Annotated in this window: 98 protein-coding genes (1 of these 98 running past the window's edge); 34 read left to right on the forward strand and 64 right to left on the reverse strand. The window is 59.0% G+C overall.

Features of this window, described 5'->3' with window-relative positions; genetic code table 11:
* Positions 1–111 precede the first annotated feature (111 nt).
* The 3 genes from NTD85_RS14700 to NTD85_RS14710 form a co-directional block, all read right to left on the reverse strand.
* A complete protein-coding gene (locus NTD85_RS14700) occupies positions 112–2,142 on the reverse strand; it encodes a pyridoxamine 5'-phosphate oxidase family protein (protein WP_262142509.1) in 2,031 nt (676 codons plus the stop codon).
* 60 nt (positions 2,143–2,202) lie between these two features.
* A complete protein-coding gene (locus tag NTD85_RS14705; RefSeq protein WP_262142511.1) occupies positions 2,203–2,829 on the reverse strand; it encodes a glutathione S-transferase family protein in 627 nt (208 codons plus the stop codon).
* A gap of 102 nt (positions 2,830–2,931) precedes the next feature.
* Positions 2,932–3,858: a LysR family transcriptional regulator gene (locus NTD85_RS14710; RefSeq protein ID WP_262142513.1), complete on the reverse strand. Its 927-nt coding sequence runs from the start codon at positions 3,856–3,858 to the stop codon at positions 2,932–2,934.
* Between the two features lie 451 nt (positions 3,859–4,309).
* Between NTD85_RS14710 and NTD85_RS14715 the strand changes: the two genes are divergently transcribed.
* The 4 genes from NTD85_RS14715 to NTD85_RS14730 all read left to right on the forward strand — a co-directional run bounded on the left by NTD85_RS14715 (position 4,310) and on the right by NTD85_RS14730 (position 16,295).
* Positions 4,310–7,678 carry an STY4851/ECs_5259 family protein gene (locus tag NTD85_RS14715; RefSeq protein ID WP_262142514.1) on the forward strand — a complete coding sequence of 1,123 codons (3,369 nt, stop codon included), beginning with the start codon at positions 4,310–4,312 and terminating at the stop codon, positions 7,676–7,678.
* A gap of 14 nt (positions 7,679–7,692) precedes the next feature.
* Positions 7,693–13,935, forward strand: a complete 6,243-nt coding sequence (locus tag NTD85_RS14720) for a DEAD/DEAH box helicase (protein ID WP_262142515.1) — start codon at positions 7,693–7,695, stop codon at positions 13,933–13,935.
* 165 nt (positions 13,936–14,100) lie between these two features.
* On the forward strand, positions 14,101–15,504 hold the full coding sequence (locus NTD85_RS14725; protein ID WP_262142516.1) for a hypothetical protein: 1,404 nt from the start codon (positions 14,101–14,103) through the stop codon (positions 15,502–15,504).
* Positions 15,505–15,917: 413 nt separating this feature from the next.
* Complete coding sequence (locus tag NTD85_RS14730; protein ID WP_262142517.1) at positions 15,918–16,295, forward strand: hypothetical protein; 378 nt, start codon at positions 15,918–15,920, stop codon at positions 16,293–16,295.
* A gap of 23 nt (positions 16,296–16,318) precedes the next feature.
* Here NTD85_RS14730 and NTD85_RS14735 read toward each other — a convergent pair whose 3' ends face one another.
* From NTD85_RS14735 to rpmH, 27 genes are all read right to left on the reverse strand, one after another.
* Positions 16,319–17,248, reverse strand: a complete 930-nt coding sequence (locus tag NTD85_RS14735) for a hypothetical protein (RefSeq protein ID WP_225136874.1) — start codon at positions 17,246–17,248, stop codon at positions 16,319–16,321.
* A gap of 41 nt (positions 17,249–17,289) precedes the next feature.
* A complete protein-coding gene (locus tag NTD85_RS14740; protein WP_262142519.1) occupies positions 17,290–19,194 on the reverse strand; it encodes a hypothetical protein in 1,905 nt (634 codons plus the stop codon).
* Positions 19,191–21,332: a hypothetical protein gene (locus NTD85_RS14745; RefSeq protein WP_225136878.1), complete on the reverse strand. Its 2,142-nt coding sequence runs from the start codon at positions 21,330–21,332 to the stop codon at positions 19,191–19,193. The genes NTD85_RS14740 and NTD85_RS14745 overlap by 4 nt, the downstream gene beginning before the upstream one ends.
* A gap of 688 nt (positions 21,333–22,020) precedes the next feature.
* The gene (locus NTD85_RS14750; RefSeq protein WP_225136880.1) at positions 22,021–22,449 is read right to left on the reverse strand and encodes a hypothetical protein; all 429 of its coding nucleotides are present in this window, start codon (positions 22,447–22,449) and stop codon (positions 22,021–22,023) included.
* Positions 22,446–24,302 (reverse strand): DEAD/DEAH box helicase, encoded by a 1,857-nt coding sequence (locus NTD85_RS14755; RefSeq protein WP_225136882.1) that lies wholly within the window; start codon positions 24,300–24,302, stop codon positions 22,446–22,448. The genes NTD85_RS14750 and NTD85_RS14755 overlap by 4 nt, the downstream gene beginning before the upstream one ends.
* A 281-nt stretch (positions 24,303–24,583) precedes the next feature.
* Positions 24,584–25,534 carry an SIR2 family NAD-dependent protein deacylase gene (locus tag NTD85_RS14760; protein ID WP_262142521.1) on the reverse strand — a complete coding sequence of 317 codons (951 nt, stop codon included), beginning with the start codon at positions 25,532–25,534 and terminating at the stop codon, positions 24,584–24,586.
* Between the two features lie 333 nt (positions 25,535–25,867).
* Complete coding sequence (glmS, locus tag NTD85_RS14765) at positions 25,868–27,700, reverse strand: glutamine--fructose-6-phosphate transaminase (isomerizing) (protein ID WP_262142522.1); 1,833 nt, start codon at positions 27,698–27,700, stop codon at positions 25,868–25,870.
* Between the two features lie 2 nt (positions 27,701–27,702).
* Positions 27,703–28,479, reverse strand: a complete 777-nt coding sequence (locus tag NTD85_RS14770; protein ID WP_045122690.1) for a DeoR/GlpR family DNA-binding transcription regulator — start codon at positions 28,477–28,479, stop codon at positions 27,703–27,705.
* Between the two features lie 228 nt (positions 28,480–28,707).
* Positions 28,708–30,075 (reverse strand): bifunctional UDP-N-acetylglucosamine diphosphorylase/glucosamine-1-phosphate N-acetyltransferase GlmU, encoded by a 1,368-nt coding sequence (glmU, locus tag NTD85_RS14775; RefSeq protein WP_262142523.1) that lies wholly within the window; start codon positions 30,073–30,075, stop codon positions 28,708–28,710.
* Between the two features lie 117 nt (positions 30,076–30,192).
* On the reverse strand, positions 30,193–30,618 hold the full coding sequence (locus NTD85_RS14780; RefSeq protein ID WP_003229772.1) for a F0F1 ATP synthase subunit epsilon: 426 nt from the start codon (positions 30,616–30,618) through the stop codon (positions 30,193–30,195).
* Positions 30,619–30,663: 45 nt separating this feature from the next.
* Positions 30,664–32,043, reverse strand: coding sequence for a F0F1 ATP synthase subunit beta (gene atpD, locus NTD85_RS14785; protein WP_262142524.1), 1,380 nt, complete (start codon positions 32,041–32,043; stop codon positions 30,664–30,666).
* Between the two features lie 27 nt (positions 32,044–32,070).
* Complete coding sequence (atpG, locus tag NTD85_RS14790; protein ID WP_127649500.1) at positions 32,071–32,931, reverse strand: F0F1 ATP synthase subunit gamma; 861 nt, start codon at positions 32,929–32,931, stop codon at positions 32,071–32,073.
* Positions 32,932–32,981: 50 nt separating this feature from the next.
* On the reverse strand, positions 32,982–34,526 hold the full coding sequence (atpA, locus tag NTD85_RS14795; RefSeq protein WP_103302851.1) for a F0F1 ATP synthase subunit alpha: 1,545 nt from the start codon (positions 34,524–34,526) through the stop codon (positions 32,982–32,984).
* Between the two features lie 21 nt (positions 34,527–34,547).
* On the reverse strand, positions 34,548–35,084 hold the full coding sequence (locus tag NTD85_RS14800) for a F0F1 ATP synthase subunit delta (protein WP_007911956.1): 537 nt from the start codon (positions 35,082–35,084) through the stop codon (positions 34,548–34,550).
* Between the two features lie 12 nt (positions 35,085–35,096).
* Positions 35,097–35,567 carry a F0F1 ATP synthase subunit B gene (locus NTD85_RS14805; RefSeq protein ID WP_003229781.1) on the reverse strand — a complete coding sequence of 157 codons (471 nt, stop codon included), beginning with the start codon at positions 35,565–35,567 and terminating at the stop codon, positions 35,097–35,099.
* A gap of 59 nt (positions 35,568–35,626) precedes the next feature.
* Positions 35,627–35,884, reverse strand: coding sequence for a F0F1 ATP synthase subunit C (atpE, locus tag NTD85_RS14810; protein ID WP_003097235.1), 258 nt, complete (start codon positions 35,882–35,884; stop codon positions 35,627–35,629).
* Between the two features lie 133 nt (positions 35,885–36,017).
* Entirely contained in the window at positions 36,018–36,887 is an 870-nt protein-coding gene (gene atpB, locus NTD85_RS14815) for a F0F1 ATP synthase subunit A (protein WP_003229782.1), read from the reverse strand.
* A 16-nt stretch (positions 36,888–36,903) separates the two neighbouring features.
* Positions 36,904–37,311 (reverse strand): F0F1 ATP synthase subunit I, encoded by a 408-nt coding sequence (locus tag NTD85_RS14820; protein ID WP_186531261.1) that lies wholly within the window; start codon positions 37,309–37,311, stop codon positions 36,904–36,906.
* A gap of 148 nt (positions 37,312–37,459) precedes the next feature.
* Positions 37,460–38,332, reverse strand: coding sequence for a ParB/RepB/Spo0J family partition protein (locus tag NTD85_RS14825; RefSeq protein WP_003229785.1), 873 nt, complete (start codon positions 38,330–38,332; stop codon positions 37,460–37,462).
* Positions 38,333–38,341: 9 nt separating this feature from the next.
* Entirely contained in the window at positions 38,342–39,139 is a 798-nt protein-coding gene (locus NTD85_RS14830) for a ParA family protein (RefSeq protein ID WP_003229787.1), read from the reverse strand.
* An 18-nt stretch (positions 39,140–39,157) separates the two neighbouring features.
* Positions 39,158–39,802: a 16S rRNA (guanine(527)-N(7))-methyltransferase RsmG gene (gene rsmG / locus NTD85_RS14835; protein WP_003229789.1), complete on the reverse strand. Its 645-nt coding sequence runs from the start codon at positions 39,800–39,802 to the stop codon at positions 39,158–39,160.
* A complete protein-coding gene (mnmG, locus tag NTD85_RS14840) occupies positions 39,799–41,697 on the reverse strand; it encodes a tRNA uridine-5-carboxymethylaminomethyl(34) synthesis enzyme MnmG (protein WP_103484003.1) in 1,899 nt (632 codons plus the stop codon). Before mnmG ends, rsmG begins: the two co-directional genes overlap by 4 nt.
* A 553-nt stretch (positions 41,698–42,250) precedes the next feature.
* Complete coding sequence (mnmE, locus tag NTD85_RS14845; RefSeq protein WP_262142526.1) at positions 42,251–43,621, reverse strand: tRNA uridine-5-carboxymethylaminomethyl(34) synthesis GTPase MnmE; 1,371 nt, start codon at positions 43,619–43,621, stop codon at positions 42,251–42,253.
* Between the two features lie 81 nt (positions 43,622–43,702).
* A complete protein-coding gene (yidC, locus tag NTD85_RS14850; protein ID WP_003229796.1) occupies positions 43,703–45,385 on the reverse strand; it encodes a membrane protein insertase YidC in 1,683 nt (560 codons plus the stop codon).
* A gap of 2 nt (positions 45,386–45,387) precedes the next feature.
* Positions 45,388–45,633, reverse strand: a complete 246-nt coding sequence (gene yidD, locus NTD85_RS14855; RefSeq protein WP_010565858.1) for a membrane protein insertion efficiency factor YidD — start codon at positions 45,631–45,633, stop codon at positions 45,388–45,390.
* A complete protein-coding gene (gene rnpA / locus NTD85_RS14860) occupies positions 45,626–46,027 on the reverse strand; it encodes a ribonuclease P protein component (protein WP_045122860.1) in 402 nt (133 codons plus the stop codon). The genes yidD and rnpA overlap by 8 nt, the downstream gene beginning before the upstream one ends.
* A 16-nt stretch (positions 46,028–46,043) precedes the next feature.
* The gene (rpmH, locus tag NTD85_RS14865) at positions 46,044–46,178 is read right to left on the reverse strand and encodes a 50S ribosomal protein L34 (protein ID WP_003213577.1); all 135 of its coding nucleotides are present in this window, start codon (positions 46,176–46,178) and stop codon (positions 46,044–46,046) included.
* A gap of 566 nt (positions 46,179–46,744) precedes the next feature.
* On the opposite strand from rpmH, the gene dnaA reads away from it, so the two are divergent.
* From dnaA to NTD85_RS14890, 5 genes are all read left to right on the forward strand, one after another.
* Positions 46,745–48,259, forward strand: a complete 1,515-nt coding sequence (gene dnaA / locus NTD85_RS14870) for a chromosomal replication initiator protein DnaA (RefSeq protein ID WP_262142527.1) — start codon at positions 46,745–46,747, stop codon at positions 48,257–48,259.
* Positions 48,260–48,298: 39 nt separating this feature from the next.
* Complete coding sequence (gene dnaN / locus NTD85_RS14875; RefSeq protein WP_003220202.1) at positions 48,299–49,402, forward strand: DNA polymerase III subunit beta; 1,104 nt, start codon at positions 48,299–48,301, stop codon at positions 49,400–49,402.
* A gap of 14 nt (positions 49,403–49,416) precedes the next feature.
* Entirely contained in the window at positions 49,417–50,520 is a 1,104-nt protein-coding gene (recF, locus tag NTD85_RS14880) for a DNA replication/repair protein RecF (RefSeq protein WP_103522166.1), read from the forward strand.
* 5 nt (positions 50,521–50,525) lie between these two features.
* Positions 50,526–52,943, forward strand: a complete 2,418-nt coding sequence (gene gyrB, locus NTD85_RS14885; RefSeq protein WP_103484001.1) for a DNA topoisomerase (ATP-hydrolyzing) subunit B — start codon at positions 50,526–50,528, stop codon at positions 52,941–52,943.
* A 144-nt stretch (positions 52,944–53,087) separates the two neighbouring features.
* A complete protein-coding gene (locus NTD85_RS14890) occupies positions 53,088–55,190 on the forward strand; it encodes a DUF6311 domain-containing protein (RefSeq protein ID WP_262142528.1) in 2,103 nt (700 codons plus the stop codon).
* Positions 55,191–55,229: 39 nt separating this feature from the next.
* Here NTD85_RS14890 and NTD85_RS14895 read toward each other — a convergent pair whose 3' ends face one another.
* The gene (locus tag NTD85_RS14895) at positions 55,230–55,949 is read right to left on the reverse strand and encodes a response regulator transcription factor (RefSeq protein WP_003220215.1); all 720 of its coding nucleotides are present in this window, start codon (positions 55,947–55,949) and stop codon (positions 55,230–55,232) included.
* Between the two features lie 168 nt (positions 55,950–56,117).
* Here NTD85_RS14895 and NTD85_RS14900 point away from each other — a divergent pair, with 168 nt between their 5' ends.
* Positions 56,118–57,650, forward strand: coding sequence for a sensor histidine kinase (locus NTD85_RS14900; RefSeq protein WP_262142529.1), 1,533 nt, complete (start codon positions 56,118–56,120; stop codon positions 57,648–57,650).
* Between the two features lie 168 nt (positions 57,651–57,818).
* On the opposite strand, the gene NTD85_RS14905 is transcribed toward NTD85_RS14900, so the two are convergent.
* The 4 genes from NTD85_RS14905 to glyQ form a co-directional block, all read right to left on the reverse strand.
* On the reverse strand, positions 57,819–58,598 hold the full coding sequence (locus NTD85_RS14905; protein WP_003220219.1) for a lysophospholipid acyltransferase family protein: 780 nt from the start codon (positions 58,596–58,598) through the stop codon (positions 57,819–57,821).
* Positions 58,599–58,680: 82 nt separating this feature from the next.
* Positions 58,681–59,220: a D-glycero-beta-D-manno-heptose 1,7-bisphosphate 7-phosphatase gene (gmhB, locus tag NTD85_RS14910; RefSeq protein WP_177434763.1), complete on the reverse strand. Its 540-nt coding sequence runs from the start codon at positions 59,218–59,220 to the stop codon at positions 58,681–58,683.
* 4 nt (positions 59,221–59,224) lie between these two features.
* A complete protein-coding gene (gene glyS, locus NTD85_RS14915) occupies positions 59,225–61,279 on the reverse strand; it encodes a glycine--tRNA ligase subunit beta (protein WP_262142530.1) in 2,055 nt (684 codons plus the stop codon).
* The gene (gene glyQ / locus NTD85_RS14920; RefSeq protein WP_003187265.1) at positions 61,276–62,229 is read right to left on the reverse strand and encodes a glycine--tRNA ligase subunit alpha; all 954 of its coding nucleotides are present in this window, start codon (positions 62,227–62,229) and stop codon (positions 61,276–61,278) included. Before glyQ ends, glyS begins: the two co-directional genes overlap by 4 nt.
* A gap of 81 nt (positions 62,230–62,310) precedes the next feature.
* Here glyQ and NTD85_RS14925 point away from each other — a divergent pair, with 81 nt between their 5' ends.
* The 3 genes from NTD85_RS14925 (at position 62,311) to NTD85_RS14935 (ending at position 64,146) form a co-directional block, all read left to right on the forward strand.
* On the forward strand, positions 62,311–62,868 hold the full coding sequence (locus NTD85_RS14925) for a DNA-3-methyladenine glycosylase I (protein ID WP_003220226.1): 558 nt from the start codon (positions 62,311–62,313) through the stop codon (positions 62,866–62,868).
* A gap of 40 nt (positions 62,869–62,908) precedes the next feature.
* A complete protein-coding gene (locus tag NTD85_RS14930; protein ID WP_003220227.1) occupies positions 62,909–63,796 on the forward strand; it encodes a lysophospholipid acyltransferase in 888 nt (295 codons plus the stop codon).
* Between the two features lie 110 nt (positions 63,797–63,906).
* Positions 63,907–64,146, forward strand: coding sequence for a PilZ domain-containing protein (locus tag NTD85_RS14935; RefSeq protein WP_003220229.1), 240 nt, complete (start codon positions 63,907–63,909; stop codon positions 64,144–64,146).
* 1 nt (position 64,147) lies between these two features.
* Here NTD85_RS14935 and NTD85_RS14940 read toward each other — a convergent pair whose 3' ends face one another.
* The 5 genes from NTD85_RS14940 to def all read right to left on the reverse strand — a co-directional run bounded on the left by NTD85_RS14940 (position 64,148) and on the right by def (position 68,837).
* Entirely contained in the window at positions 64,148–64,462 is a 315-nt protein-coding gene (locus NTD85_RS14940; protein ID WP_103483994.1) for a tetratricopeptide repeat protein, read from the reverse strand.
* A 146-nt stretch (positions 64,463–64,608) separates the two neighbouring features.
* The gene (trkA, locus tag NTD85_RS14945) at positions 64,609–65,985 is read right to left on the reverse strand and encodes a Trk system potassium transporter TrkA (RefSeq protein WP_003220233.1); all 1,377 of its coding nucleotides are present in this window, start codon (positions 65,983–65,985) and stop codon (positions 64,609–64,611) included.
* A 22-nt stretch (positions 65,986–66,007) separates the two neighbouring features.
* Positions 66,008–67,318: a 16S rRNA (cytosine(967)-C(5))-methyltransferase RsmB gene (gene rsmB, locus NTD85_RS14950; protein WP_262142532.1), complete on the reverse strand. Its 1,311-nt coding sequence runs from the start codon at positions 67,316–67,318 to the stop codon at positions 66,008–66,010.
* Positions 67,315–68,274, reverse strand: coding sequence for a methionyl-tRNA formyltransferase (fmt, locus tag NTD85_RS14955; RefSeq protein ID WP_003220236.1), 960 nt, complete (start codon positions 68,272–68,274; stop codon positions 67,315–67,317). Before fmt ends, rsmB begins: the two co-directional genes overlap by 4 nt.
* A gap of 56 nt (positions 68,275–68,330) precedes the next feature.
* Positions 68,331–68,837 carry a peptide deformylase gene (gene def / locus NTD85_RS14960; protein WP_027610272.1) on the reverse strand — a complete coding sequence of 169 codons (507 nt, stop codon included), beginning with the start codon at positions 68,835–68,837 and terminating at the stop codon, positions 68,331–68,333.
* 159 nt (positions 68,838–68,996) lie between these two features.
* Between def and NTD85_RS14965 the strand changes: the two genes are divergently transcribed.
* The 4 genes from NTD85_RS14965 (at position 68,997) to NTD85_RS14980 (ending at position 72,729) form a co-directional block, all read left to right on the forward strand.
* On the forward strand, positions 68,997–70,022 hold the full coding sequence (locus NTD85_RS14965; RefSeq protein WP_003220240.1) for a LysM peptidoglycan-binding domain-containing protein: 1,026 nt from the start codon (positions 68,997–68,999) through the stop codon (positions 70,020–70,022).
* Positions 70,023–70,104: 82 nt separating this feature from the next.
* Positions 70,105–71,202, forward strand: coding sequence for a DNA-processing protein DprA (gene dprA, locus NTD85_RS14970; RefSeq protein WP_262142533.1), 1,098 nt, complete (start codon positions 70,105–70,107; stop codon positions 71,200–71,202).
* 55 nt (positions 71,203–71,257) lie between these two features.
* A complete protein-coding gene (locus tag NTD85_RS14975; protein WP_003220243.1) occupies positions 71,258–71,815 on the forward strand; it encodes an L-threonylcarbamoyladenylate synthase in 558 nt (185 codons plus the stop codon).
* Positions 71,816–72,054: 239 nt separating this feature from the next.
* A complete protein-coding gene (locus NTD85_RS14980) occupies positions 72,055–72,729 on the forward strand; it encodes a hypothetical protein (protein ID WP_003220245.1) in 675 nt (224 codons plus the stop codon).
* 65 nt (positions 72,730–72,794) lie between these two features.
* Here NTD85_RS14980 and NTD85_RS14985 read toward each other — a convergent pair whose 3' ends face one another.
* On the reverse strand, positions 72,795–73,772 hold the full coding sequence (locus tag NTD85_RS14985; RefSeq protein WP_262142534.1) for an NADPH:quinone reductase: 978 nt from the start codon (positions 73,770–73,772) through the stop codon (positions 72,795–72,797).
* A 164-nt stretch (positions 73,773–73,936) separates the two neighbouring features.
* Here NTD85_RS14985 and hemF point away from each other — a divergent pair, with 164 nt between their 5' ends.
* Together hemF and aroE are read left to right on the forward strand one after the other, a co-directional pair.
* On the forward strand, positions 73,937–74,851 hold the full coding sequence (gene hemF / locus NTD85_RS14990; RefSeq protein WP_003220249.1) for an oxygen-dependent coproporphyrinogen oxidase: 915 nt from the start codon (positions 73,937–73,939) through the stop codon (positions 74,849–74,851).
* 9 nt (positions 74,852–74,860) lie between these two features.
* Positions 74,861–75,682, forward strand: coding sequence for a shikimate dehydrogenase (gene aroE / locus NTD85_RS14995; protein WP_262142535.1), 822 nt, complete (start codon positions 74,861–74,863; stop codon positions 75,680–75,682).
* Positions 75,683–75,772: 90 nt separating this feature from the next.
* Here the strand turns inward: aroE and NTD85_RS15000 are convergent, their stop codons facing one another.
* From NTD85_RS15000 to betC, 3 genes are all read right to left on the reverse strand, one after another.
* Entirely contained in the window at positions 75,773–77,341 is a 1,569-nt protein-coding gene (locus tag NTD85_RS15000; RefSeq protein WP_003220253.1) for a SulP family inorganic anion transporter, read from the reverse strand.
* A 254-nt stretch (positions 77,342–77,595) separates the two neighbouring features.
* Positions 77,596–78,516 (reverse strand): choline ABC transporter substrate-binding protein, encoded by a 921-nt coding sequence (gene choX, locus NTD85_RS15005; protein WP_003220255.1) that lies wholly within the window; start codon positions 78,514–78,516, stop codon positions 77,596–77,598.
* A 15-nt stretch (positions 78,517–78,531) separates the two neighbouring features.
* Entirely contained in the window at positions 78,532–80,046 is a 1,515-nt protein-coding gene (betC, locus tag NTD85_RS15010; RefSeq protein WP_262142537.1) for a choline-sulfatase, read from the reverse strand.
* 114 nt (positions 80,047–80,160) lie between these two features.
* On the opposite strand from betC, the gene NTD85_RS15015 reads away from it, so the two are divergent.
* The gene (locus NTD85_RS15015) at positions 80,161–81,111 is read left to right on the forward strand and encodes a choline sulfate utilization transcriptional regulator (protein ID WP_262142538.1); all 951 of its coding nucleotides are present in this window, start codon (positions 80,161–80,163) and stop codon (positions 81,109–81,111) included.
* 82 nt (positions 81,112–81,193) lie between these two features.
* On the opposite strand, the gene NTD85_RS15020 is transcribed toward NTD85_RS15015, so the two are convergent.
* Complete coding sequence (locus NTD85_RS15020; protein WP_262142540.1) at positions 81,194–81,859, reverse strand: NAD(P)-dependent oxidoreductase; 666 nt, start codon at positions 81,857–81,859, stop codon at positions 81,194–81,196.
* Positions 81,860–81,939: 80 nt separating this feature from the next.
* Here NTD85_RS15020 and NTD85_RS15025 point away from each other — a divergent pair, with 80 nt between their 5' ends.
* Positions 81,940–82,266: a DOPA 4,5-dioxygenase family protein gene (locus tag NTD85_RS15025; protein ID WP_003220261.1), complete on the forward strand. Its 327-nt coding sequence runs from the start codon at positions 81,940–81,942 to the stop codon at positions 82,264–82,266.
* Here the strand turns inward: NTD85_RS15025 and NTD85_RS15030 are convergent, their stop codons facing one another.
* From NTD85_RS15030 to NTD85_RS15040, 3 genes are read right to left on the reverse strand one after another with little or no spacing between them, the layout of a single operon-like run.
* Positions 82,267–82,668 (reverse strand): GFA family protein, encoded by a 402-nt coding sequence (locus NTD85_RS15030; RefSeq protein ID WP_262142541.1) that lies wholly within the window; start codon positions 82,666–82,668, stop codon positions 82,267–82,269. It lies immediately after the preceding gene.
* 15 nt (positions 82,669–82,683) lie between these two features.
* Positions 82,684–83,190 carry a hypothetical protein gene (locus tag NTD85_RS15035; RefSeq protein WP_103483982.1) on the reverse strand — a complete coding sequence of 169 codons (507 nt, stop codon included), beginning with the start codon at positions 83,188–83,190 and terminating at the stop codon, positions 82,684–82,686.
* Positions 83,187–84,200 carry an AAA family ATPase gene (locus NTD85_RS15040; RefSeq protein ID WP_262142542.1) on the reverse strand — a complete coding sequence of 338 codons (1,014 nt, stop codon included), beginning with the start codon at positions 84,198–84,200 and terminating at the stop codon, positions 83,187–83,189. Before NTD85_RS15040 ends, NTD85_RS15035 begins: the two co-directional genes overlap by 4 nt.
* A 416-nt stretch (positions 84,201–84,616) precedes the next feature.
* Here NTD85_RS15040 and NTD85_RS15045 point away from each other — a divergent pair, with 416 nt between their 5' ends.
* From NTD85_RS15045 to NTD85_RS15090, 9 genes are all read left to right on the forward strand, one after another.
* Positions 84,617–85,924 (forward strand): CitMHS family transporter, encoded by a 1,308-nt coding sequence (locus tag NTD85_RS15045; RefSeq protein WP_007954069.1) that lies wholly within the window; start codon positions 84,617–84,619, stop codon positions 85,922–85,924.
* Positions 85,925–85,994: 70 nt separating this feature from the next.
* Positions 85,995–86,762 carry a TerC family protein gene (locus NTD85_RS15050; protein WP_027610258.1) on the forward strand — a complete coding sequence of 256 codons (768 nt, stop codon included), beginning with the start codon at positions 85,995–85,997 and terminating at the stop codon, positions 86,760–86,762.
* 442 nt (positions 86,763–87,204) lie between these two features.
* Positions 87,205–88,863, forward strand: coding sequence for a Na/Pi cotransporter family protein (locus tag NTD85_RS15055; protein ID WP_262142544.1), 1,659 nt, complete (start codon positions 87,205–87,207; stop codon positions 88,861–88,863).
* Between the two features lie 166 nt (positions 88,864–89,029).
* Positions 89,030–90,418 carry a M16 family metallopeptidase gene (locus tag NTD85_RS15060; protein WP_262142545.1) on the forward strand — a complete coding sequence of 463 codons (1,389 nt, stop codon included), beginning with the start codon at positions 89,030–89,032 and terminating at the stop codon, positions 90,416–90,418.
* A 191-nt stretch (positions 90,419–90,609) separates the two neighbouring features.
* Positions 90,610–91,638: a DUF5924 family protein gene (locus NTD85_RS15070; RefSeq protein WP_201136157.1), complete on the forward strand. Its 1,029-nt coding sequence runs from the start codon at positions 90,610–90,612 to the stop codon at positions 91,636–91,638.
* 55 nt (positions 91,639–91,693) lie between these two features.
* Positions 91,694–92,842 (forward strand): ABC transporter permease, encoded by a 1,149-nt coding sequence (locus NTD85_RS15075; protein ID WP_262142548.1) that lies wholly within the window; start codon positions 91,694–91,696, stop codon positions 92,840–92,842.
* The gene (locus NTD85_RS15080) at positions 92,839–93,642 is read left to right on the forward strand and encodes an ABC transporter ATP-binding protein (protein WP_103483976.1); all 804 of its coding nucleotides are present in this window, start codon (positions 92,839–92,841) and stop codon (positions 93,640–93,642) included. The genes NTD85_RS15075 and NTD85_RS15080 overlap by 4 nt, the downstream gene beginning before the upstream one ends.
* A gap of 1 nt (position 93,643) precedes the next feature.
* Positions 93,644–94,582 carry an MlaD family protein gene (locus NTD85_RS15085; RefSeq protein WP_262142550.1) on the forward strand — a complete coding sequence of 313 codons (939 nt, stop codon included), beginning with the start codon at positions 93,644–93,646 and terminating at the stop codon, positions 94,580–94,582.
* Positions 94,579–95,205: an ABC-type transport auxiliary lipoprotein family protein gene (locus tag NTD85_RS15090; RefSeq protein ID WP_262142551.1), complete on the forward strand. Its 627-nt coding sequence runs from the start codon at positions 94,579–94,581 to the stop codon at positions 95,203–95,205. The genes NTD85_RS15085 and NTD85_RS15090 overlap by 4 nt, the downstream gene beginning before the upstream one ends.
* A gap of 121 nt (positions 95,206–95,326) precedes the next feature.
* Here the strand turns inward: NTD85_RS15090 and NTD85_RS15095 are convergent, their stop codons facing one another.
* The 5 genes from NTD85_RS15095 to NTD85_RS15115 form a co-directional block, all read right to left on the reverse strand.
* The gene (locus NTD85_RS15095) at positions 95,327–96,556 is read right to left on the reverse strand and encodes a nucleoside recognition domain-containing protein (RefSeq protein WP_262142552.1); all 1,230 of its coding nucleotides are present in this window, start codon (positions 96,554–96,556) and stop codon (positions 95,327–95,329) included.
* A 202-nt stretch (positions 96,557–96,758) separates the two neighbouring features.
* A complete protein-coding gene (gltP, locus tag NTD85_RS15100; RefSeq protein WP_003220280.1) occupies positions 96,759–98,090 on the reverse strand; it encodes a glutamate/aspartate:proton symporter GltP in 1,332 nt (443 codons plus the stop codon).
* Positions 98,091–98,792: 702 nt separating this feature from the next.
* A complete protein-coding gene (locus NTD85_RS15105; protein ID WP_262142553.1) occupies positions 98,793–99,257 on the reverse strand; it encodes an inhibitor of vertebrate lysozyme family protein in 465 nt (154 codons plus the stop codon).
* 2 nt (positions 99,258–99,259) lie between these two features.
* Positions 99,260–99,424, reverse strand: coding sequence for a DUF1328 domain-containing protein (locus tag NTD85_RS15110; protein ID WP_003177151.1), 165 nt, complete (start codon positions 99,422–99,424; stop codon positions 99,260–99,262).
* A 72-nt stretch (positions 99,425–99,496) separates the two neighbouring features.
* Positions 99,497–99,781, reverse strand: coding sequence for a hypothetical protein (locus NTD85_RS15115; protein ID WP_047297449.1), 285 nt, complete (start codon positions 99,779–99,781; stop codon positions 99,497–99,499).
* A 426-nt stretch (positions 99,782–100,207) separates the two neighbouring features.
* Between NTD85_RS15115 and algB the strand changes: the two genes are divergently transcribed.
* A complete protein-coding gene (gene algB, locus NTD85_RS15120; RefSeq protein ID WP_003220286.1) occupies positions 100,208–101,554 on the forward strand; it encodes a sigma-54-dependent response regulator transcription factor AlgB in 1,347 nt (448 codons plus the stop codon).
* A 10-nt stretch (positions 101,555–101,564) separates the two neighbouring features.
* Positions 101,565–103,355 (forward strand): KinB sensor domain-containing domain, encoded by a 1,791-nt coding sequence (locus NTD85_RS15125; protein WP_103519950.1) that lies wholly within the window; start codon positions 101,565–101,567, stop codon positions 103,353–103,355.
* On the opposite strand, the gene NTD85_RS15130 is transcribed toward NTD85_RS15125, so the two are convergent.
* The 7 genes from NTD85_RS15130 to NTD85_RS15160 all read right to left on the reverse strand — a co-directional run bounded on the left by NTD85_RS15130 (position 103,352) and on the right by NTD85_RS15160 (position 110,708).
* Positions 103,352–104,965 carry an EAL domain-containing protein gene (locus tag NTD85_RS15130; protein ID WP_262142565.1) on the reverse strand — a complete coding sequence of 538 codons (1,614 nt, stop codon included), beginning with the start codon at positions 104,963–104,965 and terminating at the stop codon, positions 103,352–103,354. The two genes, NTD85_RS15125 and NTD85_RS15130, sit on opposite strands and share 4 nt — an antisense overlap.
* A 76-nt stretch (positions 104,966–105,041) precedes the next feature.
* Complete coding sequence (locus NTD85_RS15135) at positions 105,042–105,821, reverse strand: N-acetylmuramoyl-L-alanine amidase (protein ID WP_262142554.1); 780 nt, start codon at positions 105,819–105,821, stop codon at positions 105,042–105,044.
* Positions 105,822–105,921: 100 nt separating this feature from the next.
* Positions 105,922–108,027 (reverse strand): GGDEF domain-containing protein, encoded by a 2,106-nt coding sequence (locus NTD85_RS15140; protein WP_262142556.1) that lies wholly within the window; start codon positions 108,025–108,027, stop codon positions 105,922–105,924.
* Entirely contained in the window at positions 108,024–108,902 is an 879-nt protein-coding gene (locus tag NTD85_RS15145) for an endonuclease/exonuclease/phosphatase family protein (RefSeq protein WP_103483967.1), read from the reverse strand. The genes NTD85_RS15140 and NTD85_RS15145 overlap by 4 nt, the downstream gene beginning before the upstream one ends.
* Positions 108,903–108,916: 14 nt before the next feature.
* A complete protein-coding gene (locus tag NTD85_RS15150; RefSeq protein WP_262142557.1) occupies positions 108,917–109,558 on the reverse strand; it encodes a thiol:disulfide interchange protein DsbA/DsbL in 642 nt (213 codons plus the stop codon).
* 200 nt (positions 109,559–109,758) lie between these two features.
* Entirely contained in the window at positions 109,759–110,370 is a 612-nt protein-coding gene (locus NTD85_RS15155; RefSeq protein ID WP_262142558.1) for a c-type cytochrome, read from the reverse strand.
* A 32-nt stretch (positions 110,371–110,402) separates the two neighbouring features.
* Complete coding sequence (locus NTD85_RS15160; RefSeq protein WP_003220307.1) at positions 110,403–110,708, reverse strand: c-type cytochrome; 306 nt, start codon at positions 110,706–110,708, stop codon at positions 110,403–110,405.
* 191 nt (positions 110,709–110,899) lie between these two features.
* Between NTD85_RS15160 and yihA the strand changes: the two genes are divergently transcribed.
* Complete coding sequence (gene yihA, locus NTD85_RS15165) at positions 110,900–111,550, forward strand: ribosome biogenesis GTP-binding protein YihA/YsxC (RefSeq protein WP_003220309.1); 651 nt, start codon at positions 110,900–110,902, stop codon at positions 111,548–111,550.
* 661 nt (positions 111,551–112,211) lie between these two features.
* Here yihA and NTD85_RS15170 read toward each other — a convergent pair.
* The 3 genes from NTD85_RS15170 to NTD85_RS15180 are packed head-to-tail and all read right to left on the reverse strand — an operon-like array spanning position 112,212 to position 114,479.
* The gene (locus NTD85_RS15170; RefSeq protein ID WP_262142559.1) at positions 112,212–113,150 is read right to left on the reverse strand and encodes a FecR family protein; all 939 of its coding nucleotides are present in this window, start codon (positions 113,148–113,150) and stop codon (positions 112,212–112,214) included.
* Between the two features lie 31 nt (positions 113,151–113,181).
* On the reverse strand, positions 113,182–113,733 hold the full coding sequence (locus NTD85_RS15175) for an RNA polymerase sigma factor (RefSeq protein WP_262142560.1): 552 nt from the start codon (positions 113,731–113,733) through the stop codon (positions 113,182–113,184).
* The gene (locus NTD85_RS15180; protein WP_262142561.1) at positions 113,730–114,479 is read right to left on the reverse strand and encodes a secretin and TonB N-terminal domain-containing protein; all 750 of its coding nucleotides are present in this window, start codon (positions 114,477–114,479) and stop codon (positions 113,730–113,732) included. Before NTD85_RS15180 ends, NTD85_RS15175 begins: the two co-directional genes overlap by 4 nt.
* A 123-nt stretch (positions 114,480–114,602) precedes the next feature.
* Between NTD85_RS15180 and NTD85_RS15185 the strand changes: the two genes are divergently transcribed.
* Positions 114,603–114,917 carry a hypothetical protein gene (locus NTD85_RS15185; protein ID WP_262142562.1) on the forward strand — a complete coding sequence of 105 codons (315 nt, stop codon included), beginning with the start codon at positions 114,603–114,605 and terminating at the stop codon, positions 114,915–114,917.
* 293 nt (positions 114,918–115,210) lie between these two features.
* Here the strand turns inward: NTD85_RS15185 and NTD85_RS15190 are convergent, their stop codons facing one another.
* On the reverse strand, positions 115,211–115,343 hold the 3' end of the coding sequence (locus NTD85_RS15190) for a carboxymuconolactone decarboxylase family protein (RefSeq protein WP_096797253.1). The gene runs 308 nt beyond the window's last position; 133 of the gene's 441 nt are visible here — the last part of the coding sequence; its start codon lies beyond the right edge, outside the window — the gene reads right to left on this strand; it ends in the stop codon at positions 115,211–115,213.

Consider the following 115,343-nt stretch of genomic DNA (forward strand, 5'->3'; position numbering starts at 1 on the left):
GCCCCCCCCCCCCCCCCCCCCCCCCCCCCCCCCCCCCCCCCCCCCCCCCCCCCCCCCCCCCCCCCCCCCCCCCCCCCCCACAGGGGGGTTGTCGTGATTTCAAATGAGCCGTCAGAGATCCAGCACCAGCGGCTGTTCACTCTGCGCCGGCACCGCGCAGCAAATCAGCACCTGCCCCGCTTCCGGCATGTCTGCCGGGGGCTGTGGATAATTCACCGCGCCACTGACCAACCGCGTCTTGCAGGTGCCGCACGAACCTCCACGGCAACTGAACTCGGGGCGCAGGCCACGGCTTTCCGCCAGCTCCAGCAGACTGCCGACGTCCGGCTGCCAGCGCGCTTCTTTGGCCGAGCGTTCGAACACTACCGGTACCGAAGTGCTGGCGGCCGGCGGCTGCTCGATGACCACGGCATCCGGGTCCGGCTGGCGCTTGAGCGTCGAAGGGCCGAAGGTTTCGGCATGGATCCGCGCATCGCGAATATCGAGGTCGCGCAGGCTGTCATAGACGCTTTGGGTAAAAGCGCCGGGGCCACAGACCGCAAAATCGATCTGGTCGTAATCCTCGACGTCCAGCAGATCGCGCAGCACCGCAGCGTCGATGCGCCCGCGCAGATCGAAATCTTCGCCCTCCTGCAGATAGGCCTCCGGCTGACTGAGCAAGCGCACCACCCGCACGGCATCGCCAGCATTTTCCAGCAAGCGGTCCAGTTCCTGGCGAAACGGTTGATCAGCCAGGCTGCGCGAACTCTGCAGCAGCCACGTCGGCCGGATTCTGCGGGTGCGCAAGCCTTGATAAATCACCTCACGCAGCATCGACAGCAATGGCGTGATACCAACCCCCGCTGCCAGCAACACCAGCGGTCGCTGCTCCAGCGGCGCCACCGTGAAGTGCCCCTGTGGCGCCCGCGCCTCGAGGATATCGCCGACCCGGATCTGCTGATGCAAATGGCCTGAGACCAAACCCTCACGTTTCACACTGATACGCAGGAAATCATCCGATGGCGCACTCGACAGGCTGTAAGTGCGAATAGGCGTTTCATCACCCAGCTTGAAGCGCAGCGGCAGATGCTGGCCGGCCTGAAACACCGGCATCCCCGCGCCATCGTCCGGTTGCAGATAAATCGAGCGGATATGCTGGCTCTCCCTTTCGATGCGGGTCACTCGCAGCGGCCGCCAGCGGTCCCCCAGTGCCTTGGCCTGCAAGCGTGCATCGGCCTGGGCCCAGGTGCCGGTCAACAGGCTGGTGGGCGACATGCCGTCGAAGCGCCAGCGCAGGGCCAGTGCCGCCGGACGCCACACCCGTTGCTCCACCTCGAATGTCCACAGGCGTTCAGCGCCTTGAAAGGCTTCGATCTGCGGCCCTTCCAGAATGATCTCGGTACGCCCGCTCAGTTGCAGCAGATCGCCTGTGGAAAAGTCGATGAACAGCAGTCCCGCACGGGGGTTGAGCAACAGATTACCGAGGGTGTTGAAGTGCAGATTGCCGGCGAAATCGGGGATGGTCAGGCGATTACCCTCGACCCGGACAAACCCGGGCTGACCGCCGCGATGGGAAACATCCACCGCACGCTGCCCGTCGACCTCGACGTAACTGGCGACGAAGAAGGTGTCGGCGCCTTCGATCATGGCCCGGGCCGCGTCATCGAGACCATTGCCATGCTGCGCTGGCCGCGTCTGCGGATCACTCAGCGGCACGCGCTGGAACTGGCGCAGTTGAATGTATTGCGGACAGTTGCCGAACGACTGATCCACCGTCACCGCGAAACCGCTGGCGTCGAAGCTGCCGACGCGACCGTTGAGACGATTGCGCCGCCGGGTGTGCAACTCGATGCCGAGCAAACCGATGGCGGCGCCGTCGTGCAACTGCGCCGGATCATCGGCCGCCGGCAGGCTGGACAATTGCAGGTGCTGCGGATCGGGCGAACCGGCAAACCCCGGCGCGCCTTCGAGCACGCTGGCCCATGGACGCCCCTCGGCATCGACCGCGCCGTACAGCATGAACGGTAATTGCGCATAGAACGCGCGGTGTTGGTCCGGCATCCAGTCGCGAATCACCTTGCGGCCGAAGGTTTCCATGCGTTCGGCAACGCCGACATGGGCCTGCAGTTGTTGCTCGCCAGCGTGCCACGGTGAACGTTCCATCACGCATCTCCCCGCGCCGCTGGCGCACTGTGGATAACTCGATCAGATCGGGCCGAACCCTCAAGCAGTCTTCTGCAGACCGGCGACGGTACGCGGCATGCCGACAAAACCGGGCAAGGCTTCGGCACGCGCCAGCCAGGCACGCACGTTGGCGTAGTCATCCAGCGACACGTTGCCTTCCGGCGCATGGGCGATGTAGCTGTAGGCGGATACGTCAGCGATGGTCGGCTCGCTGCCGGCGAGGTACGGGGTCTTGCCCAGTTCCAGTTCCATCACCTTGAGCAGGTTGTGCGCGCGGGTAATCAGTTCCTCGGCATTCAGTTGCGCGCCGAACACCGTGACCAGGCGTGCTGCCGCCGGGCCAAAGGCAATCGGCCCCGCCGCTACCGACAACCAGCGCTGGACCCGCGCCGCGCCCAGCGGATCGGTGGGCAGCCAACGGCCATTGCCGTACTTGAGCGCCAGATACACCAGAATCGCGTTGGAATCGGCCAGCACCACGCCGCCATCGTCGATCGCCGGCACCTGACCGAAACTGTTGATCGCCAGATACGGCGCCTGCTTGTGCTCACCCTTGGCCAGATCGACCAGGATCAGTTCAGTCGGCAGTTGCAGCAGGGACAGCATCAGCTCCACCCGATGGGCGTGGCCGGAACGCGGGAAGTTGTAGAGTTTGATCGCTTGCATGGTCGACTCCGCTGGAGATGGCGCCGTTCGGGATGGCAGCGCCGATGGAGGCCATCTTCCACCCATCCTCAAAGCAACAGAATCACCAGCAATCGCAATCGATTATTTCACCGGATGAAACAACGCCGCGTTCTGTAGCGCTGGATGCTCACGCAGGGTCTTCACCGCATGGTCGACAAAACTGCGCACCCGCGCCGGCGCCTTGCGGCCGCCTTGATACACCACGTGGATCGGCAGCGGCGGCAGTTCGAAGTCGGCGAGGACGATTTCCAGCTCACCTGACGCCACCTTGCCGGCAACTTGATAGGACAACACCCGGGTCAGCCCCAACCCCAGGCAGGCCGCGGCAATCGCCGCCTGATTGGCGGTGACTACCAGCCTCGGCTCGGGCCGCACGCTGATCGCTTCGCCCTGATCCACAAACGGCCAACTGCGCAACTGGCCGATGGACGAAGTCGCCACCACCGGCGCGCCGGCCAGCGCCTGCGGATGCTCGGGACGACCGTGCTGGGCCAGATAGGCCGGCGAAGCACAGATCACCCGCCGCACCTCGCCGACACGGATCGCGTGCTGATTGCTGTCCGGCAACTCACCGATGCGCACCGCGACATCAATGCCCTCCTCGACCATGCTCACCACCCGATCGACCAACAGCGCATTGATCGAAACGTCCGGGTACTGCGTCAGATAGCCGGCCATCAGCGGCGTGACGAACAACTCGCCGAACAAAACCGGCGCCGTCACCGTCAATTGCCCACGGGGCTGGGCGTGACTGCCGGCCGCCGAATCCTCGGCTTCCTGCACCTCGACGAGAATTCTCCGACAGTCTTCCAGATAACGCTGACCGGCCTCGCTGAGGTGCACATTGCGCGTGGTACGAATCAACAACTGCGTACCGATGCGCTGCTCCAGCGCCGCCACCGCCCGGGTGACACTGGCGGCGGACAAACCCAGACGACGCGCCGCTGCCGAGAAGCCCTGCTCCTGGGCCACCGTGGCGAAGATCTGCATTTCCTGGAAGCGGTCCATGGATGTCCTCGAATCAGATACAAAAATCGCAGCCGAGGCTGCGATTTTTGCGGGTTGTGACGAAACAATAAAGATGGTCACAGCACCCCGCAAATTCCGCGGCCTGTAGGGCCTTACAGTGCCGAAGCATTGAAAATTAAGATTGTCACAGAACTCTGAATTTTTAAAAAAGAAGGGTCGCTGCAAACAATAAAGTTTGTCACAAGGCTTTGGGGGGAGGCGGTAACTCTAGTTGTGACTTGGCGGTGGATGCCGCGAAAGCACGCATCGTCCTCCCCAGCCGCTAGTCGCTTCGTCTCTCACGAGGTTTCACCGATTGTAGCTGCCATGGCATGATTCCAAGTTGCCATTACCAAGCTGAGCGGATGGCACGATTATTTGGGCGCACCTCGTATGCCCTTGCATCTCATAGCCTGGTAGTGCCCACGAGAAGGTGAATATGGTTTCAGTCATGGATGTAGCAAAACCGCGCCTGGGAATCTGGACACAGCATTTTTTGTCCAATCGCAGCCTCCTCGAACCTGATGGTAGACCTCTGTATGCCTACCGCACCTCAGACCAGGAATATGCTGCTCTTTCCGAACTGCTGAAAAATCACGAACTCAGCCCCCGAGGATTAGACAGCGCCGCCTTTTCCATGGCATGGCTGCTCTACGCTGCCGAATGGTGGAAACGCTCCTACGAGGGAGGCGCCTGGGCCTGGAATCCGCTATTCGCAAACCTATCGCTGACTTTTCCTGGGTACGCAGCCTGTCAGCAGTACGTAATCTCCGGGAGGAAAGTGTGGCGCCTTTCGGCTGAGCTAGGGCGTGGAAAGCGTTATCTAGGCTTGGTTGCGATTCAGGGCGGACTGCCATTGCGTTTGATCGAGTCGTCCCACGGCAACCTGGTTCGCTTGTTAAAGGCCGTTCTCCGTCAAACCATCACCTGCCGCCTTACCGACGAAGTTGTACAGGCAGAGATCCAGCACCATTGTGAGCTTCTTCCATCAAGCTATCGCCAGCCGACGATTTACCGTCTGCTAGCGGAGGTGGTTCAAGCAGTCCAAGGCTTGCACCACAGTTATTGTTTACATGAGGCTCAAAACCCGGTTGAGGTTCTCGATTCACGCTACCCGCAATGGATGGACCAGTTTCCGCTTCGTCTCGATGATGACTCGGCCCGAAGCCTACTCACTGGGCTGATCGAGGCAGCAGTTGACGCAAGCCGGAGTGGGTCTCGTATCCCTGTACAGATGCGGCGCTCCCTACGATTTGGAGCCGAGGGCAATTGCCGCCTGGATGCTGCAATCGATATCGCGCCTCGAACCACGCCCCAGGCATTTGCTGATTTGTTCAATTGCTCGTCAACAGATCTGCTGCCGCCATCGTTTGAGCTCACTGTTGAGGTTGGCGGCCGGGAGTTCCACCTCGCTGACGGTGTTTGCCGCGATGGTGCCGTAAGGCTTGTTGCCCGCCCGCTGCCCACTTCACTGGCCAACTCAACTCTTTCTGCTCGCCTCAGGCTGATTCGTCTGGGTAAGACCCTGTTTGACGCCCCGCTACCAGGCAGTGACACGCTTGAACCCGACATGCCATGGGTCTTCAAAGATGCAGCACCAAACGCTCCGCTGGTGGCCATGGGAAGCTGTAGCACGCGTGACGCTAGCGTACTTTTGTGTCTCCCAACGCGAGCTACGGTCTTCAATCAAGACTCAGACTTTGATGATTTGTCATCCCCGGTACCAGAACGCAACCTTTACCGAGTCCACTCTGGGGTTACGCGTGCATCGCTTGCGGATGGCGTCTACCGCATCCGGTGCGCCCAGGAGCGCGACGATGATGGAATGCTTTGTTGGGGCGGACACCTCATAGCGGAGCGGTCCGAACCGGTACCAACTTACAGAGGTATGCCGTCGCTGCGCCGCCTAGCTGCAAGTGGGACAAGCCCATCCATCGCACAAGGCGAGTTTCTGTGGAAGACGAGCGGTAACCCATCCGTCGTTTCATTTCGCTCACCGCCTGTGGGGATGGGGACCCTTTTATGGAAGTATGCCGACACGATACAGACTCGGCTGAAAGTGGTTTGCCTTCCCGCCGATGCTTCGGTCGAGGTAAGCGCGGAGAGCGATAGCCGAGGCGGTGTTCTGTGGCTCCGATCTTGGCCAGCTCTGGGTGTGGGTTGTGAAAGCGACTCCTGCAATCTGGTAGCAGAGCGAGTAGGACGCGATTGGAAGCTCACTTTGCGGGCACAGGATCACTCCGTGCCGGCGGAGGTGACCCTCACCGTTGCCTGGCCAGGCAGCCAAACGCAGCATCTGATAGTCCCCTTTCCTGCCACCGGGGCTGTCTTTCTTGATCCTGAAGGGAGACGGGTGCAGCCCCATCAGCGGATTGATCTTAACGACCTACTCGGTAGTCGCCTTCGGCTACTACCCGGGAAGCATCGCCGACACTGGCAGGTCTGTTTTTTGCTTCGAGTCGGCACGGGAGGCCATCCGCTTCTGACCCGGACTTTAGACTACGGTGTGTCTGAAGAAATCCGGCTGTTTGACTACATTCGGCCGATTCAGGAAATGCTCGCTTGCACCGAGGCGCTCGATGCAACAGTGACCATCGAATGTCAGGAGCTCAATACGTCGGTGGCCTCGATTCAGGTGGGGCGTTACACAGCGAAGCTTCAGCGCGACCTCGAAACGGGGGCTGTTTGCTTCCCACACGCCGAGCGGATACCGGAGGGCGGGATTGAAACGCTTGGCATTTTTACGGTTCCCATCTCACATCCAGACGTTGTTCCCGAACAACTTAAGCAAGCTCGATCGGAAGACTCGCACTTGAGGCGCTGGTGGTTTAATCCAGACAGTCGTGAGCCGGGGCCTTGGCTGATTTTTCCCGACAACACTTCTAGATCGGCATTTCGCCCCTTCATCTGGTCTATTAGCCAACCATACGGCCAGCCCCAACCAAAGCTTTCAGGGCTTAGCTTGGCGTTGTCACTAGCAACAACCGAGGAGCGCTATGCCGCACTCTCTGCCGCGGCCGAACACCTAGCTGCTCACCCCGAGGACGACGATTGGTTCCTGCTCGAGGCCATCGTTGAGAACCTGGGGCATCTGCCCTTGTCCGGATTGGACGTCTGGCGCGTCTTCTCTAAGAAACCACGGGCGATGATCATGGCGTTGCTTCATTGCGAGGGCTTTGCCGAAAAGCTCGCGGGCAGAGTCTCCGAGGAGCTTCCTTTCGAATGGCTATTGGGCTCCCCGGCCGACTGGGTCGCTTGCGTTCGTATACTTCAGTCATACTCGCTTGCCGAAGGTAGAATCAGAGGGTTTGCACGCACCCTCCTGGAATGTAGGTCCTCGATGGAGATCGCACAGCCAGGGCTTCTGTTGGCGATTGATCTTGCACGCCATCTGGTAATGGATACAGATGATACGTCCGCTAAGAGGTTGATCACTTCACCTCGATCATTAGTGGCCCAACAACAGCACGTTCTCAACGAGCCTAAGGGCAGTTCTTTCCATACGCTGCTCCGCCGTGATGATGACGAGTGGCCCAGTTTGTTCAAGCATGAAATCGCCACTTTTCTAAATATAACTGCCGTTCAGGCGTTCTTTGAACCCTTCACACTGTACCGCGGAGACTATAAGTGGTCAGTCATCGGTTTCCCTATCTGGCTTGGCTTTGAGGTTGCCCAGGACCGGTCATACCAATGGCTGGCCAACACGGAGCGCCTTCATGCCCTTCGCCTCTACCGTGACTTTGATCGCGAATGGTTCGATACCGCATACCGTCTCGGCCAAATTCTGGCTTTCAGTACTGATAGCGCAGTGCTTAATTAATCGGAAGGACCCATATGACCTATTTCGAATCCCTGATCGGTGAACTGCGCAATCGAAGTACCCGCGCCATTCAAAGCTTGTTGGCGCTTAAGCACCCAGCCCTTCGTGAACACCTCACTCAGCAGCTGATGGGAGAACCGGGGAAGAAAGGCGCGATTCTCGCCGACCCGGTGTTTGAGCCCACGTTCGGTTGGCGAAAAAGCGAGGAGTCGCTCGGCACTCTTGAAGGCAACTTGCTCCACTCTAGTCTCGTTCGCAACATGGTTTCGCCGCTGGGTTCGGCGAATGTGGATCCGTTCCCTCGTGATCGAAAGGTCTACAGCCACCAACTCGAAGCTTGGCAGGTCCTCGGGGACGAGAAGCCAAGGTCACTGGTTGTAACCAGCGGCACCGGCTCGGGTAAAACCGAGTGCTTCATGGTGCCCGTACTGGATAGCCTGGCCCGGGACGCTGCTCGTAATGGCACTCTCCAGGGCGTGCAAGCGTTGATGATTTATCCCCTCAACGCCCTCATCAGCAGCCAGCAAAATCGGCTTGATGCGTGGACCGACGGGTTTGATGGAAAGGTTCGTTACTGCCTGTATACCGGGGGATTGAATACAGCGGTAAAGAAAGGTTCGTCGCAGACATCTAAGGGCCATGTTCCTGACCGCACGACTTTGCGAGAAAGTGCTCCGCCCTTGCTGGTCACCAACGCAACCATGCTCGAGTACATGCTGGTGCGAAAAGACGATGCTCCGATTCTAGAGCAGTCGGCCGGCAAACTTCGCTGGATCATCCTCGACGAGGCGCACACGTACGTTGGTTCCCAAGCGGCGGAAATGGCGCTGCTATTACGTCGCGTGATGTACGCGTTCAAGGTCGAGCCGAAAAATGTGCGTTTCATTGCTACGTCGGCAACCTTTGGTAGCGACCAAAAAACGATCGACTCGCTCAAATTGTTTCTCGCAAATATGGCTGGTGTCGACATCAGCCAAATCGAGGTTGTGCAGGGCCACCGCGAGGTTCCCACCCTACCCCATGCTTCCCGCGAGCACGATCTGAGCTTCAATGACATTGCCGCGATTGACGCTGGTCAAGTTGCTAGCCCCAAGCGCTACGAAGCACTGGCTAACCACACATTGGCACGATCCCTTCGGTCCGCATTCAACACCGAGTCCGGTACACGAGTGAATAAGTTGAGCTCATTGAGCACGACATTTTCTGGGTCGGTGCCGTCTGAAAGCCTGCTGGCCTGGCTTAGCATATTGTCGGGCACACAAATGCCAGACGGTATTGATGATCCGTTCTTCCTCCCTCTTCGCCTTCATTTGTTCCACGACGTGCTGCAGGGGCTGCAAGTCTGCGTTGACAGAGCATGCCCAGCTAAGGCGAACACTCCCTTGGCTGATCCTGAGTGGCCATATGGACTCGTGCACACCAGTGACCGCACAGAGTGCTCTTGCGGCGCGCCGGTGGTTAGCCTGGTGAGCTGCGGTTCATGCAATGAGGCGTTTCTGCTGGGGCGACAGACCAAGGCCGGGGGTGTTTCAAGTGTGCCGCGCGATGCTGTCGACGAATTCGCCCTGGATCTTGATCGAGAAACGGACGATGAGGAAGAAGACCAAACCTCGCTTCCCAGTGGCGGTGGCCAGCGCTGGCTCATCGTCAACCGGAAGACGCAGCTCGAAACGGAAGATCGATGGCTTGACCGGAAAGAGCACCGTCTCTGCGATCATCAGCCAGAAGGCGACTCAGCCCTTCTCGAAATTCTGGTGCTCGCAGGCTTGGATCAATGCCCTTGTTGCAAAGATGAAGCGCCCCAGAACGCCCTGTTCCGTAGTGCTGTCATCGGTACCCCCCTTCTGCTCAGTACCGTGATACCCGCACTGCTCGATTTCTGTCCCGCCGACAAAGACGGTGCGCTTACCAAGCCCTTCAGCGGGCGGAAGATGATTTCATTCACCGATAGTCGCCAAGGTACCGCGCGTATCGCAGCCAAGCTGCAACAGGACTCCGAGCGGCTTCGAGTGAGAAGTCTCATCTATCACCATTTGCTCAACGAGGATCCGGGCGGCCAACTCCCGCCTGACGAGGAAGAAGAGCTGGCGGAATTGATTGCCGACGAGGAGGAAGAGCGCTTAAGGGATCGAGACAAACGGCGTTTGCAAAAGCTGCGGGATATTAAAGCCAAGCTGCGGTCAGGTGCGGTGCTTTCCTGGGACCAACTGTGCCGGATGCTCGCTATGTCTCGGGACGTTGGCGGAGGGATATTGACCTACTACACCAAGCTGGCTGACGAGTTATTTTCTGCCAATGTCGGTGCAACTGAGTTGGCAGGCATCTTTCTGGCCAGAGAGTTCATGCGCCGACCCAAGGCCCGAAACAACCTCGAGACGATGGGCTTGGTAGAAATTGTGTACCCACAGGTGGGCGCGGTCACCGCTCCGACTGGCTGGCCGGGCACTGATGCCGATTGGCGTGCATACCTCAAGGTGCTGCTGGACTTCTTCGTCCGGGAAAATACCTATGTACGCATTCTTCCCGAGTGGCAACGTTTCATCGGCACGCGCTTCATGGCCAAATCTCTCCTGTCGCCCCAGACCGAAGCGTTGGATGCGAGCTCGAAGCGGCTGTATCGCATTTGGCCAAGCGTCAGAGTCGGACGCAAGCGTCAATCCCGCCCGATTAATCTGCTCTGCGACGCTTTCGGGCTCTCTCCCGATACCAGCGCGGATAAGTTGGATTACTTCCTTCAGGAGGCATGGAAAGCTCTCACGGACACCACGAAGCTGCTCACCGGCGAGGCGCGAGGTGTTCAACTTGATCTCAACAAGCTCCACTTCCGGCTCAGCAGTACAGTGTGGCAATGCCCTGTCACCCGCAAATTCCTAGACACGGTTTTCGCGAACCTCAGCCCGTATGGTGCCGCCGGCTCACAAAACTCTGCAGTGCCTCTGCCTCAGTTTCAGATTCCGAAGTATCCGCACTCTAACGCTGGAGCAAAGACCGATGTTGAGCGCATCGCCGAAGCACGGCAGTGGCTGGTCACTGACCCCACAGTGAAAGCATTGCAAGACGAAGGCCTATGGTCAGATCTCCATGACCGTATCATAGAGAGCGCCCCCTATTTCCGTGCAGCAGAGCACTCCGCGCAGCAGAAAGACCTGACACTTCGGGACTACGAAAAACAGTTCAGCGAAGGTCAGATCAACTTACTTAGCTGCTCAACCACCATGGAAATGGGCATCGACATAAGTGGGATCTCTGCCGTCGCAAACAACAACGTGCCTCCCCAACCTGCTAACTATCTCCAGCGTGCGGGGCGGGCAGGCCGTCGTGGTGAAGGTCGTGCCATCGCGCTCACCGTATGCCGCCGCACTCCCCACGACCAGCATGTATTTGCCAAACCTGATTGGCCGTTCGTGACGGATATGGTCGTTCCAAAGGTGTCCCTGCGCAGCCCCGATCTAATCACCCGTCACCTGAACGCGTTCCTGTTGGCGTACTGGCTCAAGGAGGTGCTGGGTTACGAAGAACTACGCAGTATGACTGTCGGCTCATTTTTCACCTGTAACGATCAAGAGTCAGGACATAGCGCCTCGCTGGCCGAGAGGTTCAGCTACTGGTGCAGGCATGACGCGCCAACCCTGGAACCGGTATCTCGCCAGTTGAAAGCCCTCGTGGACAGTACGGTGCTTGCCCTGACTACGCCTGAGGTACTTAGCCGCCGGACAGCAGAGAGCATCGCCAATATCACTGAATCATGGCTGAAGGAATATGAGTACGCCATACAGGAGAAGGCCTACTTTGAGGGGTGCAATGAGGCGAAAAGTGCCGCCTTGCGTGCCCTGATGGCTCAGCTGGATTTGTTGACGGGTGCCTACCTGTTGAAAGAGCTCGCCACACGGCGATTCCTGCCAGGCTATGGTTTCCCCACGGATATCGTAACGTTCAACCCTATCTACAAGACACCGAAGGCGAAGGGCAAAGGGGTAAGCCAGCGCGAGGATAAATGGGGTCAAAGCCGGGACCTTCCTTCACGGGATCGGATCACAGGATTGCGGGAATATGCCCCCGGCGCCGAGATCGTGCTGGACGGACTGGTGTATCGCTCTCAGGGTTTAACCTTGAACTGGAAGCTGCCTGCTACCCAGGACGATGTAAAGGAGGCTCAGATGTTCAAATGGGCCTGGCGCTGCAACGCCTGTGGAGCAACCGGAAGCACGTTCATGCTTGAGCCGAGCAATTGTGAATGTTGCGGCAGCGACCTCAAAAAAAGCGAAGTTTGGCGATACCTCGTACCCAATGGCTTTGCCGTGGTATTCGGTGACCTACCCCACACAGATGTTGACCATCCTACGTATGTCCCAATTCAGCCTGCCCGACTGAGCGTCAATGAACCTTGGGTGCCTCTGGCAAACCCGGCGAACGGTTTTTTCCGCGCGAGTGATAAAGCCCACATGTTCCACCATACGGCCGGGGCATTTAATACAGGCTTCGCCTTGTGCCTCGAGTGTGGCCTGGCGGAGCCGATGCTCTCGACTCCCGATCCTGACGTGCCCGAGGGCGAGTCGACCTTGCCTGGAATTTTCCGCTCGGCCTCGAGGGCGCATCGGAGGCTCCGCGGAGGAAAGTATGACGATAAGCCCGAGCCATGCCCGGGGCACACTAACAGGTGGAAAATTCAGTCAAATGTCAGACTTGGGCATGACGGCGAGACAGATGCAATCGAATTGCTTTTGCGCAATCCTACGACCGGCGCATGGCTGAGGGACAAGGTAGCGGCCTTCACCATTTCAGTCGCCCTGCGCGAAGCAATTGCCAAAGCCACAGGCGTTCTCCCTGAAGAGCTCGGGTTCAGCACCCGCCAAGTGGAATGGGAGGGGCAAGCTGTGCAGCTCGTACAAGTCTTTGATCAGCGCAGCGGTGGGTACGCGACCCAGGCAGCCTTGGAAATCAATACATCCGACATTTGGCACGACGTAGAGAAAACCCTAAATTGTCCGCATTGCCAAAGCGCATGTGAGAATTGCCTGATTGGGTTTGATACTCGCTTTGATGCCGACAATCTTGACCGACTCAGGGCACTGGAATGGATAAACGCTGCGTGGCGCCATGGCCTCTCGCTTCCTGATAATGAAAAAGCCTTTGGGCCAGGCAGCGTCGCGGAGACCACAGGTCTGCTTGAAGCAGTTGCAATGCACCTCGCGAAGCACGGCTCAGGTACGGTCAATCTTTACTTGCAGGGTACCCCTGAGCAATGGGACTTGGCGCTGGCGTCTACCCTGCTCGACCGGGTAGCCTCCTGGTGCGCCGAGAAATTGTCAGTACGCCTTATTGCAACCACGGGGATGTTAGAGCTGCTCGGTGAAGGCAATCGTTACCGCCTGGCCGCCCTTGTAGACAGCGGCGCGTCTTATGGTGAAGTCCCAAGGTCCCATATGATGAGTGGAAACACCCATTTCAGCTTGGTATCCCTTGAGCTACCAGACTCAATGATTGCCTGGGCGAGTAAGGCTGAATCCCTAGGCATTCCAGTGGACTCGTGGGCTCGAAACGTCGATGGCTGCCTGATCGTTCGAGGTAACCCAGATCACTCAGCAACTAAACCACACAACTTTGCGGCAACAGAAATTCGGCCTATATCCGGCGATGCTGAAATCGACATCGCACCAACAGATCTGGACGGCAAGCTGATTGGGTTTGGCAAGCAATTCTGGTCGTTGCTCACTGAGCGCTCACCGGCTCTGCGCACTGCCTTCGCTCAACAGGACGTTCTGGAATGCATCGAGTACTCCGATCGGTACATCCGCAACCCATTTACCGTGGCACTGTTCGTTGAGGTAGTTGATGCGCTGCGCCAAGCTGTCACTGAGGCTACTTCAAGCCCGCGAGTGATTGTTACAGGCCAGCAGTATCAGTCCACGTTCCTAGCACCCACACTTCTATGGCACGACTGGCCCAGCCATAAGCAGCGCGATGAAGCGATGCAAGCAGCGTTGGAGTACGTGGGTTTTTCCTCTGAGGTGCGAAGCGATCTGGCCATCGACCACGGGCGTATGTTGCGCTTAACGTTTAATTCTGGCCGCCAAATTAGAGTCCGCCTCGATATGGGCTTCTCCTACTGGCGAATGGATCGGCAACAAGGCCAACGGTATCGAAATGTTTTTGGATTTTCAGAGGAGACGGTAAGGCAGGGAGAAGCATTGAACCGACTAGTCGTCAACGTTGCGGTGACTGAGCGCTGGAACACCCAGGTGTTTGTTCGGTTGTGACATTGCGCGAGGAATTCCTTAAGCAGTAACTGTCGCAGCAGGTGTCCAGAATCTGGGCGCTTGCCTCCGATATCTCATGCTTTGAAACTTGGCACAAATCATTCTTAAGCAGCTCGTGCTGTTCAAATACATTCGAAGTTTGTCGACAAATGGATTTTTAGTTCAATGACAGTACATCACTCTCGTATTCAACACGGAGTCGGTCAAGGCTCCTTTCATTCTGCCTCTGTTTTTTTCAATGCTCCGACTGAAGGATCGCGTTTCGACTACGTCTACGACTGCGGTGCTCTGAAGAGCGGGCGAAAGACAGTTGAGCTTGAGCACAACCTAAGACGCATCTGGGTAGATTTTCGGTCTGGAAGTGCAAAGCCCGTGATTGATCTTATGATATTGTCCCATTTCGATTGGGACCATATGAACGGAGCCAACGAACTCATAGATCAATTCGAAGTGGATAGAATCGTCCTACCGTATCTCGGGCCTGTAGAGTTGGCTGTTATTCTTGCCAGTCAAGCAGCGTCTATCGACGATCACACCGTTTCCGATCTGCACAGCATCGCGGTAGGTGGGAACAGTCTCTGGGGCACTCCCATTACGATGGTAGAAAAAGGGTCGCGCCAAGAGCGTCCGGACATTCCTGAACGCCCCTTCAAGCCTGAATTTCTCGAGCAGAACACCCGCACCTCCGAAAATGCCCCTTCTGGGCGTGCAACCATTCGTGTTGACGGCCCTGGCGGGACAATGGAGCGTGTGATCCCAGATGACAAGGACCTACTCGCAGGCAACACCGCCACATCTCACAGCCTTGACTGGAAGATTAGATTTTGGAATAGAGGTCTCAACGTCAAACTTGGAGACCTGATTCAAAGTGAACTCGCCCGCATCGGGTTTCCGGTAGCAGCATTAAATGACAAGGTAAGAGGTGCCAAGGACATCGTTGACTGGCTGAATGTGAAGCCGCGGAGGGGCCGTTCCAAGAAGGGGCATGGTGGAAGGAAATCCGCAGCACCAAGTTCTAATCGAGACCTAGCAGTTTCGGCCTACAGAAGCGCTTTGGACAAATTCAGTCCAGGTTGGCTAAAGGAGGCTGAGGGGAAGCGCCTTAGTAACTTCTTGTCGCTTGGGATGTACTCAGGCCCAAACTTTGAGACTGACGACGAGAAAATCCAATACTACCGGTTACACGAACATCCCTCTTATGAGAACTGGAACTGGTACTACGAAGATGACATAGCTCTGCCCGGCTGGATCGGTACTGGTGACGCTCCATTAGGTGAAGCATCGGTCTGGGACGACTTCGAACTGCATTTCAAACACGAGCTTCCACGAACCCAGACGGTTGTTGTCCCACATCATGGAGCAGCTCCTAGGAACGGCCCCCGATTCTACAACCCTAAGCTGAATCATCAGTCGGACCTGTACGCCGTAATCTCCCACGGAAAACGCAATCCGTATGGACATCCGCACCCGTCAGTGCTTTCTCAGATAACAAGAGCAGGCGGGAAGCTAGTGGTTGTAACTGAAGAAACAAGGCACGGTTTTCAAGAGGAGTATCATTTCCTCAAATAGCAGGGCCTCCCAAGGTTTTAGCCGGCTATGGGTGCTATGACGAGAAATACCAAGGTGTGAGCAGTATTTTCTTGGCTAACCTTGAGCCGAGCGCTCGATCATTTTGGAGGAAGACCGTAGGGCTGCCCATTGACTGATATCGCGTGCGCGTCTTCACTGGTTCCCGCGTCGCCATCAGCCACGGCATTAACGCCAACGTCGAACGCTAGTGGGTAGCACTTTATCGAGACCAGTCGCAGCAACTTCGCTGCCGGCAGTCGTTCCATTAAAAGCTGCACCTAAACAGCCAGCCGAAGCATCAGTGTGTTGCCCTGCTCGAAATCAGCACGTGAGAAATGACCAAAGATACGATGCGAATCAGCAGCAATTGAGAACTAAAATCGCCGTTAACTGAAACGCAAAGGAACCGGTAAATGAAACCAATTGAGACGATTTTAGCTAAGTCACTGGAAGGATGGGACGGTGAGTACGCGTCTCACCCTGTCATGGACATCGTGAATACTCTCGTTCGAGACGGTCGCTTTGATGAAACGACCCAGGTGCTCAACACATTCTTCCAGAATCTGCGATCCCCCCAGCTCAATCGATTTGTCCTGCCGAGAATCGCACCAAAAATTCTTAACGAATACGTGTACAAGCAGTCCGGCCTCAACCCAAACGTGATCGATAAGCTCTGGACGGAAGACTCTGTAGCGCAAACTATCAAGGATTGCGCACTGAAGGATGGTGCGCTTGCCAAAGTCGTGGATTCATTTGTCAGCAAGGCACAATCGCTTTCTGAAAAAATCTAGGTCTGTCGCCGCGAGGACAATCATCACCGCTGGAGGATTATCCAGACGGCGCAAGCCGCAAGACCCATCAAGTTCAGCACACCCAGCGTCATCAGCCATTTGAACGACTTGCTCAGTTGCCGATCTTGCCGCTCACCGAGCAGGTCCAACGCTCGCCCGAGCTGCTGGTCTGAAAGATCAAAACGGTCCTGAAAATGTGAGCGCAGATCGGTCTTCACCTGAGCGACCTGTGCATCAAGTGAGTCAACGCTCTGCCGGCTGTGCCGCAGCGACGCCTGAACTTGCTTATGCCCCTGTTCGACCAAGACGCGTTGAGCGCTTGCCTGAATTTCAAGCAGGTCTTGTACCTGCTCGGTGGTCAAAGCTTTACTTTGCAATTTCGCCAGATGGCTACCGATGTTTGATATACGTTGAGCACATGCCAACAACTTGTCTTCCAACACCTGGACATGCTCACGCAGCCCTTCTGTGGCCTGTAAATCAGAGCGATCAAGCCGCTCCTGCAATTGGAGCCAGAGGTCATTTTTCGACTGAGCAACCCGGTTATCCAGCTCGACCAGGTGCTCCTGTTGCTGGCGCAGTGTTGCCTTTACATGCTCTTGGCCGTGCTCAATCAGCATCTTCTGATCTCGAGCGTGAATCTCCAGGGACTGCTGCAGTTGGTCTGCACTCAACACGGTGTCGCGCAGACTTCCCAGATGACTGGCAATGAGGTCAATCGGCTTAAGAAGCTCCTCAAGCTCGCCCAGCTTACTCATCACCTTTTTCTGGCTGAGATTGATGCTATCGAGACTGGAATGAAGCATTTGGCTGGAGCTGGAATTTTTATCCGTGGCCGCTTTAAGGTCCTTCTCAAGCTTCGCCCCATGTTCGCGTAACGGCGCCAAGGGAGCGGACATTACACGGGTCAACAGCGAGGCCAGCTCAACTTCATCAGTACTGGGTTCAGACATAGGTCATTGCCTTGGGAAATGTAAATTACAAAAAACCTGAGTCATCCGAACAGTTTGTCGCGCTCATCACACAAGGCTTTACACCCAAGCAATTGAAGCAACCTGCGCGGTATTGATGGTTCATCACTGATGACTCGTCGGCGCTCAGCCAGTTCTTCATCAAAGGCGTCGTTCAGGTAGCGAGAGAATCGCTCGCCCCGCGCCACCTCTGCGTCCATCTCTTGCTCGAAATCTGAGAGGCGTTTTTTTTGTTGCGTAACGTTTGTGCGGCTTCGCGCGTACCTCCTCTCAGATTCTCGTAACGCTGACTCGCGCGTCGCCAACTCACTCTTCTCGCGATGCAATTTCTCGACTTTGTCGCGCAGAAAACTTTCCACAACATCCCACCAAAGCCCCGCTGTGAAATGGATCGTCAGTTGAGTGGCTCTTTCCATCAAATCGCGTAACTGAGCCCTGTCCTCGTCGAAAGAGTTCGAAAGCCATGGGAAGTACTCGCTGTGCGCATAACCATTGAAGGTTTGGTGCAAGCTGGAAAAACAGCGGTCCAGCTGCTCTCGCAGCTTTTTAGGTGCGCGCTCGACAGGATTTTGCGAACGAATATTGAAGGGAAGAATATCGCGAGCCTCCAAGGCGCCGGCGACATCGATCAGATGGTTACAGCATTCGCTAATACGTTGAATCAGCGCATCGGTATCAGTGGCCAGTCCGCTCAGGTTGGAAATACACGACGGGCAACTGATGCCCTGCTGGCACTTTTGTAAAATCTCCAATCGTTCCTGTAGACCAAAAGACGGCACAAGCGCTTCTGTGACCTTGTCTTTCTGAATGACCACTAGATTCTTGGCCTGCTTCATAAGATCCTTGCGCCGATTCTTGTCGATCATCAAGCGCTCGAGCTCAACGTGCATCCTCTGCGACTCTTCCTGCTTCAGCCGTGTCGCGACGATGTGACTGTCTGCTGCTTGTCGCAGGCGACCATGCACTGTGGCGGAATTGGCGATATCCACCAATAGTTCATCCATCAACTGAGTGTTGATTCCGTCCATGCGCCTGAATGTATCTGGGTCGCCTATCCGGGTGTTTTGCCACGACTCACCAAAGTCGAGTGGAAAATATAGGTGGGCCAGATCGGCACCGTTTCTTAGGTCAATATTGTGGGTTTCGATCTGGCTCATCACATGAGCACGTACCGTAGAGGCATCCAGTTCAGTTTGACATTTTGCCCACTCGACTTCCGACTGCAATGAAAATGAGAACGTGGTGATTATTCGAAAGCGGTTTGGTGTGTAACGCCAATCGCTGATACCAGGCAGAGCGAAAGCCTTGGGATTGAGAAACGACAGATCGTCGAGCTTGCCGACGATAAGAATAAGGTCAGCCATTGGCAGGTAACGGCCAGCGATCTGGCGTACGTGCAAGGCCTCTTGCTGGTTCTGCGGATTATCCCCAGGCAGGTCCAAGATGCGTACCTGAGGACGCGTGCGGGACAGAGCCGAGAAGTACTTTTGCGGAATGCCGACTTCGACGGGATCCTCGGGTGAGGGTAACCCGTTTTCAACGTGGGAACGAAGCTGCGCCAGCTTCTCCACCAATTGCTGCTGGCTGACTCTAATTTGTTGCTGCTGGATCTTCAGATACCAGTTGTCATCCGCGGCACAGCGATACTGCATAGCTGTGGCAGTCGATGACTGCCCAGCGCTACGGCCACCACGCAATACCTGACTGACGCGTGCCAAGTGTTGTTCGTCGATACCCAGCACATTCAGCAGTAGCGTGGTCTTACCCACTTGGGAGCGACCAAATAGCACCACCGATGCCTCAGTACCGCCGTCTGCAAAACACGCACGCACCCGTGGATCGAGACTGTCCATGAACAAGTCGTAAGCACGGTGCGCCCAATCCAGCCGTGAGTCGTACAGGTCTTGCCAGACGGCCTGCAGACTCATGCCAGCAGCGGTCGGCTACGGGTGCCGATTTCGTCCTGCAAATCCAGGCGCAGCGACGTTACATCGGCCAAAGCCTTGCTGATTCGATCGCGGCGCATGAGAGCTTCGTCAAGCCGGTAGCGCACGGTCAGGCTATCGCAAAGACGAGTGCGCACTTGGTCCATCAGAATGTCGAACTGCTCAAGGTAGTGCGCCTGGTAGTGATCTTTGAATCGGCTCAGAGTGTTCAAGGCTTGATCGCGGGTATGTCGGTCCTGGCGATCAACCTCCTTGAGTACGCTGTAGGTCAATAGGCCAATGGCAAACATGCCTGTCACCGCCCCTGTCATCGAAATGCCGGCAGCCCCGGAGCCGATGCCCAATACATCGAGCAATGCCGGAATGGTCTGAATCTGCGCATCGGCAGCCACATCCACAGCCAGCATCAGCGCAAGTCCCTTCACCAGGTTGCTGCCAATCTTCTGCAGCGCAGAGAAATCGTTCTGAATGCGTTCCGCCGCCGCCACTGCATTGTCGCCATCCAACGGCTGAAGACTGCCGGAGTCGATGCCAAACACTTCAGGGAACAGGCTGCCGATCCGGGCAAACTCCAACGTCATGGCCGGAAGCAGCTTGAGACTGTTACACAGCTCTTTGTTCAATTGGCCGATTCGCCCTTCATCATCGCGACCTGGGTAAAACAACACGGCCAGGTTGTCCAATGTATGCGGCGCAATCTTGCTCCACTCTGCGGCGTTCCCCTGATCATCGCTGTAACCCAAACGGGCAACGTGATTGGTTAATCCGCCCTTCGACTCAATGCGCTCAATGAATGCCTGGGGCGCACCCAGCTTTCTGCCCGTAAGCTTGCCAAGCACATCGATATGGGCGTCCAGGTAATTGCCTGGCTCTGCCCATGCCCTCTTGATATCACCATTCAGATTGACCTGTTTCTCGGTGAAGGTATCGAAGACGTTGGCGATTTTGTTGATCAGTCCCTCATGGTTGTTAATCAGGAGTGTTTCCATACAATCTTTAGCGTCATCGTGGTGAACGCTCAGAGATTGCCTCAACCCCCTCTTGTACTCATCACGCAGGCTGTCTCGTGCTTGATCAAAAACCTCCAGGGCTTCCTGAATAATTTGATGCCCACTGTTCTGCTCCACCGCGGCATGCAACGTGAACTTGCTTCGAATGCCAGCCAACGTGTAGTTGAGATCTTGATTAAGCAACTTCTCCAACTGCTGCAACTGTCGCTCGCGATTGACCGGGGTGGTTTCGTGCACATTTGCCAACGCCTCAATCAACTGCGGGCGCCATTGCTCAACACTGCTTTCACTCGAGCCTGTGCAGAGGATCAGACGATCACGATGCTCGGGCGCAATAGCGAAGGCCTCTCCTGCGTTATTGCGCAGCTCCTCCAGCTTGAGTGGAGCGCCGGCATGGCCTTCGGTTTTCGTAACGATAATCAGCGGGGCAGTGCCAATTAGCTGGCTCGTATGCAGATCGCGTTGAATAGCCAGTTGTGAGGCATTAGAAAGACGAAGTTCGTCGGTCACGATAACTCTGCCCGCAGATGCGACCAGCACCTGGCGCATGAGCGTTTGCCAAGATTGATTTTCGTCGTGCATCAGCTCGTATCCGGGCATCAACATGAAGCCCTGACCGTTATGGTTGAAGTAGCGCCGCGGCACTTTCAATACCGCCAGCATCACGTGTTCCAGTAGACCGCCGCTGGCTTTGCGGAACTCCTCCCGAGACTCGGCTTTTCGCTCGACAATTTGGACATGACCAGGCCGAGCTGGATTAGCTTCAAGCACGCGAAGATAACCTTGAGCCTGCTCCACGGCGTCATCTTCCAGAATCAGCACCGACATGCGCTCACCCCGACCTGAGTTGGCCGGCAACCAACCCGTCTCGGGAGACTCCTCATTGTGGTGCAGGTCGTACATCAATCTGATCAGCGTGGTCTTGCCCGCCCCTTGAGAACCACCAATAGCTATCAAATGCTCTTTCGCCAAGAGCTCTGCGAGGAAGAGGCGTCGAATTACCGCATCCATCTGGATATTCAATTCATCATCTTCGAGATAGGTGATCGCTCCACGCAATTCACGGACGACTCGATTCAGATTGGTAAGCATTAACTCAGGGCGATTCATCCAATGCTCCTCGCGGCTTTTTTGCAAAGCGGATAGGCCTGTACGAGCCATGAGGGTTAAAGGATCTAATCTAGTCTCCCTGACCGGCTGTAGCTATCGCTTCAAGATGTTCGACGAAAACGAGAGCGATGATATCACTGAGGCATTACTCGGATAGCCCGCAGTGAGCACGTGACAGCTCAATCAGCGGCTTTCTCAAACTCCCTTAAGCGTCCACCCAACCCACCTTACGTGAGTCAGGCCAGTATCCACTGATGCGGTAACATCTGCCCGATCTCACTGGCCTTCTGGGTAGGCAGCCGCGTCAGTACGTAGACATACCCATATCTCACAATTAGGCAGGAAAATGCCGAAGTTTGGTGATCCAACTTCGAACTGATATTTTCTAGAAAACCGGGTGATTCAGAGCCGAAGATCAACCAACTTGAAACTACCTGTTGACGCTTCCGCCGAATTGATCCACGTGCCAATGCAACACTGACCCACATCCGACCGGACCAACTTCAGCACAGCCGATGGTTCGCAAGGAATAAGACTGGGTCAATGACATCTCAGCAACTAGGTCAATTCGACGGCGGCACCAACACCATCCCCCAGATGCGCCTTACAGGATTGATCCTGATTAGGCGCGGGGGTTATTCGCATGCATTTCAAAAGCTCGACAGATAGTCGAGCCGCGGGATGCGAATCAGGCAGCGAGTTTCAGCTGCGGGAATTGCTTCGCGAAATCTTCTGGCATAGTTGAAAGGATTTCTTGGACCTGATCCTGAGGCAGCTTCTCGTATAGAGACGTCTCAAGTTTCGTCACGCGATCATGGATCGCTACGGAACGATCCCATTGAACGCTGAATTTCTTCGCTGCAACCTTCTGTTCCACAAGTACAAGGTAACGACGCTGATCGTAGGTGTACCTCATGGTCACCTTGCTTGCACGACCGTCATCGTCTGTTTCCATGAAGGTAATTTCGAAGACGATGCCACTCTGAGTTTTTCGAGAAGCGGACTCAACGTAGTCGTCTTCAAAGATATTGTCGATGAGTTCGCTAGGCTGAACGCCACGAGTTACGTGGAGAGTCGTGAGCTCGTCAACAAGCAATTTGATGGATTCAAGACTCATTTCAGCATACCTCTAAGTTCTACCATGATCACCTCCACGTGCTCGATTGACTTGGAGAGTGAGCTGTTGTCGCGTTCAGCGACCTTCCCGAATTTCTTCGCGAGTTTGGCGTTGATAAAGCTCACCAGTATACCGTCATTAGGCATATTCACCTTGGCTACAGGCAGATGGTTCCTAAATTTCGGATAAAGGGTCGATGCTTTTTCATCGAGACCTAAGTCGCTAAGCAAGGTAGCGACCTCATCTTGAGCCTTTTTGGTCAGGATTTCGCGCAGCTGTCTGCGAGCAATCTCTGGCCGTTTGGCAACGAGATTCGGATCGATAATCTGGGCAGCTTTCTTCGTTTCAGCGCTGATGAAGACATTCTTCAACTGTGCCAATACGTCCTCATCGTAGCCCTCAATGCCTGGTAGCGCCTGGACTTTCTGGGTTGCGATAGAGTCAATCTCGGCTCTCTTTGCAGAAAAGATTTTGTTGAAGTCGAGGTCTTCCAGATATGAGTCCTGGTCACTCACGAAGGCTGAGGATGAGGAAACACCTGCCAACGCCTGCTCCTTCCTGACGTATTCCTCGTCAGTGATTGCGTATTCTTTCGTGCGTTGATGCTTGGCCCGGTCGACCTCTTTCTGAAATGCGCTCCACATTGCGTCAAGCCCGGTTTCTTCGTGATAAATCACCACGGCATTGTTATCAATCTCGAAGGCGGTAATTTCTTCTTCTGGGATTGCCCGCAAAACACGACCTACAATTTGGGCGAAGGCGTTAATACTGCGGTACGGACGAAACAGCGCGAGCACCGTCAAGTATCGATGATCGTAGCCTTCCATCAGCATGTTCACAGAGATGACTACATCGCATTGATGGTTGTCGATCACCCTGAACGCCGACTCAATATCACTTGGCTCCATGTCGCTGTGAACAATGGCAGCAGTCAGGTTCTTAGACTCATACCAGGTTCGAAGATCCTCAGCATGTGTGATGCTGCAGCCGACGGCGAGAATCTTGTGAGGGACTTTTGGAGAGGCCTTTCTCAGTTCGTTCAGGTTACTAATGCTTTGATCAATGACGTCTAGCGAGCACTCTTTAGACAGGGCGACACTACGCTCAACCCACTCACGATCCCTGAAGGCCAGTACCTGGTCTTTAGAGAATCGAACCCCTGGCTCCTCTGCGAGCGTGAAGTAGAGCTCGTGTGCGTTCACGGTCTCTTTCCGAAGCCATTTCACATACCTATCTCTCATCACTTCTGAGAGAGGCGTTTCATGGATAAGCTTTCCTGGCACTTCCTGCTTGTCACCTCGGAACGGAGTCCCAGTGACAAAAAGCTTCTTCGCCTTGGAGAAGTGATTCAATGTCTTCTGCCAAGTATCTGCCGGCGCGTGGTGGGCTTCATCGATGATGATGAGATCAAAGAAATCAGTCGGCACACGGTTGGTGAGGGCAGTGCTCCGATCGCTATGGATTTGCTGAATGTTGGAGTAGACGAAATGACTTTGCTCAAGACTGGTCATTAGCGTTTCAGAGTTGTACTCGCAGGTGATGGGCAAATCATCAGCGCTAAAAATCACATCAAAATTGATCCAGAAATTGTCTTCAAGTGCCTCTTGGGTCTTCCGGATACTTTGCTTCGTCACAAGCCCTGGGGTAATGATCAGGACGCGCCCGTTGGCCAGACCAAACGGCACAATAGAGATCAAACCAGTCTTGCCAGTACCTGTAGGGAGAACGATCAGGGCGTCCTCCTCTGGAGAGCTGCCAAAGTGCTCCTGCGCTTTTATGTATGCCTCGATTTGAGGCGTACGAAGCTTGTTGTTACCTAGGATGTTCGCGGCCGTTTCGGTGAAATAATTCATAAGGAGCTCTTCAGTCCAAATTGATCGCGCGCACCATCATGCTCGCTCGGATGAATAGCGTGCAGAGTCTGGGTAAAAAGAAAGAGGGCGTAGGGCCGCGAGGGGGCTAGGGGTCGCATTGAAATATCCATATTTCGGCATTGGCTGAGGCGACGTCCGCTCATGGACGAGGCAGGCTACTTTTTAACATAGCAGCATAATGATATCGCGCCGCATGTCTGAAATCTCGGATAAATCTAAGGCAAACCTGCCGCAATGCGGCTGGTCTAGGATTACTCTGCCTACGGCCGGTGCCCTTTCAACTCAGCCTCCCGTATCACCTCGGCAGCGTACTCATGACCTGATCGCACCTTTTCCAGTAGCTCTATGAGTGCATCCGAGTATCGATGTGACTGCACCTCTGCGCCGTTCATGATTGCGCAGTGATACTTGTTGTCGAAGCTCTTGATGTCGACGCCAGTCGTTTCCGCGATTGTTGTCATAAGCCGGTCGCACGCATGCCAGTATTTGTAACCCATTGCCTGGCCCGCCGTTGTAAGCGTGTATGGAAAATTGAGATTGAATGCCAGCCCGTCAGCACCATCTGCAATGCCATAGAGCTTGGCCAGCTCTCCATCAGCCTCTGTCACATTCGCAAGAACCCCGTAATCCACTTGGATCGGGTTCCGAGGAATATCGGTCCTCACGAGCTGGTAGGCACGTGCCAGCAACGCCCTTAGAAGTCTAGGGTTCACATTCTGCAGCGCTTCGTTCGCGCTGAACGCCGAGTAGACCCAGCTAAAATCCCTGGCAACGATACTTTTGATTATCACGCTGCGGTGATCGCATACGGGTATGAGACGCTCGCGACGCGGATACTCTTCCGACATGTCCCGGTCGTCCCACTCCAAAATGTAAATGTTAGGGATTAGCTTGCCTTCCTCCGAAAGGATTTCATCGATGTCGGCGAGGATGGCTTTGATATTCGGATCTTCAGCTCGATACCCGATGAACACCAGCGGGTGCTCAGCGAAGAACGCCAGAAGCTTCGCCGACAGGTATTTCTTACGTTTCACAAACTCCTCATAGTCTGCCCGGGTTAGCACAATGCTTTCGGGCTGAGAGGCACAGCCGTGGATCTTGAAGATCTCACCGATACTCGAATGATTAGCGTAGAGGATCCGCTGACCAATGATGGGCTCGTAATCAGGAAAAAATCGTTCGAGAAGCTGGTCGTAGTTGGTGGTGATCACCGAGTGCGGGCGAATTTTCTTTAGGAGTTCAATCTCTTCAGCAAGCTTGTGATCGCCGTTGGCTAACCGGACTACCTAAATTACGTGGCAGCACCCTGGGAGGGGCATTGCTGATAGGGGAAGGGAGATCCCACGCTCTCGAGTCGCAGCACTGGGCATCAGGAAGCACAACCCCAAAAATAGATTGTGAACCTCATTAGAAACTGCGGCCGCTTCCCCGACGTAGGGAGGCGACCGTAGCTGTGACAACCTTTATTTCTTTGTGACAAGGTTTATTTACTTGTGACAACCTTTATTTATTGCACACACGGGTCATTATCAGCTGTGGATAACTTATTCCACCGTCACCGACTTCGCCAGGTTGCGCGGCTGGTCGACGTCGGTGCCCTTGAGCACGGCGACGTAGTAGGACAACAACTGCAGCGGGATGGTGTAGAGGATCGGCGAGAGGATGTCGTGGATGTGCGGCATCTGCACCACGTGGGTGCCTTCGCCGTTGGTCATCCCGGCTTTCTCGTCGGCGAACACGATCAGTTCACCGCCACGGGCACGGACTTCCTGCAGGTTGGACTTGAGCTTCTCCAGCAGTTCGTTGTTCGGCGCCACGGTGACCACCGGCATGTCGTTATCCACAAGCGCCAACGGACCGTGTTTCAGTTCACCGGCCGGGTAGGCTTCGGCGTGGATGTAGGAGATTTCCTTGAGCTTCAAGGCGCCCTCCATCGCCACCGGGAATTGCGCGCCACGGCCGAGGAACAGGGTGTGGTTCTTTTCGGCGAACAGTTCGGCGATCTTTTCCACCGTGCTGTCCATCGCCAGCGCTTCGCCCAGACGAGTCGGCAAGCGACGCAGCTCTTCCACCAACGTGGCTTCGACGTCTTTGCCCAAGGTCCCGCGCACCTGACCCAGAGACAGGGTCAGCAGCAACAGGCCAACCAGTTGCGTGGTGAACGCTTTGGTCGAGGCCACGCCGATTTCGCGACCGGCCTGGGTCAGCAGAGTCAGGTCGGACTCACGCACCAGCGAGCTGATGCCGACGTTGCAGATTGCCAGGCTGGCGAGGAAGCCTAGCTCTTTGGCGTTACGCAGCGCGGCCAGGGTGTCGGCGGTTTCGCCGGACTGCGAGATGGTCACGAACAGGGTGTCTGGCTGCACCACCACCTTGCGGTAGCGGAATTCGCTGGCGACTTCGACCTGGCACGGAATACCGGCCAGTTCTTCGAGCCAGTAACGCGCAACCATGCCGGCGTGATAGCTGGTACCGCAGGCGACGATCTGCACGTTGCGCACTTTGGCGAACAGCTCGGCAGCCTGTGGACCGAAAGCCTGAACCAGCACTTGGTTCGGGCTCAGACGACCTTCGAGGGTGCGCTGTACCACAGACGGTTGCTCATGGATTTCCTTGAGCATGTAGTGGCGGAACTCGCCCTTGTCGGCAGCTTCGGCACCATCACTGTACTGCACGGTCTGGCGCTCGACGGTTTTGCCATCAACGTCCCAGATCTGCACGCTATCGCGGCGAATTTCGGCGATATCACCTTCTTCCAGGTACATGAAGCGGTCAGTGACCTGGCGCAGGGCCAACTGGTCGGAAGCGAGGAAATTCTCGCCCAGGCCCAGGCCGATCACCAACGGGCTGCCACTGCGTGCGGCAACCAGGCGATCCGGTTGCTGTGCATTGATCACGGCCAGACCGTAGGCACCGTGCAGTTCCTTGACCGTGGCTTTGAGCGCGACGGTCAGGTCAGGCTGATCCTTGAGTTTGTGGTTCAGCAGGTGAGCGATGACTTCGGTGTCGGTGTCCGAAGTGAACACGTAACCCAGCGCTTTCAGTTGCTCACGCAGGGCTTCGTGGTTTTCGATGATGCCGTTGTGCACCACGGCGATATCGCCGGAAAAATGCGGGTGCGCGTTACGCTCGCACGGTGCGCCGTGGGTGGCCCAACGGGTGTGGGCGATACCGAGACGGCCAACGAGCGGCTGTGCGGCCAGCGCTGCTTCGAGTTCGCTGACCTTGCCCGGACGGCGCATGCGCTCAAGCTTTTCATCGTTAGTGAAAACCGCCACGCCGGCACTGTCATAGCCACGGTATTCAAGGCGCTTGAGGCCTTCGAGCAGGATGGCGGTGATATTACGTTCAGCAACTGCGCCAACAATTCCACACATGCTTATTTCTCCTGACTGACAGCCGCGCAAATCACGGTGATACCGCGGGCCTGAATCTGATCGCGTGCGTCGATAGGCAGGCGATCATCGGTAATGAGGGTATGGACGCTGCTCCACGGCAGCTCCAGGTTGGGAATCTTGCGGCCGATCTTGTCGGCCTCGACCATCACGATCACTTCCCGCGCCACGTCGGCCATCACCCGGCTCAAACCGAGCAGTTCATTGAACGTGGTGGTACCGCGCACCAGATCGATGCCATCGGCGCCGATAAACAACTGGTCGAAGTCGTAAGAGCGTAGTACCTGCTCGGCGACCTGGCCCTGGAAGGACTCCGAATGCGGATCCCAGGTGCCGCCGGTCATCAGCAGCACCGGCTCGTGTTCGAGTTCGCTCAAGGCGTTGGCAACGTGCAGGGAGTTGGTCATGACCACCAGGCCCGGCTGCAGGCCAAGCTCGGGAATCATCGCAGCGGTGGTGCTGCCGCTGTCGATGATGATGCGGGCGTGCTCGCGAATGCGTTTGACGGCAGCGCGGGCAATTGCCTGTTTGTATTTCGAAACGCTCTGGCCGGGTTCTGCCACCAGTTCCTGCGGCATGGTGATCGCCCCGCCGTAACGGCGCAGCAACAGTCCATGGCTTTCCAGCGCGGCCAGATCCTTGCGGATCGTAACTTCCGATGTTTCGAAGCGCTTGGCCAGTTCATCCACACTGACTTCGCCCTGCTCATTGAGCAAGGCGAGGATGTTGTGCCGGCGTTGGGGCGTGTTGCGTTTCGACATGGCGTCTTAAGTTTCGATTCGAAAGATAACGGAAGCAATCAAAACCTATCGGCCATAAATCGTCAAGCGACAGATCGAAAATTTTAGAAACGACCCAGACGAATGTGGGAGCGGGCTTGCTCGCGAATGCGGAGGGTCAGTCACTGAAATGTGAAACTGAAACACCGCATTCGCGAGCAAGCCCGCTCCCACATTTGGATTCAAGCATTAAGTGCAGCTGTGGATAACTCAGTTATTCTTGATCTTCTCCGGCCGCTTCCAGCCATCGATATTCTTTTGCCGCGCGCGACCAACGGCCAACTGGGCGTTATCCACATTCTGCGTGATGGTCGAACCGGCCGCCGTGGTTGCACCGGCCGAGATATCCACAGGCGCCACCAGCGAGTTGTTGGAGCCGATGAACACGTCCTCGCCCAACACGGTTTTCCACTTGTTGGCGCCATCGTAGTTGCAGGTGATGGTGCCCGCGCCGATATTCGTGCGTGCGCCAATTTCGGCATCGCCCAGGTAGGTCAGATGCCCGGCCTTGGCGCCCTCGCCCATGCGGGCGTTTTTCAGTTCGACGAAGTTACCCACATGTGCGCGTGCTTCCAGCACTGTGCCCGGGCGCAGACGGGCGAACGGACCGGCATCGCTGCCTTCACCGAGAACCGCACCTTCGATGTGGCTGTTGGCCTTGATCACCACGCCTTTGCGCAAGGTGCTGTCCTTGATTACACAGTTCGGGCCGATCACCACGTCGTCTTCAATAACAACGTTGCCTTCGAGAATCACGTTGACGTCAATCAGCACATCGCGACCAACGGTCACTTCACCGCGCACATCGAAACGCGCCGGGTCACGCAGGGTCACGCCTTGCGCCATCAGCCGGCGGCCGGCGCGCAACTGGTAGTGTCGCTCCAGCTCGGAGAGTTGCTTGCGATCGTTGGCGCCCTGCACTTCCATCGGGTCGTGCGGTTGTTCAGTGGCGACCACGAGGCCATCGTTGACCGCCATTTCGATCACGTCGGTCAGGTAGTACTCGCCCTGTGCGTTGTTGTTCGACAGGCGGCCCATCCAGTCAGCCAGACGATTGGCCGGAACGGCGAGGATGCCGGTGTTGCCTTCGGTGATTGCGCGCTGAGCTTCGCTGGCATCTTTATGCTCAACGATGGCGGCAACCTTGCCGTTCGCGTCGCGCACGATACGGCCGTAACCGGTCGGATCTTCGAGCTCTACCGTCAACAGGCCCATCTGCCCCGGTACGACGTGCTTGAGCAGACGCTGCAGGGTTTCGACTTCGATCAGCGGCACATCACCGTAGAGAATCAGCACGGTATCGGCGGTGATGAACGGCACAGCCTGAGCCGTTGCATGACCGGTGCCCAATTGCTTGTCCTGCAGCACGAAATTCAGATCGTCAGCCGCGAGGCGCTCGCGCACCACATCGGCACCGTGGCCGATCACGACGTGAATGCGCTGCGGATCAAGCTGCCGCGCGCTGTGGATAACATGGCCAAGCATGGAATTGCCGGCGACCGGATGCAGCACTTTCGGCAACGCCGAACGCATACGGGTGCCTTGACCGGCCGCGAGGATAACGATTTCGAGAGACATGACTGGCTACCAATCCTGGGTGGTCAGCAACTGCGACCGGGTTGTAAAAATCGGAAAAGAAAAAAGGGTAGCCGAGGCTACCCTTTTTTATCAATCACACAACAAGTGGCTGACGGATTAACCGCCAAACTTCTTGCGGATCTGCTGGACGGTGCGCAGCTGAGCTGCAGCCTCGGCCAGACGTGCGGACGCAGCTCCGTAATCGAAATCTGCGCTCTTCTCGTGCAGAGCAGCTTCGGCAGCCTTGAGGGCTGCTTGAGCCTGAGCTTCATCCAGGTCGGCGGCACGTTGCACAGTGTCGGCAAGAACCTTGACCATGTTCGGCTGAACCTCGAGGAAACCACCGGAGATGTAGAACACCTCGGTTTCCCCGCCTTGCTTGATCAGGCGGATCGGACCTGGCTTCAGATTAGTGATCAGCGGCGCGTGACCCAGAGCGATACCAAGATCACCCAGTGCACCGTGCGCAATCACCATCTCGACCAGGCCGGAAAAGATTTCCCCTTCCGCGCTGACGATATCGCAATGGACTGTCATAGCCATCTGATTGCCTCAACCTAAATTAGCGCCCGTTGCCGGGCGCCGGGATTACAGTTTCTTGGCTTTCTCGATCGCTTCTTCGATGCCGCCAACCATGTAGAACGCTTGTTCTGGCAGGTGGTCGTAGTCACCGTTGAGGATGCCTTTGAAGCCAGCAATGGTGTCTTTCAGGGAAACGTATTTACCCGAAGCACCGGTGAAGACTTCAGCCACGAAGAACGGCTGCGACAAGAAGCGCTGGATCTTACGAGCACGGTTTACCAACTGCTTGTCGGCTTCCGACAGCTCGTCCATACCCAGGATCGCAATGATGTCCTTCAGCTCTTTGTAGCGCTGCAGCACGTACTGAACACCGCGAGCGGTTTCGTAGTGCTCGTTGCCGATCACGTTCGGATCCAGCTGACGCGAAGTCGAGTCCAGTGGGTCTACCGCCGGGTAGATACCCAGGGAAGCGATGTCACGGGACAGAACGACGGTGGCGTCCAAGTGGGCGAAGGTGGTAGCTGGCGACGGGTCAGTCAAGTCGTCCGCAGGTACGTATACCGCCTGGATCGAAGTAATCGAACCTTGCTTGGTCGAAGTGATGCGCTCTTGCAGCACGCCCATCTCTTCAGCCAGAGTCGGCTGATAACCTACTGCCGAAGGCATACGGCCCAGCAGTGCGGATACTTCAGTACCGGCCAGGGTGTAACGGTAGATGTTGTCGACGAACAACAGAACGTCGTTACCTTCGTCACGGAACTTCTCGGCCATGGTCAGGCCGGTCAGAGCTACGCGCAGACGGTTTCCCGGCGGCTCGTTCATCTGACCGTAAACCAGTGCCACTTTGTCCAGAACGTTGGAGTCCTTCATCTCGTGGTAGAAGTCGTTACCCTCACGAGTACGCTCACCCACACCGGCGAACACGGAATAACCGCTGTGCTCGATGGCGATGTTACGGATCAGTTCCATCATGTTTACGGTTTTGCCTACACCGGCACCACCGAACAGACCGACTTTACCGCCCTTGGCGAACGGGCAAACCAGGTCGATAACCTTGATGCCGGTTTCCAGCAGGTCGTTGCCGCCTGCCTGTTCAGCGAACGAAGGCGCTGGACGGTGAATGCCCCAACGCTCTTCGGTGTCGATCGGACCAGCTTCGTCGATCGGGTTACCCAGGACGTCCATGATCCGGCCCAGGGTCGCTTTACCGACCGGTACGGAGATGGCTGCGCCAGAATCGGTAACTTCCAGACCGCGCTTCAAGCCCTCGGTGGAACCCATCGCAATGGTGCGAACCACGCCGTCGCCCAGCTGTTGCTGAACTTCCAGAGTGGTTTCGGCCGCGCTCACTACTTTCAGCGCGTTGTAGATGCTCGGTACGCTGTCGCGTGGAAATTCCACGTCGATAACGGCGCCGATGATTTGAACGATACGTCCGCTACTCATAGCTGGATCCTCTGAATATTTGAACCGTTAAACCGCGGCAGCGCCGCCGACGATTTCCGAGATCTCTTGGGTGATCGCAGCCTGACGCGCCTTGTTGTAGATCAGCTGCAAATCGCTGATCAAATCACCGGCGTTGTCGGTAGCGTTCTTCATCGCGATCATCCGCGCAGCTTGTTCAGCCGCGTTGTTCTCGACCACCGCCTGGTAGACCTGCGACTCGACGTAACGGACCATCAAGCCGTCAAGCAGCTCTTTGGCGTCCGGTTCGTAGAGATAGTCCCAGTGGTGCTTGAGATCCTGATCCGGGGTTGCCACCAGTGGAATCAACTGCTCCACGGTAGGCTGTTGCGTCATGGTGTTGATGAACTTGTTGGACACCACGGACAGGCGATCAATACGGCCGTCCAGGTAGGCATCCAGCATCACCTTGACGCTGCCGATCAGATCATTGATCGACGGCTCTTCACCCAGGTGGCTGATAGCTGCAACGACGTTACCGCCGAAGTTACGGAAAAAGGCCGCACCCTTGCTACCAACGACACACAGATCAATCTCGACGCCGTTTTCGCGGTTTACCGCCATGTCCTTGACCAGGGCCTTGAACAGGTTGGTGTTCAAGCCGCCGCACAGACCACGGTCACTGCTCACTACGACATAACCTGCACGCTTTACTTCGCGGTCGATCATGAACGGGTGGCGGTATTCCGGGTTGGCGTTGGCCAGATGCCCAATTACCTGGCGGATACGTTCCGCATAAGGACGGCTAGCAGCCATGCGCATTTGTGCCTTGCGCATTTTGCTGACCGCCACTTTTTCCATGGCGCTGGTAATTTTTTGCGTGCTTTTGATGCTCGCAATCTTACTGCGAATCTCTTTTGCGCCTGCCATGTAACACCTATCAGGTTAGCAAGCGGGAGCCTCGCGGCTCCCGCTGCGGCTTACCAGGTTTGGGTGGCCTTGAACTTCTCGATACCGGCTTTCATGCCAGCGTCGATTTCGTCATTGAAGTCACCTTTAACGTTGATCTTGGCCATCAAATCGGCGTGATCGCGGTTGAAGAAAGCAATCAGCGCTTGTTCGAAGCTGCCGATCTTGGCGATTTCAATGTCAGTCAGGAACCCACGCTCAGCGGCATACAGCGACAGCGCCATGTCAGCGATCGACATTGGTGCGTATTGCTTCTGCTTCATCAGCTCGGTAACGCGCTGACCATGCTCAAGTTGCTTACGGGTCGCTTCGTCCAGGTCAGAAGCGAACTGGGCGAATGCCGCCAGTTCACGGTACTGAGCCAGAGCGGTACGGATACCACCGGACAGCTTCTTGATGATCTTGGTCTGAGCGGCACCACCCACACGGGATACCGAAACACCGGCGTTCACTGCAGGGCGGATGCCCGAGTTGAACATGGCCGATTCCAGGAAGATCTGACCGTCGGTGATGGAAATCACGTTGGTCGGAACGAACGCGGAAACGTCGCCAGCCTGGGTTTCGATGATCGGCAGTGCGGTCAGGGAACCGGTTTTGCCGGTCACTGCGCCGTTGGTGAACTTCTCTACGTACTCTTCCGAAACGCGGGATGCGCGCTCCAGCAGACGGGAGTGGAGATAGAACACGTCGCCTGGGTAAGCTTCACGGCCTGGTGGACGGCGCAGCAGCAGGGAAATCTGGCGGTAAGCCACTGCCTGCTTGGACAGATCGTCATAAACGATCAGCGCGTCTTCACCGCGGTCGCGGAAGAATTCACCCATGGTGCAACCGGAGTACGGTGCCAGGAATTGCAGCGCAGGAGATTCCGAAGCACTGGCAGCCACGATGATCGTGTTGGCCAGGGCGCCGTTTTCTTCCAGCTTGCGAACCACGTTGGCGATGGTCGATTGCTTCTGACCGATGGCTACGTAGACGCAGAAAATGCCGCTGTCTTTCTGGTTGATGATCGCGTCGATCGCCAGAGCGGTTTTACCGATCTGACGGTCACCGATGATCAGCTCACGCTGGCCACGGCCGACAGGGATCATGGCATCGACAGCCTTGTAGCCAGTCTGTACAGGCTGGTCTACCGACTTACGCCAGATCACGCCCGGTGCAACTTTCTCGACCGCGTCGGTCTCGGTGTTGCCCAGTGGACCTTTGCCGTCAACAGGGTTACCCAGTGCGTCGACTACGCGACCCAGCAGTTCCTTGCCAACCGGAACTTCGAGGATGCGGCCGGTGCACTTGGCGCTCATGCCTTCAGCCAGAGACTGGTAGGAGCCCAGTACAACGGCACCTACGGAGTCTTGCTCCAGGTTGAGGGCCATACCGTAGACGCCGCCCGGAAACTCGATCATCTCGCCGTACATGACGTCGGCCAGACCGTGAATCCGCACGATGCCGTCAGATACGCTGACGACAGTGCCTTCGTTACGGGCTTGGGAGGTCACATCGAGCTTGTCGATGCGGCCCTTGATAATTTCACTTATTTCGGAAGGATTGAGTTGCTGCATTGCTCTGCTGCCCCTTCAAACTCAAGATTTCAATGCTTCGGCAAGTTTCGCGATTTTGCCGCGAATCGAGCCATCGATAACCAGGTCGCCGGCGCGGATTACGACACCACCTATAAGGGCAGCATCCTCCGCAACTTGCAGGCGCACTTCCCGGTTGAGTCGTGCACTGAGAACCTTGGCGAGTTTGTCTTGCTGTTCTTGGTTCAATGCAAAAGCACTGGTCACTTCAACGTCTACCGATTTCTCTTGTTCGGCCTTGTACAGGTCGAACAGAGCGGCGATCTCCGGCAGAAGCGGGAGACGGTCGTTTTCGGCAACGACATTGATGAAGTTCTGTGCCTTGGCATCAAACTTGTCGCCGCACACGTCAATGAACGTGGCGGCCTTCTCTGCGCTCGTCAGTCGCGGGGCCTTGAGCACGCGCTGCATGGTGTCATCTTGTGACACCGCTGCAGCCAGGCCGAGCATGGCTGACCAATTGGCCAGTTGCTGGTGGGCCTGAGCGTGCTCGAAGGCCGCCTTAGCGTAAGGTCGGGCCAACGTGGTCAGTTCTGCCATGATCGCCCTCGCTTAGATTTCAGCAGCCAGTTGGTTAACCAGCTCTGCGTGCGCGTTTTGATCGATTGTGGCACCCAGGATCTTCTCGGCGCCGCCGACAGCCAGCAAGCCCACTTGGGCGCGCAGCTTGTCTTTGACACTGTTCAGTTCCTGTTCGATCTCGGCTTGAGCCTGAACCTTCACACGGTCAGCGTCGACACGGGCTTTTTCAACAGCCTCTTCGACAATCTGGTTACCGCGTTTCTTGGCTTGCTCGATGATTTCAGCTGCCTGAGCTTTCGCTTCGCGCAGTTGCTGACCCGCTTTCTCTTGGGCCAACTCCAGGTCGCGAGCTGCACGGCTGGCAGCGTCCAGACCATCAGCGATCTTCTTTTGACGTTCGTGCAGAGCAGCGATGACCGGAGGCCATACATACTTCATGCAGAACAGTACAAAAATCAGGAACGCAACGGACTGGCCAATCAGGGTCGCATTAATGTTCACGCCAACACCTCGCAGTTACGTTGTCCATCACACCAAATTACTCGGAAGAATCCGGGTAATCAGCCAGCGATCTGACCAACGAACGGGTTCGCAAAGGTGAAGAACAGAGCGATACCAACACCGATCATGGTTACGGCGTCGAGCAGACCGGCAACGATGAACATTTTAACTTGCAGCATTGGAACCATTTCTGGCTGACGCGCTGCGCCTTCCAGGAACTTGCCGCCCAGCAGGCCGAAACCAATTGCGGTACCCAGTGCGCCCAGGCCGATCAACAGTGCAACAGCGATAGCGGTTAGACCAACTACAGTTTCCATCTTTCCTCCCGACTTTTACGTCGTATGGTTTAGGTTTTTTAGATTAAAGCGGTAAAACAAATCGTTTCAGAGGCCCGTTTAAGAGCCCCCTCCCGTTTGACCGGGAGGGACATCAGATCAGCCGAGGCTGCTCTTAATGGTTTTCTTCGTGCGCCATCGACAGGTAGACGATGGTCAGCATCATGAAGATGAACGCCTGCAGGGTGATGATCAGGATGTGGAACACCGCCCACGCCCACTGCAGAACAACGCCCAGGCCGCTCAGCCAGAGCAGGCCGCTGCCGAACATCACAGCGATCAGAATGAACACCAGCTCGCCGGCATACATGTTGCCGAACAGACGCAGAGCCAGAGAGATCGGTTTGGCGATCAGAGTCACGAATTCCAGCAGGAAGTTCACCGGGATCAGCAGGGCCTGAACGAAGATGTTCTTGCTGCCGAACGGGTGCAGGGTCAGTTCGCCGATGAAGCCGCCGATGCCCTTGACCTTGATGCTATAGAAAATGATCAGTGCGAAAACCGAGAACGCCATGCCCAGGGTCGCGTTCGGGTCGGTAGTCGACACGGCGCGGAACGGGATGTGGTGGTCGCCGGTGATCAGGATGGCCAACTGAGGAATCCAGTCGACCGGTACCAGGTCGACGGCGTTCATCAGGAACACCCAGACGAAGATGGTCAGTGCCAGCGGTGCGATCACCGGGCTACGGCCATGGAAGCTGTCTTTCACGCTGCCATCGACGAATTCGACCAATACTTCAACGAAGTTCTGCAAAGCACCTGGCTGACCCGAAGTCGCTTTCTTTGCCGCCATGCGGAAAAGAAGAACGAAGATCAGACCCAGCGCGACCGACCAGCCGAGGGTATCGACGTGGAAAGCCCAGAAGCCCATTTCCTTGGCTTCTGCTGCGGTGTGGGCAAAGCCCCAGCCGCCGTTAGGTAGCTGACCGAAGGTCAGGTTCTGCAAGTGGTGCTGGATATAGCCCGAAGCGGTTGTTTCTGCCATGGTTGCCTCAAACGCCCTAAGGTCTCGAAAGTCTTGTTCTCATCAGCAGGGGAGCGAACCAGCTGACCGACTGAGTCAGCACGAAAGCGCCGAATACTGCGATCGGCGCCAATGGCTTCACACCTGCAAACACCAGTGCAAACAGCACTGCCGTCAAAATCAGTTTGCCTGCCTCGCCGGCATAAAATGACCGGACGATGGACTGGGCTGCTCGGGCGCCGGAAAACCGAAATGCCTTGTGAGCGAAATAAACATTGGGCAGCAAGGCTATCAGGCCTCCGCAAAGTCCCGAGTATCCGGCAACGACTCCGTGCCATTGCCAGAGCGCCAAAGCGGCAATGAGCAAAACGACAAATTGAGCCATCAACACCGGAAAAACCGCCAGGCGATGGAACGGCAGGCGGTTTGGCTTGCGGGTTTCCATCACGATTGCTCTCCAATGGTCGGCTGCCGAAATTCAATAACTTGGCATAATTTGTGCCGACAAAATGCGCGCAGAGTATAGGGGCGGTTCTGCCCCTATTCAACTGTCAGGTAGTGATTTCCGACTGCGCGCTACATGAGGAAATGTTTCAGCGGATGTGTGCGAGCACACCTTGAAGCTCATCGAGGGAGTTGTAACCGATCACCAACTGACCTTTTCCCTTCTTCCCGTGGCGAATCTGCACCGCAGAGCCTAGGCGCTCGGCCAGACGCTGTTCGAGCCGGGCGATATCCGGGTCGGGTTTGGCCGCTTCCACAGGCTCCGGTTTACCACTCAACCACTGGCGAACCAGTGCTTCAGTCTGGCGCACAGTCAGGCCGCGTGCGACAACATGTCGCGCCCCTTCCACCTGCTGATTGTCCGGCAGACCGAGCAAAGCCCGGGCATGACCCATTTCCAGGTCACCGTGGGACAGCATGGTCTTGATGACTTCCGGCAGTGCAATAAGCCGCAACAGGTTAGCCACAGTCACGCGAGACTTACCCACAGCCTCGGCAACCTGTTGTTGAGTGAGCTGGAATTCCTGCTGCAGGCGCTGCAAGGCGACTGCTTCCTCGATCGGGTTCAGGTCTTCACGCTGGATGTTCTCGATCAGCGCAATGGCGATCGCAGTTTCATCCGGCACATCACGGACCATTGCCGGGATGGTTTCCTGCCCGGCCTGCTGGCTGGCGCGCCAGCGGCGTTCACCGGCGATGATCTCAAAACGGCCACCGCCAATCGGGCGAACCACGATCGGCTGCATCACGCCTTGCGACTTGATCGACTGCGCCAGCTCTTCCAGCGCCTGTGGATCCATGTCGCGGCGCGGCTGGTATTTGCCACGCTGCAGCAGATCCAGCGGCAGATGTTGCAGTTCACGGGTATCGGCCTGCGCCGCCTGTTCTTCCAGCGCGCTGACGGTCGGACCACTCAGCAGTGCATCCAGTCCACGTCCGAGACCTCGTTTCTTGACGGCCATGGGGATTCCTTAAGTTGGCTGGGCAGCGGCGATGCGTGAATTTTTGCGCTGACGGCGAACCATCTCGCCGGCCAGGGCCAGGTAGGCCAGAGCGCCGCGCGATTGCTTGTCGTAGGCCAGTGCGGGCATACCGTAGCTCGGTGCTTCGGCCAGCCGGATGTTGCGCGGGATCACCGTGTCGTACAGCTGTTCGCCAAAGTGTTCCTTGAGCTGCGCCGAGACGTCGTTCATCAGGCTCAGGCGCGGGTCGTACATGGTGCGCAGCAAACCCTCGACTTTCAGGTTCGGGTTCAGCAGTTCGGCGATGCGCTTGATGTTATCCACAAGGTCGCTCAACCCCTCAAGCGCAAAGTATTCGCACTGCATGGGGATAATCACCCCATCGGCGGCAACCAGTGCGTTCAGGGTGAGCATCGACAGCGACGGCGGGCAGTCGATCAAAATGTAATCGTAGTTTTCACGGATCGGCGCCAGCGCACTGCGCAGACGGCTTTCCTTCATCTGCATTTCCAGCAGAACCACTTCGGCCGCGGTCAGGTCGCGGTTGGCCGGCAGCAGTTGATAACCGCCGTGCTCGGAGTAGTGCATGGCCTGGGCCAGATCGCATTCGCCGATCAGCAGGTCGTAGACCGAGTTTTCCAGGCCATGTTTATCCACACCGCTACCCATGGTGGCGTTGCCCTGTGGATCGAGATCGATCAACAGCACCCGGCGCTTGGTCGCGACCAGGGATGCTGCGAGGTTGATGCAGGTGGTGGTCTTGCCCACACCACCCTTCTGGTTCGCTATCGCGAATACCTTAGCCATTCTTGCTTGTGTTCCCAATCATGCCGTGCGGCGCAGTATCAGCAGATGGCGTTGGCCTTGGCAACCGGGTACGGCCAAGGCGTGTTCGCTATCGAGTTTGAAGTCTGCCGGCAATGCTACCAGCTCATCGGCCGGATGGACGCCCTTCATTGCCAGCCAGCGCGTGTCGGCATCGCCGAGGTGGCGAGTCCAGTTGGTGAAGTTCTCCATGCTGCTGAACGCCCGGGAAATGATCCCGTTGAATGGCTGGGCAGGCTGGAAGGCTTCGACGCGACTGTGGATAACTTGCAGGTTATCCAGTTTGAGTTCGAGTTTGACCTGAGTCAGGAAGCGGGTTTTCTTGCCGTTGCTGTCCAGACAGGTCACTTGCGAGTCCGGATACAGGATCGCCAACGGGATGCCGGGCATGCCGCCGCCGCTACCGACGTCGAGCCAGCGACCGTTTTCGATAAACGACATCACGCTCAGGCTGTCGAGCAGGTGCCGCGAAACCATTTCGTCGGGATCGCGTACGGCGGTCAGGTTGTAGGCCTGGTTCCATTTGATCAACAGGGCCAGGTAACCCAGCAGCAATTCGTGCTGGGCTGCGCTGAGATTGACACCGAGCTCGCGGGCTCCTGTGGATAACTCTTCGGCGTGTTGCGAAGTGACCTTAGAACTCAAGCGCTTTGCTCCAACTGACGGCCCGCGCCGCGTTTTTTCAAATGAATCATCAACAGCGAAATCGCTGCCGGGGTCACACCCGGGATCCGCGAAGCCTGGCCGAGCGTCTCCGGACGCGTCGCACCGAGCTTGCTCTGGATCTCCTTGGAGAGACCGGAAATGTTGGTGTAATCGATATCCACAGGCAGTTTCGTGTCTTCACTGGCGCGCAGACGGGCGATTTCGTCCTGCTGACGGTCGATGTAACCGGCGTACTTGGTCTTGATCTCGACCTGTTCGGCAACCTGTGGATCTTCGGCGCCCTGCCCGGTCACTTCGACCAGACCAGCGTAGTCGATTTCCGGACGACTCAAGAGATTGAGCAAGTTGTATTCGTGAGTCAGCGGCGTACCGAATTTTTCCGCAATGGCATCGCCTTGCTGCGTGCCAGGGCGAACCCAGGTGCTTTTCAGGCGCTGCTCTTCGAGTTCGATGCTTTCGCGTTTCTTGCAGAAAGCCGCCCAACGCGCGTCATCGACCAGACCCAGCTCGCGACCTTTTTCGGTCAGACGCAGGTCGGCGTTGTCCTCGCGCAGGATCAGGCGGTACTCCGCACGGGAAGTGAACATGCGGTACGGCTCTTGGGTACCGAGGGTGATCAGGTCGTCGACCAGCACGCCGATGTACGCCTCATCGCGACGCGGACACCAGGCTTCTTTGCCCTTGGCACGCAACGCGGCGTTGGCCCCGGCGAGCAAACCTTGCGCACCGGCTTCTTCGTAACCGGTGGTGCCGTTGATCTGGCCAGCGAAGAACAGACCGCCGATGACTTTGGTTTCCAGGCTGTACTTCAGGTCGCGCGGATCGAAGTAGTCGTACTCGATCGCATAACCCGGACGCACGATGTGCGCGTTTTCCATACCGCGGATCGATTGCACGATCTGCAATTGCACGTCGAACGGCAAGCTTGTGGATATCCCGTTCGGGTACAGCTCATGGGTGGTCAGGCCTTCCGGCTCGATGAACACCTGATGGCTTTCCTTGTCGGCAAAGCGATGGATCTTGTCTTCGATCGACGGGCAATACCGTGGACCGATGCCCTCGATTTCGCCGGCAGCGGAATACATCGGCGAACGATCGAGGTTCGCCGCGATAATTTCGTGGGTACGGGCGTTGGTGTGGGTAATCCAGCAACTGACCTGGCGCGGATGTTGTTCCTTGTTGCCCATGAACGACATGACCGGGATCGGCGTATCGCCCGGTTGCTCGGTCATGACCGAGAAATCCACAGACTTGCCATCAATGCGTGGTGGGGTACCGGTTTTCAGGCGACCGACACGCAGCGGCAGTTCACGCAGACGATGCGCGAGGGCAATCGACGGCGGATCACCGGCGCGACCGCCGGAGAAATTCTGCAAGCCGATGTGGATAAGTCCACCGAGGAAGGTACCGGTGGTCAACACCACGGAATCGGCGAAGAAACGCAGACCCATTTGGGTGACAACACCGCGTACCTGCTCTTGCTCGACGATCAGGTCGTCAGCGGCCTGTTGAAATATCCACAGGTTCGGCTGGTTTTCGAGGATTTCGCGGACAGCGGCCTTGTACAGAATCCGGTCGGCTTGCGCACGGGTCGCCCGTACGGCCGGACCTTTACGGCTGTTCAACACGCGAAACTGGATGCCACCCAGATCGGTAGCCATGGCCATCGCGCCGCCGAGGGCGTCGATTTCCTTGACCAGATGGCTTTTGCCAATGCCGCCGATGGCCGGGTTGCAGCTCATGGCACCGAGGGTTTCCACGTTATGCGTCAGCAACAGGGTTTTTGCCCCCATACGTGCTGAGGCCAGTGCTGCCTCGGTACCGGCATGACCGCCGCCGATGACGATCACTTCAAAACGGGAAGGGAAATCCACCACGCACCTCGTGCCTGCTTAAGTAGGTAATTCAGGAATAGTTTGAGATCAGGTTTATGGACCTGGTCGACAAGTATAGGGACTTCGCCCTTCCTAAAGAACCCTTTGCACAAAATTTAACCAGCTGTGGAGAACTCGAAGTTAAAAGATTAAAAAAGAGAGAAATTTATAAAACCTTTGTTTTTATGTTTATTCTTACTGACCGACCTTTCTGTGGATAGATTGCTACAGGCCTTATTATTCAATGTGTACAGAGTTTCAAAACCCTGTTATCAGGTGCCAATGAGGCCCTTGGATAACCGGTTTAAGCCTGTGGATGAATGGGGTGGTTATCCACAGAGGCAGTTATATCCAGTTTTGAGGCCCTGTTATCAACTGACCTCATTGGCAGTTATTCACAGGGCTTAATCCACAGAAATCAGCTGAATGAGTGATTGGCGGGCAACGGAAATCCGCTCAGGGCGAGAGAATCTGCCCGGCACTGGAGAAAGGAATTGAGAAATGAGGAGTGCAGACAGGCCGCGAACGGGCCTGTCTGTGAACAGCAGAAGGGTTATTTGCCGATGCAGAAGCTGGAAAAGATCCGCCCAAGCAGGTCATCGGAGCTGAATGCCCCGGTGATTTCGCCCAGAGAGTGCTGTGCCTGGCGCAAATCTTCGGCCAGTAGCTCACCGGCACCCGCCAAGGTCAGCTGTGCACGACCATGTTCCAGCGCTGCACTGGCGTGGCGCAGAGCTTCCAGATGCCGGCGACGGGCACTGAAGCTGCTTTCCGAGGTTTGCTCGTAGCCCATGCAGGCCTTGAGGTGTTCGCGCAGCAATTCCAGACCTTCGCCGGCGGCTTTGGCGCTCAGGCTGATGGTCACATGGCCATCGTCGCTGACTTCCAGAGCGATTGCTTCACCCGTCAGGTCAGCCTTGTTGCGGATCAAGGTGACCTTGGCCGGATCTGGCCGGGTTTCGAGGAATTCCGGCCACAGGGCAAACGGATCTGCAGCTTCCGGCGCGGTGGCATCGACTACCAGCAGCACTCGATCCGCTTCAGTGATCGCCTTCAACGCACGCTCGACGCCGATTTTTTCTACCTGATCATCGGTATCGCGCAGACCGGCGGTGTCCACCACGTGCAACGGCATGCCGTCGATGTGGATATGTTCGCGCAGGATATCGCGGGTGGTGCCGGCAATCTCCGTCACGATTGCGGCTTCGCGGCCGGCCAGGGCATTCAACAGACTGGACTTGCCGGCATTCGGACGACCGGCGATCACCACCGTCATGCCATCACGCAACAACGCGCCCTGCCCGGCTTCACGCAGCACAGTGGATAACTCTTCACGCACCTTGTCGAGCATGCTCAGCACGTGGCCATCGGCGAGGAAGTCGATTTCCTCTTCCGGGAAGTCGATGGCGGCTTCGACGTAGATGCGCAGGCCGATCAGTTGTTCGGTGAGGTTATGCACACGCTGGGAAAACGCCCCCTGCAGGGAGCGCAAGGCATTGCGTGCAGCCTGTGCAGAACTGGCTTCGATCAGGTCGGCGATCGCCTCGGCCTGAGCCAGGTCGAGTTTGTCGTTGAGGAACGCGCGCTCGCTGAATTCACCCGGACGGGCCAAACGGCAACCCAGTTCCAGGCAACGCTTGAGCAACATGTCGAGAACGATCGGGCCACCGTGCCCCTGCAGTTCCAGCACATCTTCGCCGGTGAACGAGTTGGGTCCCGGGAAATACAGCGCCAGGCCTTCGTCCAGCACCTGCTGGTCATCACTGAAAAACGGCCCGTAATGCGCGTAACGCGGTTTCAGTTCGCGGCCGCTGATGGCTTTGGCCGCAACACTGGCCAACGGCCCGGAAATACGGACGATGCCGACACCGCCACGACCTTGAGCGGTGGCGACGGCGGCGATGGTTTCACGAGGTGCGCTCATAAACCGGAATCCAGACAAAAGTGGCAGATAGCAAAACGCCCCACTAGGGGGCGTTTTGAGTGGTGTTATCCACAGAGTAAGTTACGCCTCGGCTTTTTTTGTCGCCGCTTCGATCTTACGCGTGATGTACCACTGTTGGGCAATCGACAGGCAGTTGTTCACAACCCAGTACAGCACCAGACCAGCAGGGAACCACAGGAAGAAGAAGGTGAAGATGATTGGCATCATTTTCATGACCTTCGCCTGCATCGGATCCGGCGGAGTCGGGTTCAGACGCTGCTGGATGAACATGGTCGCGCCCATGATGATCGGCAGGATGAAGAACGGATCCTTGATCGACAGGTCGGTGATCCACAGCATGAACGGCGCCTGGCGCATTTCCACGCTTTCCAGCAGAACCCAGTACAGCGAAAGGAAAACCGGCATCTGCACGAGGATCGGCAAGCAGCCGCCCAGCGGATTGATCTTCTCTTTCTTGTACAGCTCCATCATGGCTTGCGACATTTTCTGCCGGTCATCGCCATGTTGCTCTTTCAGTGCAGCCAGTTTCGGCGCCACGGCACGCATGCGCGCCATGGATTTGTAGCTGGCAGCCGACAGCGGGAAGAAGATGCCCTTGATCAGCATGGTCAGGAAGATGATCGACCAGCCCCAGTTACCCACGATCGCGTGGATGTGTTGCAGCAACCAGAAGATCGGCTGAGCGATGAACCACAGAATGCCGTAGTCGACAGTCAGTTCCAGACCTGGGGACAACTCTTTTAGTACGGCCTGGCTTTTCGGACCGGCGTACAGAATGGCGCTGGTTTCAACTTTGGCACCCGGTGCAGCGGTCAGCGAAGGACCGGTGTAACCGATGATGTAGTTGCCTTTGCTGTCTTTACGCGTCTGAACGATGTTGTTTTCGCCCTTCGGCGCAACCCATGCAGTCACGAAGTAGTGTTGCAGCCAGGCTACCCAGCCACCGGTGACGGTTTCCTTGAGCTGACCTTTGTCCATGTCTTTCATGGACACTTTCTTGTACGGCTCGGAACTTGTCCACAGCGCGGCGCCCAGGTAAGTCGCGGTACCGGTGGCAGTGGTCGACGAAGGGTCGGCACTGGCGTCTCGCTTCAGCTGGGCGAACATCGAACCGGACCAAGGCTGAGCGCTCTGGTTATCCACAATGTAGGTCACGGTCACGTCATACAGGCCGCGTTTCAGAGTGAAACGCTTGATGTAGTTGACGCCGTCCTTGCTGAACTTCAGGTCGACGACCAGTTGGTCCTGACCGTCAGCCAGTTGATAACTTTTCTTCTCCGAGGAGTAAACCGGACGACCGGCCGGGCTTGCGTCCGGACCGTTGGTGCCGATCAGGCCGCTTTGTGCCAGATAAGTACGCTCGCCGCCGTTGTCGAACAGCTGAAACGGCACATCAGGACGGTCCTGACGACGTGGATACAGTGGCAAAGTCAGTTGAGCAACGTCACCGCCCTGTGGATCGATCGCCAGATCGAGCACGTCGGTTTTGACCTGGATCAGATCCTTGCTGGCAGCGACCGGAGTTTCCACAGGCGCGCTGGTATCGCTTGCGGCACGCGGAATATCGTCACTGGCGGAAGCGTTATTGCCAGGAACGGTGTCCGGCAAACCGGATGCAGTCGTACTGGAAGCAACATTCTGAGTCGGCAGGGCAGCCTGGCCATAGTCCTGGTTCCATTTAAGAACCATAACGTAGGACACGATTGCCAGGGCGACGATCAGGATCGTGCGTTTGATATCCATGATTACTCGGCCATCGAAGAAGAACGGGAGGTAGGGATAGGTGGAACCGGGTCATAACCACCGGGATTCCACGGATGACAGCGACCTAAACGACGAAAGGTCAGCCAGCCACCGCGCAGAAGGCCATGATTTTCGATGGCTTCTAACGCGTAGCAGGAACAACTGGGGTAGAAACGACAGTGATCAGCCATCAGGGGACTAATGGCATAGCGATAAAACTGGATCGGAACGAGGGCCAGTTTACGCATCTGGACTGTCTACCCCTACAGTTTCGGTGTTGACTGCTGGAACTGGCTTGTTACGGGCCAGGCGCTTCCAGAGTTTGCCGAAATGCTGAATCAATTCGGGGTTTTCTACATCGCCCAAACCTTTACGCGCGACGATAACGATGTCCCAGCCGACCAGTGAGTCCTGGTGCAGACGGAACGATTCGCGCATCAGACGTTTGAGGCGATTGCGCTCAACGGAGAGCTTTACGCTCTTTTTCCCGATAACCAGCCCGAGACGGGGGTGATCGAGATCGTTGTTGCGCGCAAGGAGCAGGAGATTTTTCCCCGGAACCTTGCCGGTAGGGGAGTCAAAGACTGCCTTGAAATGCCGGGGGGTAAGCAGACGCTTTTCCCGACTGAAGTCCTGACTCACCTCCAGTGCCGGATTATCAAACTGCCAGACGCGCACGACCTTTGGCGCGGCGACGCGACAGGACGGCACGACCGTTCTTGGTAGCCATGCGAGCACGGAAACCGTGGGTACGAGCGCGTTTGATAGTGCTTGGTTGGAAAGTACGTTTCATGTCGTGTTACCTGGTTCGTCCACAACGGGCCGGAATGGCCCCCGTTTTAAGAGACCGGGGATTCTAGAGAAAGCAAGCCTTCAGGTCAATTTCCAACCAACGTTTCCTTATAAATAGATATCTGGAGCATCCAGAACCAAGACCTTGCCTGCCAAACATAAAAATAAAGAAGGGAATTATTTAAAGCTTTTCTGTAAAGCTTATAAAAGCTAGGGCGACAGTCTTCTGTGGATAACCACGTTCAGCCCTTGTCTGGCTTGATGTACAGAGAATGACAACTACAGTGGAAAACCGTGGTCAGCCTGTGCTGCGCTGTCGGATAACCTGTGTGTGGAATCGTCAGTTATCCACAGGCAGGTTATCCACCGAGTTCCACCCCCAGTTGTCCAGTGCCCTCAGAGGCGGTTATCCACAGAGCTTATTCACACACCGTTGGTCGCCTTTTTACCGGTTAACGCATTGATTAATCATGGTCACCACACAACCTGCATGTGGATAAGTGGACGGCTCGCCGTTACAATGGCCGCTTGTTTTTGCCTCACCGGCTTTCAACTTAGGGGATATCCGTGTCAGTGGAACTTTGGCAGCAGTGCGTGGAGCTTTTGCGCGAGGAGCTGCCTGCCCAACAATTCAACACCTGGATCCGTCCACTACAGGTCGAAGCCGAAGGCGACGAGTTGCGCGTCTACGCACCGAACCGTTTTGTGCTGGACTGGGTCAACGAAAAGTACCTCGGTCGCGTCCTTGAACTGCTGGATGAGCACGGCAACGGCATGGCGCCATCGCTTTCCTTATTAATAGGCAGCAAACGCAGTTCTGCACCGCGTGCCGCGCCGAATGCACCGTTGGCTGCGGCGCAAGCTCAGGCCAATGCCGCGCCGGCCAGCCCGCCAACGCCAGCGCTGAGCGCAGCCCCGGCCAAGCGCTCGACGCAGAAAACCGAGGAAGTCAGTGAAGAGCCGTCGCGCGACAGCTTTGATCCGATGGCCGGTGCGGCGTCGCAACAGGCCCCGGTTCGCGCCGAACAGCGCACTGTGCAGGTTGAAGGCGCGCTCAAACACACCAGCTACCTGAACCGCACCTTTACCTTCGAGAACTTCGTCGAAGGCAAGTCCAACCAGCTCGCCCGTGCGGCGGCCTGGCAAGTAGCGGATAACCCGAAGCACGGCTACAACCCGTTGTTCCTTTATGGCGGCGTCGGCTTGGGTAAAACCCACTTGATGCACGCGGTGGGTAACCATCTATTAAAGAAGAACCCGAATGCCAAGGTCGTGTACCTGCATTCCGAGCGCTTCGTGGCCGACATGGTCAAGGCGCTGCAACTGAACGCGATCAACGAGTTCAAGCGTTTCTACCGTTCGGTGGACGCGTTGCTGATCGACGATATTCAGTTCTTCGCCCGTAAAGAGCGTTCCCAGGAAGAGTTTTTCCACACCTTCAACGCCCTGCTTGAAGGTGGCCAGCAGGTCATTCTCACCAGTGACCGCTACCCGAAAGAAATCGAAGGTCTTGAAGAGCGCCTCAAATCGCGTTTCGGCTGGGGCCTGACGGTTGCCGTCGAGCCGCCGGAACTGGAAACCCGCGTGGCGATCTTGATGAAGAAGGCCGACCAGGCCAAAGTCGAGTTGCCGCACGACGCGGCGTTCTTCATTGCCCAGCGAATTCGTTCCAACGTCCGCGAGCTGGAAGGAGCGCTGAAACGCGTGATCGCCCACTCGCACTTCATGGGCCGCGATATCACCATCGAGTTGATTCGCGAATCCCTGAAGGACTTGTTGGCACTGCAGGACAAACTGGTCTCTGTGGATAACATTCAGCGCACTGTCGCCGAGTACTACAAGATCAAGATTTCCGACCTGCTGTCCAAGCGCCGTTCGCGCTCGGTGGCTCGTCCGCGTCAGGTGGCCATGGCCTTGTCCAAGGAACTGACCAACCACAGCCTGCCGGAAATCGGCGATGTGTTTGGTGGTCGCGACCACACGACGGTGTTGCACGCCTGCCGCAAGATCAACGAACTTAAGGAATCCGACGCGGACATCCGCGAGGACTACAAGAACCTGCTGCGTACACTGACCACTTGATGAACACCAGCGCAGCTTATTAAGGCAAGGGACTAGACCATGCATTTCACCATTCAACGCGAAGCCCTGTTGAAACCCCTGCAACTGGTCGCAGGCGTCGTCGAGCGCCGACAGACCTTGCCGGTACTGTCCAACGTGCTGTTGGTCGTCGATGGCCAGCAACTGTCGCTGACCGGTACCGATCTGGAAGTCGAGCTGGTGGGTCGCGTACAACTCGAAGAGCCGGCCGAAACCGGTTCCATCACCGTGCCTGCGCGCAAGCTGATGGACATCTGCAAGAGCCTGCCCAACGACGCGCTGATCGACATCAAGGTCGACGAGCAGAAGCTGGTCGTGAAGGCCGGCCGTAGCCGTTTCACCCTGTCGACCCTGCCGGCCAACGATTTCCCGACGGTTGAAGAAGGGCCGGGTTCGCTGACCTGCAGCCTGGAGCAGAGCAAACTGCGTCGTCTGATCGAACGCACCAGCTTCGCCATGGCCCAGCAGGACGTGCGCTACTACCTCAACGGTATGCTGCTGGAAGTTTCGGCCGGTGTGATCCGTGCCGTGGCCACCGACGGTCACCGTCTGGCGATGTGCTCGATGCAGGCCGATATCGGTCAGCCGGATCGCCATCAGGTGATCGTGCCGCGCAAGGGTATTCTGGAACTGGCGCGTCTGCTCACCGAGCCGGATGGCAACGTCAGCATCGTTCTGGGTCAGCACCACATCCGCGCCACCACCGGCGAATTCACCTTCACCTCGAAGCTGGTCGACGGCAAGTTCCCGGACTACGAGCGCGTTCTGCCGAAGGGCGGCGACAAGCTGGTACTGGGCGATCGTCAGGCCCTGCGTGAAGCGTTCAGCCGTACCGCGATTCTGTCCAACGAGAAGTACCGCGGCATCCGTCTGCAACTGGCCAACGGTCAGTTGAAGATCCAGGCCAACAACCCGGAGCAGGAAGAAGCGGAAGAAGAAGTGGGCGTTGAATACAACGGCGGCTCGCTGGAAATCGGCTTCAACGTGAGCTACCTGCTCGACGTGCTGGGCGTGATGACCACCGAGCAGGTTCGCCTGATCCTGTCCGACTCCAACAGCAGTGCGCTGGTGCAAGAGTCCGACAATGACGACTCGGCTTATGTTGTCATGCCGATGCGTCTGTAATCAGCTGATCCTGGATGTCCTTAAGTCGTGTTTCGGTCACCGCGGTGCGCAATCTGCACCCGGTGACCTTCTCCCCCTCCCCCCGCATCAACATCCTTTACGGCGCCAACGGCAGCGGCAAAACCAGTGTTCTGGAAGCCATTCATCTGCTGGGGCTTGCCCGTTCGTTTCGTAGCACGCGGCTGTTGCCGGTCATCCAGTACGAACAACTCGCCTGCACCGTGTTCGGTCAGGTCGAATTGGCCGAGGGTGGCCACAGTGCGTTGGGGATATCTCGCGACCGTCAGGGAGAGTTCCAGATCCGCATCGATGGGCAGAACGCCCGCAGCGCCGCGCAACTGGCAGAAATCCTGCCGTTGCAACTGATCAACCCCGACAGCTTTCGCCTGCTCGAAGGTGCGCCGAAGATTCGCCGGCAGTTTCTCGATTGGGGTGTGTTCCACGTCGAACCGCGTTTCATGTCGACCTGGCAGCGTTTGCAGAAGGCCTTGCGCCAGAGAAACTCCTGGCTGCGGCATGGTACACTTGACGCCGTTTCGCAAGCGGTTTGGGACAGGGAACTGTGCCAGGCCAGCGCTGAAATCGATGAATACCGCCGCGCTTACATCAAAGCCTTGAAACCAGTCTTTGAACAAACCTTGAGCGAACTGGTTGAGCTTGAAGGTTTGACGCTCAGCTATTACCGAGGCTGGGACAAGGACCGGGAATTGAGTGCCGTACTGGCTGGTTCCGTGCAACGGGATCAGCAAATGGGTCATACCCAGGCCGGACCGCAACGGGCTGATTTGCGTCTTAGATTGGGCGCACACAATGCCGCGGACATTTTGTCCCGGGGTCAGCAGAAACTGGTGGTCTGTGCCTTGCGAATTGCCCAGGGGCATCTGGTGAGCCAGGCCCGACGCGGCCAGTGTATTTATCTGGTGGATGACTTGCCGTCCGAGCTGGACGAGAGCCACCGTCGCGCGCTGTGCCGCTTGCTGGAAGACTTACGCTGCCAGGTGTTCATCACCTGTGTAGATCACGAATTATTGAGGGAAGGCTGGCAGACGGAAACGCCAGTCGCTCTGTTCCACGTGGAACAGGGCCGTATCACCCAGACCCACGACCATCGGGAGTGAAGGCATTGAGCGAAGAAAATACGTACGACTCAACGAGCATTAAAGTGCTGAAAGGCCTGGATGCCGTACGCAAACGTCCCGGTATGTACATTGGTGACACCGACGATGGCAGCGGTCTGCACCACATGGTGTTCGAGGTGGTCGACAACTCGATCGACGAAGCCCTCGCTGGCCACTGCGACGACATCAGCATCATCATCCACCCGGATGAGTCCATCACCGTTAAAGACAACGGCCGTGGCATCCCGGTAGACGTGCACAAAGAGGAAGGCGTTTCCGCCGCCGAGGTCATCATGACCGTCCTCCACGCTGGCGGTAAGTTCGACGACAACTCCTACAAGGTATCCGGCGGTCTGCACGGTGTAGGTGTTTCGGTAGTGAACGCCCTGTCCGAAGAGCTGGTACTGACCGTACGCCGCAGCGGCAAGATCTGGGAACAGACCTACGTCCACGGTGTACCTCAGGCGCCGATGGCGATCGTTGGCGACAGCGAAACCACTGGTACCCAGATTCACTTCAAGGCTTCCAGCGAAACCTTCAAGAACATTCACTTCAGCTGGGACATCCTGGCCAAGCGCATTCGTGAACTGTCCTTCCTCAACTCTGGTGTCGGCATCGTCCTCAAGGACGAGCGCAGCGGCAAGGAAGAACTGTTCAAGTATGAAGGCGGCCTGCGTGCGTTCGTTGAGTACCTGAACACCAACAAGACTGCGGTCAACCAGGTGTTCCACTTCAACATCCAGCGTGAAGACGGCATCGGCGTGGAAATCGCCCTGCAGTGGAACGACAGCTTCAACGAGAACCTGTTGTGCTTCACCAACAACATTCCGCAGCGCGACGGCGGTACTCACCTGGTGGGTTTCCGTTCCGCACTGACGCGTAACCTGAACAACTACATCGAGCAGGAAGGTCTGGCGAAGAAGCACAAAGTCGCCACCACCGGTGACGATGCCCGTGAAGGCCTGACCGCGATCATCTCGGTGAAGGTGCCGGATCCGAAGTTCAGCTCGCAGACCAAAGACAAGCTGGTGTCTTCCGAAGTGAAGACCGCGGTCGAGCAGGAGATGGGCAAGTACTTCTCTGACTTCCTGCTGGAAAACCCGAACGAAGCCAAGCTGGTCGTCGGCAAGATGATCGACGCGGCCCGTGCCCGTGAAGCGGCGCGCAAGGCCCGTGAGATGACCCGCCGCAAAGGCGCGCTGGACATCGCCGGTCTGCCGGGCAAGCTCGCTGACTGCCAGGAAAAAGATCCTGCGCTGTCTGAACTGTACCTCGTGGAAGGTGACTCCGCGGGCGGCTCTGCCAAGCAGGGACGTAACCGCAAGACCCAGGCGATCCTGCCACTGAAGGGCAAGATCCTCAACGTCGAGAAAGCACGCTTCGACAAGATGATCTCGTCCCAGGAAGTGGGCACGCTGATCACCGCACTGGGCTGTGGTATCGGGCGCGAAGAGTACAACATCGACAAGCTGCGCTATCACAACATCATCATCATGACCGATGCTGACGTCGACGGTTCGCACATCCGTACTTTGCTGCTGACCTTCTTCTTCCGTCAGTTGCCGGAGCTGATCGAGCGCGGCTACATCTACATCGCCCAGCCGCCGCTGTACAAGGTCAAGAAAGGCAAGCAAGAGCAATACATCAAAGACGACGACGCCATGGAAGAGTACATGACGCAGTCGGCCTTGGAAGATGCGAGCCTGCACCTGAACGAAGAGGCCCCGGGCATTTCCGGTGAAGCGCTCGAGCGTCTGGTCAACGACTTCCGCATGGTGATGAAGACCCTCAAGCGTCTGTCGCGCCTGTACCCGCAGGAACTGACCGAGCACTTCATCTACCTGCCGGCCGTGAGCCTGGAAATGCTCGGCGACCACGCGAAGATGCAAGACTGGCTGGCTCAGTACGAAGTACGTCTGCGCACCGTCGAGAAGTCGGGTCTGGTCTACAAGGCCAGCCTGCGTGAAGATCGTGAACGTGGCGTGTGGCTGCCAGAGGTCGAGCTGATCTCCCACGGCCTGTCGAACTACGTCACCTTCAACCGCGACTTCTTCGGCAGCAACGACTACAAGACCGTCGTCACCCTCGGCGCTCAACTGAGCACCCTGCTCGACGACGGCGCGTACATCCAGCGTGGCGAGCGCAAGAAAGCGGTCACCGAGTTCAAGGAAGCCCTTGACTGGCTGATGGCCGAAAGCACCAAGCGCCACACCATTCAGCGCTACAAAGGTCTGGGCGAAATGAACCCGGATCAGCTGTGGGAAACCACCATGGACCCAAGCGTGCGCCGCATGCTGAAAGTCACCATCGAAGACGCCATTGGCGCAGACCAGATCTTCAACACCCTGATGGGTGATGCGGTCGAACCTCGCCGTGACTTCATCGAGAGCAATGCGCTGGCGGTTTCCAACCTGGACTTCTGATCCAGGTCAGTGACCGCTCGGGCACCCTTCAGGGCGGCCTGCCAAAGCAAGAGAAAGCCCGCGCAAGCGGGCTTTTTTTTACGTACGATGCAGCTCGATTTCTGCCTGTACATTGACGGGCGCATGACAAATGGACGTTTATCGATGAAGGATCTGGTCAAACGCTTGCCGGTCAATCTTTTACCTCTATTGATGGGCGTGCTGGCCTTTCTGATTGTCGTTGGCCCCAGAGCGCTGAATCCGCAAAACATCGCATGGCTGAGCAGTGGCGATCCGGCTACGCATTATTTGGGGTGGGTGTTCTTCAGGAATGCACCCTGGTCATTTCCTGTCGGGCTCAATCCGTCGTACGGGCTGGAACTGAGCAACGCCATCGTATTTTCGGATTCAAACCCGCTCTTTGCGTTGCTCTTCAAGCCGTTCGCAGCGTTATTGCCCGAACCGTTCCAATATTTCGGTCTCTGGTTCCTGATGTGTTTCATGCTCCAGAGTTGGTTTGCGTGGAAGCTGATGGGTTTGGCCAGCGACCACCTGATCGTGCGCTTGCTTGGTTCGGCGCTCTTTCTCTTCGCTCCCGCGATGATTCTTCGGATGGGCGAGCACTTGTCCCTCGCGGGGCATTTTCTGGTCCTGGCCGCTTTGTATCTGGCCTTGCGCCCTTCTACCCGTAAACAATCCTTTGCCTGGGCAGCTTTGTTGGTTGCATCGGCGCTGGTGCATGCCTATCTGCTGGCTATGGTCGCGTTGATCTGGCTGGCGGATCTGCTGGCGAGAACCATCAAACGCCAGCTGACGCCGGGGAAAGCCTTTGCCGAACTGGCCGGCATCCTGGTGCTGACGGGTTTCTGCTGCTGGCAGGCAGGCTATTTCAGTGTCGACAGTGCTGGACTCGGTTTAATCGGGTTTGGATTGTTGCGCGCCAATGTGCTGACCTTCTTCGACTCTGCCGGATGGTCCTACGTACTGGGTGATTTGCCCGGCGTACCGGGCGATATCGATGGGCTGGCTTTTCCAGGGCTGGGGGTGCTTTTTCTAACCGTTTGCGCGCTGCCGTTGCTGTTGTCGGGTCGCAGTCAGTTCCTTTCTGTTATTCGTCCGCGTTGGGTGTTATTGCTCGCCCTGTTCGGGCTGATGATCTATGCGTTTTCCAATAATGTCGGCATTGGTCCCTTCGAACTCCACTATTGGCTACCGGAATTCATCATCGCGAAAGCCGGTGTTTTCCGCGCAGCTGGCCGGATGATCTGGCCCGTCATGTACGCGACGATCTTTGCGGTGTTGTTTGTGATTGTGCGTGGTTACAGGTCTCGTACTGCGGTCCTGTTATTCGCGACAGCACTCGTGCTGCAGGTGGTCGATACCCGTGCGGGCTGGGAAACCATTCGCAGCAAACTGATGGCCTCCCCCAACGCGCAATGGAAAACCCCATTGGTTGATCCTTTCTGGAGCATCGCAGCGTCGCACTATCAAAAGGTGCGATGGATCAAGCCACAAAGCTATTCGACCCATTGGATAGAACTTGCCGATTACGCGGGTAAATACCATCTCGCAACGGACGCGGTTTATCTGGGAAGAGTGAATTATGCGTCTCTGCAGTCCGCGCAGAGCGCGGCAGCCAAGGTCATTGCATCAGGACGTTTCGAGGCTGATTCCCTCTACGTTCTCGATCAGCGTTCAACGCTTCAAGCGGCATTCACCATCGATCGAAGTACCGATTCGCTGATAAAAGTCGACGGTTTTCAGGTGCTCGCACCGGGTTGGAAACGCTGTTCCGAGTGCCCACAATTTCCTGAAGCCGATTTGCACGAGCTGATCCCCGCGGTCAGGCTCGGCGAGAGAATCCAGTTCACGGAAGGAAGTACGGGGAGTACCGCGCTTGCCAAAGGCTGGTGGGACTCCGAAGCATGGGGCACCGGTTCAGTCGGCAAAGAGGCTGAAGTGATACTCAGACCCAGCGCTGATGTGAGCGCTGTGTCGCTCGAAACCAATACCTTCCTGACCCAGGCCTACCCACGCCAGGCAATGGAGATCCGTATTAATGATATCCAGGTCCTTGGCGCCAGCCTGACCACCGCTTCCAACACATTCGACATTACGCTCCCGGCCGAAGTACGAGCGTCGATAGCGCGCGAAGGTTTCATGCGTCTCAAGTTCAATCTTCCCCTCGCCATCAGCCCTCGTGAATTGGGTATGGGCGATGATGAGCGTGAACTGGCAATCGGGCTATTAGGGCTGACGCTTCATTGATCTCTTATCGGGCTGCCGAAGGCTACGCTGCGGTGGGCTTTATTCCTGAGCTGGCGTTACGCTTTCCAATCGATAGCCATACCCATAAATGGTCAGCAACTGCCAACCCCGATCCGCCGTCAGCCCCAGTTTGTTGCGCAGGCGATAGATGTGCGTATCCAGTGGCCGTGACGACGCCACTTCTTCATGGGGCCAGAAGCGTTCGTATAGGTACTCGCGCGACAACGGCCGACCCAGGTTACTGAACAGGCAGCGCGCCAGGCGGTATTCACGCTCGGTCATGATGACTGCCTTGCCCTCGCGGGTGACGCTCAGTTCGGCATCGTCGAATGTCAGGTCATTGAAGGTCAGGACTTCGGCAGCGGTACTGCGTTGCTGACTATGCCGGCGCAGTACGGCGGCGACTCGGGCTTTCAACTCGTTGGGGCGGAACGGTTTGCTCACGTAATCGTCGGCACCGGCGTTCAGCGCCTGGACGATATCGCTTTCGCCGTCGCGGCTGGTCAGCATGATCGCGGCGGGTGGCGACTCCATGTGCTCACGGGTCCAGCGCAGCAGCGCCAGGCCCGTCAGGTCGGGCAGTTGCCAGTCGAGGATCAGCAGGTCGAAGGTGTCCCGGCGCAACTGGCGCAGCAGGTCCTCGCCCCGCTCAAAGCTGTGCAGCGACCAGGGCTGGTCTCCCACCGCAGCCATCTGCTGCAGGGTTTGCTCGACCCGACGCAGTTCGGCGGGTTCATCGTCCAGTATCGCAACGCGCATACGCGTGGGTTCCTTGTTGCTTGGGCAGTGGCCGGCCACCATAACGGCTAGGCCTGTGCGGTGAAAGTAAGCAATCCACCATCGGTCGTCGTCCGCTATGATTCTTCGGATCTACATCCTCAGACCTGTGACCCATGAAACCATTCACTGTCACCTGCCCTGTTTGTCATGAATAGCCCGCGTCGGCGTGAAAGCCGCGAGCCGAGTCAGGTCCAGCGCCTGTTTCGGCGGCTGGTCCGGGAGTGGTTGTGGATAAGTCTAGTGTTGTTGCCGCTGACTGCCTTGTTGTCGTATCGCGCCCAGATCAATCTGCACGACACGTCGCCGGGCTTGAGCGCATTGCTTTCGGTGGGGCTGGTGGCGTGTGTCCTCGGCTTGCTGCTGTGGCGCCCGCGCTGGGCGATCTGGGTAACATTGGGCGGGGTGGCGTGTGTGTTGCTGACCAGCGTCGGCCTGGCGGAAGTCCGGCACTGGTGGTCACCGACCCCATCGGCGCTCGGCATGTTGTTCGGTTACCTGATCTGGAACTGGCGGCGCCTGAGCGTGGTGCTGACGTACTTTGGCTGGGAGCTGGCGCGGCTGGACCGCGAGCCGAAAGTATTTCCGGAACGGCGCCGCGCGCAATTCACCAGCGCCGACCAGCTGCAGGGCCAGATCATGGCGCTGGAGCAAGCCATGAGCCGCACCCGCGATACCCGGCGCTTCATTGCCGACGGTCTGGAGTACCTGCCGGTGGCGACGCTGATCAGCGATCCCAAGGGGCAGATTCTCTTGGGTAATCGCAAGGCTCGGGTATTGTTCGATCACCCGCTGGTGGGCGGCGACGTTCTCGAGCAACTGGCCCGTCTCGGTTACCCGGAGTTGTCCACAGAACCGCGCCCGGCATTGTCCACCCTGGCGCTGCTGGAGTTTCGCGATCACAAGGAGCGCAGCCTGCGGCTGGAGCGGGCGGCATTGCTGCCGGTGGACGGCGATACTCCCATTGGCTGGCTGCTGAGCCTCACCGACCTGAGTGCCGAACGCGCCGCTGAAGAACAGCGCGGCGTACTGCTGCGTTTTCTGTCCCACGACCTGCGCGCCCCGCATTCGGCGATCCTTGCTCTGCTCGATGTGCATCGCCATCAGGCCGGAGCGGATTCACCGCTGTTCGAGCAGATCGAACGCCAGGTCCGCCGCGCGCTGGAATTGACCGATGGTTTCGTGTTGCTGGCGCGGGCGGAATCCGAGGCTTACCAGTTTCAGCCCAGCCTGTTCGCGATGCTGGTGCTGGACGTGCTGGATCAGGCGTTGCCCATCGCCCAGCAGAAAAGCATCAAACTGCTGCACACGATGGACGAACAATCCCAGGAGCGTCTGATCAACGCTGATCAAGGCCTGCTGACCCGCGCCTTGTTCAACCTGTTGGAAAACGCCATCAAGTATAGCCCGGCCGACACAACGATCGAGTTGAGTGTCAGTTGCCAGGGCGACTGGTTGCGCTGTGAACTCAGCGATCAGGGCAAAGGCATCGCCGCTGAGGAATTGCCGGATCTGTTCATGCAGTACCGACGCTTTTCATCGGCGCAAGGTATCGATGGTGTGGGTTTAGGGCTGTCGATGGTCAAGGCAGTAGTCGATCATCATGGCGGCAGCATCGAGTGCCATAGCATCGTCGATCGAGGCACCACGTTCCGGCTGCAGTTACCGCTGATCGCTGAGTGAACAGGCACAAAAAAACCGGCTATATCAGCCGGTTTTTTTACTTCTGAAAAAAACTTATGCACCTTTTACGGTGCTTTATGAGCTTGAGAAATATATAAGTAAATCAGTTACTTAAATTAAAGATTCAGGCCTTTTTAACAAAACCGTACACAGGTTATCCACAAAATCTCAGACAGCCATCTGATCACTGGCTGCAGGCGCCTGCGGTGCCGGCGGAAGCGAACCCATTTCGCGCTGAGTCCGTTCGTTCCAGGCTTGTACCCGGTCGTTCAGATCGGCGATAGCGCGCGGGCCAGTGCCTTCGGCATACATCGGCTCGCCGATGACCACGGTGATCACGCCCGGCTGCTTGCCCCAGCCGATTTTCGGCCAGAATTTGCCGGCATTGTGTGCAATCGGCAGTACCGGAAGCGCCGCATTCACCGCCAACGCGCTGCCACTGCGGGAGAACTTGCCGACGGTGCCGTAAGGAACGCGGGTGCCTTCAGGGAAGATCAATACCCAGACGTTATCCTTGAGCAGTTCATCGCCTTTGGCGGCCACTTGCTTGAGTGCCGCTTTCGGGTTGTCGCGGTCAATCGCGATCGGCCGCAGCATGGCCATGGCCCAGCCGAAGAACGGCACGTACAGCAATTCACGCTTGAGCACCTGGCTCAAGGGCGAGAAATAAGCGGAGAGAAAGAACGTCTCCCAAGTGCTCTGGTGGTTCGACTGAATCACGCAGGGCCGGTCCGGCACGTTTTCCGCGCCTTTGATCTCGTAACGAATGCCGAGAAACACCTTGGTCAACCACAAGGCGCAACGGCACCAGTACACGTTGATGAAACGATAGCGCGCCTTGAACGGCAAAAAGGGCGCGATAAAAAAGCTCAGGCTGCACCACAGCAAGGCAGTGGTGCCCAGCAGCAGGTAAAAGAGGAAGATTCTGATGGCCTGCAGTATCGACATGGCGACGTTTACCGTTACGGGCGATGCCCGACTGTTCAAGCGCACTCCCGATCAATCCCTGGTCAGGAACTTCAGAAGCACTCTAGTTGTGGATAAGTTCTGCGGCAATCGCCGCCAGATCGTCAAAAATCAGGGTGCCGACCGGAAGGGTCTTGCCCAGAGTTTTTTCGCCTTTCCCGGTCTTTACCAAAACGGGCTGTGAATCGACGGCTTTGGCGGCCTCCAGGTCACCAAGGCTGTCGCCGACGAACCAGACATTCGTCAGCGCCACGTTGTAATGCTCGGCGATGGTTTTCAACATCCCCGGTTTCGGTTTGCGGCAATCGCAACCCTCATCCGGGCCATGCGGGCAGTACACGATCAGCCCGACTTCACCGCCCTGCTCCGCCACCAGCTCGCGCAGGCGCGCGTGCATGGCATCGAGGGTGGCGAGGTCGTAATAGCCGCGAGCAATGCCCGACTGGTTGGTGGCCACCGCCACCGTCCAGCCGGCCTTGCTCAACTGCGCAATCGCTGCGATCGAGCCGGGCAAAGGAATCCACTCCTCCACCGACTTGATATAAGCGTCGGAGTCGTAATTGATCACTCCGTCCCGATCGAGAATCAGCAGTTTCAACAGCAGTCCCTCAACCCAGCAGCGAAATGTCGGCAACCCCGAGGAACAGACCACGCAGGCGCGCCAGCAGCGCGTAGCGGTTGGCCCGGACCTTGGCGTCTTCGGCATTGACCATGACGGCGTCGAAGAACGCGTCTACCGGCTCACGCAATGCAGCCAGACGTGCCAGCGATTCGTTGTACTGACGCGCTGCGGCCATTGGTTGCACCGCCTGATCCGCTTGCTGGATCGCCGAGTACAGCGAAAACTCGTTGGCGTTGTCGAAGTATTTGGCTTCGACCACGGTCGGCACCGAGCCTTCGACTTTGCTCAACAGGTTCGACACACGCTTGTTGACCGCTGCCAGCGCTGCCGCTTCCGGCAGTTTGCGGAAGGCCTGAACCGCTTGCACACGCTGGTCGAAGTCCAGCGCCGAACCCGGCTTCAGCGCACGTACCGACAGGTAGGTGGCGACATCGACGCCTTCGTCTTCGTAACGCGCACGCAGACGGTCGAAGATGAATTCCTGTACCGAGTCGGCCAGGCCGGCAGCCTTGACCTTGGCACCGAACGCATTCACGGCGAAGGCCACGGCGTCGTTCAGGTCCAGATCCAGCTGTTTCTCGATCAGGATACGCAGCACGCCGAGTGCCGCACGGCGCAGGGCATACGGGTCTTTGCTGCCGGTTGGCAGCATGCCGATACCGAAGATGCCGACCAGGGTGTCGAGCTTGTCGGCGATTGCGACGGCCGCACCGGTCAGGGTCGCCGGCAGTTCAGCACCGGCACCGCGTGGCATGTACTGCTCGTTCAGCGCCAGCGCGACGTCTTCCGGCTCGCCGTCATTGAGCGCGTAGTAGTAACCGGCGACACCTTGCATCTCCGGGAACTCGCCGACCATTTCGGTGGCCAGGTCGCACTTCGACAGCAAGCCGGCGCGGGCCGCCCACGAAGCGTTGCCGCCGATACGTGCGGCGATGTACGCCGCCAGTTTCGACACGCGCTCGGCCTTGTCGTAGACGCTGCCGAGCTTTTCCTGGAACACCACGTTCTGCAGGCGCAGGTTGAAGTCTTCGAGTTTCTGCTTCTTGTCTTGCTTGAAGAAGAACTCGGCGTCGGTCAGGCGTGGGCGAACCACTTTCTCGTTACCGGCGATGATCTGCTGCGGATCCTTGCTTTCGATGTTGGCGACGGTGATGAACCGTGGCAGCAACTTGCCGTCGGCATCCAGCAGGCAGAAATACTTCTGGTTGTCCTGCATGGTGGTGATCAGTGCTTCCTGCGGCACGTCGAGGAAGCGTTCCTCGAACGAGCACACCAGCGGCACCGGCCATTCGACCAGCGCGGTCACTTCATCGAGCAGCGCCGGTGGCACGATCGCGGTGCCTTCCTGACGGGTTGCCAGTTCTTCGGTGCGCTTGCTGATGATCTCGCGACGCTCGTTGGCATCGGCCAGGACATAAGCGGCACGCAGGTCGGCCAGATAGCTCGACGGCGAACCGATGCGCACGCTTTCCGGGTGGTGGAAACGGTGACCACGAGAATCGCGGCCAGCCTTTTGCGCGAGGATGGTGCAGTCGATGACCTGGTCACCGAGCAGCATCACCAGCCACTGGGTCGGACGCACGAACTCTTCCTTGCGCGCACCCCAACGCATGCGTTTCGGGATCGGCAGGTCGTTCAGCGAATCTTCGACGATGGTCGGCAGCAGGCTCGCGGTCGGCTTGCCGGCGATGTTCTGGCTGTAGCGCAGTTTCGGACCGCTCTGGTCGATTTCGCTCAGCTCGACGCCGCACTTCTTGGCAAAGCCCAGGGCTGCCTGAGTCGGGTTGCCTTCAGCGTCGAACGCCGCCTGACGCGGCGGGCCGTCGAGGTTGATGCTGCGATCCGGTTGCTGGGTGGCCAGCGCCGTGATCAGCACGGCCAGACGACGCGGTGCGGCGTAGACGGTTTTGCTTTCGTAGCTCAGGCCGGCAGCTTGCAGGCCCTTGTCGATACCGGCGAGGAACGCTTCAGCCAGGGTGTTCAGGGCTTTGGGTGGCAGTTCTTCGGTGCCCAGTTCAACCAGAAAATCTTGAGCACTCATTGTGCAGCCTCCAGCTTGGCCAGTACTTCGTCACGCAGGTCCGGGGTCGCCATCGGGAAGCCCAGCTTGGCGCGGGCCAGCAGGTAGGCTTGCGCAACGGAACGCGCCAGGGTGCGTACGCGCAGGATGTATTGCTGACGCGCGGTCACCGAGATCGCCCGGCGTGCGTCCAGCAGGTTGAAGGTGTGCGAGGCCTTCAAGACCATTTCGTAGCTCGGCAATGGCAGCGGCTGGTCGAGTTCGATCAGGCGCTTGGCTTCGCTTTCATAGAAGTCGAACAGTTCGAACAGTTTGTCGACGTTGGCGTGTTCGAAGTTGTAGGTGGACTGTTCCACTTCGTTCTGGTGGAACACGTCGCCGTAGGTCACCTTGCCGAACGGACCGTCGGCCCAGACCAGGTCGTAGACCGAATCCACGCCCTGCAGGTACATGGCCAGACGCTCCAGACCGTAAGTGATCTCGCCGGTCACCGGGTAGCATTCGATGCCGCCGGCCTGCTGGAAGTAAGTGAACTGGGTCACTTCCATGCCGTTGAGCCAGACTTCCCAGCCCAGACCCCAGGCGCCGAGGGTCGGCGATTCCCAGTTGTCTTCGACGAAGCGGATGTCGTGGACCAACGGGTCCAGGCCGACATGCTTGAGCGAGCCCAGGTACAGTTCCTGGAAGTTGTCCGGGTTCGGCTTCAGGACGACCTGGAACTGATAGTAGTGCTGCAGACGGTTCGGGTTTTCCCCGTAGCGGCCGTCAGTCGGACGGCGGCTTGGCTGCACGTACGCGGCGTTCCAGGTTTCCGGGCCGATGGCGCGCAGGAAGGTCGCGGTGTGGAAAGTGCCGGCGCCTACTTCCATATCGTAGGGCTGAAGTACCACACAACCTTGCTCGGCCCAGTATTGCTGGAGCGCGAGGATCAAGTCTTGGAAGGTACGCACGGCTGGCGTAGGCTGGCTCACGAAATTCACCTGTTTCTTGGGCTGCGATTTAAAGAGCGGGAGTATACCCGATTCAGTCGCACCTCCACCCCCTGGAGCCTTATGCCACGCTGCTTTTGGTGTACCGAAGATCCGCTGTACATGGCTTATCACGATCAGGAGTGGGGCACGCCGCTACGCGATGCGCAGGGTTTGTTCGAGTTGCTTTTGCTCGAAGGGTTCCAGGCCGGCCTTTCCTGGATCACCGTGCTGCGCAAACGCGAGCGCTACCGCGAGGTGTTGTACGGCTTCGACGTGCAGCGCGTGGCGCAGATGAGCGACGCGGAAATCGCTGAGTTGATGCTCGATCCGGGGATCATCCGCAACCGCCTCAAACTCAATGCCGCCCGGCGCAACGCCCAGGCCTGGCTGGCGCTGGAAGATCCGGTGGCCTTCCTCTGGTCGTTTGTCGGTGACAAACCGGTCATCAATCATTTCAAGGATCGCAGTGAAGTCCCGGCCATCACCCCCGAAGCCGTGGCGATGAGCAAAGCCCTGAAAAAGGCCGGATTCACCTTCGTCGGCCCGACCATTTGCTACGCGCTGATGCAGGCCTCGGGCATGGTCATGGATCACACCCAGGACTGCGATCGCTACGCGCAGCTGGTCAACGGCGGTTAGAATGGCCGCCTCGCGCACAGCACAAAATCAGGAGTGACCTGTGGAAAAGTTTAAAGGCGCCTTGCTGGTAGGCGCTCTGCGGCTGTTTGCCCTGCTGCCATGGCGGGCCGTGCAGGCCGTGGGTTCGGCGATCGGCTGGATCATGTGGAAAACCCCCAACCGCTCCCGCGACGTGGTGCGGATCAACCTCGCCAAATGTTTTCCACAGATGGACCCGGCCGAGCGCGAGCGCCTGGTCGGCCAGAGCCTGAAAGACATCGGCAAGTCCCTGACCGAAAGCGCCTGCGCCTGGATCTGGCCGGCCCAGCGCTCCATCGATCTGGTGCGCGAAGTCGAAGGCCTCGACATCCTCAAGGAGGCGCTGGCCTCGGGCAAAGGCGTGGTCGGCATCACCAGCCACCTGGGCAACTGGGAAGTGCTCAACCACTTCTATTGCAGCCAGTGCAAACCGATCATTTTCTACCGTCCGCCGAAGCTCAAAGCGGTGGATGAATTGCTGCGCAAACAACGCGTGCAACTGGGCAACAAAGTCGCCGCTTCCACCAAGGAAGGCATCCTCAGCGTCATCAAGGAAGTGCGCAAAGGTGGTGCAGTGGGCATTCCGGCTGACCCGGAACCGGCCGAATCCGCCGGGATCTTCGTGCCGTTCTTCGCCACCCAGGCGCTGACCAGCAAATTCGTGCCGAACATGCTCGCCGGCGGCAAAGCGGTCGGCGTGTTTCTGCACGCCCTGCGCCTGCCGGACGGTTCCGGCTACAAAGTGATCCTCGAAGCGGCGCCGGAAGCCATGTACAGCACCGATACCGAGGAATCCTGCGCGGCCATGAGCAAGGTGGTCGAGCGCTATGTCGCGGCATATCCGAGCCAGTACATGTGGAGCATGAAGCGTTTCAAAAAGCGGCCGCCGGGCGAAGCGCGCTGGTACTGAGCAAGTTGGCACACTCTGTGGATAACCTGTAGGAGCTGCCGCAGCCGGCGATCAGTTGATCCTGCTTCTGCGGCTTATCCACAGCCTCGTTCATTCAAGGGCGCATAAAGATGTCCGAACACTGCAAATCTTTCCGCATCAAGATCACCCACGACAGCTTCGGCGAATGCCTCGGGCAGACGCGCAATCTGTCCACTACGGGGGTCTACGTCCAGCATCCGCGGCTGGCTTCGTTGCCCAAGGGCGCTGTGGTTTACGGGCAAGTGCAGGGCTTGCCCACGGGCGCGCCACGGGTGCGAATGGAAGTGGTGACGGTGGATGCCGAGGGCATCGGCCTGCGCTATCTCTAGCTTATTGCGCCTGACGATCGAGCTTCTTCAGAAACACCGCCATCTCCTTCTCGGCCTGCTTGTCGCCATGGGCGCGGGCGGCTTCCAGACCTTGTTCCCATGCCTGCCTTGCGGCGGCGTGATCGCCGAGTGCGAGTTGCGCCTTGCCCAATAGCTTCCACGCCGCCGAGTACTTCGGGTCGAAACCGACACAGCGCTGGAAATGTTCGGCGGCTTTGGCGTTCTCGCCCAAATCCAGATAACCCTTGCCGAGGCCGAAGCGCAGCAATGAGTTATCCACACCCTTGGCGAGCATTTTTTCCAGGGATTCGAGCATGGGCAGATCCTTTTCTGTGGAGTGTCAGGTGTTGATCGGTGTCAGTTACACCGCTTTCGCGAGCAAGCCCGCTCCCACAGGGGAAACGCATTCCAAATGTGGGAGCGAGCCTGCTCGCGAAGGGGCCAGTGCCGTCAGCGCAAAACTCAGAAGAAGCTCAAACCCACATGAAACAGCTTCTCCACATCGCGGATATGCTTTTTATCCACAAGGAACAGAATCACATGGTCACCGGTTTCGATCACCGTATCGTCGTGGGCGATGATCACCTCTTCGTTGCGGATGATCGCGCCAATCGTGCTGCCCGGCGGCAGGCCGATTTTCTCGATCGGCCGGCCGATGACCTTGCTCGACTTCGCATCACCGTGGGCAATCGCCTCGATGGCTTCCGCCGCGCCCCGGCGCAGTGAGTGCACGCTGACGATATCGCCACGCCGTACGTGGGCCAGCAAGGTGCCGATGGTCGCCAGTTGCGGGCTGATGGCGATGTCGATGTCGCCGCCCTGGATCAGGTCGACGTACGCCGGGTTGTTGATGATCGTCATCACCTTCTTCGCGCCCAGGCGTTTGGCCAGCAACGACGACATGATGTTGGCTTCGTCATCGTTGGTCAGGGCAAGGAAGATGTCGGCGTCGGCGATGTTCTCTTCCAGCAGCAGATCACGGTCCGACGCGCTGCCCTGCAGCACCACGGTGCTGTCGAGGGTATCCGAGAGGTAGCGGCAGCGTGCCGGGTTCATCTCGATGATCTTCACCTGATAACGGCTTTCGATGGCCTCGGCCAGACGCTCGCCGATCTGCCCGCCACCGGCAATCACGATGCGCTTGTAGGTTTCGTCGAGGCGGCGCATTTCGCTCATCACCGCGCGAATATTCTCACGGGCGGCGATGAAAAAGACTTCGTCATCGGCCTCGATCACCGTGTCGCCTTGCGGCAGGATCGGCCGGTCGCGACGGAAAATCGCCGCGACACGCGTCTCGACATTCGGCATGTGTTCGCGCAGCTGGCGCAGCTGTTGGCCCACCAGCGGCCCGCCGTAATAGGCGCGCACCGCCACCAGTTGCGCCTGGCCTTCGGCGAAGTCGATCACTTGCAGCGCGCCTGGATGCTGGATCAGGCGCTTGATGTAGTTGGTCACCACCTGCTCGGGGCTGATCAGCACGTCGACCGGAATCGCTTCGTTCTGGAACAGCTGTTCTTCGCGATTGAGGTAGGACGCTTCGCGCACCCGGGCGATTTTGGTCGGGGTGTGGAACAGCGTGTGGGCGACCTGGCAGGCGACCATGTTGGTCTCGTCGCTGTTGGTCACCGCCACCAGCATATCGGCATCGTCGGCGCCGGCCTGACGCAGCACCGACGGCAGCGAGCCGCGGCCCTGAATGGTGCGGATGTCGAGACGGTCGCCGAGGTCGCGCAGGCGTTCGCCGTCGGTGTCGACCACGGTGATGTCGTTGGCTTCGCTCGCCAGGTGTTCAGCCAGCGATCCGCCGACCTGCCCCGCACCGAGGATGATGATTTTCATCCAGTCACTCCGTTGAATCCGTTTAGCCGCGCGCGGCAGCGATCTTGATCAGCTTGGCGTAGTAGAACCCGTCATGCCCGCCCTGCTGGGCCAGCAATTGGCGACCATGGGGCTGTTTGATCCCGGCCGTGGTGGCCAGATCCAGCTCGCGGGCACCGGGCGTGCGCTCAAGGAACGCGGCAATGACTTCGGTGTTCTCGGTGGGCAAGGTCGAGCAAGTGGCGTAGAGCAAGATGCCGCCGACTTCGAGGGTTTTCCACAGGGCGTCGAGCAGCTCGCCTTGCAGCAGCGCGAGGGCGGCGATGTCGTCGGCCTGACGGGTCAGCTTGATGTCCGGATGGCGGCGGATCACGCCGGTGGCCGAGCATGGCGCGTCGAGCAGGATGCGCTGGAACGGTTTGCCGTCCCACCACGCGGCGGTATCGCGACCGTCGGCAGCGATCAGTTCGGCGCTCAGGCCCAGCCGTTCAAGGTTCTCCTTCACCCGCACCAGACGTTTGGCTTCCAGATCCACCGCCACCACGTCGGCCAGCGCCGGTTCGGCTTCGAGGATATGACAGGTCTTGCCGCCGGGGGCGCAGCAGGCGTCGAGCACTCGCTGGCCCGGGGCCAGATCGAGCAGATCGGCGGCCAGTTGCGCGGCCTCGTCCTGCACACTGATCCAGCCTTCGGCAAAACCCGGCAGGCTGCGCACGTCGGCGGCGGCTTCAAGGACGATGCCGTCGCGGCTATAGACGCAGGGCGTGGCAGCGATGCCGGCGTCGCTGAGCAAGCCGAGGTAGGCGTCGCGGCTGTGATGCCGGCGGTTGACCCGCAGGATCATCGGCGGGTGCGCGTTGTTCGCGGCGCAGATCGCTTCCCATTGCTCCGGCCAGAAGGCTTTCAGGGATTTTTGCAGCCAGCGCGGGTGGGCGGTGCGCACCACCGGATCGCGCTCCAGCTCGGCAAAAATCGTCTCGCTTTCGCGCTGGGCATTACGCAGCACGGCGTTGAGCAGACCCTTGGCCCACGGCTTTTTCAGCTTGTCGGCGCAACCGACGGTTTCGCCGATGGCCGCGTGCGGCGGCACGCGGGTGTAGAGCAGTTGATAGAGACCGACCAGCAGCAGCGCCTCGACATCGGCGTCGGCAGCCTTGAACGGCTTCTGCAGAAGTTTTTCCGCCAGCGCCGACAGCCGTGGCTGCCAGCGCGCGGTGCCGAACGCCAGATCCTGGGTGAAGCCGCGATCACGGTCTTCGACCTTGTCCAGTTGCGTCGGCAGGGAGCTGTTCAACGAAGCCTTGCCGCTGAGGACGGCAGCGAGTGCCTTGGCGGCAGCCAGACGCGGGTTCATTGCGCGTCCACCACGGCGCCGAGCACGGTACCGACGGCGAATTTCTCGCGACGGCTGTTGAACAGGTCGCTGAAGTTCAGCGCCTTGCCGCCGGGCAGTTGCAGACGGGTCAGGCACAACGCCTGCTCACCGCACGCGACGATCAGGCCGTCCTTGCTGGCGCTGAGGATTGCACCCGGCGCGCCTTTGCCGTCAGCCAGGGTCGCGGCCAGTACTTTCAGCGCTTCACCGTTGAGGGTGCTGTGGGTAATCGGCCATGGATTGAAGGCGCGTACCAGACGCTCCAGCTCAACCGCCGGACGGCTCCAGTCGAGGCGCGCTTCGTCCTTGTTCAGTTTGTGGGCGTAGGTGGCGAGTTCGTCGTTCTGCACTTCGCCTTCGAGGGTTCCGGCGGCCAGGCCGGCAATCGCCTGGACCACGGCGGGCGGGCCCATTTCGGCGAGACGGTCGTGCAGCGTGCCGCCCGTGTCGTCGGCGCTGATCGGGGTCACGACCTTGAGCAGCATCGGCCCGGTGTCGAGGCCGGCTTCCATGCGCATCACGGTCACGCCGCTTTCGGCATCACCGTGTTCCACGGCGCGCTGGATCGGCGCCGCACCGCGCCAGCGTGGCAGCAGGGAGGCGTGGCTGTTGATGCAGCCCAGACGCGGAATATCCAGCACCGCTTGCGGCAGGATCAGGCCGTAGGCGACCACCACCATCAAGTCCGGTTTCAGCGCGGCCAGCTCGGCTTGAGCGTCAGCGTTGCGCAGGGTCGGCGGCTGCAACACCTGGATATTATTTTCCAAGGCCAACTGTTTGACCGGGCTCGGCATCAGTTTTTGCCCGCGACCGGCCGGACGATCCGGTTGGGTGTAGACCGCAACGATCTCGTAAGGGCTGTTCAGCAGGGCCTTGAGGTGTTCGGCGGCAAATTCCGGGGTACCGGCAAAAACGATGCGCAGTGGCTCAGTCATGAAGGGCGTCTCATAAAAGAAAAAGGCTTGCCGCAGCAAGCCTTTGAAGGAGGGCATCAAGCGTTCTGGCGATGCAGCTTTTCCAGTTTCTTCTTGATCCGGTCGCGTTTGAGCGTGGACAGGTAATCGACGAACAACTTGCCGTTGAGGTGGTCGCATTCGTGCTGGATGCACACCGCGAGCAGGCCTTCGGCGATCAGTTCGTAAGGCTGGCCGTCGCGGTCCAGCGCCTTGATCTTGACCTTCTGCGGGCGGTCGACGTTTTCGTAGAAACCCGGCACCGAGAGGCAGCCTTCCTGGTACTGATCCATCTCGTCGGTCAGCGATTCGAACTCGGGGTTGATGAACACCCGGGGTTCGGTGCGGTCTTCGGAAAGGTCCATCACGACGATACGTTTGTGCACGTTGACCTGGGTCGCGGCGAGGCCGATGCCCGGCGCTTCATACATTGTTTCAAACATGTCATCGACCAACTGACGCACTTCGTCGTCCACTACAGCCACAGGCTTGGCGATAGTACGCAGACGCGGGTCCGGGAATTCGAGGATGTTTAAAATGGCCATAGGCTGATTGCTGCACGTATTGAGTAAAGTCGGGTCGATGGCCTGGCAGGTCCGAAGATGCAGGCTACCGTTGTGAAGCGTAGCTAATGCAATTTGCAGTAGCGAGCCACGGGGGCTCTGACGGTTCACGCGAACGCACATGATAAAGGGATTCGCTGCATGAGGAAAACACTACTCGCCCTGCTGCTTCTGGTCTCGGCCGGCGTGGCGCAAGGGCAAGTGCAACTCAGGGATGGTTTTCCACAGCAATACACGGTGGTTTCGGGAGACACACTCTGGGACATTTCCGGCAAATACCTGCGCGAGCCCTGGCAATGGCCACAGCTGTGGCGGGCCAACCCGCAAATTGAAAACCCCAACCTGATCTATCCCGGCGACACGCTGACGCTGAGTTATGTCGACGGCCAGCCTCGACTGACCGTCAATCGCGGCGAGTCGCGCGGCACCATCAAACTGTCGCCACGCATCCGCACCAGCCCGGTGGCCGAGGCGATCCCGAGCATTCCGCTGAAATCGATCAACGCCTTTCTGCTGAGCAACCGCATCGTCGACAAGGTCGAGGACTTCGACAAGGCACCCTATATCGTCGCCGGCGATGCCGAGCGGGTGCTTTCCGGCACCGGTGACCGGATTTATGCCCGTGGCCATTTCGACCCCAGTCAGCCGGTGTACGGCATCTTCCGCCAGGGCAAGGTCTACACCGACCCGCAGACCAAGGAGTTCCTGGGGATCAACGCCGATGACGTTGGCGGCGGCGAAATCGTTGCCACCGAAGGCGATGTCGCCACCCTCGCCCTGCAACGCACCACGCAGGAAGTGCGCCTCGGCGACCGTTTGTTCAGCGGCGAAGAGCGCTCGATCAATTCGACCTTCATGCCCAGCGCCCCGAGCACCAACATCAACGGCGTGATCATCGACGTGCCGCGCGGCGTCACGCAGATCGGCGTGATGGACGTGGTCACCCTGAACAAGGGCCAGCGCGACGGCCTGGTCGAAGGCAACGTTCTGGCAGTGATGAAAACCGGGGAAACCGTACGTGACCGGGTAACCGGCCAGCCGTTGAAAATCCCCGACGAACGCGCCGGTTTGCTGATGGTGTTCCGCACCTACGAAAAAATCAGTTATGGCCTGGTACTCAACGCATCGCGCTCGCTGGCGGTGCTCGACAAGGTACGAAATCCTTAGCTGGCTTCACAAGTTACCAACAGAGTTATCCACAGCTTGTTCCGATTGGTTCGGGACTTATAACGATCAAGGATGATCCACGATGCTGTCTGCCTGTACGCCGGTTTCCCCTGCGGAACTGGAAGCGCGTTTGCGCCTGCACCGCTTGCCGGAAATCGGTCCGAAACGTTTTGCCAAACTGCTTGAAGCCTTCGGCTCGGCGTCAAAAGCCCTGAGCGCGCCGGCCAGTGCCTGGCGTGCGCTGGGGTTGCCGGCGGCGTCGGCCGAGGCCCGGCGCAGCCCCGAAGTGCGCGACGGCGCCAGCCATGCATTGCGCTGGCTAGAGCGGCCCGGCCAGCACCTATTGCTGTTGGGCCAGGCGGACTATCCGGCGCTGCTGGCGCAGATCCCTGACCCACCACCGCTGTTGTTTGTTGCGGGCGACCCGCTGATTCTGGAAAAACCGCAACTGGCGATGGTCGGCAGTCGCAGTGCTTCACGCCCGGGAATGGACACCGCTGCAGCATTTTCCCGCAGCCTCGCCGGGGCCGGTTTTGTCATCACCAGTGGCTTGGCGCTGGGCATCGATGCAGCTGCCCATCAAGCGGCGCTGGACGTCCGCGGGCAAACCGTCGGCGTGCTCGGCACCGGCCTGGAAAAGTTTTATCCACAGCGCAATCGCCGACTGGCCGACGCGATGATTGCCTCGGGCAGCGCGGTGCTTTCGGAGTTTCCACTGGACGCTGGGCCGACGGCGAGCAACTTCCCCAGACGCAACCGGATCATCAGCGGTTTGTCCCTCGGTGTGCTGGTGGTCGAAGCGAGTGTTGCCAGCGGTTCGCTGATCACTGCCAGGCTGGCGGCAGAGCAGGGCCGCGAGGTGTACGCGATTCCCGGCTCGATCCATCACCCTGGCGCACGCGGCTGTCACCAGTTGATCCGCGACGGTGCGGTGCTGGTCGAAACCATCGAACACATCCTCGAAGCCCTGCGCGGCTGGCAGCATGTGCCGTTATCCACAGAGACGCCGGATGCCGGGCACCCCTTGCTGCGCCTGCTGCACGCGGCGCCGCACACCAGCGAAGCCTTGGTCGACAGCAGCGGCTGGGCGTTGCCCAAAGTTCTCGCGGCACTCACCGAGCTGGAAATGGAAGGCCGGGCAGTGTGTGAAAACGGTCGCTGGCAGGCCAGGACACGCTAGGTTTTACAGGGAAGATCGGTAAACTGCGCAAAACCTGTTTGCGGAGAGTTTTTTCATGGTCAACAGTTGGCGTGTGCAGCAAGCCGCACGAGAGATTCGCGCCGGGGCGGTGATTGCCTATCCAACCGAAGCCGTCTGGGGGCTGGGTTGCGACCCGTGGAACGAAGAGGCAGTGGATCGTCTGCTGGCGATCAAGAACCGTTCGGTGGACAAGGGCCTGATCCTGGTCGCCGACAACATTCGCCAGTTCGACTTCCTGTTCGAAGACTTCCCGCAAGAGTGGCTCGACCGCATGGCCAGTACCTGGCCGGGGCCGAACACCTGGCTGGTGCCGCATCAAAACCTGCTGCCGGAGTGGGTGACGGGCGTGCATGACACGGTGGCGCTGCGGGTCAGCGATCATCCGCAGGTGCGGGATCTGTGCTCGATGGTCGGGCCGCTGATCTCCACCTCGGCGAACCCGCAAGGACGGCCGGCGGCGCGCACGCGGTTGCGCGTCGAGCAGTATTTCCGTGGGCAGATCGACCTGATCCTCGGCGGGCAACTGGGCGGGCGCAAGAACCCCAGCGTGATCCGTGATCTGGCGACCGGCAAGGTCATTCGTCCCGACTGATCCTGGCTCGAAAACCTTTACGTGAGTCCTCTTCGCCTTGATGGCGAGGAGGACTACGCGTACGTGCGATTTGTCCTGCAATGACGCCCGTTTCTATGTCGTAAAAGTCGCCAAGTACCCGGATTCATTGAGTTTTCCCACCGGATTATCAGACTTTCTGGCGTGGCGGAATCGCCAAAAGCAACCATCCTTTCCCTGCACTCGAAATACTTCGATAAGTTAAGGTCTGCGGAGAAAGAATGGACACTACGAATTTGCAACTCACGGATTATCTGCAGGCGCTTCAGGTGACGTTAAAGAGTCACCATGAGGGTTGCCGTATCGTGATGCTTGAAGCGGGGGCGGATACTCAGGAGTTCGACCGGTTTGTCGATCGGCAATTTCGACTCCGGCTGCAGCATTACATGCTGACTTCACGGGCGCGGATGCTCGAAACCAGACTGGCGATAAAGTCGCGAAGTACCCACTTTCTGCTGTATCGGCACGATCAACTGTTGGCAGTATTGAGGGCGACTCCGGCGCCGTTCGAATGGGTATCGCTGGCGCAGCAACACGTTTCGCCCACGGTGGCGCTGTCGCGCCATGTCGAATTCAGCCGCTTGATCTCGTACACGCCCAATCAACTGCCCATTGCGATCAACGGTCTGTTGGCGGCCGCTACCGAGTGGGCGATAAAACGCGGTTATCAGGGGGTGACCGCGTTGTGCAGATCGCAACAACTGCGCTTTTATCAGCGTTTCGGCCTGATGCCGATCGCCTCCAATGCGCTGCACATCGACCAGCGCGCACGCGGCGATTACTGGGTGTTGTCAGCCGAGTGGCGGCAAATCCTCGCGGCGGTTCAACAGCCCGATCACGCGACGGTTGGCCACCTGGTACAAAAACCGTTGGAGTGTCCTCTGCCGAGGTGCTGAACGCGTTCGAACTGTCTTGCCAGCCATGGGGTTTCAAACCTGACTGGCAAGATGCCGAAGGTTGATCAGGGCAGCAGGATAGTCGAGCCGGTGGTGCGCCGCGCCGACAGTTCGGTCTGCGCCTTTGCCGCGTCAGCCAGTGGATAACGCTGGCTGATGTCCACCTTGATCTTGCCGCTGATGATCATCTCGAACAGCTCGTCGGCCATGCGCTGCAGGTTCTCGGCGTTGTTGGCGTAGGTCGCCAGGGTCGGGCGGGTCACGTACAGCGAGCCCTTGGCCGAAAGAATCCCCAGGTTCACCCCGTCCACCGCACCGGAGGCATTGCCGAAACTCACCACCAGCCCGCGCGGTGAGACGCTGTCGAGCGAGGTCAGCCAGGTGTCCTTGCCGACGCCGTCGTACACCACCGGGACTTTCTTGCCGTCGGTCAGCTCCAGCACCCGCTGTGCCACGTTTTCGTGGCTGTAATCGATGGTTGCCCAGGCGCCGTTGGCTTTGGCCAGTTCGGCTTTTTCCCTGGAGCTGACGGTGCCGATCAGTTTCACGCCCAGGGCCTTGGCCCATTGGCAGGCCAGCGAACCGACGCCCCCGGCGGCGGCATGGAACAGAATGGTTTCGCCACCCTTGAGTTCATAGGTCTGGCGCAGCAGGTACTGCACGGTCAGGCCCTTGAGCATGACCCCGGCGGCGGTTTCGAAGCTGATCTCGTCCGGCAGTTTCACCAGGTTGGCCTCGGGCAGCACGTGCAACTCGCTGTAGGCACCCAATGGGCCGCTGCCGTACGCCACGCGATCACCGACCTTGAACCGGGTGACTTCACTGCCCACGGCATCGACGATACCCGCGCCTTCAGCGCCCAGACCCGATGGCAGCGCCGGTGGCGCATAGAGACCGCTGCGGAAATAGGTGTCGATGAAGTTCAGGCCAATGGCTTTGTTGGCCACTCGCACCTGTTGCGGGCCGGGGGCGGCGGGCTGGTAATCGACATACTCGAGTACTTCGGGTCCGCCGTGGGCGCGGAACTGGATACGCTTTGCCATCTGCCTACTCCTTGGGTCGTTTTGCGAGGCCCCTATCCAACTCCCCTGCTTGATCTTCGTCAACTGCGGCGCTCGGGTCTGCGGTGTTATGCTACGCGCCCATTTGCGCCGCCCCCTGCCTGCGGGGCGCCCGCGTAGTGATGCCCCTGATTCAAGGTGAAGCCATGACGACCCGCACCGACGCCGTAAAGGCCTATCTGCTCGACCTGCAAGACCGCATCTGCGCCGCGCTGGAAACCGAAGACGGCGGCACGCGCTTCGTCGAAGACGCCTGGACCCGGCCTGCCGGCGGTGGCGGTCGTACTCGCGTGATCGAGAACGGTACGGTGATCGAAAAGGGCGGCGTCAACTTTTCCCACGTGTTCGGCAGCGGCCTGCCACCGTCGGCCAGCGCCCACCGTCCGGAACTGGCCGGTCGCGGTTTCGAAGCCCTCGGCGTGTCGCTGGTGATCCATCCGCACAACCCGCATGTGCCGACATCCCACGCCAACGTGCGCTTTTTCATCGCCGAGAAGGAAGGTGAAGAGCCGGTCTGGTGGTTCGGCGGCGGCTTCGACCTGACTCCGTATTACGGCAACGAAGAAGACTGCATCCACTGGCACCGCGTCGCCGAACAGGCCTGCGCGCCGTTTGGTGCGGACGTCTACCCGCGCTACAAGGCGTGGTGCGACACCTACTTCCACATTAAGCATCGCCACGAACCGCGCGGCATCGGCGGGCTGTTTTTCGATGACCTGAACGAGTGGGACTTCGACACCAGTTTCGCCTTCATGCGCGCCATCGGTGACGCCTACATCGATGCGTACCTGCCCATCGTGCAACGCCGCAAGAACGATGCGTTCACCGCGAAACAGCGTGAATTCCAGGAATTCCGCCGTGGCCGCTACGTCGAGTTCAACCTGGTCTACGACCGTGGCACGCTGTTCGGCCTGCAATCGGGCGGGCGTACCGAGTCGATCCTCATGTCGCTGCCGCCGCAAGTGCGCTGGGCCTATGACTTCAAGGCCGAGCCCGGCAGTGAAGAAGCGCGCCTGACCGACTACTTCCTGCAAGACCGCGACTGGCTGGCCGAGGCCTGAGGACTGCTGATGGATCGTTACGTCGTTTTCGGTAACCCGATCGGCCACAGCAAGTCGCCGATGATTCACAAACTGTTCGCCGAGCAGACCGGCCAGCGCCTCGACTACAGCACCCTGCTGGCGCCACTCGACGACTTTACTGGCTGCGCCATGGCGTTTTTCCAGGACGGTCGCGGCGCCAACGTCACTGTGCCGTTCAAGGAAGAAGCCTTTCGCCTGGCGAACAGCCTGACCGCCCGTGCGCAACGCGCGGGTGCGGTGAACACCCTGAGCAAACTGGCCGACGGCTCGTTGCTCGGTGACAACACCGACGGTGCCGGACTGGTGCGCGACCTGACGGTGAATGCCGGTTTCAGCCTGACCGGCAAACGCATCCTGCTGCTCGGCGCTGGCGGTGCGGTGCGTGGTGCGCTGGAGCCGTTGCTGGCCGAGAAGCCGGCATCGGTGATCATCGCCAACCGCACGGTGGACAAGGCCGAGCTGCTGGCAGAGTTGTTCGGTGACCTGGGGCCGGTGTCGGCCAGTGGTTTCGACTGGTTGCAGGAGCCGGTGGACGTGATCATCAACGCCACCTCCGCCAGTCTGACCGGCGATGTACCGCCGATTGCGCCGAGCCTGATCGAACCGGGCCAGACCCTGTGCTACGACATGATGTACGGCAAGGAACCGACCGCGTTCTGCCGCTGGGCCAGCGAGCATGGCGCGGCGGTGTCGATGGATGGTCTGGGGATGCTGGCTGAACAGGCTGCCGAGGCATTTTTCCTGTGGCGCGGGGTGCGTCCGGATACGGCGCCGGTGCTCGCCGAACTACGCCGCCAGTTGGCCCTTTAAAAGCTTCGCGAGCAAGCCCGCTCCCACATTGGAATGCGATCAAATGTGGGGGCGGGCTTGCTCGCGAATGGCCGCACCGCCGATTCTGGATCAATCCTCAAACCGGATCGGGCATTTCTCCGGCCCTTCCAGCTTTCTCAACTCCTCCACCACCTGCGGCCGCGCCCGGCGCAGGGTCAGGCTGCGATCCTGACGCAGCAGGCGCCGCGCCTCCTGATGCAGCATTTCCACCCCCGAATAATCGATGAAGTTGATCTGCTGCGCCTCGATCACCACCCGCGTGCCGTGCAGCCGTTGCAGGCGCACTTGCAGGTAATGGCTGGCGCCGAAGAAGATCGAGCCGCCAACCCGCAACACATCCTCCTCACCCTCGCGCCAGTGCTGTACCCGTGGTTGCGAGGTGCGCTTGAGGTAGAAGAACAGCGACGCCAGCACCCCGGCGTAGATTGCCGTCTGCAATTCCAGCAATAGCGTGGCGAGGCAGGTCAAGGCCATGACCACGAACTCGGCGCGGCTGACCCGCAGCAGCGAACGAATCCCGCGATGATCCACCAGCCCCCAGGCGATCAGCAGAATGCTTCCGGCCATCGCCGGAATGGGAATGTGTGAAATCAGCCCGGCGCCGAAAATCGCGAACAGCGCGACCCAGATCGCCGAAAACACCCCGGCCAGCGGCGAACAGGCACCGGCCTCGTAACTCAGACCTGAGCGGGTGAACGAGCCGGCGGACAACGAGCCGGAAAAGAACGCCCCGACGATGTTCGATAGACCCTGCGCACGGACTTCCTGATTGGCATCGAGCAACTGCTGGGAGCGCGCGGCAATCGAACGGGCAATCGACAGACTCGTCACCAGCCCGAGCATGCCCACCGCCACGGCGCTCGGCAGCAAGCGCAGCACCAGATCCAGATCCAGCGGCAACGCGCTGAACGGCGGCAAGCGCCCGACAAAGGCACTGACCCGATGCACGTGGCCGAACATCGTCGGCCACAGCCACACCAGCAGGCTGCCGAGCACCAGGGTGATCAACAGTGTCGGCCAGCGCGGCAGCAATTGCCTGAGCACGAAACCGACCACCACCGTGGCCACGCCCAATACCAATGAAGGTTTATCCACAGCCTGCAGGTGCTGCAGCAGATCCATCAGGCTGTCCAGGGCCGTGGCTTTGGCCGGCAGATCCAGCCCCAGCAGGTTCGGCAACTGGCCGATGGCAATCACCACCGCCGCGCCGAGGGTGAAGCCGAGCACCACCGAATGCGAGACGAAATTCACCAGCGCGCCGAAGCGCAGCAGGCCGAGCAGCCACTGAAAAATCCCCGCCAGAAAGCTCAGCAGCAGAATCAGAGTGATGTAGTCCTGGGACGCCGGCACAGCCAAGGGACTGACGCTGGCATACAGCACAATCGAAATCGCTGCAGTCGGGCCGCAGATCAGATGCCACGAGGAACCCCAAAGGCAGGCGATCAGTACCGGAATGATTGCGGCGTAGAGGCCGTATTCCGGCGGCAGGCCGGCGATCAGCGCGTAGGCGATCGACTGCGGCAGCGCGAGAATGGCACCGCTCAGGCCAACGACCAGATCCCGGCCGACGCTGGCGCGGGTTTGCCGGGGCAGCCAGGTCAGGAAGGGGAAAAGTGAATGGCGACTGGGCAGGGCCATGGGTCCTCGCGGGCGGGTTTTGTTCAAGGTTATCAGGGTGCCAGGGTAAAGGCCCTCACCCTAACCCTCTCCCGGAGGGAGAGGGGACTGATCGAGGTGAAAGAGGGAAGTACGCCGACCTGAGATATCCAGTCGAACTCAGGTTCTGAATAACATAAAGATCGGCTCCCTTCCCCCTCGCCCCCTCTGGGGGAGAGGGCTGGGGTGAGGGGGCAAAAATCTCAAGCCGAGCAAAATTCAAAGCCACCCCACGGTCAAAGCTTTGCCTTTACAGCCGCCAAAGCATCCTTGCCATCCACGGTCTTCACCCCATCCAGCCACTTGTCCAGCACCGCCGGATTGGCTTTGATCCATGCCTTCACCGCATCGGCATTGCTGACTTTCTTGTTCACCACCTCAGCCATGATGCTGTTCTCCATGTCCTGGGTGAACGCCAGGTTGGTCAGCAACTTGCCCACATTCGGACAGGCCTCGGCATAACCCTTGCGCGTGAGGGTATAGACGCTGCCGGTGTCGCCGAAGTATTTCTCGCCGCCCTTGAGGTAATGCATCTTCAACTGCACGTTCATCGGGTGCGGGGTCCAGCCGAGGAAGGTGACGAATTTCTGTTTCTTCACCGCTCGCGACACTTCGGCGAGCATCGCCTGTTCGCTGGATTCGATCAGCTTCCACTGGCCGAGGTCGAAATCGTTCTTCTTGATGATTTCCTGCAGCGAAATGTTCGCGGGCGCCCCGGAACCGATGCCGTAGATCTTCTTGTCGAACTTGTCGGCGTATTTGTTCAGGTCGGCAAAGTCATGCACACCGGCGTCCCACACGTAATCCGGGACGGCGAGGGTGAACTCGGTGCCGTCGAGGTTCTTCGCCAGTTGCGTGACGTCACCGGTGGCGACGAACTTGTCGTAGAAGCCCTGCTGCGCCGGCATCCAGTTGCCGAGAAATACATCCACTTGACCGTCCTTCAAACCACCGAAGGTGATCGGCACCGCGAGGGTGTCGACCTTGGCCTTGTAGCCCATGCCGTCCAGCAGAAACCCGGCGATGGCGTTGGTCGCGGCGATGTCGCTCCAGCCCGGATCGGCCATTTTCACCGTTTCGCAGCTTTGCTCGGCGAATGCCGAGGCGCTGCCCAGAGCCAGCAGGCCAATCGTCAGTGCTGTGGATAACTTGCGCATGAACTTCCCCTTACATTATTGATTTTGGCAGGGTTGTGGATAACGGGCCTTGCGCTCCAGATCGTCGAGGTCGATGTGGTTGCGCATGTACTGCTGACTGGCGTCCACCAGCGGCTGGTGATCCCAGCTCTTCAGCTTGCCGATGGTCAGGGCGTCGGCGACAAAACGTCGGCGGCGCTGGCTGGCGAGCACCTCGCGGTGAATCGCCGGGATGTCCCACTTGGCCCGCGCTTCGGCGAGAAATTCGTCGAACAGCTGGCGATGTTGCGGCGACTGGCTGAGTTCTTCGAGTTCACGCGGATCGTTGTGCACATCGAAGAGTAGGCACGGGTCGCTTTCACTGTAGATAAATTTGTAGGCGCCGCGACGGATCATCATCAGCGGGCTGACCGTGCCTTCAGCCATGTATTCGCCGAACACCTCGTCATGCCCGCCCTGCCCTTGCAGGTGCGTCAGCAGCGAGCGGCCGTCCAGCGGCAAGTTCGGTTCCAGGCTGCCGCCGGCCAGTTCGACGAAGGTCGGTAACAGGTCAGCGGTGGACACTGCGGCGCTGACCCGGCCGGCAGCGAACTGCCCCGGCGCACTGATCAACAGCGGCACCCGCGCGGCCATCTCGAACCAGTGCATTTTGTACCAGAGGCCTTTCTCGCCAAGCATGTCGCCGTGGTCGCCGGAGAAGACGATGATGGTGTCGTCGATCAGCCCGGTATCTTCGAGGGTTTGCAGGAGTTTGCCGACATTGGCGTCGATATAGCTGCACGCGCCGAAATAGGCACGGCGCGCGTCGCGAATTTTATCCACAGGCAGCGGTTTGTCGCACAGGTCGTAGACCTTGAGCAGGCGCTGCGAGTGTGGATCGAGGGAATGTTGATCCGGAGTGCTCGGCAACGGGATGTCACCGTCGTCGTACAAATCCCAGAACGCCTTGGGAATCGTGTACGGGTCGTGTGGGTGAGTCATCGAAACGGTCAGGCAGAACGGCTGATCGCCGTCCTCGCGAATGTGATCGAACAGGTATTGCTGGGCCTTGAACACCACCTCTTCGTCGAAGTCGAGCTGGTTGGTGCGCACGCACGGCCCGGCCTGCAGCACCGACGACATGTTGTGATACCAGCTCGGGCGCACGTCCGGCTCGTCCCAGTTCACCGCCCAGCCGTAGTCGGCCGGGTAGATGTCGCTGGTCAGGCGCTCTTCGTAGCCGTGCAATTGATCCGGGCCGCAGAAATGCATCTTGCCCGACAGCGCGGTGCGGTAGCCGAGGCGGCGCAGGTAATGGGCGTAGGTCGGAATGTCGGCGGGGAAATCGGCAGCGTTGTCGTAGGCGCCGATCTTGCTCGGCAGCTGGCCACTGACCAGGGTGAAGCGCGACGGCGCGCACAGCGGACTGTTGCAATAAGCGGCGTCGAACACCACGCCCTGAGCGGCGAGGCGCGAAAGATTCGGCAGTTTGATCGGCGACGGGCCGTAGATCGGCAACATTGGCGCGGCCATTTGATCGGCCATGATGAAAAGAATGTTCTTGCGCTTCATGTGATCGCGGCATTCCATAGTGAATATTTATGCGACATTGCTGCGATCGAGCATGGAGTCCATGCTGTGTCCGGTAAAGCCCGCGCCGGACAATGACTAGGATAAGCACAGCTTATGTATGAAGCCCTCGGCAATCTGTCCCTCGACCTGTTGCGCGCCTTCGAGGCGGCGGCCCGCCACCGCAGCTTTACCGCGGCGGCGGTGGAGGTGGGCACCACGCAGCCAGCGATCAGCCAGCAGATCAAGCGTCTGGAAGAACAGCTGGGCGCACGACTGTTTGACCGGATCTACCGCGGCATCGAACTGACCGAGGGCGGGACGATCCTGTTCGAGCAGGTTCAGCTCGGTTTGCAGAACATCGACGCAGGGTTGAGCGCGATCAGCGCGCAACAGCAACATGAGGTGTTGCAGGTCGCCACCGACTTCGCCTTCGCCGCGTACTGGCTGATGCCGCGCCTGCATCGCTTCCACGAAGCCAATCCGAATGTCGACGTCAGCCTGGTCACCAGCGAGCGCAACCACAACATGCTGCGCACCGACATCGATGTCGCGATCTTGTTTGGCGACGGGCGTTTCAAGCAGGGCGAGAGCCATTGGCTGTTCAGCGAAGAAGTGTTTCCGGTGTGCAGTCCGCAATTGCTCAAGGACCGACCCCTGCCCTTGCCCGCTCAGGCATTGCTGGAATTGCCGCTGCTGCACCTGCGCGGGGAGAACAGCAGCAACTGGTTTGACTGGAGCGGGCTGTTTCGCGAACTGGGCATCAGCACGCCACCCGCGCCGGGCCAATTGCGTTTCGACAATTACACGCTGTTGATTCAAGCGGCGATTGGCGGTCAGGGCGTGGCCATCGGCTGGCGCCACCTTGTGGATAACTTGTTGAGCCAAGGCTTGCTCTGTCGGCCAATCGCCGAGACCACGTTGTCGCGTCTGGGGTATTACGTGGTACTGCCGCAGCGCAAACGTCGGGGCGCGTTGATTCAGCAGTTTGTCGATTGGTTGATGGCGGAACAGGCGAGCAGTGCCGAATCTCTGACTGGATTGGGGTTACCTTCGATTGCGGTGTGAACAGCAAAAGATCGCAGCCTGCGGCAGCTCCTACAGGGGAATCGCGTTTCAAATATAGGAACTGCCGAACGCTGCGATCTTTTTACGTATCTGACGTCGCCACAAAATTCACATGCTGCCCCACATGCAGGTTTAACCGCAGCTCATCGGCAATCCCCACCGCGACCCGGTTCAGGCGTTCCAGCGGCTCCGCCAGTCCCGGCTCCAGATTACCGCCCACCTGACTGAAATGCTCAATGGTCAGCCCCGCCACCCCGTGGGGCGCATTCACCAGTGTCCACTGCAGCGGGCTGCTTTGCAGGGCTTCGCGGATTTCTTCGGCGGCGTGGCGTTGCAGTGCGTCGTCCAGTTCCGGCTCGTCGAGCACGGCAAAATTCCCCACCAGAAACAGCCGTGGCACGTTGGCCGCCTGCAAGCCGTCGACCAATGCATCGACCGCCAGCACCTGTTCCACCGGGCCGAGTACCACTGACCTTTCCACATGTTCGCTGCTGAACGGCAACCCCGGAGCATCCAGCAGACAGATCACCGCCGAACTGCCCGCTACGCTTTGCTTGACCCGCTCGGCATCGAACAGATCGCCGCTTTTGGTGCGCAGGCCGGGACGTGGCGCGAGTACGTTCAAATCGTCGAGAATCGCGATGACTTCGTGCTGCCGTCGCAGCAATTCAGCCATCAACGCACCGCCGAGGCTGGCCATGGCACCATAGAGCACCACTTTCACCGTCGGGGTTTCGGCATTTTTCATGGCTGAGCTCCTGTTCCTGTCATATGGCGTGTGACCTACAGGAAACGGCGAGGGTTCGAATTCGATTCAGAGGCTTTCAAATGCACACGATCAAGGGCTACCACGCCCATATTTATTACGACGCCAGCACGATTGCTCAGGCCCGGGCCTTGTGCGAACAGGCCGCGCAGTTGTTTCCAGTGCAGATGGGCCGGATGCACGAACGTCCGGTCGGCCCACACCCGGACTGGAGCTGCCAGTTGGCTTTCGGCCCGCAGCTGATCGGCGATCTGTTGCCGTGGCTGGCGCTCAATCGCAATGGGTTGGTGGTGTTTCTGCACCCGGATACCGGCGATGACTTGCTCGATCACACCGAGCATGCGATCTGGATGGGGGCGATGCGTCCGCTGGATCTGTCTATTTTCTGATCAAAGCGTTTCTTCAGGCTCGCCCGGCAGATGCTCGTCCAGATGCAGCCAGGGCAATTGGCTGTCGGTCCAGATATGCCGCTCGGCCGGCGCCAGCCCCGGGTGATCCAGCGTGGCGATGGTCACATCGATGCTCTCGGGACTGAGCAATGTCACCAGCGCCAACTGCGCGCCACAACGCGGACAGAAATACCGCGCGCAACTGCCCGACGAGTCATAGCGTGAAGGCGTCCCGGCCAGCCACTGGAAGTTGGCCATTGGCAGCGTGATCCATGTGGTGACGATCCCGCCGCTGACCTTGCGGCAGATCGAGCAGTGGCAGTGGGCGATGTCCTGCAATGGCCCGCTGAACCGATAGCGGATATGTCCGCAATGGCAGCCACCGCTGTGCGATAAAGTCATCGCCTGCCCTCTTAGTTAACTTATCAGATTCCTGGCCCGTGCCATTTCGTCATTAATGACGACGACTGAGCCCGGTTTTAGCCCGAGAGTCTTCGCTAAAGAGCTCATTGCCTTATTCAGCGCGTCACGTAGTCCGATCATCCATTCCTTTGGAAATTGGTTTATGACCAGAATGCATTTTATGGCGCAGTTTGAGAGATCAAGATTCAAGAAACCTGCTGGAAGGTGTTCATCACTGTGAGGGTGCCGCCTAAGGCAGGCCGCAAGCGTCAATTGCACTGAGTTGGTGAATTTTTGCCTGATCTCTTCTACGAATACTTCGGTCTGCCGAGGAGCACTTGATTTTGCCTCTACAAACCAGACTTCCTGAGGTTTGTCCTGAAGATCGCGAAGTAGAACAAACTCAGTGACCTTGATGCCGTTTCCTATTTTTTTGGACAGTGGACTGTTTTCGATCGGAAAAAGCTGATCCTCTGAAAACGGCCCGAAAATCATCCCTGATTCTTCGATTGAAATAGTCATCCCAGAGCCAGCTCCACTTCCTCTTCATAAAGACGAATGGACTCATCGACGATGGGGTTGTCCGGCATACCTTTGAGAAGATCATCACCGAGCCATTCGCCGTCAATTGACGAGAGAACAGGGATAGACATGTTCTGTTTTTGCGCCGCGAGATACAGCGCTTTAATGACGAAATACGAGTGGCTGGCAATGAAAAACTGAATCCCGCTTTCGGCCAGAGACACAATGATATCGACGAGCCTGGTGATGGCTACCGGATGCAAGGCCGACTCGGGTTCGTCGATGAATACCATGGAATCTTTGGTCAGGAATCGATTGCCCAGCAAGGTGTCGAGAATGGCAATTTTCTTGATGCCCTCAGCAGTAGAGCCAATCTGGAACTTCTGATTGCCTTTTTTGAATTGCCAGCGATTTGTACTGCTGTCGAATTCCACCTTGCCGCCGAACATCTCCTCCAGATTCTCCCTGGCCTTTGCGAAATGAGCGTGATTTTTTCCTTTCGTCGGTAGGAGGCGGAGTGCTTTCGCCAGATCGTAATAGGTGTCGTCGAAACCGAAGTCTTTATCGATGTCACGGCTTTTCAGAATAATGTGTTGCAGGGAAAGTACTTCCTTGGGAGGAAGAAATATTGAGTTGCTGCCTCGTGGAGGGACGTGATTTTCTAACGTGGCAATGTTCTTTGTCGTGTCTTTGCCGAATCCGTACCGAAACGCTCGAGAGTCAACGTTGACCTTGCACATCAACGGACCGTCTGCGCTTTTTGTTACCAGGTCGCCAATCTTGTCTGCCTGAAACGTCCAGTAAAGTTTGTCTGCCAGTATCTCCGCGGCGGAACGTTGTTCATTTCCACGCTGGTACTCTTCGAGCGTGCGCATCGTGCAGTAAAGCGCTTTGAGCAAAAACGTCTTGCCGCTGCTGTTTGCTCCGATAATCAGATTCAAGTTTGAGAGCTTGCCCCAGCGGATTTTTTGTAGCGGGCCGAAATTATCTAATTCAACGCTATTAAGCATTGGTTGGAGCTCCTCTCAAACATTGCAGTGGCGCAAGCCTAGCATTGCGTTTCCCTTCCATACAGCGGGTGAAGACGCTCCCTCAGAAACTACAGAAAGGTCTTACGACGTTCATCGTTGTATCTGCTTCCAGTTGCATGAAAGTGGCCGCGCCTCTCGTCAGACCTTTCATCCGCGAAAGGTAGCTGAAAGGTTGCCCGATTAGGATCGCCGCCACTACCGGCAACAGACCGGTTGGCCAGCGCGTGTGATTGCTCGCACGTCAGGCCCAATTAACAACAACAATGGTGATCTGATGTCCTCTGTAACCCGCCTCTTCGCTGTCACTCCGCCCGTACGTCTCGTGCTTCCCGTTCTGCGCTGATCCCTTTCCGATCCGCTCACTTCACTCGCCGCGCTACGCCTGGAGTATTCCCATGCTGACTTTCCTTGGCTTTGCCATGGTCATCACGTTCATGTTCCTGATCATGACCAAGCGCCTGTCTGCGCTGATCGCCCTGATCATCATCCCGATCCTGTTCGCCCTGTTCGGTGGTTTCGCGCCGAAGATCGGCCCGATGATGCTCGAAGGTATTACCAAGCTTGCGCCGACTGGCGTGATGCTGATGTTCGCCATTCTGTACTTCGCCCTGATGATCGACTCCGGCCTGTTCGACCCGGCCGTGCGCAAGATCCTCAAACTGGTCAAGGGCGACCCGCTGAAAGTTTCGGTCGGTACCGCCGTGCTGGCGCTCGTCGTTTCCCTTGATGGAGACGGCGCGACCACTTACATGATCTGCGTGGCCGCCATGCTGCCGCTGTACAGCCGCATCGGCATGAGTCCGCGGATCATGGCCGGTCTGATCATCCTCGCCGGTGGCGTGATGAACATGACTCCGTGGGGCGGTCCGACCGCGCGTGCCGCCAGTGCGCTGCATGTGGACCCGTCGGACATCTTCGTGCCGATGATCCCGGCCATGGCCGCCGGTGTGGTGGCGATCCTGATCATTGCCTACTTCTACGGCAAACGTGAGCGTGCGCGTCTGGGCGAGTTGCACCTGATCGGCGACGAAATCGATCACAGTGAAATCAGCGTGTCGCAATTCCCCGATGCCCGCCGTCCGAAGCTGATCTGGTTCAACGGCCTGCTGACCCTGGCGCTGATGTGCACCCTGATCGCCGGCCTGCTGCCGCTGCCGGTGCTGTTCATGGTGGCGTTCAGCATCGCGATGATCGTCAACTACCCGTGCCTGCAAATGCAGAAGGACCGCGTTGCGGCCCACGCCGGCAGCGTACTGTCGGTGGTCAGTCTGATTTTCGCTGCGGGTATCTTCACCGGTATCCTGTCCGGAACCGGCATGGTCGACGCCATGTCGAAAAGTCTGCTGGCAGTGATTCCGGACTTCCTCGGCCCGTACCTGGCGGTGATCACGGCGCTGGTGAGCATGCCGTTCACATTCTTCATGTCGAACGACGCGTTCTACTACGGCGTATTGCCGGTGCTCTCCGAAGCGGCCAGCCATTACGGCATCACCGCAGTGGAAATGGCCCGTGCCTCGATCGTCGGACAGCCCGTCCACTTGCTCAGCCCGCTGGTACCGTCGACCTACCTGCTGGTGGCGCTGGCCGGCATCGAGTTCGGTGATCACCAACGTTTCACCCTGAAGTGGGCAGTGCTGGTCTGCCTGTGCATACTGGTGGCCGCCTTGCTGCTGGGGACTTTCCCGCTGTTCAGCACGTTATAACGGCATTCACTCACCATGACGCCAGCTGCTTGCTGGCGTCATGGTTTAACACTCGCTCAAAGGAATACACATGGATTGGCTGACCAACCCCGAAATCTGGGTTGCCTTCTTTACCCTGACCGCCCTGGAAATCGTTCTGGGCATCGATAACATCATCATGATTTCGATCCTGGTCAGCCGCATGCCCAAGCACATGCAGCAGCGCACGCGCATCTTCGGCCTGGGCCTGGCGATGATCACGCGGATCCTGTTGCTGCTGTCGATCACCTGGGTCATGCGCCTCACCGCCGACCTGTTCGTGGTGTTCGGCCAAGGCATTTCCGGGCGTGACCTGATCCTGTTCTTCGGTGGCCTGTTCCTGCTGTGGAAGAGCTCGCAAGAGATGTACCACGCGCTGGAAGGCGAAGACGAAAGCGGCGACGAGCCTTCGGGCAAGGGCGGCAACTTCCTCTACACGATCATCCAGATCGCGATCATCGACATCGTGTTCTCGCTGGACTCGGTGATCACCGCTGTCGGCATGGTTTCCCATGTGCCGGTGATGGTCGCGGCAATCGTCGTCGCCGTGCTGGTAATGATGGCGGCCTCGGGCAAGATCAGCGAGTTCATCGACAAGCACCCGTCGCTGAAGATGCTGGCGCTGTCGTTCCTGCTGGTGGTCGGTACCGTGCTGATTGCCGAGTCGTTCGACGTGCACGTACCGAAAGGCTACGTCTACTTCGCCATGGCGTTCTCGCTGGCGGTGGAAGCGATCAACATCAAACTGCGCGGCGCGATGGCCAGGAAGAAACAGCAGCAAGATCCGGTGAAACTGCGCAAGGACGTTCCGGGGCAGTAATCCGGTAGCCCTAAATCACGCAACACCCCTGTGGGAGCGAGCCTGCTCGCGAAGACGGAGTGTCAGTCGACAACAATGTTGGCTGACCCAGCGCTTTCGCGAGCAAGCTCGCTCCCACAGTTGTTCAGGGGTACTGAAGAATCCGGGGCAGCCGTAATACCTGTAGGAGTGAGCCTGCTCGCGATCGCCGGTCCGTCAGTAAACAACGATGTTGAAGTTGATGGCCCTATCGCGAGCAGGCTCACTCCTACAGGGGACCGCGTTGATTTCAGATGAGGTGAATAAACCCATTTACATGACACTTTTGTTTCAATCCGCACTTTAGCTGTGCAATGCTGGCGCCCAGTCCGTTAGCCAACTACAGCTTAAGTATCAAAAACGTAGAAACCGCGCGGTACCGTCAACTTGCCCCTCTGGGGCGCTGCCATTACAGGGGGTCTGCATGCTCACCCTGCTCAATTTGCTTTCTGCCGTGGCCCTGCTGATCTGGGGCACGCATATCGTCCGAACCGGCATCCTGCGGGTGTACGGCACCAATCTGCGCCATGTGATTGGCCAGAACATGTCCAAACGCTGGCTCGCGTTCGTCGCCGGCATCGTCGTGACCGCGATGGTGCAGAGCAGCAACGCCACCGCCATGCTCGTGACCTCCTTCGTCGGCCAGGGCCTGATGGCGCTGACCCCGGCGCTGGCGACCATGCTCGGCGCCGACGTCGGTACCGCGCTGATGGCGCGGGTGCTGACGTTCGATCTGTCGTGGCTGTCGCCGCTGCTGATTTTCCTCGGGGTGATTTTCTTTCTGTCGCGCAAACAGACGCGGCTCGGGCAGATGGGCCGGGTGGCGATTGGCCTGGGACTGATCATTCTCGCGCTGCAATTGATCGTCGAGGCCGCTGCGCCGATCACCCATGCCCAAGGGGTGAAGGTGATTTTTGCCTCGCTGACCGGCGACATTCTGCTCGACGCCCTGGTCGGCGCGTTGTTCGCGATGATTTCCTATTCCAGCCTCGCTGCCGTGCTGCTGACCGCAACGCTCGCTGGCGCCAGCGTGATCAGCCTGCCGGTCGCGATTGGTCTGGTGATCGGCGCCAACATCGGCAGCGGCGTGCTGGCGTTCATGAGCACCAGCATGCAGAACTCGGCGGGCCGGCAAGTGGCGCTGGGCAGCCTGTTGTACAAGCTGATTGGCCTGCTGCTGATCATCCCGGTGCTCGATCCGCTGGTGCACTGGATGGACGGCCTGGATTTCAGCCCGCAGGAAATGGTCATCGGCTTCCACCTGCTCTACAACACCGCACGCTGCCTGATCCTGCTGCCCAGCGTGGCGCCGATGGCACGGCTGTGTGCCTGGCTGCTGCCGGAGCGTGCGGAGGTCAACGGCACCGCCAAGCCGCGCCATCTCGATGCAACGGCGCTGGTCACCCCGAGCCTGGCGCTGGCCAATGCCGCCCGCGAGACCCTGCGCATGGGCGACCTGATCGACAACATGCTCGACGCGATGCTCGATGTGCTGCGCGGCAAGCAGACCGCCATCACCCAGGAAATGCGCCGTCTGACCGATGACGTCGAAGCGCTTTACAGCGCGATCAAGCTGTATCTGGCGCAAATGCCCCGCGAGGACCTTGGCGAGCAGGACAGTCGGCGCTGGGCGGAGACCATCGAGCTGGCGATCAATCTGAAACTGGCCAGCGACCTGATCGAACGCATGCTGCGCAAGGTGCAGCAGCAGAAGACTTCGCAGCGTCGCTCGTTCTCCGAGGACGGTCTGGAAGAGCTGGCCGGGTTGCATCAGCAACTGATCGCCAACCTGCGCCTGGGCCTGTCGGTGTTCCTCAGCGGCGACAAGGAAAGTGCTCGGCAACTGCTACGCGAGAAACGTCGTTTCCGCGCACAGGAACGCCGTTTGGCCCATGCGCATGTCAGCCGTTTGCAACGCAAGATCGTGCAGAGTCTGGAAACCAGCTCCCTGCATCTGGAGTTGATTGCGGATATGAAACGCTTGAATTCGCTGTTTTGCAGCAGTGCTTATGTGGTGCTGGAAACCTCGGACACCGGGGCGCTGGAGTCGGACGATATGGTAGACATTACGCATTCGCCTTGAACGTCTGGGGCTCGGGCCAGTCAGTAACATTGATTCAGCCTTAAGACCTTCGCGAGCAAGCTCGCTCCCACATTTGAAATGCATTCCCCTGTGGGAGCGAGCTTGCTCGCGAATGCCGGCCTGAATAGCGACACGGATCTCCAAATCAGCCGTATGGAAGCCTGTTATGCGTTGCCTGTTGTTCGCCTGTCTGTTGCTCGGTTCCCTGCCCGCCTTCGCTGTTGATCGCTTTCAGGTCGAAGGCTATGCGCTGCCCAACGGTTTGCAGCTGTTGCTCAAGCCCGGCACCGAACGCGGGCATGTGGCGATTCGTCTGGTGGTGGGCGTTGGTCTCGACGATTTCGATTGCGATGAAAAAGAGCTGCCGCATCTGCTTGAGCATCTGCTGTTCAGCGGCGTCGATGCCACGGGCGAAGGCGGCCTCGAGGAGCGCATGCAGGCGCTGGGCGGTGAGTGGAACGCGTTCACCGGCAACGCCGACACCACGTTCGTCATCGAGGCCCCGGCGAAGAACCAGCGCAAGGTGCTCGATCTGCTGCTCGACCTTTTGACCCAGACCCGCATCGACGACAACGCGATCAACGCCGCCAAACGTGTGGTCGAGCGTGAGGACGGCGGCCATTACACGCGCCTGCAGCGCTTCCTCGACCGCCAGGATCTGGGCCACACCGCGAGCAATCAACTGGCCGTGGAACTGGGCCTGAAATGCCCGCAACGCGCCGAAGTCGGCCATCTGACCCAGGAGCAACTGGAGAAGGTGCGCAAGACCTGGTACGCGCCGAACAACATGACCCTGATCGTCGTCGGCGAGCTCGACAAACTGCTGCCGGCCTATCTGGAGCGTACTTGGGGCGCGCTGGAAGCGGTGGACCCGGCGGAGCATCGTGAGCTGCCGGACATCCGCACCAGCGCCGCCCATGAACGCACCCTCACCCGCGGCTTCATCGGCGACAGCGCCAAGTTGCACTGGCTGGTGCCGGAGCCGATGCTCGACGATCAATACGACGAGACCTTCGACATCCTCAAGGACTACCTCGACTGGGCGCTGTACCGGCAGATCCGCCTGAACCATGGCTTGTCCTACGGGCCGTGGGCCGAGCGTGAAGTGTTTGGCGGGGTCGGGTTCATGAGCCTCAACGCCGATGTGGATCGCGATGACCTCGCTGAAGCCCAACAGGTGCTGGAAGACCTCAAGGCCGATCTGCTGAAAAACGGTCTCGACCCGGACACCTTCGCCCGGATCAAACAAGCCGCCATCGCCCATCAGGCCTGGGCGGTCCAGGGCAACAGCGCGATGGCCGATTACTACTGGAGCGCGCTGGGCGACTACGAAGACGGCCGCTTCGCCAACCCGGCCCGCGAGCTGCAAGGCGTGACGCTGGAAACGGCGAACAAAGCCATGCGCGAGTTGCTGTTGCAACCGGGGTATCTGCGGATCGAGAAACCGTTGCTCAGCGATGATGAGGTGTTGTGGCTGGTGGCGGGAGGATTGGGCGTCGTTCTGCTCATTCTGGTGGGTTGGCGCTTGCACCGCCGTAAGCCAGCCGAACACTGAACCTGTGGGAGCGGGCTTGCTCGCGAATGCGGTGTGTCATGCAACACCTGCACTGACTGATACGACGCCTTCGCGAGCAAGCTCGCTCCCACAGGGATCCGTGGTGATTTTACTGACCGGGAGCCTCGCCACGTCGCCCGGCGGACGGTACTCTGTCGAGGTTTTTTCCTATCCAGTCGTGAACTGCCCACATGCCGAAAATCCCCCTCCTGATCCAGCGCATTCTAGAGCTGATGAAGCGCTATCCCGGGGTGATTGCGCTTGGCGGTTTCATCTCCGGGGTCGGCAGTTTCATTCTGGTCGACCGCCAGCAGGGGCTGGCGAGCTGGATCACCATCATCATGCTGCTCAGCTGGATCTGGCTGATGCTGGAAAACACCCTGACCGGCCTGTTCACGCGCATCTTCAAGCGGGAAATCCCCCAGCCGCTACTGCGTTACGCGACGCAGATGATCCACCAGGAAAGCCTGTTTTTCGTCCTGCCGTTCTTCTTCATCACCACCACCTGGAACAGCGGCCAACTGATCTTCACCGGGCTGCTGTGCATCGCCGCGTTGATCTCGATTGTCGATCCGCTCTATTACAAATGGCTGGCGCCACGGCGCTGGGCGTTTCTCGCGCTGCACACCCTGACTCTGTTCGCCGCCCTGCTCACCGCGCTGCCGGTGATCATGCACCTGACCACCGCGCAGAGTTTCAAATGGGCGCTGGGTACGGCGGTGGTGCTGTCATTCCCGAGCCTGGCGTCGATCTTCCCGATCCGCACGGTGCGCAACGCGCTGGCGATCCTGTGCATTACCGTCGGCATCGGCGCGGTCGGCTGGACGCTGCGCTCGTGGGTGCCGCCGGCGACGCTGTGGATGACCGACGTAGCGATCAGCACCCAGTTGCAGGATCGCACACCGGGCGACAGCCTCGAACAGGTCAGCGCCGAGCAGATCCGCAACGGCGGCCTCTACGCCTACACCGCGATCAATGCGCCGCGCGGGCTGGATGAGCGGATCTACCATGTGTGGCAGTTCAATGGTCAGGAAGTCGACCGCATCGCCCTCGATATCCACGGCGGGCGCAAGGAAGGCTATCGGGCGTGGACGCACAAGCAGAACTTCCCCGGCAACCCGGCGGGCAAGTGGCAGGTGCGGGTGCTGACCGAGGACGGTCAGGTGATCGGCGTGCTGCGTTTCGAAGTGACCGACAGCACAGCGATCAAAGAAAAGTAATCCGGTTCGTGCTATTACGTATGCCAGCGTATTTAGCCGAACAAGCACGGAGCTTATGATCAGCAGCTCAATGAGCGGTAATGCCCAGCTGGACACCTCGATCAGCCCTGCCCGCCTGCGGGTTTCCGGGGACTGGACGCTTGCCCATTACGCCGACCTCAAGCACCTGACCGAAAAACTCCGCGGCCAGTACGACGCCAATACCGTGGTCGACCTCAACAGCCTCGGCGCCCTCGACACCGCTGGCGCTTCGTTGCTGGTGGAACTGCTCGGCTCCGAGCATCTGGGCAGATCCGCCGAACACCCCGACTGCACGATTTCCCAGGCTGACCGCGCACTGCTGCAAACGGTGTATCGCTCGCTGACCGATTTCTGCGTGCCGATCAAGGAGCCGGAAGTCAGCGTCAGCGTGCAACTGCTGACCCGCATCGGGCGCGCGGTGGAAACGGTCTGGCAGGACACCCTGCAAGTGCTGGGCTTCATCGGCCTGATCCTCGAAACCATCGCCCGCAATCTGCTGCGCCCCAAGCGTTGGCGCATCACCCCCGTCGTTGCCCACATCGAACAGACCGGTCTCGACGCCGCGCCGATCGTGGCGCTGCTGACCTTTCTGGTCGGTGCGGTGGTGGCGTTTCTCGGCGCCACGGTGCTCGCCAGTTTCGGTGCGACGATATTCACCGTGGATCTGGTGGGCTTCTCCTTTCTGCGCGAGTTCGGTGTGCTGCTCACGGCGATCCTGATGGCCGGCCGCACCGCCAGTGCGTTCACCGCGCAGATCGGTTCGATGAAGGCCAATGAAGAGATCGACGCGATCCGCACCCTCGGCCTCGATCCGATGGAGCTGCTGGTGGTGCCGCGGGTATTGGCGATGCTGGTGGCGCTGCCGATGCTGACGTTTCTGGCGATGCTCTGCGGGATCATCGGCGGCGGTGTGGTGTGTGCGGTGTCGCTGGGGATTTCGCCGGCGATGTTCCTCTCGCTGCTGCAAAGCGACATCGGTATTCAGCACTTTCTGGTCGGCTTGGTGAAAGCGCCGATCTTTGCTTTCCTGATCGCCACGATCGGTTGCCTGGAAGGCTTCAAGGTCAGCGGCAGCGCCGAATCGGTCGGCGCGCACACCACGTCTGCCGTGGTGCAGTCGATTTTCGTGGTGATCGTGCTCGATGCGGTGGCTGCGCTGTTCTTCATGGAGATGGGCTGGTGAGTCGTCTACCCCGCGCGCCCTCGGAGGCGGTGATCGAAGTCCGTGGCCTGTGCAATCGCTTTGGCAGCCAGAGCGTGCACGAGAACCTCGATCTGGATTTGTACAAAGGCGAAATCCTCGCCGTGGTTGGCGGTTCCGGCAGCGGTAAATCGGTGCTGCTGCGCAGCATTGTCGGTTTGCGCCGGCCCAGTGAAGGCAACGTGAAAGTGTTCGGCCAGAACCTGCCGAGCCTGTCCGAGCATGAGCGTTCGCTGGTTGAGCGACGTTTCGGCGTGCTGTTCCAGAAAGGCGCGCTGTTCTCCTCGCTGACCGTCACCGAGAACGTCGCCCTGCCGCTGATCGAACACGCCGGCCTGAGCCGCAACGACGCCGAGCACCTGGCGGCGGTGAAGCTGGCGCTGGCCGGGCTGCCGTTGTCGGCGGCGGACAAATACCCGGCCTCGCTGTCCGGCGGGATGATCAAGCGCGCCGCACTGGCCCGGGCTCTGGCACTGGATCCGGACATCCTGTTTCTCGACGAACCCACCGCCGGCCTCGACCCGATTGGCGCGGCAGCGTTCGATCAACTGATCCTGACCCTGCGTGATGCGCTGGGTCTGAGCGTGTTTCTGGTGACCCACGACCTCGACACGCTCTACACCATCACCGACCGCGTGGCAGTGCTGGCGCAGAAGAAAGTGCTGGTGGCCGGCCCGATCGATGTGGTCTCGGAAACCAACGACGCGTGGATTCACGAATACTTCCACGGCCCGCGCGGCCGCTCGGCGCTGGACGCCGCCAAATTGCTCAACGAGGTCTGACATGGAAACCCGAGCCCATCATGTGTTGATCGGCCTGTTCTCAGTGATTGTCGTGGCAGGCGCCCTGCTCTTCGGCCTGTGGCTGGCCAAGTCCAGCGTCGACAGCGAGTTCAAGGATTACGAAGTGGTCTTCAACGAGGCGGTCAGCGGCCTGTCCAAGGGCAGCCCGGTGCAGTACAGCGGGATCAAGGTCGGTGACGTGGTCAGCCTGCGTCTCGACCCGAAAGATCCCCGCCGGGTGCTGGCACGGATTCGTCTGGGCGGTGACACCCCGGTCAAGGAAGACACCCAGGCCAAACTGGCGCTGGCCGGGATCACCGGCACTTCGATCATCCAGCTCAGCGGCGGCACCCCGGAGAGCCCGAAACTGCGCGGACACGACGGCGAATTGCCGACCATCGTCGCGGCGCCCTCGCCCATTTCCCGGCTGCTCAACGACAGCAACGACCTGATGACCGGCATCACCGCCCTGCTGAACAATGCCAACCAGATGTTTTCCCCGGAGAACGTCGAGCGCGTCAGCAACACCCTGGCGCACCTGGAGCAAACCACCGGTTCGATCAACGATCAGCGCGGCGACCTGCGCCAGGCCATGCAGCAACTGGCGAGCGTCGGCAAGCAGGCCAGCAGCATGCTCGAGCAAACCTCGGCGTTGATGCGCAACGCCAACGGCCTGCTCAACGATCAGGGCAAACAGGCGCTGGGCAGTGCCGAGCAGGCGATGAAGTCACTGGAACAGAGCAGCGCCACCATCAACGGCTTGCTCAGCAAGAACCAGAACTCCCTCGACAACGGCCTGCAGGGCCTCAATGGCCTGGCCCCGGCGATCCGCGAACTGCGCGAAACCCTGACCTCGCTGCGCGGCATTTCGCAACGCCTTGAGGCCAACCCCAGCGGCTACCTGCTGGGCAGTGACAAGAACAAGGAATTCACCCCATGAAGCTGACTCACTTCGCTCTCCTCGCCAGTTTCTCCCTGCTCTCGGCGTGCTCGATCCTGCCCAAGGCCGAGCCTTCGGACGTCTATCGCCTGCCCGCCGCGCAAGCGCCCGCCTCGGCCAGCTCAGCAGCGACCCAGCACTGGTCGCTGCGCCTGAACAAGTTGCAGGCCAGCGAAGCGCTGAACCGGCCAAACATTGCGGTGATTCCCCAGGGTGATGTGATCAGCAGCTACAAGGCTTCGCGCTGGAGCGATCCGGCGCCGGTGCTGGTGCGTAATCGGCTGCTGGATGGCTTTGCCCGGGATGGTCGGGTGACGCTGCTCAGTACCGATGACAGCAACTTCGCCGCGGATCTGGAACTGGGCGGCAATTTGCAGGCGTTTCAGACCGAGTATCAGGGCAATCAGGCCAGCGTCGTGGTGCGCGTCGATGCGCTGCTGGTGCGCGGCTATGACCAGAAGATCCTCGCCAGCCGCCGCTTCGAAGAGCGTCAGCCGTTGAGCGATGTGCAGGTGCCGGCGGTGGTGGCGGGGTTTGGGCAGGCCAGTGATCGGCTGACGGCCAAGGTTGTCGCGTGGGCTGTTCAGCAAGGCCAGCAATTCACCCAACAACCCAGACCTTAAACCTTGTGCATAACCCCTGTGGGAGCGGGCTTGCTCGCGAAGGCGGTGTGTCAGTCAATATACAGGTCGACTGACCCACCGCCTTCGCGAGCAAGCCCGCTCCCACAATGGGGATTTGTGGTTAACCGAAGAACCAGTAGCAGACGCCGATGGCGCCGAGTACGCCGGCCAGTTCTGCCAGCAACGCACAACCCACCGCGTGCCGCGCCCGCTGAATCCCCACCGCACCGAAATACACCGCCAGCACATAGAACGTGGTCTCGGTACTGCCCTGAATCGTCGCCGCGACCAGTGCCGGGAAGCTGTCGACGCCGGAGGTTTTCATGGTCTCGATCAGCATCGCCCGTGCGGCGCTGCCGGAAAACGGTTTGACCATCGCGGTCGGCAATGCATCGACGAAACGTGTGTCCCAACCGGCCCACTGCACCAGATGCCGAATGCCGTCGAGGCCGAAGTCCAGCGCTCCGGAAGCACGCAGCACGCCGATCGCGCAGAGCATCGCCACCAGATACGGCAGCAGGTTCTTGGCGACGTCGAAGCCCTCCTTCGCGCCCTCGACGAACGCCTCGTAAACCTTGACCTTGCGTAACGCGCCGATCAGCAGGAACAGCATGATCAGGCCGAACAGCGTCAGGTTGCCAAGGATCGACGACAGCCCGGCCAGCGCTGTGGCCGACATCGTCGCCAGCAGCGCCATGAAGCCGCCGAGGATCAGTGCGCCCGGAATCAGATAGGCCAGCACCACCGGGTCCCAGATACGCAGGCGCTGCATGAACGCCACCGAGAGGAAGCCGACGATGGTCGAGCAACTGGTCGCCAGCAGGATCGGCAGAAACACCAGGGTCGGGTCCGGGGCGCCTTGCTGGGCGCGGTACATGAAGATCGTCACCGGCAGCAGGGTCAGCGACGAGGCGTTGAGCACCAGGAACAGGATCTGCGCGTTGCTGGCGATGGTCGTGCTGGGGTTGAGCTCTTGCAGCGCTTTCATCGCCTTGAGGCCGATCGGCGTGGCGGCGTTGTCCAGGCCCAGGCCATTGGCGGCGAAGTTCAGGGTGATCAGACCGAGGGCCGGGTGACCGGCCGGGACTTCCGGCATCAGCCGCAGAAACAGCGGGCCGAGCACCTTGGCCAGCCATTCGACGATCCCGGCCTTTTCGGCGATGCGCAGAAAGCCCAGCCACAGGGTCAGCGTGCCGAACAGCAACACCATGACCTCGACCGAGAGTTTGGCCATGGCGAAAATGCTTTCCACCATCGCTGCGAAAATCCCGGCGTTGCCACCGACCAGCCACTGCACCAGCGCAGATATTGCTGCCACGACGAAGAAGCCAAGCCACAGGCCATTAAGCATCAGTCAAATCCCCCGGAAGATGCGGCGAATGATAGCGGGGTCGCCAGAAACGACAAACCCCGGATTGCTCCGGGGTTTGTCGGTAAGGCTTGCATCAGTCACTGTGGGAGCGAGCTTGCTCGCGAAGGCGGTGTGTCAATCAACATAATTGTTGGATGTGCCGGCCTCTTCGCGAGCAAGCTCGCTCCCACAGGGGTTTGCATTATGGCTTGGAGATCTCGCCAGCCGGCAGTTTTTCCTTGCTACGCCAGTGCGGCAGGGAGTTCCAGTAGCGCTCGCCCTTGGCGTCGTCGTACATGCCTTCCCAACGCGCGATAACCAGGACTGCCAGGGCGTTGCCGATCACGTTCAGTGCGGTACGCGCCATGTCCATGATGCGGTCGACACCGGCGATGAACGCCAGGCCTTCCAGTGGGATACCCACGCTGCCCAGAGTCGCCAGCAGCACCACGAAGGACACGCCCGGTACGCCGGCGATGCCTTTGGAGGTCACCATCAGGGTCAGTACCAGCAGCAGTTGCTGGCTGATCGACAGGTCGATGCCGTACAGCTGGGCAATGAAGATCGCGGCGATCGACTGGTACAGGGTCGAACCGTCGAGGTTGAACGAGTAGCCGGTCGGTACCACGAAGGAGCAGATGGCTTTCGGTGCGCCGTAGGCTTCCATCTTCTCGATGACGCGTGGCAGCACGGTTTCCGAGGAGGCAGTGGAGTAAGCCAGGACCAGCTCATCCTTGAAGATGCGCATCAGCTTGATCACCGAGAAGCCGAACAGCTTGGCGATCAGGCCCAGCACCACGAAGGCGAAGAAAGCGATGGCGACGTAAACCAGGATCACCAGTTTGGCCAGCGGCAGCAGCGAGGCGAAGCCGAAGTTGGCCACGGTCACCGCGATCAGGGCGAACACGCCGATCGGGGCGTAGTTCATGATCATGTGGGTGACTTTGAACATGCTTTCCGAGACGCCCTGGAACATCTTCACCAGCGGCTCGCGCAGGTCCGACTGCAGACTCGACAGACCGAGACCGAACAGCACGGAGAAGAAGATGATCGGCAGCATCTCGCCGCGGGCCATGGCCGCGAAGATGTTCGACGGGATCAGGTTGAGGATGGTCTCGATGAACGCGTGTTCATGCTGCACTTCGGCGGCGGTCGCCTGGTACTTGGAGATATCCACTGTGCCCAGGGTGCTCATGTCGATGCCGGCGCCCGGGTGGAACACGTTGGCCAGCACCAGACCGACGATGATCGCGATGGTGGTGACGACTTCGAAGTAGATGATGGTCTTTAGGCCGATACGCCCGAGCTTCTTGGCGTCGCCCACGCCAGCAATGCCGACGATCAGGGAAGAGATGACGATCGGGATCACGATCATCTTGATCAGACGGATAAAGATATCGCCTGCCGGTTGCAGGACGTTGCTGATCCACCAGGCTTTCTCGGCACTGAAGTGGTTGAGCAACGCACCGATTGCAATCCCTAATACCAGACCGATGAGGATCTGCCAGGCGAGGCTGAGTTTTGCCTTCTTCATTATCTTTACCCTTACTTGCGTTTGACTCAGGCACATGCAGGAACTGGAACGCTCTTTCAGCGGAAAAGTCTGTGCATCTGCCTCCGTATAAGGTGCCCCGAAGCGCGTGTTTACGGCTCTTCGGCAGGCGAAAAAAGGCGCAACTATTCCGATGCAAGGTTGCGCCGTCTAATGCCGTAAACGCCTACCCTATGCCGAATCGGCATGAGCTTTTTTAATTGAAACTGGCGTCCCAACCGGTTCGATTACGACATTTCAGCCGGCATAAGTGCCGTGAACCGGCCATTACAGCCGAGGTTGGTTATTTTTTGAACGAGTGAATTCGTCGGAAAATTTAGGAAAAAGCCTACATTTGCAGACTAGATCTCCCACTGTTTAAAGGGACTCTTTCTCGATATACGGTCGCCAGGAAACACCGCGAAATGTTTTCGCGCGCAGTGTGAGGCATTAAAAGACGAGCAGGACGCTCTAGATCAATGTTTTTGCATCGGACAAAGCTCAGCGCAAGTCCGTCGAACCGCTGTGGGTCGGCGAACCTGCGTCGCAGCTTTTACCCTGACCCGGCCCTCGCGCAGGCACTCCCTGTACCCGTAGGTCACTCCGACCCTGTAACAGTCAGAACGTCCCGGCCCCCTGGTCATGCGCCGGCCTTCCTCGGGCAGGCGCAATAAAGGGCAGCGGGGCGCTGCCCTCATGTTCGAATCAGTACCAGTTCGGATCTTTCTTCAGCGTTTCCATCAACAGGTTTTGCATGCCCTGATTCGGTTTGCCAAGGAAGCGGTAGGTCGCATGTCGCGTGGGCGACTTGTCGGCCGGCAATCCTTCGGGCACATCGACGAGCATGGCGTACGCGTCTTTCTTGTCGAAGCTGAAAGCCACGATCAAGCGATGGTTGAGGCACTTGTCTGCGGATTCGCAGAGCGGCCCGACCAGGTACTTGTCGCCATCTTCAGTCACGGCATTCATCTGCTGGTCTGGTGTGCCGGACAGGTTCATCACCCATTCCGGCAGGCGTTCTTCGTGCTTCACAACGCCTTGCCAGGTGTCCCGGTATTGCGGGTCGGAGCTGAGCAGCTCGTTGACCCGCGCCTGGCCATCATTGGCCGCCATCGCCATGGCACTACCGCCCATAAGCAGGGCGGCTGCCAGTGTCTTTAAAGCAATCATCGTTAACCTCGGCCGCGACGGCCAAAGAAGAAGGAAGCGATGAACATCACCAGGAACACGACAAAGAGAATCTTGGCGATACCCGTGGCGGTGCCCGCGATACCACCGAAGCCCAGTACGGCGGCGATGATGGCAATGATCAAGAATGTAATTGCCCAGCTCAACATGGTGATTCTCCTTACTTCTCTATTTAGGGATATTGCGTGTTCCGGCGCGATGCGCCCGAATTCTTCGGTTCGTCAGAAAACCCAGCGCTCTTCACGTGGCAGTTGATCCAGCGGCTGTGGCTGATCGACATCCATCATGCGCATCGAGGCGCTTTCGGCCTGACTGCTGCTGACGGCGCTGAAGTGCGTCTGCGTGCTGTGTTGAATCGAGATCAGCGGCTCAGGCTTCTGGCTGTTTTCCCAGCTCAGGTATTGCTGGCAGGCGATCAGGGTGATCAACAGCGCAAGTACGCCAAACAGGCCTTGCTGAATATGCAGTGGCGAGATACGCACTTGGGCGGCACGTTGGCGAGTCATCCTGGGTTCCTCACTCTTATTCGGTGGGGGCAGTGGAATCTGCCCGGGCTGAATGAGTTATTGCAGGCTGCATGCCAGTTTTTTATTTGAAAAATATTCAATAAAATCAATGAGTTATAAGTGATGAAAATTCAGCGACGGACGCATCCTGCACGATGGGTCGTCTACGGTCGTGCGGAATGCACGATTATTTCGTAGGAGATTTCATTCTTATTGAATTGAGAGCACGTCCCGGATGTCAGAAAAGTACGCAGGGAACCCCCTGCAAATCGGTGATTGTTTAAAAACTCAACAAAATCAATGGATTGGCCGTTAATGCAGGAGAGAGCTACCCTCCTATGGCTCGCATCGTTCAGAATCAACCATGCAACTTGCCCGATTTTTCCGGGACTAACCCAAGATCAATCACTATGGAGCGTAGGAAAAATGGAATCTGCCACTGAGCATCAAGGCCGCATTCTGCTGGTGGACGACGAGTCCGCCATCCTGCGAACCTTTCGTTACTGCCTCGAAGACGAAGGTTATACGGTGGCCACCGCCAACAGCGCGGCCCAGGCTGAGGCATTGTTGCAACGTCAGGTGTTCGACCTGTGCTTCCTTGATTTGCGTCTGGGTGAAGACAACGGTCTCGATGTACTGGCGCAGATGCGCGTTCAGGCGCCGTGGATGCGCGTGGTGATCGTCACCGCGCACTCGGCAGTCGATACCGCCGTGGACGCGATCCAGGCGGGCGCCGCCGACTATCTGGTCAAACCGTGCAGCCCCGACCAGTTGCGTCTGGCCACCGCCAAGCAACTGGAAGTGCGCCAGCTCTCGGCGCGCCTGGAAGCGCTCGAAGGCGAGATCCGCAAACCCAAGGACGGCCTCGACTCCCACAGCCCGGCGATGAAAGTCGTGCTGGAAACAGCACGTCAGGTCGCCGGTACCGACGCCAACATCCTTATCCTCGGCGAATCCGGCACGGGTAAGGGCGAACTGGCCCGGGCCATTCACGGCTGGAGCAAGCGTGAGAAGAAATCCTGCGTGACCATCAATTGCCCGTCGTTGACTGCCGAGCTAATGGAAAGCGAGCTGTTCGGCCACAGTCGCGGTGCGTTTACCGGCGCCAGCGAAAGCACGCTTGGTCGAGTCAATCAGGCTGACGGCGGTACGCTGTTTCTCGACGAGATCGGCGATTTTCCGCTGACATTGCAACCCAAGTTGCTGCGTTTTATTCAGGACAAGGAATACGAGCGGGTAGGGGATCCGGTGACCCGCCGCGCCGATGTGCGGATTCTTGCGGCGACCAACCTCAACCTTGAGGACATGGTACGCGACGGGCGCTTCCGTGAAGACCTGCTCTATCGCCTCAACGTAATCACCCTGCATCTGCCGCCACTGCGCGAGCGTGCCGAAGACATTCTGACCCTGGCTGACCGTTTCCTCGCGCGCTTCGTCAAAGAGTACGCGCGTCCGGCCCGGGGCTTCAGTGACGAGGCCCGAGAGGCGCTGCTGGGTTATCGCTGGCCGGGCAACATCCGTGAGCTGCGTAACGTGGTGGAGCGCGCGAGCATCATTTGCCCGCAGGAACGCGTGGAAATCAGCCACCTGGGCATGGCCGAGCAACCGGCGAACAACGCACCACGGGTCGGCGCGGCGCTGAGTCTCGATGAGCTGGAAAAAGCCCACATCGGCGCGGTGCTGGCGACGGCAGGCACCCTCGATCAGGCGGCGAAAACCCTGGGCATCGATGCGTCGACCCTTTATCGCAAACGCAAGCAGTACAACCTGTGAGCGCCCGACGATGAAGCTGGCGATGAAGTTGCGCACTCGCTTGTTCCTGAGTATTTCTGCGCTGATCACGGTCGCCTTGCTCGGGCTGTTGCTCGGGCTGGTCAGCGTGATGCAGATGGCCGGTACACAGGAAGCGACGATCCGCAGCAACTTCGTGACCCTGGATCTGGGGCTCAAATTGCGCCAGACCCTCGGCGACCAATTGGTGCTGATGCTGGCTGAAAAGCCCGATCCCGCGGCGTTCGAGGCGTCCAAGCAGCATTACCTGCAATTACTCGATGAAGGCATTTCGCAGGAGGCAGACGGCGATGGCCGACAGTACGGGTTTACCCAGGCCAAAGCCGATTACCTGAGTTTTCTCCAGGCGTTCGAGCAGTCGCGTGACCCAGGCAACGTGCTCAGTGGCAACAGCGAACTGAGAGAGCGCTTCAACACCTTGCGCAACGGTCTGATCGCCGAACACAAGCATGCGCTGGACAACATCAACGCGGTACAGCATGACGCCCGGGAGCGGGCGCTGCTGGTCTCAGGCTTGCTCGGACTGGTAGGGCTGGCGGTGTTGATCATCGGGTTTGTCACTGCCCATGCGATTGCCCGGCGCTTCGGCGCGCCGATCGAGGCGCTGGCGCAAGCGGCGGACAACATCGGCCAGGGCAATTTCGAAGTCACGCTGCCGATTTCCTCGGCGATGGAAATGAACCAGCTGACCAAGCGCTTCGGCCTCATGGCCGAGGCGCTGCGCGAGCATCAGGCGACCAATATCGACGAGCTGCTGGCCGGCCAGCAGCGCTTGCAGGCGGTGCTCGACAGCATCGACGACGGTTTGTTGATGATCGACCGCGAAGGGCATCTGGAGCACCTCAATCCGGTGGCCCAGCGCCAGTTGGGCTGGGACAGTGACCGCTTGGGGCAGGGCCTTGGCACTGCGCTCGAGCGCCCGGAGCTCGACGCGCAACTGCAACTGGTGCTGCGCGGCGGCACCCTTGAGCGCGCTCCGGAGGATTTGAGCATCGAGGTCGATGGCGAATCACGCTTGTTGACCTATAGCCTGACTCCGGTCAGCCACACCCAGGGGCATATTCTTGGCGCGGTGATGGTGCTGCACGACGTCACCGAGCAGCGCGCCTTCGAACGGGTACGCAGTGAGTTCGTGCTGCGCGCCTCCCATGAGCTGCGCACGCCGGTCACCGGCATGCACATGGCGTTCGGGCTGTTTCGCGAGCGGGCGAAGTTTCCCCCGGAGTCACGGGAGGCGGACCTGCTCGACACGGTCAACGAAGAGATGCAGCGCCTGATGCAGTTGATCAACGACTTGCTCAACTTCTCGCGCTATCAGAACGGTTTGCAGAAACTCACCCTGGCGCCGTGTTCCATCGAAGATTTGCTGGAGCAGGCGCAATCGCGTTTCGCCGATTCGGCGGCGGCCAAGGGCATTGCCTTGAACGTCGAAGTGCAGGGGCCGTTGCCGCGTCTGCAGGCCGATCAGGCGCAACTTGAACGGGTGCTCGACAACTTGATCGACAACGCCCTGCGTCATACCGCCCGCGACGGGCAGATCCGCCTGCAAGCGCGCCGGCATGGCGAGCGGGTGATCATCAGTGTCGAAGACAACGGCGAAGGCATTGCCTACGGTCAGCAGGGGCGGATTTTCGAACCGTTCGTGCAGGTCGGGCGCAAGAAGGGCGGCGCCGGCCTTGGCCTGGCACTGTGCAAGGAAATTGTGCAGTTGCATGGCGGGCGGATGGGCGTCTATTCGCGGCCGGGGCAGGGCACGCAGTTCTACATGGCGCTGGCGGTCTAGGCTTCGTCGTCCAGCCGGCGCCCGGCGAGGCGCCGTCCACGGGTGATCAGTTCGATGAACTGCACCGCGCTCAGTGCCTGGGCGAACAGCCAGCCCTGACCGAACTTGACCCCCTCACTGCTGAGAAACACCGCTTGTGCTTCGTGCTCGATGCCCTCGGCGATCACCTTCAGATCCAGTGCCTGCGCCATGTGAATGATGTGCGGAGCAACGCCGCTGCTGGCGGCGTCATGGCCGAGGGCATCGATGAAGGCCTTGTCGATTTTCAGGCAATCCACCGGCAGCGTCTGCAGATAGGCGAGGCTGCAGTAGCCAGTGCCGAAATCATCGATCAGCACCTGGTGGCCTACATCACGCAAGGCTTGCAGGTTCTCCCGCGCCACCACCACGTCGATCAGCCCGCGTTCGGTGACCTCAAAGGCAATCTGCCGCGCCGCGACCCGGTGCAGGGTCAACAGCTTGGCCATGACCTGACCGATGCGCGGCACCATCACGTCGCACGCGGCGAGATTGACCGAGATATACAGCTGCGGGTTGGCGCGCAGCACCGGCCCCAGTTGTTCAAGCAGCCGTTGCAGGACGAAATCGGTCATCTGGCGAATCTGCCCGGTGTTTTCCGCCATGGGGATGAACAGGTCGGGACTGGTCAACGTACCGTCCGGCCGGCGCCAGCGCAGCAGGGCTTCGGCGCCCACGCAGTTGCGGCTGTCGAGGTCGAAGATCGGTTGATACAGCACTTGCAGTTCGCCGCGACGAATCGCGCCCTGAAGCTCGGCGTCCAGCGACTGACGCTGGCGCACCAGCAGAAACACCAGAAACCCCGACAACGCTCCAAGCAGCAGGCAGACCGGCACCATCCACCACCAGACGGTGGGAATGTGCATGCCGGTTCGTGGCGTGATCAGCACCAACTGGTATTCCGGATTTTTAGTTGGCATGCGGTAGATTAGCCGTGACTGGGTGACTTGCAGGGCCTCGCGGCTTTTTGGCGGCCAGGCCTCGGTCGGTGGCCATGCCTGGGCTTTGCCGAGTACCGGAATAGCTCGCTTGCCGTGATCGAGCACCACCAGCAGGCTGCTGTCCGGTGGCAAGTCGACCATGTCAGTCAAATGCCCACGGGATGTGGCCACGCGGAAATTGCCGCGCCCGAGCATCAGGGCTGCGCGGTTTTCATCGGGTTCGGTGGTTGTGTTGAGCCAGTAGCTGTAAGTCGGGCCTTTGATGTCCGGCGCACGGACGACCGACAACCCTTCTTGCCGGGGCCGGTTGGAGCAGATTCGCTTGCCGTCCATGTAGGCCGCTTCATAGACGAAGCGATAGTTGAAGGTGACCTGTTGCAGGGTGGCGATCATTTCGTCATCGCAACTGCGTAACGGCTGCGCCTCGAGGTCGTCGAGACTTTCGCGCAATTGCCCGAACAGTTGCTCCAGACGAGCCAGAAAACGCTCGCCCTGAGCGTTCATCTCCTGGCTCTCGTTCTGTTCGATCTGGTGCATGGCGAAGAACATCCCACCGGTGATCAGCAGCGCAGCGCTGAGGACAGCCGCGATCATCGCCAAAAACCACGGGCGATAGAACCAGCTACGCAGCGTCGCTCGGGTAGCAACCATCATGGAATATCCGAAGAATTACCAATGAGTTATAGCTGCTGATGACGGTTTCGCCCTGACCGTCGGGCGGGCGTCATTATTTTGTCTGGTTGAGTACCAACAACAATGCCGCCGTTTGTGCGTCCGGCGTACCGTCGAAGCGTGAAGGTCGGAAGTGCATCTGGAAGGCGGCGAGTACATGACGGGTCGCGACATCCAGCTCGCCGGTTTGCGGAGTGTCGTAACCGACGCGCGCCAGCTGTTCCTGAAACCAGCTGATGCTCGGCAGTTCGGCGCTGAACTGCGCCTGCTGGCGGGCCACCGCTTGTTCATCGGGCCATACGCCCAGGCCTTCGGCAGCCAGACGTTTCCACGGGAACAGTGGGCCGGGGTCGAGTTTGCGCAGGGGGGCGATGTCGCTGTGGCCGATGATGTGGCGCGGGCTGATGCCTTGGCGTTGGCTGATGTCCTTGAGCAGAACGATCAGTGACTGGATCTGCGCTTCGCTGTACGGGAACCAGCGGCGCCCGGTCGGCGTGTCCTTGAAGCCCGGATTGACGATTTCGATGCCGATCGAGCTGGAGTTGAGCCAGGTGCGGCCCTGCCACTGACTTTCCCCGGCATGCCATGCACGCTGGTTTTCATCCATCAGTTTGTAGATGGTGGCGCTTTTGTCGTCGCCGATCAGGTAGTGACTGCTGACTTCGCCGTGGGTCAACAGCTGCAGCGAACGTGCCAGCGATGCAGAGGTGTAATGCACGATCACGAACTGCACGCGGCTGTCGTGATTGGCCGAAGGATGGCTGGTGTCGTAACGCGGGGCGCTGGCACAACCGGCCAGAACGAGCAGCGACGCGAGGAGGGCAAAAAATTTCATGGCAGAAGGCAATACACACAAGACAGTAATGCAACAGTGTAACGTACTGCCTTGCGTCTCGACGGCCGACGAGCTGATTTAAACAAAATGGAACAATTGCTCAGCCCAGCTCGACCCGGTTGCGCCCGGCATTTTTCGCGCGGTACAGCGCCTGATCGGCTCTTTTGAGCACCAGATCGCTGTGTTCTCCCGTCCTGAACGACGCCAGGCCCATGGAAATGGTGATCGTCACCCGTTCACCCTTGAAGTGAAACGGGCAGGCTTCGATCGCCGCGCGCAGGCTTTCCAGCAGTTTGGCGCCCACGGCCGGCGTGGTCGCCGGCAGCAGCAGAACGAATTCTTCGCCACCAAAGCGGGCAATGAAATCTGCACCGCGCAGGCGTTTGCGCAGTACGGTGGCGATGATCTTCAGTACCTTGTCGCCGGCCAGATGGCCGTAGTTGTCATTGATGCGCTTGAAATGATCGAGGTCGAGCATCGCCAGGCTCAAGGTGTTGCCGTGTTGCTGCCACTGCTTGATCTCGTGTTCCAGCCGTTCGCTCCAGGCGGCGCGGTTGGGCAGGCCGGTCAGCGGATCGATCAGGGCTTTCTGCCGTTGTTCTTCCAGGTGCTCGCGAAAGCCCAGGGCTTCCTGCTCCATGTGCGCCACGCGCTCGGCCAGACCCTTGAGACGTGCCGCCACTTCCTGCTCGCGGGCATCACGTTGTTTCTGGTGCTGGTCCATGGTGCCGAGCAGGCCTTCGAGATGGTTCTCCAGCACCTGTTTGAGGTCATCCAGATCGGCCGCTTCCTGCATGCTGGTCTGCAAGCCGTCGACTTGCTCGCGGATCTGCGTGTCCATTGCCCGCGCCGCCGAGCTGTTGTCGGCGTGGCCCTCGCTGGCGGCCTGCAAGTTGCTCTGGAACGCTTCGAGGCGTTCGTTGAGTTGTTGCAGATAGGCTTCGAACTCGTGCTGGCCGCTGTCGGTAATGGCCAGCATCAAGGTCGCAAGATCGTCGAGAATCGGCAGCAGTTCGTACCAGTTCAGGCCATTTTTCAAACGGTCGCGCATCGCCTCGGCCTGCGGGCGATGGCGCTCGGGCAAGGTCAGGTCGTCGAGCAGCCCGATCAACGTGTCTTCAATGTGTTTGGCCACCGAGCTGTAGGACGGCTCCGGCGAGTCGGGCAGGGCGAACAGAATGTCCTGCTCGGGTTGCTCCGGGTCGATGGCGGCCAGGGCCTGGGCGATCGGTTCGGGCAGGGGCAGGCTGTCGAGCAGCAACGGTGTCGGGCTGTCACCGGGGTGGATCAACTCGTCGGGGTTGATCGCGGCAACCAGGGCTGGTGATGTGATCGGGGGGGCCGGCCGCGCGACTTCCGGTTCGGTTGCCGGCAGTGCGGGCGCGGCAGCGGGTTCGCTGATCGGCTCGACCGCAACCACGGGTGGTACAAATGAAACCACGGGCGATTCGGCCTGGGGTTGCACGGCTGGCGTTTGCTGAAGCTCAGCCTCCGGTGGTTGCGCTATGGTCTCTGCGGTGACCGGCGCTGCCGGCACCGGTTCGATTGCTTTTGTCGGCACGGGCACGGGCACGGGCTCTGGCTCTGGCTCTGGCTCTGGCTCTGGCGCAGGTCCCGCGCTGGATGGCGCAGGCGCTTGAGGCTGATCCGGGGCCGGCGGCGCGGCTGTTGCCTCTTCACTGTCGCGGCTGCCAAACAAACGCTGCAGAAAGCCCGGACGGTCCGGCTCGGCCGGCGTTTCCAGCTGGCTCAGCGCCTTGCCCTGCAAACCGCTGAGTTCACTCAGCAACAGCGGCATTTCCCGCGCCTGGCCGACCCGGCTGTCGAGTTGCTTGGCGAATTTTTTCAGCGGCTGAGCGACTTCCCGAGGCAGCGGCAAGGCTTGCAGTTGGGTGACCAGTGCGGTCAGCGCGGTGCTGACCTGATCGATTCGGGTCTCGCGACGCTGCTCGGAGTCGAGCACGGCTTTTTCCAGGCGCGGCAGCAGGGCAGCGAGGCCAGCGTCCATGTCGTCGGTGCGCACCACGTCGCGCATCTCTTTCATGCACTGATCAACGACTTTGTCGGTGCCTTCAGCGGCCAGCGTGCTGCGCACCAGACCGCGACGCAGCAAGTCGAGCCGGGCGGCCCAGCGACGTTCGAGCTTGTCCTGTTGTTCGATGCTTTTAAGGTACTTCTCTTTCCAGCGCTGGGCGTCGTCGCTCATTCAGGGGTTCCGCGAGGGGCAGGACTCATCGCGGGCAATGCATCGGCCGTGAGCGAACCCGGCAGACGGATCTCTACCGCGACCGGCAGGTGATCGGAAATGGGTTGAGCCAGCACTTCGACCTTTTCCAGGGTCAGGGTCGGGCTGAGCAAAATATGATCCAGGCAACGCTGCGGCCGCCAGCTGGGGAACGTCGCTTCCATCTGCGGGGCCAGCAGGCCGAGATCGCGTAACGGTGAGTGTTGTAGCAGATCACTGGCATGGGTGTTCATGTCGCCCATCAATATCTGGTGCTTGTAGCCACCGATCAGATCGCGAATGTAGGCCAGTTGCAAGCTGCGCACCCGGGCGCCGAGGGCCAGGTGCATCATCACCACTACCAGCGCCTCCGGACCTTCGCCGAAGCGCAGCAGGATCGCGCCGCGACCTTTCGGGCCGGGTAGCGGATGATCTTCGATCGCCCACGGCTTCAGGCGACTGAGCACGCCATTGCTGTGCTGGGCCAGTCGGCCGAGGTTGCGATTGAGTTGTTGATACCAGTAGGGGAAGGCGCCGAGGTGGGCCAGGTGTTCGACTTGATTGACGTAGCCTGAGCGCAGGCTGCCGCCATCGGCTTCCTGCAGGGCGACCAGATCGAAGTCGCCAAGCAGGTCGCCGATTTTTTGCAGATTGCCTGAGCGCCCGGTGTGCGGCAGCAGATGCTGCCAGCTGCGGGTCAGGTAGTGCCGATAGCGCTCGGTGCTGATGCCGACCTGGATGTTGAAGCTGAGCAAGCGCAGACGATGGTCTGCGGGCAGGCCCGTGGACTCCAGGTGATGCTCGTTGACCTGCGGATCATGCAGGCCAACGATGCGTTCGGTGCCCCAGCGGCGCATGGCGATTACCGCGCTTAGTTGGCAGCTGCCTTGTTGGCCGCTCGCTCTTTGGCGATCAGTTGATCAGCCAGTTGCAGCGCTTCTTTCTCGCCACCGGCAGAGCCGACGTCAAAGCGGTATTTGCCGTTGACGATCATGGTTGGAACGCCGGAGATTTCATACTTCTTGGCCAAATCTTTGGCTTTTACGATCTGACCCTTGATGGCGAACGAGTTGAAGGTGGCCAGGAACTTGTCCTTGTCCACGCCCTGAGTGGCAAGGAAGTCAGCCATGTCTTCGGGCTTGGTCAGAGGTTTGCGTTCTTTCTGGATGGCATTGAATACCGCAGCGTGAACCTTATGCTCGACGCCCATCGCTTCCAGGGTCAGGAACATCTGGCCGTGAGCATCCCACGCGCCGCCGAACATGGCCGGAATACGCACGAAGTTGACGTCGGATGGCAGTTTTTCAACCCAGGGATTGATCACTGGCTCGAAGGAGTAGCAGTGCGGGCAGCCGTACCAGAACAGCTCCACCACTTCGATCTTGCCAGGCTCTGCCACCGGCACCGGGTTGGCCAGCTCGACGTAAGGGGCGGCGGGTGCTTCGGCAGCCTGGGCGGTGAAGCCGAACAGGCTGGCAGCGACGAGAGCGGCGCTGATGATCAGATTACGCATGCTTTACTCCTGGACAATTTTGGTCGCCTCGCGCGACCTGTTTTCAGACAGATCCTGGCGGGCATGAGTTCTGTAGTGTAACGGCAGCGGCCACAAAAAAGGGCAGCCAAAGCCACCCTTTTTATACTTGCTGCGACGGATTAATCGAGCGTTAACGTTGCAGGAGATGTCCATCAGCGTTAACGCTCGATTCAGGGCGGTTAGTGCAGGCCCTGGATGTAGCTGGCGACCGCGGCGATGTCTTCGTCGCTCAGTTTGCGTGCGATGGTGCGCATTGGCATGGAGTCGCCGTCGTTGGCGCGACCGCCTTCTTCCTTGCGGAACTCGGTCAGTTGTTTGGCGATGTATTGAGCGTGTTGGCCACCCAGGTGCGGGAAGCCTGCGGCGGCGTTGCCGGCACCGTTCGGCGAGTGGCAGCCGGTACAGGCTGGCAGGCCTTTGTCCAGGTTGCCGCCACGGAACAGGGCTTCACCACGGGCGACGATTTTTGGATCGGCGGCGCCGACGCTACCTTTCTGGCTGGCGAAGTAGGCGGCGATGTCAGCCAGATCCTGATCGCTCAAGTTGGTCAGCAGGCCGGTCATTTCCAGAACGACGCGCTTGCCCGATTTGATGTCGTGCAACTGCTTGTCGAGGTAGCGTTCACCCTGACCTGCCAGTTTCGGGAAGTTTGGCGCCATGCTGTTGCCATCCGGGCCATGGCAGGCTCCGCATACGGCAGCTTTCGCCTGGCCGGCGGCGGCATCACCGGCAGCATGGGCGAAGCCTGAAATTCCCACGGTCAACAGCAGACTCACGATCAATTTGTTCATCAGCTAATCCAACTACGGCTAAGGGTTAAGAGTTATGGACCGGGTTTACTCTCGCTCATCCAAAGGATGATGGCCTGGTAATCCTCGGCACTGCAGTCCATGCACAAACCACGCGGCGGCATCGCCTTGAAACCCTGGGTCACGTGTTGCACCAGCGTCCCCATACCTTTCGCCAACCTCGGCGTCCAAGCTGCCTGATCGCCTCTTTCGGGCGCCATGGGTAGTTGGCCGGAATGACAGGCACCACAAACACGGTTGTACACGGCTTCCGGTTCCTGTGTAGCCTGTGCGCCGCAAAGCGGTATCAGGACTCCGGCAGCCAGCAGCCATTTCGTCATAAAACGACCTTTTCAGGGTTGAGAGCGTTCTGCGTTCTGATGCGCAATCAAGGTCTTTGGCTCTCGTGAACTTCATCCTTCGCTGGGACAAAGCACACACAAAATCTGCGGCATTATATACTGGCGTCACTGAAACGGAAGCGACACCGCGTTCCGCGCCCAATCCCGGCGCCGCCCACATCGGAAATCCCATGCAACTCAAGAATCCCATCCTCGGCCTGTGCCAACAGTCCACGTTCATGCTCAGTGCCGCCAAAGTCGATCAATGCCCTGACGACGAAGGCTTCGAAGTGGCGTTCGCCGGTCGTTCCAACGCCGGTAAATCCAGCGCACTGAACACCCTGACTCACGCCAGCCTGGCGCGCACCTCGAAAACTCCGGGTCGCACACAGCTGTTGAACTTCTTCAAGCTAGACGATGAACGGCGTCTGGTCGACCTGCCGGGCTACGGTTATGCAAAAGTACCGATCCCGCTCAAGCAACACTGGCAGCGTCACCTCGAGGCTTACCTCGGTGGCCGCGAGAGTTTGAAGGGTTTGATTCTGATGATGGACATCCGTCATCCAATGACCGATTTCGACCTGCTGATGCTCGACTGGGCCGTTGCCGCCGGCATGCCGATGCACATTCTGCTGACCAAGGCCGACAAGCTGACCTATGGCGCCGCCAAGAACACGCTGCTGAAAGTGCAGTCGGAAATCCGCAAGGGCTGGGGTGATCTGGTGACGATCCAGCTGTTCTCGGCGCCAAAACGCATGGGTCTGGAAGAGGCCTACACTGTGTTGGCAGGCTGGATGGAACTGGCGGACAAGGGCGCCGAAGCGGCGACCGAGGCAGAATAAGGGAATATCAAAACTGTCTGTGGTGCTGCCAGGCAAGGCAAAAGTGCAACAAAAAAGCGGAGTTTAGGGGACCTAAATGAGCATTTTTTGTTGCGCTTTTAACGCAGCATGGCTGCGCCACAGGCAGTTTTGAGGCAAAAAAAGCCCCGGACTTCATATGGGGAGGGAGAAGTTCCGGGGTTTAAGCTCCGAACCGCTAGGGCGGGGTTCAGATATCTGCCAACACTTAACACAACATAGGAGCATTGAAGGGCTTCACCAGCCATTCAGTATCTCTGAGTAGTGAGTTGTCAGATTAGTTCAGATTTTTTTCAAAAAGCTTTGGAATAACCCCAGGCGCGTTTCGAAATAAGCGCGCTTCGGGGGGGGGGGGGGGGGGGGGGGGGGGGGGGGCCCCCCCCCCCCCCCCCCCCCCCCCCCCCCGCTCCCACAATTGGATTGGGTTTGGTCAGTTGGGGAATGGTTGGCTTGTGAGCTGTCATCGCTGGTAGAGGCCAGCACCCACAAGCCGGTAGATATTGGTCGGCTGTCGGGCTGACATCGCGAGCAGGCTCACTCCTACAAGTGGATGGTATGCAGTCTGAGAGAGATGAGTTGGCTGGAAGGCCGCCTTCGCGAGCAAGCTCGCTCCCACAGGGGGTGGTGGGGTTGGTGGATTGGGTTAGCTGAGGACGACGACGCCGCCGGGGAGTTCGGTGCATTTGACGCCGTAGGCGTCGCGGATCAGCAGGGCGACGCCGGCGAGTTGGTCGAGGCTGAAGCGGGCCTGGACGCGGCGTTGGCCGAGGTCGCGGTTGAGCAGCAGCAACATGCCGGGGCGGTAGCGGTTGATCTCGTCGATCATCTGGCTGAGGGTTGCGCCGTTGAATACCAGTACCTGTTGGCGCCAGTTCATCACCGCTGCGGTGTCGACGCTCTGCACCGCGCCCACTTGCTGCGCGTCGTAGGTCAGTTGTTCACCCGGCTGCAGGCGCAGGCTGCGACCATCGACATTGACGTCCACCGAACCATCCAGGCAGGTCACGCAGACTTGCTGATCGGTGTTACGCAGATTGAACCGCGCCTGACTCGCCCGCAACCACCCGCCCCCGGCCTGCATCGCCAGTGGCAACCGCGCGGTCTGTACTTCGACTTCGCCGCTGACCAGTTCGAAACCCTGCACGCCGTCATCGCCGGAGCGCTGGTTGATGCGGGTCTGGGTGTTGAGTTCCAGGCGCACGCCATCGGCCGGTTCGAAACGTTTCTGCTGGCCGACTTCGGTGATGTAGTCCGCGCCGAGCCCTTCAAAGCCACCGGGAATCGTCCCGCGCACCAGCAGAAACGCCGCCGACGCAGCAATGGCGCCACCGAGAAACGCCCGGCGACCGAAGCGCCGAGGCGATTGCAGCATTTCAGCGGCAGGCTGCAGGTTGTGCCACAAAATCTTGGCCTCTTCGAAAGCGCGGGCATGTTCGGCGCTTTGCGCGCACCAGTCGCGCAACGCCCGGGCGTCGGCCACGGTGGCGCGGCCCGAGGTCAGCAGGACCAGCCAGTCGTGGGCTTCGCTGTGCAGATTGTCGGCCGCCGATGGCTTGGCAGGTGTCAGTCGAAAGATGTTCAAACGCGCAGGTTCTCAACGAATTGATCGGGCACTATTCAGATGACGGTTTTCCGGCCCCGCGACCGAACCGCTGAAACACTTTTCTTTCCAGTTTCGCTGCGCAGTGCCCCAACGCGGCTTTGATTTCCTTCTCGACCATGCGCGTGGAAATGCCGAAGCGCTGGGAGATTTCCAGGTGCGGCGCCTCTTCCAGACGCGCCGCGATGAAGATTCTGCGACGCCGCGCTGGCAGCTCGTAGAGGGCGCTGAGCAGCGACTGGATTTCCTTTTGCCCACCGACCACTCGCGCCGGATCCAGCGCTTCGTCGCCGACTTGCAGCAACTCTTCGACTTCCTCGCCGGTGAGCAGCCGCGCATCGGCCTGACGGCGGTCGGCGGCGATGTTCAGGGCCATGCGATAGAGGTAGGCGTTGGGCCGCAGCAGGTTCGGCGGCGTTTCCATGCGGTCGACCCGCAGGTAGGTTTCGTGCAGCACGTCGTTGGCCAGGTCTTCCGAGCCGAGACGCCTGCGCAAGCGCACCCGAAAGTCCTCGTAGGACGTCAGGAACAGCTGGACCATCGAACCTTGTCCGGTGTCTTTCATCCCCCGGAAACTCCTTCCCATTTGGTGCATTCCATGCGTTTCCCTGACGACTCCGGTAACAACAGCAACGTGACCGGCTGACGCAACGCGCTGGGCGTCGGCCGGTCGATCCTGAGATTGCGAAAGCTCTCCACCAGCGCGGTATCGCGCCGTTCATCACCGGTCGAAGTGACCAACCGGTTGTGCTGCACCACGCCGTCGCGCCCGACCCAGACCTGTAACACCGCGCGATAACTGCCCGGGCGGGTCAGCGGCGAACGGCACAGGTTGCGCTCGATCACCGCTTGCACGGCGGTGGCGTAGCTGCGACTCACGGCGGCGCTGGCCGGCGTGGGTTTGTCCAGGGCCGACGGCACGTCCTCGACCTGCGCCACTTGCAAGGTGAACGCATCGTCGCGGGCGTAACGCGCCATCAGGCCACTGCCGCCGAGCAAACGGCGCAAGGCGTCGGCAGCGGTGTATTCGCCATCGACCGCCAATGAGCGCCGGCCACGACTCAACTGACTGTCGACCAGCACCGCCACCCCGGTAGCGTGGCTGTACTGATCCAGCGCCCGGGCCAGGTCCTGCGCCGGGATGTGCAGCGTCATGCGCATGTCCGCCGGCACCGGTTCGGCTGTCACCCCGCCGCTGAACCAGCCAAGCAGCAGCCCCAGACCCACCCGGCGCACAAGAGTCGCTGAACGCTGAAGACCGTCCCTGGAACTGCCTCGCTGCACGGCTGACGTACCCCTGAAAACCGTCATCCTGATGGCTGTTTATGAATCTGGTGTGACGGGCGGTGCAAAAAAACCATCACGGGATTCGCGCAAGGCTTGCACTAGACTGCAATCAGAGAACGGCCGCTTCGGGCCGGCCAGGAGGCTTGCATGAAATCACTGTGGAAATTCGCCCTCGGCGGGCTGCTGCTGAGCGCCTTCGCCAGTGCCCACGCCGAACAGCCGCTGGGCTGTGTGGAGGTGACGGTGGGCGGCTACAAGGCGCCGAATTACGACTGCCTGAGTCAGCAGATGGGCAACAACCCGGAAGGGGCTGCCGCCGCGGAAAAGAATCAGGAAGCACTGAATGTGCCGGTGAACAAGCGGCCACCGAATCAGGTTGGCCTCGCAACCCCGGCCGCGACCAGTACACGGATGGGGAATACGCTTGGGACGTCAGTCAAACCACAGCGCCCACCGAATTAGGGAAACATCAAAGTCAAAAGATCGCAGCCTTCGGCAGCTCCTACATGGGATCGAATGTAGGAGCTGCCGAAGGCTGCGATCTTTTGATCTTCAGTCACTTTGGAGCTGACGAAAGCTCACCGCCCACCAAACTGAAGACCAAACTTTGTGGCGAGGGAGCTTGCTCCCGCTGGGGTGCGCAGCGCCCCCAAATCTGCCGAACCGGTTTTAACTGACAGACCGCATGCAAAGGTTTTGCGACTGCTGCGCAGCCGAGCGGGAGCAAGCTCCCTCGCCACAGGGTTTTGTGCACGTCAGTCGCTTGGGGTTTGGCGAAAGCTTACTGCGAGGCGATTCCAGCTGTTGATGGTGGTGACGGCCATGGTCAGATCCACCAGTTCGGCTTCGCTGAATTGCGCTTTGGCCAACTGATAAACATCGTCCGGC

The organism is Pseudomonas sp. 13B_3.2_Bac1, from assembly GCF_025466205.1.
GTDB lineage: Bacteria > Pseudomonadota > Gammaproteobacteria > Pseudomonadales > Pseudomonadaceae > Aquipseudomonas > Aquipseudomonas fluorescens_H.

Bases quoted from the DNA above. Each gene is read 5' to 3' on its own strand.
- NTD85_RS14700 (WP_262142509.1), bottom strand. From the start codon at position 2,142: ATGGAACGTTCACCGTGGCACGCTGGCGAGCAACAACTGCAGGCCCAT.
- NTD85_RS14705 (WP_262142511.1), bottom strand. From the start codon at position 2,829: ATGCAAGCGATCAAACTCTACAACTTCCCGCGTTCCGGCCACGCCCAT.
- NTD85_RS14710 (WP_262142513.1), bottom strand. From the start codon at position 3,858: ATGGACCGCTTCCAGGAAATGCAGATCTTCGCCACGGTGGCCCAGGAG.
- NTD85_RS14715 (WP_262142514.1), top strand. From the start codon at position 4,310: ATGGATGTAGCAAAACCGCGCCTGGGAATCTGGACACAGCATTTTTTG.
- NTD85_RS14720 (WP_262142515.1), top strand. From the start codon at position 7,693: ATGACCTATTTCGAATCCCTGATCGGTGAACTGCGCAATCGAAGTACC.
- NTD85_RS14725 (WP_262142516.1), top strand. From the start codon at position 14,101: ATGACAGTACATCACTCTCGTATTCAACACGGAGTCGGTCAAGGCTCC.
- NTD85_RS14730 (WP_262142517.1), top strand. From the start codon at position 15,918: ATGAAACCAATTGAGACGATTTTAGCTAAGTCACTGGAAGGATGGGAC.
- NTD85_RS14735 (WP_225136874.1), bottom strand. From the start codon at position 17,248: ATGTCTGAACCCAGTACTGATGAAGTTGAGCTGGCCTCGCTGTTGACC.
- NTD85_RS14740 (WP_262142519.1), bottom strand. From the start codon at position 19,194: ATGAGTCTGCAGGCCGTCTGGCAAGACCTGTACGACTCACGGCTGGAT.
- NTD85_RS14745 (WP_225136878.1), bottom strand. From the start codon at position 21,332: ATGAATCGCCCTGAGTTAATGCTTACCAATCTGAATCGAGTCGTCCGT.
- NTD85_RS14750 (WP_225136880.1), bottom strand. From the start codon at position 22,449: ATGAGTCTTGAATCCATCAAATTGCTTGTTGACGAGCTCACGACTCTC.
- NTD85_RS14755 (WP_225136882.1), bottom strand. From the start codon at position 24,302: ATGAATTATTTCACCGAAACGGCCGCGAACATCCTAGGTAACAACAAG.
- glmS (WP_262142522.1), bottom strand. From the start codon at position 27,700: ATGTGTGGAATTGTTGGCGCAGTTGCTGAACGTAATATCACCGCCATC.
- NTD85_RS14770 (WP_045122690.1), bottom strand. From the start codon at position 28,479: ATGTCGAAACGCAACACGCCCCAACGCCGGCACAACATCCTCGCCTTG.
- glmU (WP_262142523.1), bottom strand. From the start codon at position 30,075: ATGTCTCTCGAAATCGTTATCCTCGCGGCCGGTCAAGGCACCCGTATG.
- NTD85_RS14780 (WP_003229772.1), bottom strand. From the start codon at position 30,618: ATGGCTATGACAGTCCATTGCGATATCGTCAGCGCGGAAGGGGAAATC.
- atpD (WP_262142524.1), bottom strand. From the start codon at position 32,043: ATGAGTAGCGGACGTATCGTTCAAATCATCGGCGCCGTTATCGACGTG.
- atpG (WP_127649500.1), bottom strand. From the start codon at position 32,931: ATGGCAGGCGCAAAAGAGATTCGCAGTAAGATTGCGAGCATCAAAAGC.
- atpA (WP_103302851.1), bottom strand. From the start codon at position 34,526: ATGCAGCAACTCAATCCTTCCGAAATAAGTGAAATTATCAAGGGCCGC.
- NTD85_RS14800 (WP_007911956.1), bottom strand. From the start codon at position 35,084: ATGGCAGAACTGACCACGTTGGCCCGACCTTACGCTAAGGCGGCCTTC.
- atpE (WP_003097235.1), bottom strand. From the start codon at position 35,884: ATGGAAACTGTAGTTGGTCTAACCGCTATCGCTGTTGCACTGTTGATC.
- atpB (WP_003229782.1), bottom strand. From the start codon at position 36,887: ATGGCAGAAACAACCGCTTCGGGCTATATCCAGCACCACTTGCAGAAC.
- NTD85_RS14820 (WP_186531261.1), bottom strand. From the start codon at position 37,311: ATGGAAACCCGCAAGCCAAACCGCCTGCCGTTCCATCGCCTGGCGGTT.
- NTD85_RS14825 (WP_003229785.1), bottom strand. From the start codon at position 38,332: ATGGCCGTCAAGAAACGAGGTCTCGGACGTGGACTGGATGCACTGCTG.
- NTD85_RS14830 (WP_003229787.1), bottom strand. From the start codon at position 39,139: ATGGCTAAGGTATTCGCGATAGCGAACCAGAAGGGTGGTGTGGGCAAG.
- mnmE (WP_262142526.1), bottom strand. From the start codon at position 43,621: ATGAGCGCACCTCGTGAAACCATCGCCGCCGTCGCCACCGCTCAAGGT.
- yidC (WP_003229796.1), bottom strand. From the start codon at position 45,385: ATGGATATCAAACGCACGATCCTGATCGTCGCCCTGGCAATCGTGTCC.
- yidD (WP_010565858.1), bottom strand. From the start codon at position 45,633: ATGCGTAAACTGGCCCTCGTTCCGATCCAGTTTTATCGCTATGCCATT.
- rpmH (WP_003213577.1), bottom strand. From the start codon at position 46,178: ATGAAACGTACTTTCCAACCAAGCACTATCAAACGCGCTCGTACCCAC.
- dnaN (WP_003220202.1), top strand. From the start codon at position 48,299: ATGCATTTCACCATTCAACGCGAAGCCCTGTTGAAACCCCTGCAACTG.
- recF (WP_103522166.1), top strand. From the start codon at position 49,417: ATGTCCTTAAGTCGTGTTTCGGTCACCGCGGTGCGCAATCTGCACCCG.
- NTD85_RS14890 (WP_262142528.1), top strand. From the start codon at position 53,088: ATGAAGGATCTGGTCAAACGCTTGCCGGTCAATCTTTTACCTCTATTG.
- NTD85_RS14895 (WP_003220215.1), bottom strand. From the start codon at position 55,949: ATGCGCGTTGCGATACTGGACGATGAACCCGCCGAACTGCGTCGGGTC.
- NTD85_RS14900 (WP_262142529.1), top strand. From the start codon at position 56,118: ATGAATAGCCCGCGTCGGCGTGAAAGCCGCGAGCCGAGTCAGGTCCAG.
- NTD85_RS14905 (WP_003220219.1), bottom strand. From the start codon at position 58,598: ATGTCGATACTGCAGGCCATCAGAATCTTCCTCTTTTACCTGCTGCTG.
- glyS (WP_262142530.1), bottom strand. From the start codon at position 61,279: ATGAGTGCTCAAGATTTTCTGGTTGAACTGGGCACCGAAGAACTGCCA.
- NTD85_RS14925 (WP_003220226.1), top strand. From the start codon at position 62,311: ATGCCACGCTGCTTTTGGTGTACCGAAGATCCGCTGTACATGGCTTAT.
- NTD85_RS14935 (WP_003220229.1), top strand. From the start codon at position 63,907: ATGTCCGAACACTGCAAATCTTTCCGCATCAAGATCACCCACGACAGC.
- NTD85_RS14940 (WP_103483994.1), bottom strand. From the start codon at position 64,462: ATGCTCGAATCCCTGGAAAAAATGCTCGCCAAGGGTGTGGATAACTCA.
- trkA (WP_003220233.1), bottom strand. From the start codon at position 65,985: ATGAAAATCATCATCCTCGGTGCGGGGCAGGTCGGCGGATCGCTGGCT.
- rsmB (WP_262142532.1), bottom strand. From the start codon at position 67,318: ATGAACCCGCGTCTGGCTGCCGCCAAGGCACTCGCTGCCGTCCTCAGC.
- fmt (WP_003220236.1), bottom strand. From the start codon at position 68,274: ATGACTGAGCCACTGCGCATCGTTTTTGCCGGTACCCCGGAATTTGCC.
- def (WP_027610272.1), bottom strand. From the start codon at position 68,837: ATGGCCATTTTAAACATCCTCGAATTCCCGGACCCGCGTCTGCGTACT.
- NTD85_RS14965 (WP_003220240.1), top strand. From the start codon at position 68,997: ATGAGGAAAACACTACTCGCCCTGCTGCTTCTGGTCTCGGCCGGCGTG.
- dprA (WP_262142533.1), top strand. From the start codon at position 70,105: ATGCTGTCTGCCTGTACGCCGGTTTCCCCTGCGGAACTGGAAGCGCGT.
- NTD85_RS14975 (WP_003220243.1), top strand. From the start codon at position 71,258: ATGGTCAACAGTTGGCGTGTGCAGCAAGCCGCACGAGAGATTCGCGCC.
- NTD85_RS14980 (WP_003220245.1), top strand. From the start codon at position 72,055: ATGGACACTACGAATTTGCAACTCACGGATTATCTGCAGGCGCTTCAG.
- NTD85_RS14985 (WP_262142534.1), bottom strand. From the start codon at position 73,772: ATGGCAAAGCGTATCCAGTTCCGCGCCCACGGCGGACCCGAAGTACTC.
- hemF (WP_003220249.1), top strand. From the start codon at position 73,937: ATGACGACCCGCACCGACGCCGTAAAGGCCTATCTGCTCGACCTGCAA.
- aroE (WP_262142535.1), top strand. From the start codon at position 74,861: ATGGATCGTTACGTCGTTTTCGGTAACCCGATCGGCCACAGCAAGTCG.
- NTD85_RS15000 (WP_003220253.1), bottom strand. From the start codon at position 77,341: ATGGCCCTGCCCAGTCGCCATTCACTTTTCCCCTTCCTGACCTGGCTG.
- choX (WP_003220255.1), bottom strand. From the start codon at position 78,516: ATGCGCAAGTTATCCACAGCACTGACGATTGGCCTGCTGGCTCTGGGC.
- betC (WP_262142537.1), bottom strand. From the start codon at position 80,046: ATGAAGCGCAAGAACATTCTTTTCATCATGGCCGATCAAATGGCCGCG.
- NTD85_RS15015 (WP_262142538.1), top strand. From the start codon at position 80,161: ATGTATGAAGCCCTCGGCAATCTGTCCCTCGACCTGTTGCGCGCCTTC.
- NTD85_RS15020 (WP_262142540.1), bottom strand. From the start codon at position 81,859: ATGAAAAATGCCGAAACCCCGACGGTGAAAGTGGTGCTCTATGGTGCC.
- NTD85_RS15025 (WP_003220261.1), top strand. From the start codon at position 81,940: ATGCACACGATCAAGGGCTACCACGCCCATATTTATTACGACGCCAGC.
- NTD85_RS15030 (WP_262142541.1), bottom strand. From the start codon at position 82,668: ATGACTTTATCGCACAGCGGTGGCTGCCATTGCGGACATATCCGCTAT.
- NTD85_RS15035 (WP_103483982.1), bottom strand. From the start codon at position 83,190: ATGACTATTTCAATCGAAGAATCAGGGATGATTTTCGGGCCGTTTTCA.
- NTD85_RS15040 (WP_262142542.1), bottom strand. From the start codon at position 84,200: ATGCTTAATAGCGTTGAATTAGATAATTTCGGCCCGCTACAAAAAATC.
- NTD85_RS15045 (WP_007954069.1), top strand. From the start codon at position 84,617: ATGCTGACTTTCCTTGGCTTTGCCATGGTCATCACGTTCATGTTCCTG.
- NTD85_RS15050 (WP_027610258.1), top strand. From the start codon at position 85,995: ATGGATTGGCTGACCAACCCCGAAATCTGGGTTGCCTTCTTTACCCTG.
- NTD85_RS15055 (WP_262142544.1), top strand. From the start codon at position 87,205: ATGCTCACCCTGCTCAATTTGCTTTCTGCCGTGGCCCTGCTGATCTGG.
- NTD85_RS15060 (WP_262142545.1), top strand. From the start codon at position 89,030: ATGCGTTGCCTGTTGTTCGCCTGTCTGTTGCTCGGTTCCCTGCCCGCC.
- NTD85_RS15070 (WP_201136157.1), top strand. From the start codon at position 90,610: ATGCCGAAAATCCCCCTCCTGATCCAGCGCATTCTAGAGCTGATGAAG.
- NTD85_RS15075 (WP_262142548.1), top strand. From the start codon at position 91,694: ATGATCAGCAGCTCAATGAGCGGTAATGCCCAGCTGGACACCTCGATC.
- NTD85_RS15085 (WP_262142550.1), top strand. From the start codon at position 93,644: ATGGAAACCCGAGCCCATCATGTGTTGATCGGCCTGTTCTCAGTGATT.
- NTD85_RS15090 (WP_262142551.1), top strand. From the start codon at position 94,579: ATGAAGCTGACTCACTTCGCTCTCCTCGCCAGTTTCTCCCTGCTCTCG.
- NTD85_RS15095 (WP_262142552.1), bottom strand. From the start codon at position 96,556: ATGCTTAATGGCCTGTGGCTTGGCTTCTTCGTCGTGGCAGCAATATCT.
- gltP (WP_003220280.1), bottom strand. From the start codon at position 98,090: ATGAAGAAGGCAAAACTCAGCCTCGCCTGGCAGATCCTCATCGGTCTG.
- NTD85_RS15105 (WP_262142553.1), bottom strand. From the start codon at position 99,257: ATGATTGCTTTAAAGACACTGGCAGCCGCCCTGCTTATGGGCGGTAGT.
- NTD85_RS15110 (WP_003177151.1), bottom strand. From the start codon at position 99,424: ATGTTGAGCTGGGCAATTACATTCTTGATCATTGCCATCATCGCCGCC.
- NTD85_RS15115 (WP_047297449.1), bottom strand. From the start codon at position 99,781: ATGACTCGCCAACGTGCCGCCCAAGTGCGTATCTCGCCACTGCATATT.
- algB (WP_003220286.1), top strand. From the start codon at position 100,208: ATGGAATCTGCCACTGAGCATCAAGGCCGCATTCTGCTGGTGGACGAC.
- NTD85_RS15125 (WP_103519950.1), top strand. From the start codon at position 101,565: ATGAAGCTGGCGATGAAGTTGCGCACTCGCTTGTTCCTGAGTATTTCT.
- NTD85_RS15130 (WP_262142565.1), bottom strand. From the start codon at position 104,965: ATGGTTGCTACCCGAGCGACGCTGCGTAGCTGGTTCTATCGCCCGTGG.
- NTD85_RS15135 (WP_262142554.1), bottom strand. From the start codon at position 105,821: ATGAAATTTTTTGCCCTCCTCGCGTCGCTGCTCGTTCTGGCCGGTTGT.
- NTD85_RS15140 (WP_262142556.1), bottom strand. From the start codon at position 108,027: ATGAGCGACGACGCCCAGCGCTGGAAAGAGAAGTACCTTAAAAGCATC.
- NTD85_RS15145 (WP_103483967.1), bottom strand. From the start codon at position 108,902: ATGCGCCGCTGGGGCACCGAACGCATCGTTGGCCTGCATGATCCGCAG.
- NTD85_RS15150 (WP_262142557.1), bottom strand. From the start codon at position 109,558: ATGCGTAATCTGATCATCAGCGCCGCTCTCGTCGCTGCCAGCCTGTTC.
- NTD85_RS15155 (WP_262142558.1), bottom strand. From the start codon at position 110,370: ATGAACAAATTGATCGTGAGTCTGCTGTTGACCGTGGGAATTTCAGGC.
- NTD85_RS15160 (WP_003220307.1), bottom strand. From the start codon at position 110,708: ATGACGAAATGGCTGCTGGCTGCCGGAGTCCTGATACCGCTTTGCGGC.
- yihA (WP_003220309.1), top strand. From the start codon at position 110,900: ATGCAACTCAAGAATCCCATCCTCGGCCTGTGCCAACAGTCCACGTTC.
- NTD85_RS15175 (WP_262142560.1), bottom strand. From the start codon at position 113,733: ATGAAAGACACCGGACAAGGTTCGATGGTCCAGCTGTTCCTGACGTCC.
- NTD85_RS15180 (WP_262142561.1), bottom strand. From the start codon at position 114,479: ATGACGGTTTTCAGGGGTACGTCAGCCGTGCAGCGAGGCAGTTCCAGG.
- NTD85_RS15185 (WP_262142562.1), top strand. From the start codon at position 114,603: ATGAAATCACTGTGGAAATTCGCCCTCGGCGGGCTGCTGCTGAGCGCC.